This is a genomic window from Acidovorax sp. SUPP2825 (assembly GCF_030158995.1).
Taxonomy (GTDB): domain Bacteria; phylum Pseudomonadota; class Gammaproteobacteria; order Burkholderiales; family Burkholderiaceae_C; genus Paracidovorax.
This window is the reverse complement of record NZ_BQXK01000016.1, coordinates 1-107,026: the sequence shown is the minus strand read 5'-3', so window position 1 is coordinate 107,026 and position 107,026 is coordinate 1. Positions and strand designations below refer to the sequence as shown.

Below are 107,026 nucleotides of genomic sequence, written 5' to 3'. Positions count from 1 at the left end.
CTGTGGCTGGTGCGGCGCAAACTGCTGGGAGCCTCGGCATGAGTGCGCCCGCAGTTCGCCAAACCGGCCATTCAGGCCGCCAGTTCGTGCCACAGGCACCGGAGCTGAGATAAATCAGGGGTTGGCCGCATCGCATTTCAACTGGCTCAGGGCATCAGCACGTTCGTGCGTGTTTTGTGCAGAGCTTCCCTAAGTCATGCAAATAAATTCAAAAAACGGTTTTGTTGTTCATTATTATTTGCAGGGTGAAGATCACTCTATAGATTCTCTGACTTTGCATGAAAGTCAGGAGCAGCTATTCTTTTTGATCAAAGAGGTTGCAGCAGTATTTGGTGTTGATGTTAGGATTAAGGTAACACCTTCGGAGGAAGGCGGCTTTGTCCATATTCTCAAATTTATAGGGGATAACGCGGCCGCCCTAACAATCGTCTCGACAATTATTAGTGGGCTGTTGGTTGGGGCTGTTTGGCTGACGCACCAAAGGCCTCTAATAAATCAGCAGCAAGAAATCAATGAACAGCAGAAAAAAATTAACGATCAACAGATTGCAAAAAATGCCTTAGAGATAGAGAAAACCCGAATTGAAGTGGAGCGCCTAAAAAAAGAAGGTCAGGAAGCTAGTGCAACATCATCAGGGCAAATACCTAACGAGAACAATCTTCTTTTAAATCTTGAGCCACTGCCGGACTCGGATGAAATTGTGAAAGCTTTAATGGATAATAAAAAAATAGTTAAAAGAATATCTAATTTTTATGAAATCATTGCAAACAATGACGATGTTGTCGCGATTGGTTACCGGCCTTCGGCGGTCAAAGAAGAATCTTTGGTGCTCAAAGAGTCGTTTGAAAAATACATATTTAAGCAAATTCTTATTGAGGATCTTTTGATAAATGGCGCCGTTATTGAAATTACATCTCCCGTTTTAAATGATAAAAACTTGAGATGGCACGGGGTTTTTGATAAGGAAAATATTAGATTTTCAGTTTCTGATGCGGCATTTGAAGAAAATGTTTTGAAGAAGAGAATTATTTTTAGAAATGGCTCTAAAATATCTTGTTCCTTAAGAATGCATAGGCGAATAAATAGTGTTGGAGATGTAGAAATTTATGACAGAATTGCCGAAAATATAGTTTTTCAAGAATAGAAAGTCGTGGCGGGGTCGGCGTTTGTTATGCTGAATGAGGGAAAATAACGCTGTGCGTAAAATCGATGCATAAGAAAATTCCGCCTGAATGCACCGACTTTTCATCGGTGCCTGAATCTGCTATATGTGGCCTGATCTTTAATCAATTAATCGATAGTTATTGTTCTCGAATCCAATTAGTTGCATAAAACCAGCACATAAGCGGCATTTCTCCCTCCACCTGTAAGTCGTGCCAGCACCCCTTTGGTCACCAGATCATTGATATCCCGCAGCGCCGTATCTGATGAGCACTTGGCAATGGCAACCCACTTGGCATTCGTCAGCTTCCCCTCCATCCCATCCAGCACCCGGTTCAACACCAGCGTCTGCCGCGCATTCATCGGCGTGCCCGCCCAGCGCTGCCAGAACTGGGCTTTGCCCAGCACGCCCGCCAGCAACCCATCGGCCCCTTGTACCGAGCGCAGCAGGCAACCCAGAAACCATTCCAGCCAGGGCGTGACGTCGAGCGGCCCGCGCTGGGTGGTTTCCAGTTGGTCGTAATACGCCTTGCGCTCTCGCTGGATCTGGGCGCTCAGGCTGTAAAAGCGCTGCGCGCTGCCTTCGGCCCGCGCCAACGCCATGTCGCCCACGGCGCGGCTGATGCGGCCGTTGCCGTCGTCGAAGGGGTGCAGCGTCACCAGCCACAGATGCGCCAGCCCGGCGTGGATCAGGGCATCGCCCGTCGGGGTGGTGTTGAACCATTGCAGGAAGGCGGCCATTTCCACGGGCAACGTGGACGCGGGCGGTGCCTCGTAGTGCACCTTCTCTCGGCCCACGGGGCCGGAAACGACCTGCATGGGGCCAGCGCTGTCGTTTCGCCACGCGCCCACCTGAATGCGCACCCGGCCGCTGTAGCCGGTAGGAAACAGCGCGGCATGCCAGCCGAACAGGCGGTCGGGCGTCAACGGTTGGTCGAAGTGCTGGGTGGCGTCCAGCACCATGTCCACCACGCCATCCACATGGCGGTCCGACGGGGCCAAGGCGCCGATGTCCACGCCCAGCCGCCGGGCGATGGACGACCGCACGGAGTCCTGGTCGAGTGCTTCGCCTTCGATGGCGCTGGTGGTGATGACCTCTTGCGTCAGTGCCTGCAGGGTGGCCTGGTCCCGCTGGGCCAGGCCCACGGCGGCCATGCGGCCGGCCAGATGGCCTTGGGCGCGGTGCACTTCGGCCAAGGGGACTGCCAGGGCGGCTGCGTCCAACCGCCATTGCGGCCAGTCAGGGCGTTGCCAGAGATAGGTGCGGCGGCGGGGGGCTTTGTCTGACCACATGCGGTGATTATTGTCCTTATTCACCGCAGAATGTGCGGTGAATAAGGGTTGCATTCACCGCAGTCTCCAGTCGTGCATCAGGGCGAGGGGCCTGGGAGGGGCATAGTGGGAGGTCCAGTTCCGGCATGTCGGCATCTTTCAGTGTTTTGGCTTTTTTACCGAAAACTGAATGATGGCAATGGCTTATGAATGAAGCTGGAAGCCCATTTCCACGGTATTCACTTTGATCCGCGCAGGAGTCCGCTCCTTCCGCGCCCCATGTGCGCCTTCCCACCCCGCGCTCACACCCGCACCGACGCCCCCGTCGCATAAAACTGCCCACCCGCCACGTAATGCAGCGTGCGCAGCGCCTCCGGCGCTTCCCCGAAGTGCCAGTGCCCTTCCCGGAACACCCGATCGTCCGCCCAGGCGGCGACCACCTCGGCGATGAACAGGTCGTACGCCTGCTGGTTGTGCGGCTCGGGCACCACGCGGCACACCAGCCAGGCGGCGCAGCCCTGCACCAGGGGCGTGGCGTCGTGGCCGGGCGCGTGGAACAACTCCACGCCGTAGTGCTGCAGCTTGTCGGCCCGCGCCTTGGCGCTGTCCGTGCCCACGCCCACGGTGAGCGCGGCCATGGCCTGGGTGGGCAGCTGCAGTGCGAACTGGCCGCTGGCTTCCACCAGCTCGCGCGTGCGTGTGGCCTTGTCGATCACCACGGTGACCTTCGGCGGGCTGAAGTCCAGCGCGCAGGCCCAGGCGGCGGCCATCACGTTGTCGGTGCCGGCGTGGTGGGCGGAGACGAGCACGGTTGGGCCGTGGTTGAGCAGGCGGTAGGCCTTGTCGAGCGGGACGGGGGTGAAGTGGGTGGGTGGCATGGCGGAAGGGGCGGCAGGGTGGATGGGATGGGGATGAGGTGAGATGGGAATGGGTTGCAGGCAGCGGCTGACGTAGGATCAAAACATGACGCTCTGTTTTTGATAGCAATATGCCCTAGTGTCAATTGTGCTGGTGACCATTTTGATGCTTGGTTTATCAGCGCGGACCCGGAGGGCTTTCTTCCACCGGCCCGAACCCTTCCAGGGTGTCGCCAAGGCGGCGCGCAGCGCCCGCGGGCGACCCGCGCGCGGGCAGGCGGCCGCTACCATCGTCCGATCCCTTTTTTGCCCGGCGACGGGCGCCACGGAGACAAAAGCCATGTTCAGTCATGTGATGTTGGGTGTGAGCGATCTGGAAGTGTCCAAGCGGTTCTACGACGCGGTGCTCGGCACGTTGGGCATCGCCCCCGGGTCCGCCCACAAGAACCGCTATTTCTACCGCAGCCCCACGGGCACGTTCGCGATCTCCACGCCCATCAACGGCGAGCCGGCCTGCCACGGCAATGGCAGCACCATCGGGTTCACCGTGCAGTCGCCGGAACAGGCGCAGGCGTTTCACGACGCGGGCGTCGCCCACGGTGGCACGACCTGCGAAGACCCGCCGGGCTTTCGCGAGGGCCCGAGCGGTGCGCTGTACCTGGCGTATCTGCGCGATCCGGACGGCAACAAGCTCTGCGCACTGCATCGGCCGCCCAAGGCGTGAGGCGCTCGCCGCGGGCGGGACGGCTTTCAGCGCGGCAGGCGTCAGCCCGGCGTTGAGGGCGATTGGTGCGGTGGATGGCCGGTGCCGTCCGCCGGGCCCGCGGGCAGGTTGGCCAGGAACCCCGCGATCCGCTGGGCCACCGCGTCGGGCTGTTCGCGGTGGGGCATGTGCGCCACGCCGGGCAGGATGTCCACACGCGCCGGCCCGGCGGCCCAGCGGGCGATGCGCTCGGGCTGCTCCGTGGAGCCGTATTCGTCGCGGTCCCCATGCAGGGCCAGCACGGGGCAGGTGACGCGCGCCATGGCCTCGGCCAGCGACCAATCGGCAAAACCCGGGTGCAGCCAGGTGTCCACCCACGCGCTCAGCACCCAGCGCGCTTGGTCGGCGCCGTGGTAGCGGGCCAGGCGCTCCAGGGCGCCGGGTTGGTTGAACTGCTCCCGCGCCTCGCGAATGCCCTGCAGCGTGCGCTCTTCCACGCACGCCTGGGCGGCGATGGTGATGAGCGCGTCGCAGTCGCTGCCCGCCGCGCCGCCGGGGCCGTCACCCGGCGTGCCCCGCGTTGCCGCGCAATGGGCCGCCATGCCGCCGCCCACGCTGTGCCCCAGCGCCACGAAGCGCTGCACGCCGAAGTGCGCGCGCAGGGCCGGCAGGCTGGTGCGCGCCTCGTCTTCCACGAAGTCCCGCGGCAGCAAGCCCGTGCGCGCGTCGGAGCGGCCGAAGCCCAGGCGGTCGTACGCGATCACCCCTCGGCCCGTCGCGCGGCACAGCACGGCAGGAAACTCGCGCCACAGGTCCACGCAGCCCAGCGAGTCGTGGAAGAGGACGATGGGCGGCGGCGCGGATGCGTCGGGGCAGGGCGCGGGCCCGGCGGCCCAGCGCCGCGCGAAGAGGCGGCCGTGCGCGGTGGCGATCCAGTGGTCGGACGGGGCGGGACCGTTCTGGGCGGGCAGGGGCGTGGAGGAGGGCTCTGGGCTCATGCCGGCCTTCAAGTCGAATCGAGTGGAGCGGCACCGTGCCGTGCCGTATCGCCGACGCCGGAGGGAGCCGGCCTGTCCTGCGGCGCGCACAGCGGTAGGCATGTAGAGGGCGCGTGCGCATGGCCGTGGCGATACGGGATACTCGCTGCCACCGTTTTGGCATCGCCCCCAAGCCCCTCCCTTCTTTTCCACTTCCCTGCAAGGACCGCTTTTTTGAAATCAGCCAGCGCAAGCACCTTCGACGAGGCGTACTACCAGCGCTTCTACTACGACAAGAAGACCAGCGTGGTGGACCCGCAGCACATGGAGCGCCTGGGCACTTTCGTGTGCAGCTACCTCAAGTACCTGCGGGTGCCGGTGCAGCGCGTGCTGGACGTGGGCTGCGGCATCGGGCTGTGGAAGGGCATCGTGGCGCAGCACTTTCCCGCGGCCAGCTACCAGGGCGTGGAGTTCAGCCCCTACCTGTGCGAGCGCTACGGATGGCAGCAGGGCTCGGTGGTGGACTACCAGGCCAGCGAGCCGTTCGACCTGGTCATCTGCCAGGGCGTGCTGCCCTACCTGAGCCCGCCCGATCTGAAGGCCGCCCTGCGCAACCTGGGCCAGTTGAGCCGTGGCGCAATGTATGTCGAGGCCGTGTCCCGAGAGGACTACGAGCGCGACATCATCGACGAAGACCTGACCGATGCGCGCATCTTCCGGCACTCCGCCACGCTGTACCGGCGCGGGCTGCGCGAGGGCGCGCTGGAGCTGGGCGGCGGCCTGTGGCTGAGCCGCCAGGCCGAGGTGCCGCTGTTCGAGCTGGAGCACGTGGGCGGTTGAGTGGGGCCCTCGCCATGGGCAGGGCCATGCGCGTCGTGCAGTGTCGGTCGATGGGCAGCAGGTGCGCCCCTAGAATCTCCCGCATGCATTCCGCCATCGCCCAACACCTGCCGCGCATCGCGGCCATCTGCCAACGCTTCGGCGTGCGCCGGCTGGAGGTATTCGGCTCCGCAGCCCGTGCGCACGATTTCGATCCGGGCACCAGCGATGTGGATTTTCTGGTGGAGTTCGCCGACAACGCGCCCGTTGGGCTGCACTCGTTTTTCGGCACCAAAGTCGCGCTGGAGCAATTGCTCGGCCGTCCGGTGGACTTGATCGAGCCGGGCGCGGTGCGCAATCCCTACGTACTGGCCAGCATCAACCGCCATCGGGAGCCTGTGTATGTTGCCGCGTGATCCGCGCGCTTTTCTGTGGGATGTGCAGGCGGCGGCAAAGGCCATTCAGAATTTTCTTCAGGGCATGGACGCCGAGGCTTACGCCGCCAATGAAATGGCGCAGGCGGCCGTGGAGCGCAAGTTCGAGATCATCGGCGAGGCGCTCGGCCAATTGGCCAGGGCAGACGCCGCACTGGCTGCGCGCATACCGGATCTGGCGCAGATCGTGGCGTTTCGCAACCAGCTGATCCATGGCTACGCCACCATCCGGGTGCACACGGTCTGGACCGTGGCACAGGACTCGTTGCCAGCCCTCATCGCCACGGTTGCCACCTTGCTGGAAGAGCTGGCTTGACCGATCCCGTGGACCGCCTGGCCGGCCACTCCCTTGCTCCCCACGCCGTCTCCCGCCTGCGCACCGAGCGCCTGGCGCGCAGTTCCAAGCCGTTCCTCGCCCGGGGCGGCCCGCGCGGCGAGCGCTGCCCCGGTTGCCGGCTGGTGCCCAGCCACTGCCTGTGCGCCGTGCGGCCCCAGGTCGCCACCCAGGCCGGCATGTGCCTGCTGATGGCCGACATCGAGCCGCTCAAGCCCAGCAACACGGGCTGGCTGATCGCCGACGTCGTGCCGGACACCTTCGCCTTCGGCTGGGCGCGCACGGTGGTGGACCCGGCCCTGCTGGCGCTGCTGCGCGACCCGCAGTGGCAGCCGTATGTGGTGTTTCCTGGCGAGTTCGCGGAGCCTTCGCGGGTGGTGACCCGGGTGGAGCCCACAGAGGTTCCAGCGCAGGGCATGCCGCCGCCGCCCCGGCGCCCGCTGTTCGTGCTGCTGGACGCCACCTGGACCGAGGCGCGCAAGATGTTCAGGAAGAGCCCCTACCTGAACCACCTGCCGGTGCTCAGCCTGCAGCCCGAGCAGCTGTCGCGCTACCGGCTGCGCCGCTCCCAGCGCGACGACCATTTCTGCACCTCCGAGGTGGCGGCGATCTGCCTTGAAATGGCGGGCGAGTCGCACGCAGCGCAGACACTGGAGGCCTATCTCGACGTGTTCACCCACCACTACCTGCAGGCCAAGCACCAATTGCCGGTGGAGATGGACGGCGAGGCGCACCGCCGGTTGCGGGCCTTGCGGGCGCGGGGACCGGGCGTTGCGGCGCAGGGGGCCGCGCGGCAAGACGGATAAGGGCGCGGCGGCTTGGCGGCGCGCTCCTGCCCCCTTCACTTCACCGCTTGCAAACCTCGCAGTAGTAGAAGTAAACGTCTTCCTCCCGGCCCTTGACCACCGGCGACAGATAGCCCACACCGCTGTCGGCCGCGAACGAAAGGCGCACCTGCCGGCCGTCCTTGAATTGCACGTCCACGGGATCGCTGGTGCATTCCCCGAAGGAGCCGTAATCGTTCATCACCGCCACCTGCGAGATGGGGATGGCCTGCCGCAGGAAGTTGCGCACATACCGCTCAGTGACGCGGGCCGGCGGCGGCTCGGCCGTGCATGGCTTGCCTTCCGCATCGAAGAATCGCGCACTGGACAACGTGATGCGGCGCACCGGGCCGATGGCGTAGGCGCGGGCTTCCATTCGGCGGCGGTCTTCATCCCGTTCGGTTGCTGCCGCGGCCTTCGATGCGGATGCGGATGCCGAGCCCTGTGGTGGCGATGGGGCCATTGGCCCCGAATGGGCCAGGGCAGCCCACGCCAGCCATGGCAGGGTGATGGTTCGCAGAGCGTTTTTCATGGTCATCGGTCGTTCCTGTTTCGAATCGGGCTTTTGCCCTGGCGATGGCCTGTTGGGGCCGTCCGGCGCATCAGCCCTGGTTTCTCACCCCCGCCGTGAATGGCCGGCTCAAGAACCGCGAACCCTTCTCCCCGAACCGCCAGGGCACGTCCACCGCCTTGGAGATGCCGATGCGCGGCCCGGTGATCACGTCGGGCGCCGGGTGGCCCGGCGAAGGCTGCAGCAGCGCGAACGGCGGCAGGTGCAGGGACTCGCCGTCCAGGCGTGCGTCGATGCCCAGCGCCTGCGCCAGCCGCCCGGGGCCGGCGCACAGCAGCCGGGCGTCCTGCAGGCCGCGCCGTTCGCGCAGGGTGTCCAGTCCGTGGGTGGGCTCGATGGCCCGCAGCAGCACGCCGGCGCCATGGCCCGCTTCGCGGCACACGGTGTTGACGCACCAGTGCAGGCCGTAGGAGCGGTACACGTAGGCGCAGCCCGGCGGGCCGAACATGGCCGCGTTGCGGGCCGTGGGGCCACCGAAGGTGTGCGAGGCCGGGTCGGTCTGGTCGTAGGCCTCGGTTTCCACGATGCGGCCGCCCACGCCGTCGACCAGCAGCGTCACGCCGATGAGCCGGCGTGCCACCTCGTGCGCTGGGGCGGTGAAGTCGATGTCGGCAAGGGTCAGGGGCAGGTCGTGGGGAAGGTCGTGGGGCATGGGCGTGATGCTAAGACCCGCAGCGGCCGGCCACGGCCGGGCCCTGCGGCATGGGTGCGGGACGCCACGGCGATACTGGCGGGCCGACCGCACCCGCCCGGCCGGCGTTCTGCCGGGTCCAGTGTCTCCCCTTGTTTCTTCAACCAACGAACCCGACCACGAAGGCATGCCCATGAATTTTCCGTCCCACCGATGGCTCCGCGCCGGCTTCGCGCTGGTCCTCGCCTGCCTGCTGGCCAGCTCACCCTGGGCGGCCGAACTGAGCGCCAAGCGGCAGGCGCTGCTGATGTCCATGTTCAAGGAAGACGCGGTGCTCACCGAGCAGGTGCACCGCGACTTCTGGGCGGGCGTGGACGTCTCCGACGCCGCCGCCACCGAGGCCGCGCAGGACCGTCTGGCCGCGGCCATGCGCAATTCGATCGAGTACGAGCGCGCGACGGCACTGAGCTACCAGGCCAGCATGAAGCAGCGCAAGCCCGTGGTGAATCCGCGCTATGAGGCCGCCCTGAAGGACCGGCTGGCCATGCTGAAGGCGCGCAACCTGGCGCCCGACGACGTGCTGGCCAAGGACAAGGCGTTTCGCGCCTCGCTGGTGCCGATCTCGCGCGGCAAGCCGTTCGAGGCCGATGGCAAGCGCATCGTGATGACGCCCGCTCTGGTGGATGCGGCATTGCAGCGCGTGGAGGCTTCGCACCAGCGGCTGGAGCGTTTGCTCAATCCGGTGTGGGCCGGCGCCGGGGGCTGACACGGCCCGCCTTGCGGTGCAGCTAAAGCACCGAGGCTGGAGGCCTGTTCACTTGACGGAAGGAAAGGTGAAGTCTGCGCCCATCAGCCCTTCGCAAGCCTCGCAGTAGAGGTAGTACGTGGTCTGGTGAATCTGCAGCACGCCCCAGCCCGTCGCGTTGTCCAGCGACAGCCGGCCTTTTTTCCGGTTCGGCAGTTGCAGTTGCGCTTCGGCCTGGCAGTCGCCCTGGTCCAGGCTCTGGAGGTAGTTGTACCGGGCGCTTCGGACGGCATGCTGCCAAAAATAGGCCACCCGACGGGTGTCGATGGAAAGGTTTTCGCAGTTCGCATCTCCACCTTGCACGCTGTGTGCGGCGCCCTTGGCGATGTGAATCGCAGAAGGGCGGCCGATGGCGTGGATCGCATGGGCGGAGGTGGGCGCGTCGGCCTGTACCGTGTTCGTTCCGCACAGCGCCCAGGCGATGCCCAGCATCGCCACGCCATGGACGCCGCGTTTCCGGCGCCGGGGAATGGTTGTCTTCAAGATCATTGGCATGGACGTCGACGGTGCTTCATGGATGCGCGCGGCGCAGGAGCATAGGCGGTCTTGCCAGGGGGCAAAATGCCCCGATGAAAGCTCCCCCCAGACTCCAGTCCCTTATCGAGGAAGGCCTCATCGACACCGTGGTGCGCCAGCTCATGAGCGGCAAGGAAGCCATGGTGTACGTGGTGCGCTGCGGCGACGAAACGCGCTGCGCCAAGATCTACAAGGAGGCCACGCACCGCAGCTTCCGGCAGGCGGTGGACTACACCGAGAACCGCCGGGTCAAGAACTCCCGCTCGGCCCGCGCGATGGCCAAGGGCAGCAAGTTCGGCCGGCAAGCGCAGGAGGCCGCGTGGCAGAGCGCCGAGGTCGATGCGCTCTACCGCCTGGCGGCAGCCGGCGTGCGGGTGCCGCAGCCGTTCAACTTCCACGAGGGCGTGCTGCTCATGGAGCTGGTGACCGACGCGCACGGCGATGCGGCGCCGCGACTGAACGACGTGGCGTTCACGCCCGAGCAGGCCCGGGCGCACCATGCCACGCTGATCGCCGAGGTGGTGCGCATGCTGTGCGCGGGCGTGGTGCACGGGGACTTGTCCGAGTTCAACATCCTGCTCGCCCACCTGCCTGGCGCCGGTGCGGACGAAGGCGCCGAGGGCCCGGTCATCATCGACCTGCCCCAGGCCGTGGATGCGGCGGGCAACAACCATGCGCCGCGCATGCTGCTGCGCGACGTGGCCAACCTGCGCGATTTCTTCGGCCAGTTCGCGCCCGAGTTGCGGGCCACCGAATACGGCCCCGAGATCTGGACCCTGTACCAGAGCGGCCAGTTGACGAACGAGACCCCGCTCACCGGCCGCTACGAGCGCCGCCACGCGGATGTGGACCTGCAGGCGGTGATGCGCGAGATCGACGATGCGCGGGCCGAGGATGCGGCGCGCCGGCTTCGCATGGCGGGCGGGTAGCGGCAAGGGCGCACGCGGGGCGGGGCTCACAAACCTTCACAAAACAGGCGCACGCGCACGGGGGTTGCCCTGCAAAATCATCGACCGGGCGAAATGGCCGGACTTCCCAGGCGCGCGCCGCCTTGGGGGCCGCCGCCGAGCCCGCGCACGGCTCTGCCGTGCCTTGGCGATGACACCACCGGAGGCGCACCCATGAACCCAGCCACCTGCGCGATCTGCGGCCAGCCCCTGGACGATGCGGCCGAGGGCGCCTACGGCGACTGGGTCGCGTTTGCCGACCACGACAACCACGCGCTGCCCGAGCCTGGAAGCCGGGCGCCCGGTCTGGCCTATTTTTGTGCGGAGCACCTGGCCCTGGCCCGCGAGCGGGCCGCATGGCGTTGCCACGATGCGGTGCAGGCCCTTCGCCTGCATGCCGGCGCGCAGGCTGCAAGCGCGGCGCAGGTCCATTCCGCCCCGGCGCCGCTGGCCGGGACTGCGGAGGCCGACATCGCCCCGCAGTCGCCCTGGTGGCAACGCTGGTGGGGCTGACGTGCGGGCCGGGGCCATGGGGCCGGGCGGCGCCGCTTGCGCCGCCGCCCGGGAACTGATCGGCCCGCCCGGGGTCAGTCACTGCCGTTGCCGGTCTTTTCTTTTCCGCACATGAGGGTGTCCGCCACGATGGTTGCTTTCCGTTCGATTCCGCACCCCGCACACTCCAAGCACTCCGCAGCACCCCGTGGCGTTTTCCGGGCCGTCTGCGCCGCGCTCGCCCTGGCCGCCTGCGCCGTGGCGCCCCAGGCCTGGGCGCAGAGCTACACGATCTCCGCCGAGCAGATGCAGGGCGCCGTGGCCGAGAAGTTTCCGCGCCGCTATGCGCTGGGCGGCCTGATGAACCTGGATGTGCAGGCGCCCCGGCTGCGGCTGCTGCCGCAGCAGAACCGGCTGAACGCCGACATGGACGTGACCGCCTCGGGCCCGCTGCTGCAACGCCGCTACGCCGGCGCGTTCGATGTGGACTTCGCGCTGCGCTACGAGCCGTCGGACCGCACGATCCGCGCGCACCAGCTGCATGTGAACGCGCTGCGCCTGGAGGGGCTGCAGCCCCAGGCCGCGGAAATGCTCGACATCTATGGCCCGCAGCTGGCCCAGCAGACGCTGAGCGAGGTGGTGCTGCACCAGTTGCGGCCGCAGGACTTGGCCGTGCCGGATGGCCTGGGCATGCAGCCGAGCAGCATCACGGTGACGGACAAGGGGCTGGTCGTGCGGTTCGAGCCCAAGGCCGCACCCTAGAAAGGAAAGTGTTCACCGATTTTTCGGGGATGGCTCTTCTACCCGCAGGGCCAGTGCCTTTCCGGGCGGTTTGCCGCGTTGCTGCGTTTGCACGCGAGCCCCTGCCATTGGCGGCGCACCGCGCCTTGCATCCCATGTTGGAGAGGTTCTGAGCGTCGGGCCCGGCGCGCCGCAGGACAGGTGCGGCATGGTCCTACCCCGGTCCGGCCCGGCGTTTTTTACGATGGGCGCTTTCCGGCGCGGCCACGCAGCGCCGTTGCGCACGGCACCGCCGCGCTCGCCAGCGGCCACCGGCCCCTTCCGCCCCATTCCTTTCATGCCACCGGCGGCGCCTCGCGCGCGGCCCGGTCCTTCTTTTCAAGGAGCTCCATGAACACGCCATCCTTCACTTCGTGGTTCCAGACCGAAACGCTCTGGGGCCTGTCCCTGGTCAGCCTGGCGCTGGCGCTGGCCGCCGCGCTGGGCGCGTACCTGGCCATGTCGCTGCTGCTGGGCGTGGCCGTGCGGCGTGCGCGGCGCCTGGCCGAAGCGCAGGGCGGCAGCCACCGCACGGCGGGCGTGGTGTACGAGCTGCTGGCCGGCACCAGCCGGCTGCTGGTGTTCGTGGCGGCCGTGCTGGTGGGCGTGGGCATGCTCGATCTGCCGGGCCGCTGGGCCACGCGCGTGGGGCAGCTGTGGTTCCTGGCGCTGGCGCTGCAGGTGGGGCTGTGGGGCACGCGCGCGGTGGCCCTGGGGATCGCGCGCTACCGCATGCACCACGGCCTGGCCGCCGCGGGCGACGCGGCGCCGTTCAGCGCGTCGGCCACGCTGCTGTCCTGGGGGCTGCGCACGCTGCTGTGGGCCACGGTGCTGCTGGCCATGCTGTCCAACCTGGGGGTGAACATCACGGCGTTCGTGGCCAGCCTGGGGGTGGGCGGCATCGCGGTGGCGCTGGCGGTGCAGAGCATCCTGGGCGATCTGTTCGCCTCGCTGGCGATCGCGGTGGACAAGCCGTTCGATGCGGGCGATTTCATCGTGGTGGGCGGCGTCGCGGGCACGGTGCAGCGCATCGGCCTCAAGACCACGCGCATCCGCAGCCTGGGCGGCGAGCAGGTGGTGATGAGCAACACCGACCTGCTCAAGCAGACCATCAACAACTACCGCTACCTGCAGGAGCGGCGCATCGTGTTCCAGTTCCGCGTGCCCTACGGCACCACCGCCGAGCAGGCCGAGGCGGTGCCGCAGGCCGTGCGCCGCATCATCGAGGCCGAAGGCCAGGCGCGCTTCGACCGCGCGCACCTGCAGGGTTTCGTCGAGAACGGGCTGCAGTACGAGGTGGTCTACATCGTGCTGGACCCGGCCTACAACGTGTACATGGACCTGCAGCAGCGCATCAACCTGTCGCTGATGCGCGAACTCGCCGCGCTGGGCGTGGACTTCGCCGTGCCGGCGCGCACGGTGCAGCTGGCCGCGCCGGCGGGCGGGCCGCCCCCCGGGGGCTTTCTGCGCGTGCAGCAGCCGGCGACGGCCTGAGCCCGGCGCGGTTTGGTGCGAGCCGGCGCGGCCGGGCGCCGTGGCCCTTGCCGCCCCGTTGGTTAAAGTAGCGGCCCTCGCCCCCAGGGCGCCCTCGATCCCCAACGCGGCAGAAAACCCCATGACCCAGGACCCGGCTCGACAGAGCGAATTGAAGAAGATGGAGCTGTGCGATGGCTGCGCCGGCATCCAGCGCAACTGGCGCCGCGCCCCCGGCCATGCCGAGCTGGTGCAGCGCGGCAACCGCAAGGAAGAGCGCGACCACGGCCTCGTCACCATCACCCGCTACCAGTGCGACCGCTGCGGCACGGCGTGGGAGTACGAGAACGACAAGACCGACCAGCGCGCCGGCTGGTCCGTGGTGGGGCGCTGAAAGCCTGCCAAGGCGTGGCCGCCGGTTGCTATTAAATAAATAGCATGATGCCCTAGTGCATATTGCGCTGGCGGCCTACCGGAGTTTCCATGCCTTGCCCCGTGGGGTGGCCCGTGCGGCCGCCTTTCCGGCACCGTCCTACGCCCGGGCCCGCGATCGGGGGCTACAACGGCCATTGGAAGGCGGCGCCTTCGCGTCTGGGTGGGTCACTGCATTCAGGCGCCCGCGCCGTTCGCAGCAACGACGACCCCAAGGAATCCCGGCCCCATGCTCTTTGCCCGCTCCCCGACCCCCGATCCCGAAACGTCTGCCGACCAGGCCCCGGCCGCGCCCCTGCCCGAGCGCACCGTCGTCGTCATCACGGGCGCGTCCAGCGGCATCGGGCACGCCACGGCGCTGGCCTTCGCCCGGCGCGGCGCGTGCATCGTGCTGGCCTCGCGCGATGCGGGCACCCTGTCGGCGGTGGCGCTGGCCTGCCGGGCCGAAGGCGGCACCGCCATCGGCGTGCCCACCGACGTGACCGATCCCCAGGCCGTGCAGGCCCTGCGGGCCAAGGCGCTGCGCCATTTCGGCCACATCGACGTGTGGGTGAACAGCGTCGGCGTGGGCGCCGTGGGCCGTTTCGAAGACGTGCCCGTGGCCGCGCACCGCCGCGTGCTGGAGGCCAACCTGCTGGGCCACCTGCACGGCGCGCACGTCGTGCTGCCGCACTTTCGCGAACGCGGCCGCGGCACGCTGGTCAACCTCATCTCGATGGGCGGCTGGGTGCCCGCGCCCTATGCGGCCGCCTACACCGCGAGCAAGTTCGGCCTGCGCGGGCTGTCGGAAAGCCTGCGCGCCGAGGTGTCCGACCTGCCCCACGTGCACGTGTGCGACGTGGCCCCCACCTTCGTCGATTCGCCGGGCCTCTCGCACGGCGCCAACTACACGGGCCGCAGCATCCGGCCGCCGCTGCCCATGGTGGATCCGCGCCGCGTGGCCGATGCCATCGTGGGCCTGTCCACCCGCCCGCGCGACGTGACCTGGCTCGGCGCGCCCGCGCTGCCCGGCCGCCTGGCCCATGCGCTGGCGCCGGCCAGCGTGGGCCGCGCGATGCGCTGGCTCACCGATGCGGCGCTGCGGCGCGCGCGCGAAGTGCCCGCGTCCGAAGGCAACCTGTTCGAGCCGTCGCGCGGCACCGCCATCGACGGCGGCCACCGCGATCACCGCGACAGCCGGCTGGCCGCCGTGGCCGCGCTCGGCGTGGCGGGCCTGGTCTGCGGCTGGTGGCTGGCCACGCGCGAGACCGGCAGCGACGGCACCGGCCGGCAGCCTTGACTTGACGTGCCACGCACCGCAGGGGCCTGTGCGCAAGCCCCCGGGTGGCCCCCGTTTCGTTGGAACTGAAAGGATGAGTCCATGACCGCTTCCTCGCTCTCCCAGGCCGCGCGCGCCGCGCAGACCTTCACGCTCTATGCGGCCGGCGGCCGCGTGTACGCCAGCAACGTGCGCGACAAGCTCATCGACCTGGGCGGGTTGACCGAGGCCCAGGGCCGCTACGGCTACGCGCTGGACGGCGGCGACCAGGTGGCGCGCGACGGGTTTCCCAGCCCCGAGGACGCGCTGGCGGACATCGCCAGCACCGTCACCTTCCTGTACCTGGACGGGCAGTTCACCGCGCTCGAAGACCTGTCCGATGGCCGCAGCCCGGACCTAAGCGACGTGCCTCAGATCCAGATCAGCCTGGATGCGCTCGGCCATGGCGAGCCGGCCATCGCCGCCGATATCTGACCTGACCGTTGGCCCTGGGGACCGCTCCCGCCCCGCGTCCGGGAATTCCCGGTGGACGCTGCCCGGCAGGCCGGCTATGGTTTGTGAACGGTGTTCACAATCGTGATGGGCGCCGCACCCGGCCCCGGCGCGGGCCGCCAGGAGACGACGCATGAAAGTGGAACCCTACCTGTTTTTCGACGGCCGGTGCGAAGAGGCGCTGGCGTTCTATCGCACGGCCTTGGGCGCGGAGGTCACCGCGCTGATGCGCTTTTCGGACAGCCCCGCCCCGACCGATGCGTCCGGTTGCGCGGGCGCGGCCCCGCCGCCGGGCGACAAGGTCATGCACGCCGCGTTCCGCATCGGCGAGACCACGCTCATGGCCTCGGACGGCATGAACGGAGGGCAGCCCGTGTTCCAGGGCATGTCGCTGTCGCTCGGCCCGGCCGACGAGGCCGAGGCCCGGCGCCTGTTCGCCGCGCTGTCCGAGGGCGGCCAGGTGCAGGTGCCGCTGTCGCCCACCTTCTTCTCGCCCGCGTTCGGCATGGTGGCCGACCGGTTCGGGGTGCCGTGGATGGTGGTGTGCACGCCCGCCGCCTGACCGGACCGCCCCGATGCCGGACGCGTGCCATCGCCCATCCGATTGACCACGACGGCCCCCGCGCCCGCTGAGCCCATGATCGACACGCCCCACATCGCCGACCTGCCCGCCCGCCCCACGGCGTTCATCCACGTCACCTGCACCCGCGAGGAGATCCAGCACGTCATGGGCCAGGGCGTGCGCGACCTGATGGACGCCATCGCCGCCCAGGGCGCCTCGCCTGCCGGCCCCTGGTTCACCCACCACCGGCGCCGGCCCACGGACACCTTCGACTTCGAGATCAGCGTGCCGCTGACCGCGCCCATCGGCCCGCACGGCCGCATGCAGCCCGGCGAGTGGCCCGCCATGCGCGTGGCCCGCACCGTGCACCGCGGGCGCTATGAAGACCTGGCCGGCGCCTGGGGCGATTTCCTGCAATGGATCAAGGGCGAGGGCCTCACGCCCACGGGCGAACTGTGGGAGTGCTACCTGACCGGGCCCGAGACCGGCTCGGACCCCGCTGCCTGGCGCACGGAGCTGAACCAGCCGCTGCAGGATTGAGCGGCCCGCCGGCTGCGTCGAGGTAATTTGCTATTGAATCAATAGCAATACCGGCATGTAATTCGCCGGCATGGACTGGTTTTTCCTTGAAGTGCAGGGTTGCAATGGCACGGCCGTGCGGGCCCGTGCCGTCCCTGCTGCGTGGCAGGCGCGCAGGCCACTGTTCCATGGCTGCACCAGTCCGTCCTGCCGCGCCCGCGTTGCAGCGCCGCCGGTCGCCCCCATGTGCAGTGACAGACCATGTCGCCTCATGGCCCGCGCCACGCCGGCCGCACCCCACCGTGCACGCCCGCCGCAGGGGCCGCGCGCGGCGCCACCCAGGAGCTTTCCATGCCAGCCGTTGCCGACACCCCCATCCTGAACACCCAGCCCCTGGGCCCGCTGTGGCCCACGATGGACCCGTTCCTGTTCTGCGCCCACCACGACGACGCCTATCCGCCCGGCAATGCCGAACTGGGACCCGATGCGCCGCTGGACGGCCGCCAGATCGGGCAGGACTTTTCGCGCCGGGACGGCTGGAGCATGTACCACGGCGACGTGGTGCCCGGGTTCCCGCCGCACCCCCACCGCGGGTTCGAGACGGTGACCATCGTGCGCAAGGGCCTCATCGACCATGCCGATTCGCTGGGCGCCGCCGCCCGCTTCGGCCAGGGCGACGTGCAGTGGCTCACCGCCGGCGACGGCGTGGTGCATTCCGAGATGTTCCCGCTGCTGGACCGCACCGGGCCCAACCCGCTGGAGCTGTTCCAGATCTGGCTCAACCTGCCGGCGCGTTCCAAGCGGGTCGATCCGCACTTCACCATGTTCTGGTCCGGTGACATTCCGCGCGTGGTGGACCCCGGCACGGACGGCGGCGGCGCCACCCACGTGGCCGTGGTGGCCGGCCGGCTGGGCGAGGCCGCGCCCCTGGCGCCCCCGCCGGGATCGTGGGCCGCGCAGGCCGAGGCCGACGTGGCCATCTGGACGCTGCGCCTGGAGCCCGGCGCGCGCTTCACGCTGCCCGCCGCCACCGGCGAGGGCACCCGGCGCATGCTGTACTTCTTCGCCGGCAGCGGCGTCACGCTGGCGGGCCGGCCGGTGGACCACGCCGCGGTGGAGCTGCGCGCGGGCGAGGCGGTGGCACTGCACAACGGCGGCACGGCCGACGCCGAATTCCTGCTGCTGCAGGGCCGGCCCCTGGCCGAGCCGGTGGTGCAGTACGGCCCCTTCGTGATGAACACGCAGCAGGAAATCGCCGAGGCCCTGGCCGATTACCGCCGCACCGGCTTCGGCGGCTGGCCCTGGGGCGATGCGGCGCCGGTGCACGGGCCGACCGTGGGCCGGTTCGTGCAGCGGCCGGGCACGGCGCCGGACGTGCCCGCGCCGGTGGATGTGGGATTGCCATCGGCCGGGTGATCGGACTGTCATTTTTTGTGTGCAAATGGTTATTGCCGTGGGATGGAGAGGCCCGATTTAGCATTTGTGTTCCCTCACTACCGGAGTCGATGGATGGGGCAGTGCTACGCCGCAGGCGATTTCAAAAAATACTTCAACGAGAACATGCAGGATTTGGGCTTGCCCGTGCCGTCCACGCTGTTTGATACCTACAACACGGCCCTCAGCACGGCCTCGACGATGGTGGGGACCCTGGCCACGCTGGGCAAAGGCGCCACGATGGCTGAACTGGTCGGCGCCACTGTGGGTCTGGAAAAGCTGGCGGTGGCTGCCTCCATCGGGGCCTCCGCGTACACCGGAGCGGCCATCGGCAGCATCGCGGTGGCTGCGGGGCGCTCACTCGGCTGTGGATCACGCATGTCCGATCTTTTCGTGATGGCTCGCCAGAACAAACTGGAGTTCGATGGGCTGGCAGCCTTCTATGCCAACAACCCCCAGGTCATCCAGAAAAATCATCCGGGCCGGGCACGCTTTGGAATGCAAGCCAAAATCGCTCCGTCCAATTTCAGCTATGCGTGATGAATAGCCTTCTATTCCTGCTGCTTTGCATCGTGTTGGCGGTGCTCGCTTGGGGCGCTTTCCAGTTTCTGGGGCAGTACGCATTTTTGCTCATGGTGGTCGTCGTCGTGGCGTTGCTTGTCAGCAAGGTGGGAAAACCGAAGTTCAGGCAGAAAAAGTAGCCGTTCGTGGAATCGGGGAACTGCTGCGAGGCCGTTTTCCGGGTGATCTGGCTGCGGGCACCCATGGCGCGCGCGTTGCTCGACAATGCAGGCCTGCACCGCCGGGCGCACGCCGCCCGGCTTCGACGATCCACCGACCTGTCCGGACCCTCCCTCCATGAACATCTCCAAAGACACCGCCGTCACCTTGAGCTACAAGGTCACCACGCCGCAGGGCAAGCCGCTCGATTCCGGCCACATGGCGTACCTGCACGGTGGCTACGAAGGCATTTTTCCGAAGGTGGAGGCCGTGCTGGACGGCCAGGCCACGGGCTTCGCCACCACGCTGGACCTGACCGCGGCCGAGGCCTTCGGCGACCGCGACGAGAGCCTGGTGCGCACCATCCCCAAGAGCGAGTTTCCGCCCGGCGTGAAGGTGGGCGGCCAGCTGCGCGGCGCGGGCAACGACGGGCGCGAGCACGTGTTCAACGTGGTCAAGATCAAGGGCCCCGAGGTGCATCTGGACGGCAACCACCCGCTGGCCGGCCAGGCACTGCGCTTTTCCTGCAAGGTGACCGAGGTGCGGCCGGCGTTGCCGGAAGAAGTCGTGCACCGCCACGTGCACGGCGGGCACGGCCACCACCACTGATCGGGGCATCGGCGGGCATTTACTATTAAAAATATAGCAATATGCCCTAGTGTTGATTGTGCTGGCGGCCTGTTCGGCTGGATGGATGGGCGGGGCGGCTCAGAACTGCACGTCCACCACCACGTTGTCCAGGTAGGTGCCCTCCACCGGCGCGACCTGGTCGGGGTACACGCGGGCGCGGTACGGAAACACGTGCGACCCCGTGCCGTTGGCGATGCCGCCCGCCGGGCCGGACGTGGCCTGGCTGCTGGACACGCGGGAGCCGACGGTCGTGCCCCAGGGCGTGGTGCCCGCGCCGAAGAAGATGTCGTAGGCCAGCCGGTTGCTGCCGTTGGCCATCTGGCGCCGCCCGCCGCTCGGGTTGCTGCCCGGCCCCAGGCCCACGGTGTAGACCATGCCGGTGGTGCACACCATCGCCACCTGCGACGCGGCCTCGCCAAAGCCCGTGGGCAGCGCGGCGCTGCCGAAGTTGATGGCCCCGGGCGTGATGAGGCAGTCGTTGTTCACCTGCAGTTCCACCGTCACGGTGCGCGTGGCCGTGCCGGCATACACCGTGCCCAGGCAGGTGGCGAGCAGGCCCGCGCCGTCGCACAGGTTGTAGGTCCAGGCCAGCCGCAGGGTGTCGCGGTAGGTGCCGGCCGGGACGTTGGCGTTCAGCGTGGCGATCTGCAACGGCACGGTGGCCTTGCGGTTGGGCAGCAGGGTGAGGATGTTGGCCCCGGTGGCGTTGATCACCAGCAGGCCCGACGAATAGGTGAGTCCGCTGCCGTTGCCCGCCTGGTAGCCGATGGCCTTGGTGCTGTCGCTGATGTTGCGCAGCAAAAAGCCGTTGTCGCTGGTGAGCGTGGCCCGCAGCACGCTGTCGGTGGACAGCAGCGACAGCAGCCCGGAGCCGCAGGTGATGGAGAAGCTGCCCGGTGTGGTCAGGCTGCCGTCGCGCACGGCGAATGAGGACGCCGAGCCCAGCGAGGCGCCGGTTTCCGCATAGCTGCAGACGGCGGCGAACGCCGGCGCGCCCGCCCCCAGGGCCGCCAGGGCGAGCAGGGGGCGCACGGTACGCGCCACCCCGGCGAGGGGAGAGGGCCGGCGGCCGGACGGGGTCACGATTGCATCTCCGGGCCGGCGTCGGCCGGCGCGTCGCCCGTGCGGCAGACCACGCGCAGATCGCGCGTGCCGGCGTAGGCCTGTTCGCTGAATGCGCCGCGGCACACCTCTCCGTCCGGCAGGCGGGCCACCAGCGTGTTGCGGGCCTGCAGCGCGGTGAGGTACACCACGCCGTCCCAGCCCACCACCGTGGGCACGTTGCCCTGCTCGTGGACCACGGCGGTGCCGGCCGGCAGCGGCGCGCCCCGGCCGTCCACCAGCGTGATGGTGGCGGTGCGCACGCGCATCACCGGCAACCGCACCAGGGTGCCGGTGCCGCGCGCCACCGCCACGCGCTTTTCCAGGCTGGGGGTGTGCACGTCCGCCGGCAGCGACAGCGGGTCGATCTCGTAGCGGCCTTCGTAGTAGGCCGGCACCTCCGGCACGAGCAGGTAGCCGCGGGCGTTGGTGCGGCCGACCCGCTGGTGGTTGAAGAGCACTGGCACGTCCGCCATGCCGTCCGTGGACACCAGCGCGAAGCCGTCGCTGATGCGGTTGGAGGCGAAGGCGTAGCCATCCATCAGCCCGATCGATCCGGCCGCGCCCGCGAAGCGCGTGCCGTGGCCGGCCATGCCGTAGGCGCCGCCCTGCACCGTCATGCTGTCGCCGCGGTAGAGCGCCGAGGCCTGGCTGTAGCGGTTCGCCTGGCCGCCCACGGTGTGGCCCAGGTTCCAGCCGAAGCCGCCGTCCGATGGCACAGTGCGCTGCACGCTGGCCTGGGCCTGCGTGGTGCCGTCGCCGTAGCGGGCCACGGCGGTCTGCGCGCTCGACTGCGGCCCGAGCACGTAGGTGAGCTGCAGGCGCATCTGCGTCTGGCCCGTCTCCAGGGTGCGCCCGGCGGTGAACGACAGGTAGCTGCGGTCCCCGAGCGGCGTGCTGTAGCCGGCGTAGGCCAGCCGGCTGCGCTGGCCCTCGCGGCTTTGCAGGTCCACCCAGCCCACGCTGAACGAGCCGCGCGCCACGTTCAGGCTGGCATCGAGCTGCCGCGTGCGGCGCGGCAGTTGAAACCCGTCGTCGGCGTAGGTGCTGGCATCGCCGTAGCCGGGCGTGCGCTGCAGCTGCTGCATGGAAATGCCGCCGCCCGTGCTCTGGAACTGGTAGCCCAGGCCGAGTTGCCAGCCGCCGCGATCGCGCTGCGCCTGCCCCCGCGTGACGGAGGCATTGGCAACCCCCAGCAGGCCCAGCCGCAGCAGCCCGCCCGCGCCGGCCACGCCGAGCCTGCGGCCCGCCTGCGCCTGGGTTTCCAGGGTGAACGCCTCGGTGATGCCCTGGCGGTACACGCCCGAGGCCAGAGGCCGGCCGTAGGACAGGCTGCGAAAGCCGTAGGCGCGCCGCAGCGCCCCCAGCGAGAGCGAGTAGTCGGTCCAGCCCGGGCGCAGCAGCTGCGTGTTGACGTAGAACGGCACCGAGGTCAGCACCTGCCGCCCCAGCGCATCGGTGGTCACCACCGAGGCCGTGCCCGAGCCGTTCACCGTGGGCAGCTCGCCCAGCGTGAACGGGCCCGGCGCGACGGCCCGGTTGGCCGCGCGAAAGCCGTTGATGAACACGTCCACCGCCGAGGGCACGGCCGCCTGGCCCGAAAAGGCGGGCAGCGGATAGGTCACCAGGTCGGGCCGGATGCTGAAGTTGCGCGACCACTGCACGCCGCCCATCCGCACCGGCGTGCTCCACTGCAGCGAGCCGGTGATGACGTCGCCGTACACGGTCTGCGTGGCCTCCTGCGTCTCGGGCCGGGTCCACTGCGTGTCGTAGCGCACGAAGCCGGTCGACATGCCGGTGGTGCCGCGGCGCAGGATGCCGGTGCTGGACACCACGCCGGGCTCGCCGAAGTACCGGGCCTCGGACCAGACCGACGAGGTGGTGCGGCCCTGCGTGGTCATGGTGTAGGCGTCGTAGTTGAACAGCAGGCCGCTGCCTCCGCCCAGCGGCAGCTGCGTGCGGCTGTGGTCGGCCAGGTCCTGCATCGGCAGCCACTCGGGCGGCACCTGCAGCAGCAGGCGCTGGCCCAGGCTGTCGTACTGCGCCGAGACGCCGGGCAGGGTGTCCACGGCCACGGGAGCGCCGTCCGGCTCGGGGGTCTGCAGGGACAGCTCGCGCAGCGTTTCCGCATCGATCTCGTAGTGGGGGCCGCTGTGCTGCACCTTGACGACTTCGCCGGTGGTCCTTCCGTTGACCACGATCTCCAGGAACAGGGTGACCGGGGCGCCGGCATGCGCGTCCGGCACCGGATAGTCGCTGGCGCTGAGCAGGCGCGGCAGGCATGCCGCCAGCACCCCCCACCGGGCGATGCGGGTGCGCAGCGGAGAGGGGCGCGGTTCATTGCGATGCACGGGGCAGTTGGGCTTCGCGCCCGTTGACCGTCACCATCAGGTCGTGGTCGGGTGAGGGCGGCGGCGCCAGGTCCAGCGGCATCTGGCCATGGGGCAGCACGTAGTTCAGCACGTCCTTGGGCGGCGCCGCAGGGCTGCCGCCGCGCGCCCAGGCGACGGAGGTGATGCGCGCGTGCGACGCACCGTGGTTGTGCACCACGACCTGGCTGGCACGGCCTGCGCCCGTGAGGGCCCACGACAGCTCGGGTGTGACGACCGCGGTGCCGTCGACCAGCGAGCGCGCATCGGCCAGGCGCTGCGGCAGCGTGTCCGGCCCGTAGACGAAGAGCGGGATCGCATAGCGGATCTGCAGGCGCACGGCCACCGCCGCGTCGCTGGGCAGCGCCTGCGGCGTGCGCGATGCGCCGGCCGAGGGAGGTGTTGGTGCGGGCGGGTCCGGGGGCGGCGGGGGCGTGGCGGCGGGCAGTTCGTCCACCAGCACGCGATAGGCCTGCTCGGTGCGCGCCGGCACTGGCTGCGTGGACAGCAGGCGCACCATCTGGCGCTGGCCTGGCGGAATCTGGCTGATGGGCGGGCTGGCCACCACCTCGCGCTGCGCCTCGAAGCGGTCTTGCCCGTCGGTCTGGCGCCACTGGAACACCCGCACCTGCATCGACACGGGCTCGGCGCCGCGGTTTTCCAGCCACAGCGCCACCGCGCGCTGCGGGCCCGTGATGACCGGGTCCACAGGCCAGATCATGATCGGCGTGGCCGCGTGCGCCGGCGCGCTCCCCGGGCCGATGCCGCAGAGGCAGGCCAGGGCCAGCGCGAGGAAGCGGTGCCGCATCACCACGACAGGGTCACCTGCACGGTGTCGGTGTAGGTGCCGGCGCTGAGCCCGGAGCCCGGGAACGTCGCGGTGGCCTGGATGGGGAGCGCCGTGGGCGTGGCGCCCAGCGCCATGTCCGCCGCCACGTTGGGCAGCAGGACCGGCGCGCCGGCCGCCACCAGCGTGAGCGCGTAGGGAATGAACTGCGAGCCGTTGGAGAGCCGGCGCTGCGCGCCGCTGGCGTGCAGGCCGCTGCCGACCGTCACCCGCAGCGTGGTGCCCGGCGTGCACAGCACCTGGGCCTGCGTGCCGGAGCCGCCCGTGGCCATGACGCTGTGGGTGCCGGTGCGCACGGGCGAATGCACGCCGAAATCGAGCAGGCCGAACGAGAGCCCGGTGGTCTGCGCGCTGCCCGAGATCTGGCAGCCGCGCGCTACGGTCGCGCTCACCGGAATCGTGGCCGTGGTGGCGATGGGCGTGGCGGCCTCGGCGGGCACGGCGACCCACGCCGGCAACGCCGCGAGCACCGCCACCGAGGCGGCTTTGCGCACGCCCGCCGGGGTGGCGTGCGGCCTGCGGAACCGGCGCGCAGGGCTTTCCAGGGCGTGCATGGGCCCATGCCGTCCGATGGCTTGCATCATGGATTTCCTCCGGGCGGGCCGGGCGCGTGGCCGGCCGCCGAGCTGTCAGAACGTCAGCGTGACCCCGAGCGTGTCGGTGTAGGCCCCGAAGGGCAGCGACTGGCTGCCGGTCTTGTTGACCTGCCCGTAGATGGGCAAATTGAACGCCGCGCCCGCCGTGGGAATGGCGACATTCGCCACCGGCGTGTTGAGCGGGTAGGGCGTGGTGTGGCTCGCGTCCTGGTACACCTCGTAGGGGATGTAGGCCGACGCTGAGTTCATCGCCCGCGTGCCCACGCCCACCCCGGCGCCCTGGCCGGCATGCAGCCCGCCGCCCACCGTCACGCTGATGACGGTGATCTCGGGCGAGCACAGGATCTGCGTGGTGCCCGCACCGCCGGCGCCGCCCGTGGGGGCCGCGCTCACGGTGCCGGAGAACGTCGCGGGCTGGGTGCCGAAGTCCAGCGTACCGAAGCTCACGCCGGACTGCCCGCCCGAACTGCCCGAGATGACGCAGCCCGTGCTGATGCGCATGGTCGCCTGCAGGTTGCCGGTGAGGGTGTCCGCCGCCGCGGTGCCGGGCCCGGCCACGAGGGCCAGGCAGGACAAGGCCACCGCGGCAGGCATCGCGCGCAACGGCAGTCTGGGGGACGGGTCGGTGTGGGTTTCGCGCGGCGTGGCGCCTGCGGCTGACGGTCTCGTTTGCATCGCTTTCCCCTATTCGTTGCAGGAAGAAAATTTCGATGGGACAGTGGTCTACGTCGTCTTGCAGCTCTCCAAGCTGCACTGTCTCCGGACACAGTTATTGCACATTTACACGGTAGGCCTTCGTGTTGTTAACAAATGGAAACAATTTGCCGGAAAGCCCCGCATTGATTGCTGCAACGCGAAACAGAGGCCCCTGCGCTGCACTGTCTGGCGGGTTTGCTATCGTTTTTGATAGCTACGGTTGAGGTAGCGCGCGCCTCTCAGCGGCGCAGTAAAAGGGCCTGCCGGAGCAGTCGGGCGGCACGATCCCGGATCTGGAAGGGGCTGTGGCCCGGCAACGGACGCACTTTGGAGCGCGAACAGGCCGCCAGAAAGTCCTCCAGGATGGGGGCGTCGTCCATGGTCTGCGACGAGCCGGGCTTGAAGAATTCCGGGTGCCACTGGGTGGCGGCGATGTAGCCGCGCCCGCGCTGCGGGCGCCGCCGGATCGCCTCCGGCACGCCGTCGGGATGGCTCCAGGCCTCGATCTCGAAGCCCGGCGCGAGGTTCTTGATGCCCTGGTGGTGGATGCTGTTGACCACCACGCGCTGCTGGCTCGGATACATCTGCGACAGCCGGGTGCCGGGCACCAATTCCACCTCGTGGAAATGTTGGTCGTAAGTCACCGCGTTGCGGTGCTGCTGGGCGCCGGGGTGCTGGGTTTCGATGTCCTGGTAGAGCGTGCCGCCGAAGGCCACGTTGATCAGCTGCAGACCCCGGCACACGCCGAAGATGGGCTTGCCGGCCTGCTCGAAGGCTTCGACCACCGCCAGGTCGTACAGGTCGCGGATGCGGTCGCCCAGCCAGGCGTCCTTGAGCGGGACCTCGCCATAGGTGCCGGGCCACACGTCGGACCCCCCGTGCATCACCACGCCATCGAGCCAGTCCGCGTAGTGCGCCAGGGTGACGTCGCCGCGCGCGGTCTCGCCGGTGGGGCAGGGCACCATCACCACCATCGCGCCGGCGGACATGATCCAGTGGGCGATCGACTGCTCCACGTACTGCAGCGTCTTGTTGGTGAACAGCGAGCGTGCGGGGTCCGCGTGGGAGAAGCAGGCGGACAGGCCGATCTTGAGGCGCTTGGAAGTGGACATGCTCAGCGGTCCGCGAAGGAGAATCGGCGGCGAATGGATGCGCCGCAGGTCAGGGCAAAAGGCATCCGAACGTTGTAACACCCGCCCCCGGCACCGGCTGTAGGAACCGGCCGCTCCCGCCGTGGGCGCCCGCCCGACAGTCCCGCGGCGCCGCGCGTTGCGGTGGCCCGGTGCTGCGATGTGCGACGATGCCCCCGGGTGGTGGCCGGAACGCGGCATCCACGCGCCGGTCCCGCCCTTTCGTCTTGCCCGGCCCTGCCGGGCGCCATTGGAAAAAAGGAGCAACGCTATGCAAGTACAGGTGCACACCGACGACTACATCCAGGGCGGCGAATCGCTGGCCCAGTGGATCCATGACGAGACCAACAGCCGGCTTGCACGCTTTCGCGATCACCTGACCCGCGTGGAGGTCTTCCTGTCCGATGTGGATGCCGGCAAGTCCGGCGCGGCCGACAAGCGCTGCGTGGTGGAAGCCCGCGCGGCGGGCCGCCCGCCCGTCGCCGCCAGCGCGGACGCCGACAAGCTGGCCGATGCCTTCACCAGCGCGGTCGAAAAGGCGGCCCGCGCCCTCGACACCGACCTGGGCCGCCTCAAGGACCGCCACGGCCGCGAGACCATCCGCACCGCGACCGAGTGAGTCCGGCAGGGCCGGGCCTGTGCGGGCCCCGGCCCTCCGGGCTCTGAACCGCCACGGCCCCGCTTTCGCGGGGCTTTTTTATTCCGCAGGCCTGGCGGCGGCGCGGCCGGTGCCTGCCGCGATGCGCCGGCGCGGCACGGTGCCGGGCGCCTCCACCATGCGCGTGCTGCGGGCCTGCGCCGTCTGCGCGAGTTCGCCGATCAGCGTGGCCTCGGGCAGGTTCTTCCAGTAGCGCGTGGGCATCTCCTTGCGCATCATGTCCAGCTTCAGGCGCGCGGGGTTGAAGATGTTCCGGTAGTAGGTGAGCCACAGCGCCTCGCCCGCGTCCGGTGGCGGCGCGTCGCTGCGCTGCGCCGCCGGGCCCTGGTGCAGCCGCTGGCCGTCCCAGCGCACGCTGGCGTCCGGCGTGAGGATGGCCCAGCGCATCTGGGTGAAGCGGCGCGCGAAGAACGGCGCGTTGGCCTCGGTGATCCAGTGGTCCGGCTCGAACCAGGCGATGTGCAGCGTGCCGCCGTCGGGCTCGGGCACGGGCCGGAATCGCACGAAGGCGCGCATCTTGTGCATGTCGCGCTTCACGGCGCGGTCCAGGTGCTGCAGCCGCAGGCGGTCGGGGTCCAGCGGGTCGTGGCGCAGGCCCGGCTCGTGCGCGAGCCGCCACAGCAGCCGGTACATCAGCGCGAAGCGGCCCGGGTCGCGGTGCAGCACCACGCGCTCGCACCGCTGCAGGAACTCGCGTGGCACCCGCAGCGGGGAGGCGGGCGGCGGTGCATCGGGCGAAAGGGATGCGACCGGCGCGCGCGCGGCATCGTCCGCTGCCGCCGGGCCGGCCTCCCCGGACCCCTCGGCGAACAGGTCGCCCGCCGCGTCCGCGGCCGTGAACCACTGCACCTGCTGTGGCGGGCGGCCGCCTTGCAGCAGCGTGCGCGCCGCCGCGCGAAAGCCCGCCCAGTCGGTGGCGTGGCCCAGGGTCACGGTGGTGACCGCATTGGTGGCTGTGGTGGTGGCGTCGTCCATCAGCCGAACAGTGAGGCCTGCACGGGCGGCGCGGGGGCGGCGGGTGCGCCCGCCAGCGGGACCGGCCGTGCTGGCGTGGCGAAGAACGCCGGCAGGTGCACCGAATCGAGCAGGCGCCCCGGCCGATGGTCCACCGTCTCGACGAATGGCAGAACCTTCTTGAGCGGCACGCGCAGCCGCGACAGGTCGGCATGCCGCACGCGCCGCACCCGGCGCGAGGCCAGCAGCCGGTCCACCGAGCCCACGCCCAGACCGGGCACGCGCAGCAGCATCTCGCGCGGGGCGGTGTTGAGGTTGACCGGGAAGCGCTCCGGGTGCGCGATGGCCCAGGCGAGCTTGGGGTCCATGTCCAGCGACAGCATGCCGCCCTGGCGCGCGGGCACGATCTCCTCGTGCGCGAAGCCGTAAAAGCGCATCAGCCAGTCGGCCTGGTACAGCCGGTGCTCGCGCACCATGGGCGGGGCGGCCAGCGGCAGCGCGCGCGAGGCGTCCGGAATGGGGCTGAACGCCGAGTAGTACACGCGCCGCAGGCGAAAGCCGCCGTACAGCTGCGCGCTCGTGGCCAGGATGGTGCGGTCATCCGCCGCGTCCGCGCCCACGATCATCTGCGTGCTCTGGCCCCCCGGGGCGAAATGCGGCGCGGCGGCCCGCCGCGTGCGCCCGGGCAGCGAGACGACCTGCGCGGCGCCCTGCTGCTCGCGCCGGGCCTGCCGGGCATCGGCGATGTGCCCGGCCATGCGCGCCATCGAGCGGCGGATGGCGGCGCCGTCCTTCTCGGGCGCCAGCGCCGCCAGGCCCTGCGGTGTGGGCAGCTCCACGTTGATGCTCAGGCGGTCGGCGTAGCGGCCGGCGCGCTGCATCAGCTCCAGCGAGGCATCGGGAATGGTCTTGAGGTGGATGTAGCCGCGAAAGTCGTGCTCCTCGCGCAGCACGCGGGCCACCTCCACCACCAGCTCCATGGTGTAGTCGGGGCTCTGGATGATGCCGCTGGACAAGAACAGCCCCTCGATGCAGTTGCGCCGGTAGAAGTCGAGCGTGAGGTCCACCACCTCCTGCACCGTGAACCGCGCGCGCTGCACGTTGCTGCTCACGCGGTTCACGCAGTACAGGCAGTCGTACAGGCAGAAGTTGGTGAGCAGGATTTTGAGCAGCGAGATGCAGCGCCCGTCCGGCGCGTAGCTGTGGCAGATGCCCGAGCCCTCGGTGGAGCCGATGCCGCGCCCGCCCACGGAGTTGCGTGGCGCCGCGCCGCTGGAGGCGCACGAGGCGTCGTACTTGGCGGCGTCGGCGAGGATGGCGAGTTTGGCGTCGAGAATCACTGTATGAATTTACAGTGATGTGCGGCGGGCCGCAATGGAAATCTGCTGTGCTACTAAAAATATAGCGCTATGCCCTAGCAACATATGCGCTGGAGGCCGATGGGGCCATGAACCCTGCAGGCTGGAAAGGCCTGCCGATCACAGGCCTTTTTCCACCATGTCCAGGAGTCGCTGGGCCACGCGGTCCATCTGCGGCCCCACCGCGCGGCCCAGGGGGCCGTCGATCACCAGCAGGGCCAGGCCGTGCACCGCCGACCAGGCCAGGAACTCCGCCCCGGGCCGCCGCTCGGCAGGCAGCACGCCGCCCGTCACCATGCGGTCCAGCGCGGCGCCCAGCAGCTGGAACGGGTCGAGCCCGGTCGCGCCGCCCTTGTCGGTATGGTGCGGCGTCTCGGGGCCGATGTCGCCCGAAGCGGCGAAGGCGGCATGGAACAGACCCGTCTCCTCGCGCGCGAAGCGCAGGTAGCCGGTGCCCACCGCGCGCAGGCTGCGCCGGGCTTGATCGGGCAGCGCCAGGCCGGCGGGGATGGCGGCCAGCTCGGCTTCCATGGCCCGCGCCACGCGGGCCAGCGCGACGGCGCGCACGGCCTCCAGCAGGTCCTGGCGATTGGCGAAGTGGCGGTAGGCCGCGTTGGGCGCCACGCCCGCCCGGCGCGTGGCCTCGCGCAGCACCACGGCCTGCGGGCCGCCCTCGCGTGCCAGCGCCACGCCCGCGTCCAACAGGGCGCGGCGCAAATCCCCGTGGCGGTAGGTCTGGCGCGGCGGCGTGGCTTTTGGGGGCGGGTTCGGGGCCTGCGAGGCGGGTTCGGTCATGCGGGTTTGTCGATGTGGACGCTGTCCATTGTGTCTGCTAAGGTTTGTGAACGGCGTACACAAGCCCCGTCCTTTTTTTTGGAGATGTCCATGGCCACCCAGATGTTCGTGAACCTGCCCGTCCAGGACCTGCCGCGGTCCGTCGCGTTCTTCACCGCGCTGGGTTTTCGCTTCGATCCGCGCTTCACCAGCGACAAGGCCACCTGCATGATCGTGGGCGAGCACAGCTTCGTCATGCTGCTCACCCAGCCGTTCCTCCAGACCTTCACCGACAAGCCCGTGAGCGACGCGCACCGCACCACCGAGGTGTTGATCTGCCTGTCGCGCGACAGCCGGGCGGCCGTGGACGAGATCGTGCGCCAGGCCATCGCTGCCGGCGGCAAGGCGCCGCGCGCGGCGCAGGACCACGGCTTCATGTACCAGCACGGCTTCGAGGATCCGGACGGGCACCTGTGGGAGGTCATGTTCATGGAGCCCGGCGCCATTCCCCCCACCGAGTCCTGACCCCTGCCCCGGAGGCCCTGCCATGCGATTCATGCTCTTGATGATTCCCCACGGCTACGAATCCGCCGCGCCCGGCACCGTGCCCGAGGCCGACGCCGTCGCGGCCATGATGGCCTACAACGAAAGCCTGCAGGCCGCCGGCGTGCTGCGGTCGCTGGAAGGCCTGCACCCGCCGTCGGCGGGCGTGCGCATCACCTTCGAAGGCGGTACGCCCAAGGTGCAGCCCGGGCCGTTTCCCGGCGTGGCCGAGGTGTTGGGCGGGTTCTGGATCATCGAGGTGGCCTCCCGGGAGGAGGCGATCGCGTGGGCCTCGCGCTGCCCGGCGTCGGGCAACGAAACCATCGAGGTGCGGCAGATCCAGGAGATGTCGGACTTCCCGCCCGATGTGCAGGAGGCCGCCAAGGGCTTCACCGAAATGCAGGGGCGCTGAAGGGCGCAGAGGCGTGCCCCGCAACAGCGCCCCTCAGAACGCGCTGCCGGGCTCCTGCAGGAAGGCCGTCTCCTGCGGCGTCGAGGGGCGGCCCAGCACGGTGTTGCGGTGCGGAAAGCGGCCGAAGCGCACCACGATGTCCCGGTGACGCACCGCGAAGTGCAGGTTGTTGGCATTGCCGAGCTGCGTGAACAGCGCGACCGATCGCGCCTGCACCGCCGCGGACTCGCTGTGCATGTAAGGCATGTAGAGAAACGCGCGCCACGCGGGCGGCAAGGCGGCGTCGGCCTGGGCCGCCACCGCCTCCTGCGCGAGCACCAGGGCCATGCCGTCGTGCGCGAATGCCTGGGCGCTGTCGCGGTGCAGGTTGCGGGAGAACTGGTCCAGCACGATCACCTCCGCCAGCCGGCCCTGCGGCGTGGCGCGCCAGTCCCATAGCTCGGCTTGCGCCGCCTCGTGGTGCAGGCGGGCGAAGCGTTCGCGAATGGCGGCGTCGAACGCCGCGTCCTTGGCGAACCATTGCTGGGGCGTGGTTTCCTCGAACCAGAAGGTCAGCACATGGCGTGCGGCATCGGGCAAGTCGGGGTGCATGGCGGATCGGATCCAGAAGGGTGGGGGACGAAAGAAAGCCGCCGTGCCCGGCAGATGCAGGGAAACGGCGGCGGTCGGTGCAGGCGGTGGCGCGCCCGCGGGTCGCTGGACTTTAACGGCCCTTGAGGTTGCCCTGCGCGTCGGCGATCACGATCTCGACGCGGCGGTTCATCGCACGGCCTTCGGGCGAGCCGTTCTCGGCCACGGGGTAGGACTTGCCGTAACCGCGTGCCGTGATGCGGCTGGTGTCCACGCCGCGCTGCACCAGCGCGTCACGCACGGCCTGGGCGCGGCGCTCCGACAGTTCCTGGTTGTAGCTGTCCGAGCCCACGCTGTCGGTGTAGCCCTCGATCAGCAGTTTGCGCTCGGGGAACTGCTTGAGGAAGTTGGCCAGCTTGTCCAGGCGCGGACCGGCCTGGGCCGACAGGTCGGCCTTGTTGAAGGCGAACAGCACATCGCCCAGCGTGACCAGCAGGCCGCGCTCGGTCTGCTGGCCTTCGATCTCGCGCAGCTGCGCTTCGAGCTGGCGCACGCGGTCCTGCGCGGCCCGGGCTTGCGCCTGCTGCTGCGCGGCGAGTTGCTCGGCTGTCATGGCTCGGGCCTGGGCGACCTGCGCATTGCGGGCCGAGGCTTCGGCCTCGCGGGTGCGCGCTTCCAGGCGCAGGCGGTCGGTCTCGCTGCCGGCCTGCTTGATCTCGGCGTCCAGGCGGCGGGCCTGGGCCGTGTTGGTGGCGATGGCGGCGCGCTGCGTGGCCAGGTAGGCCAGGTGGTTGGCTTCGGACTCGTCCTTCTCGTCGCGCAGCACATGGTCGGCGCGGGCCAGCGTGTCGGTGGCGGCCTTCAGTTCGAGCTGGGCGTATTGGTTCACGGCCGGATCGGTGGCGGCGCGGTTCACGGCGGAGCGGGCCTGCTCCACGGCCGGCAGGGGGCCGGGCGACGCGCAGGCGGCCAGCAGGCCGGCGGCGAGCAGGGCAGCGGCCAGGGTAGAGGTGCGGCGGAGGTTGGATGACTGCATGGTGGTGTCCTTCAAATCGGGGGATGGGCGGCCGCGCCGCGGTGGCGCGTGGATGTCGGCGGCCGGTCAGGAAGGCGGGCCCGAAGGCCCGGCGCCTCAGCGGGCCGGAGGCACGGCACCGGGCATGGGTGCAGGCATGGGGGCGGCCATGGGCACTGGCGCGGGAGGGGGCGGTGGCATGGCACCGGGGACGGGCGGCGCGCGGCGGGTGATTTCGTCCTGCAGCGACTGGATGCTGGTCTTGACCTGCTGCAGCGTGGCGGCGTTGTCCGTGGCTTCGGCTTTCGTCTCGGCCACGCGGGCGTCGGCTTCCGCTTCGGCGGCCAGGCGGCGCGCGCGCGTGTAGTCCTTGCTGTCCAGTGCCTGCTGTGCCTGGGTCCACTTGTCACGGGCGCTCTGCAGTTCCACGGGGGCGTTGGCGGCCACCTTGGGCGCGGTGGTCGCGCGGTCCACGGCAGTGCGGCTCACGGCCATCTGCTCGGTGGGTTTGGGGGTGGAGGAGCAGGCGGCAAGCGCGCCCAGCGCCAGCACGGCAGTGGCAGTTCGGATCAAGGTGAAGGTCGGCATGGTGTTTTTCTCCGGACAGGGATGGAATGGCGCTTCGGGGCGGGTCCCGGTGATGGGTTGCCCCTGGCGACAGGGTTCCGATTGTTCGGGCTGGGCCTGCCGCCCGGCGTAGGCCCATCGCAGCAGGCCGCGTGGGCAATGTCCGACGAAACGTGAGCAATGCATCCGAAAGCAACGGTTGCGAGCGCGTTCCTGCCGATGCGATCCAGGTCCATGCCGATGGGTCGTGGCAAAGCGGCGGGTATCGGCTCGAAACCGTTTGCCCAAAGAAAAACGCGCCCGAAGGCGCGTTCCGATGGTCCGGCAAGCGGGCGCTGCTATCTCAGCGGGAAGACACCACGCGCACCATGTCCAGGCACTTGTTGGAGTAGCCCCATTCGTTGTCGTACCAGGACACGATCTTCACGAAGGTGTCGTCGAGGGCGATGCCGGCATCGGCATCGAACACGCTGGTGCAGCTTTCGCCGCGGAAGTCCGTGGCCACCACCTTGTCTTCGGTGTAGCCCAGGATGCCCTTGAGCGCGCCTTCCGACTGCGACTTCATTTCCGCGCAGATCTCGGCGTACGTGGCGGGCTTTTCCAGCTCGACGGTCAGGTCCACCACCGACACGTCGGAGGTGGGCACGCGGAACGACATGCCGGTCAGCTTCTTGTTGAGCGCGGGGATCACCACGCCCACGGCCTTGGCTGCGCCGGTGGAGCTGGGAATGATGTTTTCCAGGATGCCGCGGCCGCCGCGCCAGTCCTTGTTGGACGGGCCGTCCACGGTCTTTTGCGTCGCGGTGGCGGCGTGCACGGTGGTCATCAGGCCGCGCTTGATGCCCCACTTGTCGTTCAGCACCTTGGCCACGGGGGCCAGGCAGTTGGTGGTGCACGAGGCGTTGGAGATGATGGGCTGGCCGGCGTAGGAATTGCAGTTCACGCCATGCACGAACATCGGCGTGTCGTCCTTGGACGGTGCCGACAGGATGACCTTCTTCGCGCCCGCGTCGATGTGCTTTTGCGCCGTCTCCTTGGTCAGGAACAGGCCCGTGGCCTCGATCACGACGTCCGCGCCGACCTCGTTCCACTTGAGCTGCGCAGGGTCGCGTTCCTGCGTGAGGCGGATCTTCTTGCCGTTGACGACCAGGGTGTTCCCCTCCACCGCGATGGTGCCCTTGAAGCGGCCATGCACCGAGTCGTATTGGAGCATGTACGCCAGGTAGTCGGGCTCCAGCAGGTCGTTGATGCCGACGACCTCGATGTCGGAGAAGTTCTGCACGGCGGCGCGGAACACCATGCGGCCGATGCGGCCGAAGCCATTGATGCCAATCTTGATCGTCATGAAATTTTCCTTAGTAGAAAAGTTAAAAATATCGTGGACCAGATATCAAGCGCCACCCAGGACGTTATTGATAAAAAGCGTTCTTTTTTCTTGGACTTCATCTATCGGGCAATTCGGGCATGCAACGACGTGCAACTCAGATGTTTTCTGATGCCGGTAATTACGCGTGACAAAAATTATCCAATAACGTAATTTTTAATTGAAATTTATTTCCATTTCAAAAAAGCGATGCGCTCGGTAAATTCACTTTCAGTTGATTTAGTCGTTATCTAGAAAATCAACAGTGACGTTATTGCATCCACCTTTTTCAGTGACAAAAATCTTAACTTCCAAAAAATCCTCGTTCGTACAGCCCATGCGCAGCAACTGCTCGGATTCGGCTGGTAGGGTCAAAATCTCAGTTCGACACGACTGCTGCATAAATTTTGAGCGGTAGATTTTGAAGAGGTCTGCAGTTGACGCTGAACTGCCGTAATTCAAGGAGCTAAATGGAACACCGGCTCCATCCCAGCCTTTCCAACGATATGAAGGACTTCTGCATTCCAATACTAGATCCACAGAACGAAGATGCGCCGGAACTGCGAAGTGGTACATCGCCGAATTCCGGCTTACATCTGCAACGTCAAAAGCAGACCAAGCAAAAATCAAGAACAGTGCATAGGCAGGTATCAAACAAAGTACGCTGCAAAAAAGAATTTTTGCTCGTTTACCGTACTTCATTTAATCCATCAAGCAAACTTGAATGAATAATGCGCCGTTCCTATGATGAATGGAGCTGCTGCCATACCGGCCAACGATTAGCGTTTGAGCACTGTCTGCACCGTATCGGCCACGTTCTCTTCCGTGAAGCCGAAGTGCTTGAACAGCACCGGCGCCGGGGCCGATTCGCCGAAGGTGTCGATGCCGACCACGGCGGCGCAGCCGTATTTCCACCAGCCGTCCGTCACGCCCATCTCCACCGCGATGCGGGGGATGCCGGCGGGCAGCACGGATTGCTTGTACTTGGTGTCTTCGCGGTCGAAGGTCGTCGTGCTGGGCATGGACACCACGCGCACGGCGATCTTGCGCGTGGCCAGCAGTTGCTGCGCCTTGAGCGCCAGTTGCACTTCCGAGCCCGTGGCGATGATGACGGCCTGGGCCTTCTTCTTGATGCCCACATCGGCCGGCTCGGACAGCACGTACGCACCGCGGCTGATGTCGCCCAGGTCGCGCTTGGGGGCATAGGCGATGTTCTGGCGCGACAGCAGCAGGGCCGTGGGCTGGGTGCGGTTGGACAGGGCCACGCTCCAGGCGACGGCGGTTTCGGTCGTATCGCCCGGGCGCCACACGTCCAGGTTCGGGATGAGGCGCAGGCTGGCGGCGTGCTCGATCGACTGGTGGGTCGGGCCGTCTTCGCCCAGGCCGATGGAGTCGTGGGTGAACACGTGCACCACGCGCAGCTTCATCAGCGCGGCCATGCGGATGGCGTTGCGGCTGTAGTCGCTGAACGTGAGGAAGGTGCCGCCGTAGGGGATGAAGCCGCCGTGCAGGGCGATGCCGTTCATGATCGCGGCCATGCCGAATTCGCGCACGCCGTAGTTGATGTGGCGCCCGCCGACGCGCACCGTCTCGGCGCCCACGTTCACTTCCACCTGCTGCACGTCGCCGTGTTCGTCGAAGCGCAGGGCCGGCGTGCTCTTGGTGTTGGTGAGGTTGGAGCCGGTCAGGTCGGCGCTGCCGCCCAGCAGCTCGGGCAGTTGCGCGGTGAAGGCTTCCAGGGCCAGCTGGCTGGCCTTGCGGCTGGCCACGGTCTCGCCCTTGGTGTGCATGCCGACCACGGTGTCCACGGCGGTCTGCGCGAAGTGCTTGGGCAGGTCGCCGACCATGCGGCGGGTGAACTCGGCGGCCAGTTCGGGGAAGGCGGCGGCATAGGCGTCGAAGCGCTGCTGCCATTCGGCTTCAGCCTGGGCGCCGGTGTCCCTGGCGCTCCAGTCGGCATAGACCTCGGCCGGGATCTCGAAGGGCACGTGGCTCCAGCCGATGGCGTTGCGCGTGAGCGTGATCTCGTCGGCGCCCAGGGGCTCGCCGTGGGCCTTGGAGGTGTTCGCGCGGTTGGGCGAGCCCTTGCCGATGGCGGTCTTGCAGACGATGAGCGTGGGCTTGTCGGTGGAGGTCTTGGCGCTTTGCACTGCGGCCGCCACGGCCTCGACGTCGTGGCCGTCCACGGGGCCGATCACGTTCCAGCCACAGGCGCGCAGGCGGGCCGGGGTGTCGTCCACGAACCAGGGGGCGACCTGGCCGTCGATGCTGATGCCGTTGTCGTCGTACAGCGCGATGAGCTTGTTGAGTTTCCAGGCGCCGGCCAGCGACAGCGCTTCCTGGCTGATGCCTTCCATCAGGCAGCCGTCGCCCAGGAAGACGTAGGTGTGGTGGTCCACCACGGCATGGCCGTCGCGGTTGAATTCCTTGGCGAGCAGCTTCTCGGCCAGCGCGAAGCCCACGGCGTTGGTGATGCCCTGGCCCAGGGGGCCGGTGGTCGTCTCGACGCCGGGCGTGATGCCGTATTCGGGGTGGCCGGCCGTCTTGCTGTGCAGCTGGCGGAAGTTCTTCAGCTCCTCCAGGGCCAAGTCGTAGCCCGTGAGGTGCAGCAGCGCGTACAGCAGCATGGAGCCGTGGCCGTTGGACAGCACGAAGCGGTCGCGGTCCAGCCAGTGCGGGTTGGCGGGGTTGTGCCGCAGATGGCGGCCCCACAGCGCGACGGCCATGTCGGCCATGCCCATCGGGGCGCCGGGATGGCCGGAATTGGCCTGTTGAACTGCATCCATTGCGAGTGCGCGGATCGCATTCGCCATTTGTTGAGAATTGGCCATCAGGGGCGGCTCCGGAAGGGGGCGGTGGGGGGAAAACCCGGCATTTTACCGGGGCGGCTCCCGGGGCTCCGTACCCGGGTCCCGATGCACTACAGTGCAGCCCCATGCAAGGCCTGCACCTCACCGCCGATCTCCAGCAATGCCGCTGCGCGCCGCACTGGCTGACCGATGCTGCCGCGCTGGGCCGCGCCTGCGCCGGCGCCGTGCAGGCGGCCGGGCTGCAGGCCGTGGGCCAGCTGTTCCACACCTTCCCGGCCACCGCGCAGGGGCCGGGCGGCGTGACGGCCACGCTGCTGCTGGCCGAGTCGCACCTGTGCGTGCACACTTGGCCCGAACTGGGCGCGGTCACGCTGGATGTTTACGTGTGCAATTTCGGTGGTGACCATTCGGCCAAGGCCGAGTCGCTGATGGCCGCGCTGCTGGCCTTGTTCGAGCCGGCCCGGGCGCAGCGGCATGCGCTGCAGCGCGGCACGGTGGCCCAGGGCGTTGCGGCATGACCGCGGCCGTGCAGACCCCATCGTCGGCCCAGGGGGGCGCGCAGGTGCTCGCCATGTTGCTGGCCGCAGGCCGCGGCGAGCGCATGCGCCCGTTGACCGATGCGTGCCCGAAGCCGCTGCTGGCGGTGCAGGGCGTGCCGCTGCTGGAGTGGCACCTGCGTGCGCTGGCCCAGGCGGGCGTGCCACGCGCCGTCATCAACACGGCGTGGCTGGGCGAGCAGATCAGCGAGCGGTTCGGAGACCGTTTCGGCCTCCAGGGCAATGAATCCGCCGGCAGCCTGCTATCGATTTCATACTCGCACGAAGGCCGCGACTTCGGTGGTGCGCTGGAGACCGCCGGCGGCATCGCACGGGCGCTGCCGCAGTTGGGGCCCGTCTTCTGGCTGGCGGCGGGCGACGTGTTCGCGCCCGATTTCGTGTTCGCGGCCGATGCCGCGCAGCGCTTTGCCGCCAGCACCGCGCTGGCCCACCTGTGGCTGGTGCCCAACCCGGAGCACCACCCGCGCGGGGACTTCGGCCGGTCGGACACGGGACTGGCGCTGAACCTGCCGGCCGACAGCACTGCACCGCGCTACACCTACAGCACCTTCGCGCTGCTGCGGGCGGAGTTGTTCGGCGCGCCCTGGTGCGATGTGCCTGCCGGCAATCCGACGGGAACCAGCGCCGCGCTGGCACCGCTGCTGCGCCGGGCCATGGACGCGGGCCGCGTCACCGCATCGCTCTACACCGGCCGCTGGACCGACGTGGGCACGCCGCAGCGGCTGGCGCAGCTCAACCGCTGAGGCCTTGGGGCGGCCTTTTTCGGCCCCTTGCGATCACTGGGCCGGTGCGGTGCCGCTGTTTGCCGGCTGCACGGCAATGGGCGGCGCCGCCTCGCAGTTGCGGAACAGCCATTGGCTGGGCAGAAAGCGCGCGGCGGGGCCGTCCGGTGGCGGCTTGCCCACTTCCGCCGGCACGTCGTAGGGAATGTGCGGCACCTGGAACACGGCCATCTGGCCCTTCTTGCAGGCCAGCGCGGGCACCAGTTTGTTGGCCACCCAGCCCTGGCTGGCCGCGTCGTAGCGGTAGAGTGGGCCGATGCGCTGGTCCTGCGCCAGCTCCACGCGCAGCGGGTTGATCTGCAGCGCGCTGGCCCACACCCCGGCCACCAGCACCGGCTGCGAAAACCGCACCGCTTCCAGCCCATGCAGCGCCACGGGACGCGAAGGCTCGCCCTTGTCGAACGGGTCCTGGCGGTTGACCAGGCTGCCGGCCGGGATCAGCAACTCTCCGTACTGGAAATCCTGCGCCAGCGCAAAGCGCTCGCGGCTGGCGCGGTGCACGGCGCCGTCCTTCCATTCCTGCCGCTCGCTGTGCGACAGGTACAGGCGCAGCCCCAACCATGCGTTGCACAGCAGCGCCACGCCGCACAGCACCAGCAGGGCCCGGCGCGACAGCACCAGCTTTTGCGGCACATCGACCCACAGGGCATAGGCGCCGTAGCCCAGCAGGGCCACCGTCAACCCCAGGCCCAGCAGCGGCAGGAAGGTCGTCAAAATGAACTGCAGCGGGGCGAAACCGGACATGCGCGATCCAGAAGAGGGGGGAGCCCGCCATTCTCGAACGCTTTGCGGGCACCGCTGGGACTACGCGCGCCTGCAGTGATTCGAAATGTAATTTGCCCAGTGGAATTGCAAATTCCCCCCGGCCGATGCCCTGAGAATGCCTGCATGAGCCCACAGAACTCCCTCTACGCCCAGCGCCGCGCCCGCCTTGCTTCGATGCTCGGCGAAGGCGGCATCGCCATCGTGCCCACCGCCCCGGAGCGCCCGCGCAACCGCGACAGCGACTTCCTGTATCGGCACGACAGCTACTTCTACTACCTCACCGGCTTCACCGAGCCGGGCGCCTGCCTGGTGATCACGGCGCAGGGCCAGAGCACGCTGTTTTGCCAGCCCAAGGATCTGGAGCGCGAGATCTGGGACGGCTACCGCCTGGGCCCCGAGGCCGCCGTGGGCACGCTGGGCGTGGACGCCGCGCACTCGGCCGCCGTGCTGGAGTCGCAACTGCCCCGCCTGCTCGAAAACCGCACCCGGGTCTGGTACCCGTTCGCCATCCACACGGGCCTGGCCGCGCGCGTGGAGGGCTGGCTGAACCAGGTGCGCGCACGGGTGCGCTACGGCGCGCTGTGCCCGGCGCAGCAGGACGACCTGTGCACGTTGCTCGACGAAATGCGGCTGGTGAAGGACGCGCACGAGCAGGACACCATGCGCCGCGCATCGGCCATCAGCGCCCAGGCCCACATCCGCGCCATGCAGCGCAGCGCGCGCATGCTGCGCGCGGGCGAGGACGTGCGGGAGTACCACCTGGACGCCGAACTGCTGCACGCCTTCCGCGAAGCCGGCTCGCAGTGCCCGGCCTACAACTCCATCGTCGCCGCCGGCGCGAATGCCTGCGTGCTGCACTACCGCGCCGACGCCGCCCCGGTGCGCGACGGCGAACTGGTGCTGATCGATGCGGGCTGCGAACTCGACGGCTACGCCAGCGACATCACGCGCACCTTTCCCGCCAACGGCCGCTTCACCGGGCCACAGCGCGCGCTGTACGACCTGGTGCTGGCCAGCCAGGACGCGGCCATCGCGGCGACGAAGGCCGGCGCCCGCTTCAACGACCCGCACGACGCCACGGTGGCCGTGCTGGCGCAGGGCATGCTGGACCTGGGCCTGCTCGACAGGAACACGGTGGGCACGGCGCAGGACGTGATCGACAGCCGCGCCTACTTCCAGTTTTACATGCACCGCACCGGCCACTGGCTGGGCATGGACGTGCACGACTGCGGCAGCTACGTGGAGCCGTCCGAGATCGGGCAGGTCAGCGAACGCAAGGACCCGCTCTCGGGCGAGACCATCGCCAACCGCCCCAGCCGCATCCTGCGGCCCGGCATGGTGCTGACGATCGAGCCGGGCCTGTACGTGCGCCCGGCGCCGGGCGTGCCCGAGGCCTTCCATCACCTGGGCATCCGCATCGAGGACGACGCCATCGTCACTGACGGCGGCTGCGAGCTGATCACGCGCGGCGTGCCGGTGAAGGCGGACGAGATCGAGGCGTTGATGCGGGGCTGACGCCCCCCGCGCTACGGGGCCAGCACCCGGAAGGTCAGCGTGTAGTTGTGGCCGTACATGGGGGCCGCCGCGCCTTGCGGCGCGGGCGCACGGTGGCGCACCAGGGCCAGGTACACGCCGGGCTGTGGCGGCACGTAGTGGATGCGGCCTTGCGCATCGGTCTTCACGCTCTCGGCGCTGTGCTGGCTGGCGAGGTCCATCGCCGAGCGGTAGAGGTCCACTTTCTGCCCGGCCAGCGGCTGACCGTCGAACTGTACGGCGAAGTCGAAGGCTTCCTTGGCGAACAGATCGCTCGGGTGCGTGGCGGGCACGATCTCCAGCCCCTTGCCCGAGCCTGCCAACGCGGCCCGCGTGGGGGTTCCCGCGGTCACATAGGCCTCGGAGATGGATAGCGACTGGTAGTGGCTCAGCAGCCTGGCGCCGGGCGGCATCGGCGTGGCGGGGTCGCGTGCCACCTCGACCTTGCCGCCTTGCTCCCAGCTGCGGAAGATCGCGCCCAGGCGCGGACCGGTGCTCAGCCGGTACGTGCCCTTGGCGCCGGGCAGCTTCTGCTCGGCCACGGTGCGCGTCTTGAACTGGCGCACGTCGCCGAACGGCAGCGTGCCACCATCGGGCGTAGTGATGGCAAAGCGCGTATCGCCGAACGCCACGTCGGGCAGGAAGAACTTCTCGGTGAAGCCGGCGTCCACGCTGACGGTGGAGCCGGGCTCGATGTCGAAGCGCGCAGGCAGCAGGTAGGGCGTGTGGGCGCGGGCCAGGCCGCAAAGGCCCAGGGCCAGCGCCAGGCCGGTGCGCCGCAGCCACGGCAAGAGGCGGGCGGTGTGCATGGCAGGCATGGATGGCGGCCTCAGGGCTTCTTGGCATCGGCGGCATTCACCACGCCGTCGCCGTTGGTGTCCGCGCCCTGGAAGGTCCGGTCGGCGATGGCGAGTTCTTCGTCCTCGGTCAGGCGGCCATCCTTGTTCTTGTCCAGGATGCCGAAGCGCACATGGGCCTGCTTGATCGACGCGGCATGGGCCGCGTCGGGCTGGCGCTTCTGGGCGGCGTACTGCTGCTGCAGGCGGCCCTCGAACTCGGCCACGTATTCGGCTTCGCTGAGCCAGCCGTCCCGGTTGGTGTCGGCAGCCGTGAAGCGCTGCTTGCGCACCGCGTCGTATTCGGCGCGGGTGACCTGGCCGTCCTGGTTGGCGTCGTAGCCACCGATGAAGGCGGCATTGCCGTGGCCGCCTGCCGGCCGCGCCGGGCCGTCGCCGGCAGGGGCCGATGGGGCCGCGCAGGCCGCGAGTAGTGCCGCCACGCTGGCGGCGGTGGCGATGCCGGCCCGGCGGATGGCGCGAGGGCGGTGGGAAACGAGGGACAGTGGGTGTGGCATGGGAAGACTCCTGTGGAATGTGAAAAAGAAGGCCGGCTGAAGCCGGCGCGGGCGGATCAGAACGCGACGGACATCGACACCGCCACCGTGCGGCCGGCATGGGTGAGCAGTTCGATGTCGCGCTGGTCGCGCGCCACCGAAGGCTGCAGGCTGCGGGCGCTGGCGTAGTCCCAATAGCGTTTGTCGGTCAGGTTGTAGATGCCGGCCTGCAGGCGCACGCTCTTGTTCACCTGCCAGTAGCCGCTCAGGTCGAACACGGAATAGCCGGGCACGCGGAACAGCTGGGTGGTGGCGTCGGTGAGCGCCGCACCCGCGTTGGTGTAGCTGTCGCGGTTGGTGGCCTCTGCCCGCTTGGCGGCCACGAAGGTGCCGGTGAAGTTCACGCCCCATTGCTTCATGGGCGCGTCGTAGCCCACGCCGACGATGGCCTTGCGTGGCAGCACGGAGTCGAGCGCCACATCCTTGTCGCCGGCGTAGTGCGACCGCGACGTGCCCTTGCTCAGGCCCACCGCCCAGGTGGTGTACAGGCCGCGGGCCGCCGGGCTCCACTGGCCGTGTTCGAGGCGGGCGCTCAGCTCGAAGCCGTAGATGGTGGCTTCGTCGCGGTTCTCGGCCTGGTAGATGGTGCCGATGTGCGCAGGCACGTTCGTGAACAGGCTGGGCGCGCTGGCGCGCGTGTAGCGGGTGTAGGCGATGAAATCCCGGTAGCGCGTGTAGAAGACCGAGCTGTTGAGCGTGACGCCGTCGGACGGCGATCCCTTGACGCCCACCTCGAACGCGTTGCTCGACTCTTCCTTCAGGTCGCGGTTGCCGATCAGCGCGTATTGGTTGCCCGTGGCGTAGTTGCTGGCCATGTTCCACGAGCCGAAGATCTCGCCCGGCGACGGCGCGCGGCCGCTGCGCTTGTACTGCGCATAGGTGATGAAGTGCGGCGAGAGGTCATAGGTCAGGCCCAGGCTGGGGCTCCAGAGGGTGGTGGAGGGCGCATTGCCGTACAGGCGCCTCACGTCCTGCTCGGTGAGCACGCCGGAGACGAAGTTGCCGAGGTTGCGGGTCTGGATGTCGATGCGGTCCACGCGCAGGGCGGGAATCACGGCAAGCCGCTTGCCGCCCGCATCGAAGGCGATGTCGTCCTGGAGGAAGGCGCCCAGGCGCCGGGTGGTGGTGTCGGGCTGGGGCTTCATGTAGCCCGCCACGTTCCAGGGCCGGTCTACGTCCTGGGTGGAGGCGTTGGCGCCGAAGCTCAGCTGGTGCCGGCCGATGCGTTTGTCCGCCGTGGTGGACGCCCCCCAGGTGCGGGTCTGGTTCTCGGAAAGATTGCGCACCAGGGCGCCGGTGGCCAGCGTGGTGGTGTCGGTCACGTCCGTGGTGCCCGTGCCCTGGAAGTACAGGCGGGTGTCCGCGTGGTCCACCCAGGCATTGCGCGGCGTCCACTGGTGGGTCAGCTGCAGCGTGTTGCGCTCCGTGTCGCTGGCCTGGCGGGACTGCTCGGTGATGGCCGTGTTGGTGGTGTTCCACCCGTGAAAGAAGGTGTCATTCTTGCGGCGGTACAGGTCGGCCGAGAGTTCCAGCCGATTGCTGCCGTCCACGCGCAGGCCGCCCTTGAGCAGCAGGGCGTCCGAGTGCCAGTCGTCTGGGTAGCTGTTCACCACGTCGCTGTGATTGCGCGCCGCGTGGCCGTCCCGGCGCGAATAGGCGATCAGGCCATCGAGGTCGCCGCTGCGGGCGGCGCCGGTGAAGCTCTCGTTCCATGCACGGTCGGCCGAGTCGTAGCCGATCTTGGCGCCCAGGTACGAGGTTCGGTCGCCCCGCAGGTAGTCGCTCGCCGATTTGGTCTTGAAGCTTACGGCGCCCCCGATGCCGCCGGCGGAGCGCCTGGCGGAGGTGGTGCCCGACAGGATGTTGACCGAGGAGAACATCTCGGGATCGATGAAGTCGCGCCCGATGCCGAAGGTGTTCGCGCCCACGCGGCTCACGTAGGGGCGGGTGGTGGCGTCGGGCATTTCCACGCCGTCCACGTCCATGCCCACGCGGTTGCCTTCGATCCCGCGGATGTTGTAGCCCGTCGTGCCGGAGCGGTCGAAGCTGCTGCGATTGCGGGTGGTGCCCGCGGCGGTACCGGGGGCCGAGACCAGCGGCTGGTTGCGCACCACGTCCTTCATGCTGCCCGCTTGCTCCAGTGCCTCGCCGCTGACGACGGTGGAGGTGCCCGGACTGCGTTCGGCCTCGTCCACCACGTCCACCTGGGGCAGCAGTGCCGTCCGCACGGCGCCCGGGGCGGCGGCACCGACGCCCTGTCCCCACACCGGCGCGGCAGGGGCGGCGAGGACCGCCAGGAGCGCAGCGCCCGCCAGCGGGCGAAGGGCATGCGGAATGGGGGCGAAGCGCAGGGCGCCGTGCGCAAGAGAAACAGGCCGAGTGTGCAGGCAGTGAACCATGGAGTGCGTCGAAAAGGGTTGTCTGCTGGATACCCTCTCGCGCGGTCTGGACACTGCCGATCGCGGCACCGTCGTCCCTGCAGGTTGTCTGGCTCACGGCGCACATTGTTACACAAATGAGAATATGTCTCATTTGCGTTGGTGCATCGAATGAAAGGATTCCACGCTGCGCGATGGCGCCTTGCAGCCTGCCGGAGTCGGCCCTCGGCGCGGGCGCCACGACCCGGCGGGCCTGCCAAGGTTCAATGTCGCGCGTTCCTGTCAACTTTCCTTTTCGCAAACCTGCCAATCGCTTCGCTGGCTGAGGCATGCGGTGCCTTCGCACATTCAACGATGGAACGGCCGGCACATTTTCAGAGACGAGTGTCGGCTGGTGTAAAGGGCACCAAATCCGCATGTCGCGCGGAAATACATAAGCGATAACGGTTGAAAGAACGACGATGAAAAACGCGAAACCGAAGCCACCCGCGCGTGGCCCCGCACTGTCATCCCGGCGCAAGGCCTGTGCCAGGGAAGCAGCCTTGCAACTGGGGGCCGACGCGGCCACTGCCCGTATTTTTGGAGAAACGGGCGAAGCGAAAGTGGGGCCGTTCACGCTGCGCGTGGCACCCCTGAGCCATCGGGACAATGGCCCATGGGCCGCCATTGCCACGATGGCCCGGCCCGAGCATGTTCCGGCGGAAACCTGGACCGACGCGCTGCTGGTCGCCAACGGGCAGTCGATGCTCAGCTCCGACTGGGGCTATGGCATGGAAGACAACGGCGATGCCGTGCTGGTGCGCCGCCTGGAGACGCAGCAGGAAAACGAGCAGCTTCTTGCCGCGCAGCTTGGCGGTTTGCTGGTCATGTGCCAAGCCACCCGGGAGGGGGTGCTGGCACTGGGTGCAGCCTCGCCGCGCAAAGGAGGTGTGCAATGAGCGCCGTTCTCGCACCCCGCCCGCAGCCACCCGCCCCTGTGCAGGAGTTCGAAGCGTCATCCCGCGTTCTGGCGCTGGTCAGGGACACGGCCTTGTTCCTGGGCGCATCGCAGGAGCAGGCAAAGGATGCCTCGCGCACCGGAACCATCGCCCTGGAAAGCCGCACCATTGCCTTGGTGCCCGACGTGGACGAGGAGGCGCTGATCATGACAGCGCCCTTGCTCGCAGACTGCCTGGACGATCCGGCCCGGCGCGTGGCCGCGCTGCAGGCATCCACGCAGCTGATGCTCAGCCTTGGAGCCGTTTTTGCCCGCGGTTTCGCGGGGCCGCAACTGCTGTGCCGGTGTCCACTGGGCAACGCCTCGGCGGAGGTCGTCGCTCGGCACATTCTGCAACTGGCTGCGCTGGCCAATGCCGTGCAGGCGGGCGTTCCCTGCGCGGCACCCGAAGCCTCCGGCGGCCTCAAGGAGCGTACCCATGCTCAATAAAACGAACGCGTCTGGTTCGACCACACCGATCCGCCCCACACTTTCCCCTGAACCTCAGACGCCCCAGGCCCGCTCCTCGGGCGCCAGCATTTCCGGACGCCTTCAGCACGAGTCGCTGACCGGCCGGCGAGGCCTGTCCCATGCGCATCCGCAGACGATGCCGCCGCGCCAGGCGCTTCAAGAAGGGGATTCCTTCTCCCTGCTGTCCAGTCCTACGCGTTCCGAATCCTTCCATACCCCTCTATCCGGAGGCAGCCGTCGCTGGATTAGCAGCGAACCCGTTACTCCGAACGCCGGTGGTTTCGGTGAGGGAATGGCGATGACCGAGGTTTCAAACGCCAATGCGTCGTTCTCGCCCATGGGCCAGTTGCCGGCGCTGGAAGAGCTCGTTGATATCCCGCTGGACCGGTTCCTGCGCGCCAGTCGCCGGGTCGATATGCCAGAGCTGCAGGAACACGAGGAGCCGGCGGTGCCTGAGCCGCAGAGCTGGAACGCGATGCTGCGGCAATTGGGCATCGGCGCGATGGAAACCGGAGGGGCGGCCTTGCACCGGCTCGGGGAGGCGGCCACTGCGGCCCGCACCGCGGTCTCGGAGTCCACCACGGTGCAGGCCGTGGGTTCGATGCTGCCCAGCCAGCGCATCATGGGCGCGGTACTGGGCCATGGCATCCACCAGGCGGCTTCGGTCTTCGTGCCCACCTTTCTGCGCGAGATGATGGGGGAGTCCATGAAGGTCGCGTTTCGCGCCACACCGCCCAACATGGTCCTGGGCATGCAGGTGGGCGTGGGGCTGCTCAACATCGGCATGGCCGTGATGCGGGAACGGCGCGAGGCACGCGATCCGGACACGGCCGCGCGGGGTTTTCATGCGATGACCGCGGAGCAATGGGCCGAATGTTCGGACCATCAGCGCGCGTCAATGCGCCAGACGCAGCAGCTCATGTCGCGCATCGTGACGCTGGAGCAGATCGGTGCGTCCATGGCCTCAATCGGGCTGTCGCTGCATGGCACGCTCACCGGCAACGTGGGCATGGCCACCGATGTGCTTGCAGGGGACATCAAGACCGTTGCGTATTCCTTCGCACGCGACTTCATTCAGGCGTCCTTCAGCATGGTCGGCACGCAGGAGGAAACGTCCGGCGGCGTGAGCGGCAGCCACCTCAACTCGGCCAGCCTGTTCTATGGACTGGCCAACGTCGTGGGCAACAACGCGTGGTCCCAGCTTCCGATTCTGGGAGGGGATACTGCTGCCGCCCGCGCCGTGCTGCTGGATGGGGCCAGCAGCAGTGGCGCCCGAAGCGATGCGTGGGGCGACATTGCAGGCGTGTCCGCCATCAAGGCCGCCATCAACTGGGCGGTGGAGACCGCGGACTGGATATCCGTCACCCAGCAGGAGGCGCTGCAGTCCGGTACGGTGCAGCAATGGAATCCTCGCGTCACGGGAACGGACTATGGCCGTTTGCTGGACCAGACGCCTGCGCGCATCACCGCCATCTCGGCGGGGAATGCCGTCTTCAACATCCTCGGGAATGTGAACCGCGGGGGGACGCTAAGTCAGCAGGACTTGTTGAGCAATTCCCTCGCCGGCATGTTGGCGGGGTTGGGGTACGCGGCCATCGGAGGAAGCTGGCAGGCAGAGGGCGCGGTGCGTGCGGTCCGCCGGGAAGCCGAGGCCGAGGCTCGCAATGCCGGCGTTGCTCCCCAGGTCGGGTTGCGGCAGCGCCGGCCCCATCCGGAAGGCGACGCACAGGTCTGAGGTTTCGATGCCCGGGCGGATGGACCGCCCGGGCATCGAGGGCGGCCCTAGGTCTGCCGCAGCGGGGGTGGCCCTCTGCAACCCTGCCAGTGCAGACCTGCTTTGGCCATGACGCGCAGTCGGGGTCTGCCTGAAGGTGATGTAACCTCTTTTCATGCAAAATTGAAACCCGATTACATCCATGCAGAGAGACCGAACCGCCATGCAGATCCGCCGCGCCACCAAGATCGTTGCCACCCTCGGGCCCGCTTCCAGCGACCCGCAACTGCTGGAGCAGATGATCCGTGCCGGGGTCAATGTGGTGCGGCTGAACTTCAGCCACGGCAAGGCGCAGGACCACATCGATCGCGCCATCGCCGTGCGCGAGGCCGCACAGCGCGCGGGCCGCGAGGTGGCCATCATGGCCGACCTGCAGGGCCCCAAGATCCGCGTGGGCAAGTTCGCCGAAGGCCGCGTGCAGCTGCAGCAGGGCCAGTCCTTCATCCTCGACGCGTCGCGCACCATTCCGGGCGACGACAACGGCGTGGGCCTCGATTACAAGGAGCTGCCGCGGGACGTGAAGGCGGGCGACGTGCTGCTGCTCAATGACGGCCTGATCGTGCTGGTGGTGAACGCCGTGCGCGGCGAAGAGGTACACACCACCGTCAAGATCGGTGGCGAGCTGTCCAACAACAAGGGCATCAACAAGCAGGGAGGGGGCCTCACCGCGCCGGCCCTCACCGCCAAGGACATGGAAGACATCCGCACCGCGATGAGCTTCCAGGCCGACTACGTGGCCGTGAGCTTTCCCAAGAACGCCACCGATATGGAAATGGCGCGCCAACTGTGCAATGTGGCTGCAGCCGAGTACCGGCACAAGCCGGGCCTGATCGCCAAGATCGAGCGGGCCGAGGCCGTGCCGCGCCTGGAGGAGATCCTGCGCGTGTCCGACGGCATCATGGTGGCGCGGGGCGACCTGGCTGTGGAGGTGGGCAACGCGGCCGTTCCGGCGCTGCAAAAGAAGATGATCCGCATGGCGCGCGACATGGACAAGGTCGTCATCACCGCCACGCAGATGATGGAAAGCATGATCACCAACCCCGTGCCCACGCGTGCCGAGGTGAGCGACGTGGCCAACGCCGTGCTGGACGGCACCGACGCCGTGATGCTGAGCGCCGAGACCGCCGCGGGCAAGTACCCGCTGGAGACGGTGGAGGAGATGGCCAAGATCTGCGCCGCCGCCGAGGCGGCGGAAGACCCCGAACGCGATTCCGACTTCACCGGCCAGACGCTGGGCCGCATCGACCAGTCCATCGCCATGGGCGCGCTCTTCACCGCCCACCACCTGGGGGCCAAGGCCATCGTGGCCATGACGGAGAGCGGCTCCACCGCGCTGTGGATGAGCCGCCACCGCATCCACATTCCCATCTACGCGCTCACCCCCAAGGTGGCCACGCAGCGCAAGATGGCCATGTACCGCAACGTTCGCCCGCTGCTCATGGACACCAGCGCCGACCGTGACACCGCGCTGGAGCAGGCCGAAGGCCACCTCAAGAGCCGCAACATCGTGCAGCAGGGCGACCTGTACGCGATCACGTGCGGCGAGCCGATGGGCGCGCCGGGCGGAACCAATATGCTGAAGATCTGCCGCGCCAGCTGAGCGCGTGCCGCAGCAGGGCCCTGGCGAACAGGGCACTTGCGCAGCCGGTCAGGGCCCCTGCCAGCACGTCCGCGGGAAAGTGCACGCCCAGGCAGACACGGCTCCACGCCACGGCCGCCGCCAGTCCGAAGGCCAGCCATTGCCAGGGCGCGTGGCGCCGGTGTAGCCCCAGGGCCAACCCCTGGGCCAGCGCGAACGCGCCGGTGGCATGCATGCTGGGAAAGCCCGCGCGGACGCCGTGCTCGATCCACTGCACGCCGAGGCCGAGCTGCCCCGGGCGGGGCATGGGAACCCATGCGCGGATGCCGCGCGCGGCGCACCAGGCGACCACCACGGCCACCAGGCTGAGCATGAGTGCCTGGCGCAGCCGGGGGCTGCCAAAGGCCAGGCCCGCGGCCACCAGAAGCCCCGCGAGGATGGGGAACCCCTGCGACAGCCAGCGCGCGGCGGTCACGACGCCGGCCGGGGTCGCTGCCGTGGCGTTCACGGCCGTGAACAGGGCCAGTTCAATGGACAGCATGGGCGTCGGCCTCGGCGGGCAGCTGGCTGTCCAGTTCCGGGAAGTGCCGGTGCATCCACTGTCCCACGAGGTCGCAAAGCCAGCCCGTCATCCAGCAGAACCAGCCGGTCCACAGCGTGTGGCTGGTGAAGTGGGCGCCCCGTGCCTGCTGCGCCAGTCCCAGGACCACGCCGGCGGCCAGGGCGCCGGCCAGCCACCAGCGCGCGGCACGCGGCGCCTTGTGGCGCAGGGCGAAATAGCCACCGAGGAACGCGAAGCCGGCCGAGGCATGCCCTGCGGGAAAGCAGTGGCCGCCACCGCCGTCCATGACGCCCAGGGCCCAATGCGAGGCGTAGCGCGCCACGCCGCCGAACTCCGCCAGGTCCCAGGGGCAACTGGTGGTGCTGCCCTGCTTGAGCAGCGCAATCACCCCCAGCGACAGCAGGGCGCTGATCGCCATCTGCACCCGCTCGCCATGGTCCAGCCGGCGCAGCACGCCCACCGGCCACCACACGCCGACAGCGAGCACCAGCACCAGCACCCAGCCCAGCCGCCGCGCGCCTTCGTGCAGGACATGCACGAAAAGCCAATGGTCGCGCAAGGGAAAGCCATGGGCCGAGCCGAACAGGCGGGCCACATCGAGGTCCAGGCCCGAGGTGTCCCAGGCCATGAGTGCGACCAGAATGGCCAGCGCCCAGGCCAGCGGTTGAAGCGGAGGGGCGGAGCGGGGCGCGGCAGTTGCGGCGCCGGGGGAGGCTGAAATCGGCATGGGGGCGGACGATAGGCAGCCGCTCTTAACGCCGTCTTAACGGGTCCGGACGGCTGGGGTCATGGAACGCCGCGCATCGCGGTGACAATCGCCTCCATGCGAATCCTCGTGGTCGAAGACGATGCAGGCATTGCCGACGGCCTGCGCACCAACCTGCACCAGCGCGGCTATGCGGTGGACGTGTGTTCCAGCGTGGCGGCCGCCTGGAGCGCCTTGCGCATGGAGCGGTTCGATGCCGTGCTGCTGGACCTGGGCCTGCCCGATGGCGATGGCGCCCAGCTGCTGCGCCGGTTGCGCCACAGCCCGCCCGGTGCCCCGGGCGCGCCCGCGCTGCCCGATCCGGCCATGCCGGTGCTGATCCTCACCGCCCGGGACCAGGTCCACCAGCGCATCGCAGGGCTGGACGAAGGCGCCGACGACTACCTGGCCAAGCCGTTCGACGTGGACGAACTGGAAGCCCGCCTGCGCGCCCTGCTGCGCCGGGCGGCGGGCCGGGCATCGCCCACCATCCGCCATGGTGACCTGGAGGTGGACCCCGCCGCGCGCACGGTGCGCCGGGCGGGACAGCAGGTGGACATGTCCCCGCGCGAGTTTTCGGTGCTGCTGGTGCTGCTGGAGTCGCGCGGCCGGGTGCTGTCGCGCCAGCAGATCGAGGAAAGCCTCTACAACTGGCAAAGCGCCGTGGAGAGCAATGCGGTGGAAGTGCACATCCACCACCTGCGCCGCAAGCTCGGCAGCGGGCGCATCCAGACCATGCGCGGCGTGGGCTACTTCATGCCGCTGGAGGACACGCCATGAGCCGCGTCCTTCCGACCGACCCACCGATCCCCGAGCCCACCGACACCGCCGCGACGCCCGTGCCACCTGTGCGCAGGGGTTCGCTCATGCGGCGCCTGCTGCTGTGGACGCTGGGCGCGCTGGTGGTCGTGTGGGGCACCTTCGTCGGGCTGGGCTACCAGACCGGGGTGCATGAGGCCGACGAGCTCACCGACGGACATCTGGCCAGCGTCGCCGCGCTGCTGCTCAATTTGCGCGCCTCCGACGGGGTCGAGCCGTCCCTGGCCACGCAGCGCGCGCCCACGCCCTGGCTCAAGGCGCACGACTACCAGCAATCGCTGAGCGTGGTGCTGTGGGGAGTGAACGGCCAGTTGCTGTCGCGCACGGGCAGCGCGCCGCTGCCGGCGTTCGACCTGCCGGACGGTTTCGCCGACCTGGAGCTGGGCGAGCCGCCGGTGTCCTGGCGCGGGTTCTCGCAGTGGGATGCGGCCCACGACCGCAAGATCATGGTGCTGCTCAACCTGGACGAGCGCGACGACCTGGCCGACGACATCGCTGGCCAGATCATCGAGCCCGGGCTGTGGCTGCTGCCGGTGGTGGCGCTGGCGCTGGGCCTGGCGGTTCGGCGCGGGCTGCGGCCGCTGTACTCGCTGTCGGACGCCGTGGCCCGGCTGGACGTGGTGCGGGCCGAGCGGCTGGACGCCGGCAACGCCCCGCGCGAGCTCGACCCGATGGTCGTGTCCATCAACACCCTGCTGGACCGCCAGCAGGCGGCGCTGGCGCGCGAGCGGCGGCTGGCCAACGAGGTGGCGCACGAGCTGCGCACGCCGCTGTCATCCATCGTGCTGCAGGCGCGGGCGCTGGACGGGGGGCTGTCGGCGCAGGAGCAGGCCCAGGCGCTGGCCCGCATCGGGCAGGATGCGCTGCGCGCCGGGCATGTGCTCAACCAGCTCCTCGCCTTGGCACGCGCCAGCCGTACCCAGCTGCACGAGGCGGCCGCGCCCGTCGATCTGGCCGAACTGGCGCGCCGCGTGAGCGCCGACTACGCCCAGGCCGCCTGGGCGCGCGAGGACAGCATCGCCGTCACGGCGCCCGGCGCCCTGGTCTGGCACGGCAACGCGGTGCTGCTGGAGATCGCCCTGCGCAACCTGCTGGAAAACGCCCTCAAGCACACGCCGCACTGCACCCGCATCGAGGTGCAACTGGGGCAGGCCGAACACGGCGGCCCCTGGCTGCAGGTGGTGGACGACGGCGGCCGGCACCATGACCAGGGCGCTGCGCCCGCACCGGTGGACAGCCTGCACCTGGGACACGAGATCGTCGCGCGCGTGGCGGAGGCGCACGGCGCGCGCTTCGGCCCGGGCGCCGTGCCGCCGCCATTCACCACCTGCTACCGTCTGGAATTCATGGATTCCCCGGCGGGGCCGACCGGATAAAATCGCCGGTTACGAAGCGGTTACCACCGCGGCCGACGGCCTTCCAGGGCCTGCGTGCCTTCCCCACTGCCCACCATTGAACGGACCCATCCCATGCCTCTCGTCTCGATGCGCGAACTGCTCGACCATGCCGCCGAAAACCGCTACGGCATTCCCGCCTTCAACGTGAACAACCTGGAACAGGTCCAGGCCGTCATGGCCGCCGCCGACGAGACGGGTGCCCCGGTCATCCTGCAGGCCAGCGCCGGTGCTCGCAAGTACGCCGGCGAAGCCTTCATCAAGCACCTGATCCAGGCCGCCGTCGAGGCCTACCCCCACATTCCCCTGGTCATGCACCAGGACCACGGCCAGAACCCCGCCGTGTGCCAGGGCGCGATCGACCTGGGTTTTTCGTCCGTGATGATGGACGGCTCGCTCGAGGCCGACGGCAAGACCATCGCCAGCTACGAATACAACGTGGACGTGACGCGCAAGGTCGTGGACATGGCGCACAAGGTCGGCGTCACGGTCGAGGGCGAACTGGGCTGCCTGGGCTCGCTGGAGACCATGAAGGGCGACAAGGAAGACGGCCACGGCACCGACGCCACCATGACGCGCGAGCAACTGCTGACCGACCCCGAACAGGCCGCCGACTTCGTCAAGCGCACCCAGCTCGACGCGCTGGCCATCGCCATCGGCACCAGCCACGGCGCCTACAAGTTCACGCGAAAGCCCACGGGCGACATCCTGGCCATCGACCGCATTCAGGAAATCCACCGCCGCATCCCCAACACCCACCTGGTGATGCACGGCAGCTCCAGCGTGCCGCAGGATCTGCTGGAGATCATTCGCCAGTACGGCGGCAACATGAAGGAAACCTACGGCGTGCCCGTCGAGGAAATCCAGAAGGCCATCCAGATCGGCGTGCGCAAGATCAACATCGACACCGACATCCGCCTGGCCATGACGGGCGCCGTGCGCAAGTTCCTGGCCGAGAACCCCGAAAAGTTCGACGCCCGCGAATGGCTCAAGCCCGCGCGCGAGGCCGCCAAGGCCATCTGCAAGCAGCGCTACATCGAGTTCGGTTGCGAAGGCCAGGCGCCCAAGATCAAGGGCCACAGCCTGCAGGTCGTGGCCGGCCAGTACGCCGCGGGCGCGCTGGCCCAGGTGGTGAACTGATCCCCTGCGCCGCGCGGGGGCGCTATCGCCTCCGCACGCCAAGGCCCGGCGCATTCGCGTGCGCCGGGCCTTCGTCATGGGGGCGTGCCGATGCCGCGGAGCGCATCGGGTAAGCTCGGGCCCAGTGAGCGGAGATCGCCGAGCACACGCCAGCCGGGAGACAGACAACATGCAGATAGGTGTACCAGCCGAGTCCATGGTTGGAGAAACCCGGGTCGCCGCGACCCCGGAGACGGTCAAGAAGCTCAAGGCCCAGGGCCATGCGGTGCGCATCCAGGCGGGTGCGGGCGTGGCCGCCAGCGTGCCGGATGCCGCCTATGCCGCGGCCGGCGCCGAGATCGTGGACGCCGCCGGCGCCTGGGGCGCCGACCTGGTGCTCAAGGTCCGCTGCCCCACCGAATCCGAAACGCCCCTGCTGCGCCCCGGCGCCACGCTGGTCGGCATGCTCAACCCCTTCGATGCGACCGGCCTGCAGCGGCTGGCGCAGGCGGGCGTCACTGCCTACGCGCTGGAGGCCGCGCCCCGCACCACGCGCGCCCAGAGCATGGACGTGCTGTCTTCCCAGGCCAACATCGCCGGCTACAAGGCCGTGATGATCGCGGCCGACCGCTACCAACGCTTTTTCCCCATGCTCATGACCGCTGCCGGCACGGTGAAGGCCGCGCGCGTGGTGGTGCTGGGCGTGGGCGTGGCCGGCCTGCAGGCCATCGCCACGGCCAAGCGGCTGGGTGCGGTGATCGAGGCCTCCGACGTGCGGCCCTCGGTCAAGGACCAGGTCGAGTCGCTGGGCGCGAAGTTCATCGACGTGCCCTTCGAAACCGACGAAGAGAAAGAGGCCGCCCAGGGCTCCGGCGGCTATGCGCGCGCCATGCCGGCCAGCTGGCTGGAACGCCAGAAGGTGGAGGTGGCCAAGCGCGTGGCCCAGGCCGACGTGGTCATCACCACCGCCCTCATTCCCGGCCGGCCCGCGCCGGTGCTGGTGACCGAGGCGATGGTGCAGTCCATGAAGCCGGGCTCGGTGATCGTCGACATTGCCGCTCCTCAGGGCGGCAATTGCCCGCTGACCGAATCCGGCCAGACCGTGGTGCGCCATGGTGTGACGCTGGTCGGCGAAACCAACCTGCCCGCGCTGGTGGCGGCCGATGCTTCGGCGCTCTACGCGCGCAACGTGCTCGATTTCCTCAAGCTCATCATCCACCCCGAAGGGGCCCTGCACGTTGACCGGCAAGACGACATCGTCGCCGCCTGCCTCGTGGCCCATGAAGGCGCGGTCACCCGCGCATGACAAGACAAGCATTCCTGTGAAGACCCGGCTTTCATCCCTGCTCCCCCTGTCCCCCCGCCTTGGCGGCCCGCTGCTCGCCATCGCCTCGCTGCTCACCCTGGCCGCCTGCGCCCCCGTGCAGCCCGCGCTGCCGCACGTGGGCCGTGCGCAGCTGGAACTGCCGCCCGGCGACTGGGAGGTGCTCGGCCGCCGCGACGAGGTGATCGACGTGCTGCCCGACGACACCTCCGCCGACCTGCCCACGCAGATGACCGCCATGGGCCTGCGCGGTCCGGGCAAGGACCGGCCGCTGCTGGCCGTGCTGCTGGTGCAGACCAACAGCACCAACTACCCGCGCGACACCACGCTGTGGACGGCCCCGTGCCCCCAGCAGCAGGGCGTGTTCGTCGAGGACAAGGCCCAGGGCAGTCCCGCGCGCATCGATTGCCTGCGCTACAAGCGCCGCGCCGATACCGAGGACTACCTGGCCAAGAACCGCCCCGCCGTGGCGCAGTGGCTGTCCATGAACCAGGCGGCGCCCACCAAGCCGTACTCGCACGTGTTCTTCCGCTATGCCACCAACGGCGGCGCCATCGTCACCATCGATGCGCTGGTCGATCAGCGCCTGGTGCGCCCACCCACGCGCGACAACGAGGCCTTCCTGCGCGCCGGCCGTCCGGCGCTGGAGTGGGGCGACAAGATGGCGCAGGCCGCGCGGTTGAGCACCGCGATGATGGACGGCCGGCTGATCGTGCCGCCGTTCCCGGTCGCCCCGCCGCAATAGCCCTTCCGTCGTTCCGCCGTTCCGCCAGTCGTCCGTTCCTTCGCCCCGTTCGCCCCTTCACCTTCAAGGAGTGCTGCCATGGATGCCGTTTCCCCCACGCTGATCAACCTGATCATCTTCGTGCTGGCCATCTATGTCGGCTACCACGTGGTGTGGACCGTGACCCCGGCGCTGCACACGCCGCTGATGGCGGTGACGAATGCGATCTCGGCCATCGTGATCGTCGGCGCCATGCTGGCCGCGGCCCTCACCGAGACCACCCTGGGCAAGACCATGGGCGTGCTCGCGGTGGCGCTGGCCGCGGTGAACGTGTTCGGCGGCTTCCTCGTCACGCGGCGCATGCTGGAGATGTTCCGCAAGAAGGAGCGCAAGCCTGCGCACCCCGCTGCCGCCGGCACCGCTTCCGACAAGGCCGCGCCATGAGCATGAACCTCGTCACGCTGCTGTACCTGGTGGCCAGCGTCTGCTTCATCCAGGCGCTCAAGGGGCTCTCGCATCCCACCACCTCGATCCGGGGCAACCTGTTCGGCATGGCCGGCATGGCGATCGCCGTGCTCACCACCGCCGCGCTGATCTGGAGCGTCACGCGCGGCGCGCCCATGGGCTTGGCCTGGGTGCTGCTCGGGCTGCTCGTCGGGGGCGCTGCCGGCACGGTGATGGCCCAGCGGGTGGAGATGACCAAGATGCCCGAGCTGGTCGCCTTCATGCACAGCATGATCGGCCTGGCCGCAGTTTTCATCGCCGTCGCCGCGGTGGCCGAGCCCTGGGCCTTCGGCATCGTGCCGCCCCCTGTGCCGGCCCTGGCCAGCGCCGCCACGCCCGAGGGCACCGTGCTGGTGGAAGGCTTCGCGCGGCTGCCGATCCCGTTCGGCAACCGGCTGGAGCTGTTCCTGGGCGCAGCCATCGGTGCCATCACCTTCAGCGGCTCGGTGATCGCCTTCGGCAAGCTGTCGGGCAAATACAAGTTCCGCTGGTTCCAGGGTGCGCCGGTGCAGTTCAAGGGCCAGCACCTGCTCAACCTCGTGCTGGGCCTGGCGACCGTCGGGCTCGGGCTGGTCTACATGGCCACCGAGAGCTGGACCGCCTTCTTCGCCATGCTGGCGCTGGCGTTCGTGATGGGCGTGCTCATCATCATTCCCATCGGCGGCGCGGACATGCCGGTGGTGGTCTCGATGCTCAACAGCTACTCGGGCTGGGCGGCGGCGGGCATCGGCTTCAGCCTGAACAACAGCATGCTCATCATCGCCGGATCGCTGGTGGGCAGCTCGGGCGCCATCCTGTCCTACATCATGTGCAAGGCGATGAACCGCTCGTTCTTCAACGTGATCCTGGGTGGGTTTGGCGGCGATGCGGCGGCGGCTTCGGCCGGCGGCGCGCAGGCGCAGCGCAGCGTCAAGAGCGGCAGCGCCGACGACGCCGCCTTCGTGCTGGGCAACGCCGAGACCGTGGTGATCGTGCCCGGCTACGGCCTGGCCGTGGCGCGCGCCCAGCATGCGGTCAAGGAGCTGGCCGCCAAGCTGGCCGAGAAGGGCATCACCGTCAAGTACGCCATCCACCCGGTGGCCGGGCGCATGCCGGGCCACATGAACGTGCTGCTCGCCGAGGCCGAGGTGCCCTACGACCAGGTGTTCGAGATGGAAGACATCAACGGCGAATTCGGACAGGTGGACGTGGCGATCATCCTCGGCGCCAACGACGTGGTGAACCCCGCCGCGCACACCAAGGGCAGCCCCATCTACGGCATGCCCATCCTGGAGGCCTACAAGGCCAAGACCGTGATCGTGAACAAGCGTTCCATGGCGGCGGGCTATGCCGGCCTGGACAACGAGTTGTTCTACATGGACAAGACCATGATGGTCTTCGGCGACGCCAAGAAGGTCGTCGAGGACATCGGCAAGGCCATCGAATAGGCCCGCGCTCCGGTGCCGCCCGCGTGGCGGCCGCTGCAGCAGGGGCGCACGGTTTAGGGAAACTACAGACCCCTGGCGCCTTCGCCCGCGACGACAATGCGGGCTCCTTTTTGTAACAGCAGGTTTGGAGACACACAGCATGAATGACCGCCCGTGGCTTGCCGCCTACCCACCCGGGGTGCCGGCCGACATCGACCCGGCGCAGTACCCCTCGCTCATCGCCCTGATGGAAGAGGGCTTCGGCAAGTACGCCGACCGCGTGGCCTACAGCTACATGGGCAAGGATGTGAGCTTCGGCGAGACGGACGTGCAAAGCCGCCACATCGCGGCCTATCTCCAGGGCCTGGGGCTGGCCAGGGGCGACCGCGTCGCGGTCATGATGCCCAACGTGCCGCAGTACCCCGTGGCCGTGGCCGCCATCCTGCGCGCCGGTTTCGTGGTGGTGAACGTGAACCCGCTGTACACCCCGCGTGAACTGGAGCACCAGCTCAAGGACTCGGGCGCCAAGGCCATCGTCATCATCGAGAACTTCGCCGCCACGCTGCAGGCGTGCATCGGCGCCACGCAGGTCAAGCACGTCGTGCTGTGCGCCATGGGCGACCGCCTGGGCTTCCCCAAGGGCCTGATCGTCAACTACGTGGTGCGCAGCGTGAAGAAGCTCGTGCCGCCGTTCAACCTGCCCGGCGCGGTGCGCTTCAACGACGCGCTGTCGCAGGGCGCGCGCGGCACGCTCAAGGTTCCCGACCTGCGCCCCGACGACGTGGCCCTGCTGCAGTACACGGGCGGCACCACGGGCGTGAGCAAGGGCGCCGTGCTCCTGCACCGCAACATCATCGCCAACGTGCTGCAGGCCGAAGCCTGGAAGGTTCCCGTGATGCAGACCGTGCCGGCCAACGAGCAGCCCACCACCGTGTGCGCGCTGCCGCTCTATCACATCTTCGCCTTCACGGTGAACATGATGATGAGCATGCGCACGGGCGCCAAGAACATCCTGCTGCCCAACCCCCGCGACCTGGCGGCGGTGCTCAAGGAGCTTTCGCGGCACACCTTCCACAGCTTCCCGGCCGTGAACACGCTGTTCAACGGCCTGGCCCACCACCCCGACTTCAACACCGTGAACTGGAAGAACCTCAAGGTGTCGGTGGGCGGCGGCATGGCCGTGCAGGGCGCGGTGGCCAAGCTCTGGCTGGAAAAGACCGGCTGCCCCATCTGCGAAGGCTACGGCCTGTCGGAGACCAGCCCCACGGTCGCCTGCAACCCAGCCACCGAAAAGGCGTTCACCGGCACCATCGGCGTGCCGATCTCCAGCACCTACATGAAGCTCATCGACGACGATGGCCGCGACGTGACCGAGCCGGGCGCGCGCGGCGAGATCGCCATCAAGGGCCCGCAAGTCATGGCCGGCTACTGGCAGCGGCCCGACGAGACCGCCAAGGTCATGACGGACGACGGCTACTTCAAGTCCGGTGACATCGGCGTGATCGACGAGCGCGGCTACTTCAAGATCGTGGACCGCAAGAAGGACATGGTGCTGGTGAGCGGCTTCAACGTCTACCCCAACGAGGTCGAGGACGTGGTGGCCACGCTGCCCGGCGTGCTCGAATGCGCGGTGGTGGGCGTGCCCGACGAGAAGACGGGCGAAGCCGTCAAGCTGGTCATCGTCAAGCGAGGCACCGACCTCACCGAGGCGCAGGTGCGCGAGTTCTGCAAGGCCAACCTGACCGGCTACAAGCAGCCCCGCGTGATCGAGTTCCGCGATTCGCTGCCCAAGACCCCGGTAGGCAAGATCCTGCGCCGCGAGTTGCGCGACAAGCGCTAGTGCGGCCCGTCCCGTCCTGGCCCCGGGCCACCCCGGCGCGGGCGCAACCGCTGGGGGCGTTGCGGCCGTGACGACCGCCATCCTCAGTGCTCTGGCCGAAGAGCAGCAGGGCCTCATCGACGCGCTCACCCGGGGGCGCCGCACGCTCCATGCCGGCCGCACGTTCTGGAGCGGCGGCCTGCACGGTCGTGAGGTGGTGCTGGCGCTCTCGGGCATCGGCAAGGTCGCGGCGGCCACCACCGCCACCGCGCTGATCGAGCGCTTCGGCGCGGCGCGCGTGGTGTTCACCGGCGTGGCCGGCGGCCTGGGCGCGGACGTGCAGGTGGGCGACGTGGTCGTGGCGCACGACTTCCTGCAGCACGACATGGACGCCTCGCCCCTGTTCCCCCGCTGGGAGTTGCCCGGCTACGGCCGCACCCGGCTGCCGTGCGATGAAGCGCTGGCCGACCGGCTGGCCGATGCCGCCGGCGAATGCCTGGCCGGTGGCGCAGCCGCGCTGCTGGACGGCGCCGGACTGCAGCCGCCCCTGCGCGCTCCGCGCGTGCACCGGGGCCTGATCGCAAGCGGCGACCGCTTCGTGTCGACCGTGCAGGAATCGCAGTCGCTGCGCGACGCGTTCACCGCCGCCGGCCATGCGGTGCTGGCGGTGGAGATGGAGGGCGCCGCCGTGGCCCAGGTCTGCAGCGACTACGGCGTGCCCTTTGCCGCCGTCCGCACTGTCTCCGACCGCGCGGACGACGCCGCGCACGTGGACTTCCCCCGCTTCGTGCAGGCCGTGGCCAGCCGGTATGCCGATGGCATCATCGGGCGGTGGCTTCAGATGCTATGAAGTTAATAGCTATACGCCGGGACGTTGATTGTGCTGGAGGCCGATTCGGTACGAAATGACCGGCTCGCGGCAGAGCGCGTGGGACGGGAGCGGCCCAGGCGCCCGGAACCCCATGCTGGCCTTGGTCGACGCCGTGCCTTCGCACCCGGCACTCATTCATCCATCCACTGGCGATAAATCTCCTGGAAGCGCCGAACGAGGCGCTCGCCGGGTTGCAGGGCGCCCTTCATGCGCGACGGCCTGGACGACAGCCCGCGCTGCACCGATTCACAAATGCCCCGGTCCTCCGCGAACAGCCGCTCCGCATAGGCGGTGTGCCACGGGCCCACGATTTCCAGCATCGCCATTTCGGCCCGCGTGAGGTCGGGAATCTCGAAGCTGAAGAGCCGGGCAAACATCCTGCAACTGCCGGGGCCGGTCGGCTGGTAATCCATGATGGCGAGTTGCTGGTTGTCGGTGTATCCGATGGTCGTGGCGGGAAAGATGAGGTGGTGCCGGTAGCCATCGGGGTAGGGCACCGGCGCCCGTTTGAAAATTTCGTTCACCCGGGCATCCCGCGCGCGAAGGTAGCGCTTGGGATTCATGCGGGTCACATAGGAGATGGTGTGGTCGGCGTCCGGGTCGCAATCGACCTGAAGCGGCTTTTGGACATCGGCGGCGAAGGTCTCCGCATGCACGGAGAAGGCGTGTTCGAACTCCACCGTGTTTTGCAGTACGACCTTCCAGTTGGCCGCGATGTCCTGCACGTGCTTGGGCCGCTCGGTCCCGATGGCCACGGACATTTGCGTGAGGGCGGGCAGCAGGGGGCCCAGGAATTCGTCCAGGCGGTGGCGGGGCTCCGCGCTGACGAAGATGAACTCGCCCATCACCTCGACTTGCCACATCTCCAGCCGCAGGTCCTGTGTCTGATAGCAGGCCAGGGCCTCATCGCGCCGATGGGGCACGCCAATCGCCATCCCGTCGCCGTCGTAGGTCCACAGGTGGTAGGGGCAGCGGATCGGTCCATGGCCGCTGGGCGCTTCGAAGAACGCGGAAAAGCGGTGGGGACACACATTGGCATAGGCCACAATGCGGCCTTCATGGCGATGGACCACCAGATCCGTCGGGCCGATGATCCGCTTGACGTAGTCGAGTTCGTTCGGGATGTCGCGCGTCAATGCGGCCAAATGCCATGCCCGCCGGAAAATGCGTGCTTGCTCCAAGACCTGCACCTGCGGGTCCGTGTAGCCGGCAGGATCGATGAGATGGTTCTCTGGCATGGCCCATCCTACTTGAACACGGCGATGGGAAAACGCGTGCCGGGGGGCCTGCCCTGCACGTTCCGCCGTGCCTCGTCGCGAACGCAAACGGACCGCGCCGCGGCCTCGAAGGTCACTTCAACCAGCCGCGCTTTCGGAAGTACCACATGGGGCCCAGGGCGCTGGCAACCATCAGCGCCAGCGCGTAGGGGTAGCCCAGCGACCAGTCCAGCTCGGGCATGAACTTGAAGTTCATGCCGTAGACGCTGGCGATCAGCGTCGGCGGCAGCAGGGCGACGCTGGCCACCGAGAAGATCTTGATGATCTTGTTCTGGTTGATGTTGATGAAGCCGACCGTGGCGTCCATCAGGAAGTTGATCTTGTCGAACAGGAACGCCGTGTGGTTATCGAGTGATTCGATGTCGCGCAGGATCTGGCGCGCCTCCTCGAACTGCTCGGCGTTGAGCATCTTGCTGCGCATCATGAAGCTCACGGCGCGGCGAGTGTCCATCACGTTGCGGCGGATGCGGCCGTTCAGGTCCTCCTGGCGCGCGATGGCGGCCAGCACCTCGCCGGCGCGGGCATCGGTCACGTCGCCGGCCAGCACCTGCACGCTGACCTTCTTCAGGTCGTCGTAGATGCCTTCGAGCGTATCGGCGGAGTATTCGGCGTCGGCGTCGAAGAGCTTGAGCAGCACCTCCTTCGCATCCTCGATTAGGCCCGGTGCTCGGCGCGCGCGCATGCGCAGCAGGCGGAAGACGGGCACGTCTTCGTCGTGGATGGAAAAGAGCACGCCCTTGCTCTTGAGCGTGTCGTTGACGAGGTTCAGGATGAAGGCCACGCGCACCGAGCGCGGGTCGTCTTCGTCGTCGATGAGAAAGTCGCTGCGGATGTGCAGCTCGCCGTTGTCTTCTTCATAGAAGCGGGCGGATTCCTCGATGTCCTCGTCCATGGCGTCTTCGGGGATGAAGAGGCCGTAGTGCTGCTTGACCCAGCGTTTTTCTTCGAGGGTGGGCGACTCCAGGTCGACCCAGATGGGCTGGAACTGCGCCAGCTCTTCCAGGGATTCGATTTCTTCCTGGACGAGCCGGCCGTTGGCGAGCGTGAAAATGTTGAGCATGTGGGCTCACTCCCGGTGTGTGATGGGCTTTTTCTGCGAGGGATGGGGCGGCTTTCAACCCTCGGCAGGCCGGGAGCTGAAAGCTACCAACTGGGGTAGGTTTCCACGGAGGAATCTCCAAAAATGCAAGCCGCGGATTATGGCATTGCGCTGCGTCAATCCCATGACACCCGCCGAGGCCCGGCGGGGCCTGACAGCCCGTGCGCGCAGTGCCGGGAAGGCTTTGTTTTCCGTCAGTCCGCCTCGGGCGCGGGGGTGCCCGCCGCCCTCACGGTGGCGAGGGCGCGGCACAGGTCGGCCCAGGCGGCGGCCTTGGCCTCGGGGGCGCGCAGCAGGTAGGCCGGGTCGTAGGTGACGATGGCCGGCGTGCCGCCGTGCAGGGCGTGCAGGCCGGCGCGCAGCCGGCCCAGGGGTTCGCGGCTCTCCAGCACGGCGCGGGCCGCACCCAGGCCGAGCACCAGCACCATCGACGGGCGCAGGGTGGTCAGCGCCTCGTGCAGCGCGTGCGCGATGCCGGCATCGCCGGGGCCCACGGCGCCGGTGCGCTGCACGGCGGCGAAGAACACGCGGGGATGGCGGTGCAGGCGCATGGCGCGCAGCATGTGGTCCAGCAGCTTGCCGGCGTCGCCGGTCAGCGGGGCGTCGGGCGTGGCGCTTTCGGCCAGCACCAGCCAGCCCGAGCCGAGGTCCACCGGCGTGGCCGACGGGTCGGCCTGCGGGTACAGCGGCAGCGGCGCCTGCAGGGCCGCGGCCGCTGTACCCGCGGCCTCGTCTCGCGCCGGTGGCACCGCCGCGGGCGAAGGCATGGGCACCGGGGCCGGGCGGGCCATGGCGGGAGGCGGGGCCTGCGGTGCTGGCGCCAACCGGGGCGCGGCCGGCACGGCGGAGGAGGGGGGGGTATCCGTGGATTCGGCCGCCGGAGTCTTGGCCACGGCCGGCTCCTGCACCGCCACGGAGGCCGCAGCCGGCGCCCACACGGTGATGCCCATCTCGGCCAGCATGGCGCGCTGGCGTGCGTCCAGGTCCAGGCTCATAGCGGCAGGCTCATCACGACGGCATCCTCGCGCTCGCCGCCGTGGGCGGGGTAGTAGCGCTTGCGTTCGCCCACGAAGCGAAAGCCCCGGGCTTCGTAGATCGACCGTGCCCGCGCATTGCTCACGCGCACTTCCAGCCACAGCCATTGCGCGTTGCAGCCGCGCGCCCACAGGGCCAGCGCATCCAGCAGCAGCCGGGCCCAGCCCTGGCGCTGGTGGACGGGGGCCACGGTCAGGTTGAGCAGGTGCACCTCGTCCACGCCTTTCATGGCCACGAAGTAGCCGATCAGTTCATCGCCGGCCATCAGCAGCTGGGTTTCGTAGCCGGCCGCCATGGCATCGATGAAGTTGCCGCGCGTCCAGGGGTGCGTGTAGGCGACCTGTTCGATCGCCAGCAGCGCATCCAGCCGCGCGAGCGTGAGCGGCTCGAACCGGGCTTCTTCGGGGGTGTGGGGAACGGCGCTCATGGGGCACTCAGAATGGGAGGCAGGGCGGCTGCGGCCGCCTGCCTGGCCGCCAGGCGCTCCGCCGTGGTTTGCGCCACTTTATCGCGCACGTACAGCGGCAGGGCTTCGCTGGCCGGTTGCGCGCCCCCCGCAGCGATGCGCGCGGGGGCCAGGTGCAGCAGGGCCAGGGCGGTCGGCAGGGCGAACACGTGGGGGGCGTCGGGTGCGAGCCGCTCGCCATAGGCCGCGCGGGCATTGCCGGCCACGGTGTAGCCGGGCGGCACGGCCACGGACTGCGGCGCGCACAGGCCGAAATCGTCGCCTCCGCGCCAGGTGCCGTCGGCCTGGAATTCGAAGGGCGCGGTGTAGACCTCGTCCATGCGGGCGTCGAGCACCGCCACCACGCGCGTGCAGCCGTGGGCATGGCGGGCCGCCTCGGCCACGGCCAGCAGGGTGTTGATCGGCAGCACCGGCACGCCCGCGCCGCCGCGCGCACCGAACGCCAGTCCCTGCGCCACCGAGCACGCCGTGCGCAGGCCGGTGAACGAGCCTGGGCCGCGCCCGAAGACCACGGCATCCAGCGTGTCGAACGACAGGCCGGCCTCGGCCAGCAACGCCCGGATCGCCGGCAGCAGCGTGGCGGACGCCTGCGCGCCGCCTGGCCCGCTGTGCTCCCAGGTCGCATCGGCGCGCTGTACGGCGATGGACAGGGTGTCGGTACTGGTGTCGAAGGCGAGCAGGTTCATGGGGTGAGGGTGGGTGGCCCGCCCGAAGCGCCGGGTCTGCGAAACCGCAGCCGTGCGCCGCACTTGGTGCTGGGAGCCGGTGCGCATTATCGGCGCCCTGGCCGGCGGCTGCCGTCCCGCCGCGCGCAACCCCCTGCGCGCGGTGCCGGCGTCAGGCGGCCGCGGCTTCCAGCGCCGCCGGCTGGGCCAGGGCGTCGCCCTCGCCGGCCAGCAGGCCCAGGGGGGCGTCGGGGGCGGGCTTGTCGCAGGGCTGGGCGGCCACGCGGGTGGCGATGTCGCGCGCCGCGGGCGAAAAATACAGCCAGAGGTTGTCGCTGGCGAGGTCGTAGCTGGAGAAAAGGGCGCGTCCCGAGCCGGGAGGCGTCATCAGGAACTTCGCCATGAAGATCTGCTGGATCTGGCGCGCGGGCTCGAACGCGTCCTGGTCATTGCCGAGAGCCAATTTGTACCAAGTGCTCACAGTTGCCTTTCTCCCCGGAGGCCGGGACTTCAAGATGGAGGCCATCCTAGGGTGAACCCGAAGGCCGCCGGCCCTCCCCGCGAGCGCATCGATTTGTAGGACGAAGGCCGATCCTCGGCCGCCGGCAGCGCGCCAGGGGGGCGCCGCCGGCGTGCATCGCTAGACTCGTCCGCCATGTTGCAAGTCTTTTCATGGCGCCGGCGTCTGGCCGTGCGCGCGGCCACGCTCGTGGCATTCGCGGGGGCGGCGCTGCCGGCCCTGGCCCAGTCTCCCGCCACGCCCGAGGCCGCTGCCCTGCCGCCCGCGGTCGAGGCCGCCCTGCAGCGCGCCAAGCTGCCGCGCGAGGCCCTGTCGGTGCTGGTGGTGGATGCGGAGGGCCGGCAGGCGCCCCGGCTCGCCTATCGCGCGCAGGTGCCGGTCAATCCCGCCTCGGTCATGAAGCTGGTCACCACCTATGCCGCGCTGGACCAGCTGGGGCCGGCCTTCACCTGGGACACGCCGGTGTACCTGGACGCCCGGCCGCGGTCCGGCAGCCTGCAGGGCAACGTGTACATCAAGGGGCAGGGCGACCCCAAGCTCGTGGTGGAGCGCCTGTGGCTGCTGATGCGGCGCCTGCAGGCGCAGGGCATCCAGGTGATCGTCGGCGACATCGTGCTGGACCGCAGCGCCTTCGACGTGCCCGAGCACGATGCCGCGCGCTTCGACGGCGAGCCCCTGCGCCCCTACAACGCCGCGCCGGACGCGCTGCTGGTCAACTACAAGTCGATCGCCATGACCTTCGTGCCCGATGGCCCGGCCGGGCTGGCGCGCGTGCAGTACGAGCCCCCGCTGGCGGGGGGGCAGTGGCCCGCCACCGTGCCGCTCGCCGCGGCGGGCGCGGAGTGCGGCGACTGGCGCACGGCCCTCAAGGCCGACTTGGCCGACCCCGCCCGCATCGCCTTCCAGGGCGTGTACCCGGCGGCCTGCGGCGAGCGCACCTGGGCGGTGGCGCCGGCCGATCCCGCCGGCTACGCGGCGCGCGCCATCGAAGGCATGTGGCGCGACCTGGGCGGCAAGCTCACCGGCAGCGTGCGCGACGGGCGGGTGCCCGCCGGCCTGGCCCCGGCCTTCAGCACGTCCTCGCCCGCGCTGGCCGAGGTGGTGCGCGACATCAACAAGTACAGCAACAACGTGATGACGCAGCAGGTGTTCCTCACGCTGGCGCTGCAAAAGAACGGCCGCGGCACCTTCGACGGTGCGCGCGCCGTGGTCGGACAGTGGTGGCGCCAGCGCTTTCCCGGCACGGAGGCGCCCGTGCTGGACAACGGCGCGGGCCTGAGCCGCGAGGCACGCATCAGCGCCCAGGCCCTGGCGCGCATGCTGCAGGCCGCGTGGCTGTCGCCCGTCATGCCCGAGCTGGTGTCGTCGCTGCCGATCACCGGCGTGGACGGCACCCTGCGCCGGGCGCAGGGACGGTCGGTGGGCGCGGCCCACCTCAAGACCGGCAGCCTGCGCGACGTCTCGGCCATGGCCGGCTACGTGCACGCCGCCAGCGGCCGCCGCTACGTGATGGTGGCCATCGCCAACCACCCGAATGCTGCCGCGGCACGCCCGGCCATCGAGGCCCTGGTCGATTGGGTGGCCCATGACCGCTGAGGCGTCCTGGACGGGCGCCTGCGCGGCGCGGCTATCGGTAGTTCCCCTGTGCCGGCCCCGGGCGGTGCAGGTTTACGATGGGTCCCAGTAAAACGCACGACCGTGCTATTTTCAACCTGACGGAGAACACCTTGATCTCAAAAACCACTAAAAACAGAGCTTCCTGGGCGGTGACGGCATTGGCGGCAGCCGCTTTGCTGGCGGCCTGCGGGGGCGGCGGCTCGGACACGACGCCCGCCGTGAGCGTGAAGTCCGTGAAGGTCATGGGCGACAGCCTGGCCGACAGCGGCACGTTCGGCTTCAAGTTCACCGTGCAGGGCACGGCGGCCACGGGCGCCGGCTCTAGTTCCGTCTGGCCCGAGCGCGTCGCGGCGAGCTACGGGCAGACGCTGTGCGCGCACTACCAGTCGACCGGCACCACGTTCGGCACGCGGGCGGAATGCACCAACTACGCCGTGGGCGGCGGGCGCATCAACAACTTCACGGCGCCCACCTCGCCGGTCTCCATCACCAAGCAGATCCAGGATGCCGGCGCCGCCGGATTCACCGACACCGACCTGGTGCTGATCGACGGCGGCGCCAACGACGCGGCCGACCTGATCGGCGCCTACCTGCGCGCCTCGAGCGACGGCGGCGCCACCTACCGCGCCGTGCTGGGCACGCTGCTGGACGCCAACACCGTGAACACCGCCCTGGCCGGCGGCGCGACCGGCATGGCGCAGGTGGGCGGGCTGTACATGCAGACGCTGGCCACGCGTTTCGCGGCCACCATCAAGACCAACACGCTGGACAAGGGCGCCAAGCGCGTCGCGGTGCTCAACGCCCCGGGCATCACCCTCACCCCGCGGTTCCGCCTGGTGGTGGCCTCCATCGCGGCCGCCAACGGTGCGGCCGCCGCCGCCCAGGCCGAAGCCCTGTTCGACGGCTGGATCCAGGCCTACAACGCCCGCCTGGCCACCAGCCTGGGGACCGACAGCCGCCTGGCCCTGGTGGACTTCTACAGCTCGTTCAAGGACCAGGCCACCAACCCGGCCCAGTACCAGCTGACCAACGTCTCGACCGCTGCCTGCCCGGCCACCGGCGTGGGCAGCGATGGCCTGCCGACCTACTCCTTCCCGACCTGCACGTCGGCCGCCCTGTCGGCCCGCACGCCCCCTGCAGGCGCCACGGGCGGTGCCGACTGGTGGAAGTCCTACGGCTTTGCCGACAGCTTCCACCCCACGCCGTATGGCCACCAGCTGGTCGCCCAGCTGGTGTCGCGTTCCCTGTCCACCGCCGGTTGGCTCTGATTGCCCAGGCCCCATCCCCTTCGAGGAGTTTTCATGAAGCCATTTTCCTGGGGCTGCGTGGCGATCGCCGCGGCCGCCGTCTGCGGCACGGCCAGCGCACAAGTCGCCGGCACGTTGAGCCTGCGCGCCGGCGTGACCCAAATCTCGCCCCAAGTCAAAAGCGGCAACCTGAGCGCGCCGAGCTTTCCCGGCACCCGCGTGGACGTGCATTCCGCCACGGCGCTGACCGGCGGCCTGAACTACATGTTGACCGACCACTGGGCGGTGGACGTGCCCATCGGCCTGCCGTTCAAGCACTCGTTCTACGGTGACGGCGCCATCGGCGGTGTGGGCAAGGTGGGCGAGACCAAGGTGGTGCCTGCCACGGTGTTCGCGCAGTACCGTTTCCAAGAGGCCAACGCGGCCTTCCGGCCCTATGCCGGGCTGGGCGTGACCTATGCCAAGTTCTTCAAGGAGCGCACCACCGCCACGCTGAACGGGCTGACGGGTGGCACGCCGGCCAATCCCACCACCGCGTCGATCGACGACAAGTGGGGCGTCACTGCGCAGGTCGGCTTCGTATGGCAGTTCAACGAGCGCTGGTTCCTGGACGCGGCCTATTACAAAGGCTTCCTCAAGACCACCACGCGCCTGTCGAGCGGGCAGAACATCGACATCAAGCTCAACCCCAACGTGTTCGCGGTCGGGATCGGCTACCGGTTCTGAGGCCCCCCGCCGGGCCCTGTGCCGCACGGAGCCTGCGGCACCATCAAAAAAGCCGACCCGAGGGTCGGCTTTTTCGCGTGGGCTGCAAGGCGCTTACCAGCGAGCGCGCAGGCGGTCGTACGCGTAGGTGCCGAACTGGCGCTGGGCCGAAGGCGTGAAGTAAACGCGGTCGGCGAACACGTACTTGTCCTGGGCGGCGCCGGTCAGCAGCGTGGAGGCGTTGCACAGCAGCGAGTTGACCTGGCCTGCGCCGATGCCGATGCCGTTGTTCGGGTCCACCGAGGTGCAGACGGCGTTGTCCTTGTCGGTGAAGCCGTAGCCCGAAGGCGAGCCTACGAACACGTTGCCGTAGTAGGCCAGATCGACGTACAGCACCGTGGTGCCGAGGTCTTCGATGTTCACCAGCAGGGCCTGGTTGAACTGCGTGCTGGCGTTGCTCAGCAGCGTGGTCTGGTTGATGCCCACGGCCCAGGGGCTCTTGCCCAGGTCGTAGGTGCCGGTCACCACCACGTGCTTGGCACCGGCGTTGGACAGGCGGCGCACCTGCGCGGCCAGTTCCTTGCCGGCCGTGGCCGCGTTGGTGAGGAACTGCGCGCTGGTCTGCGTGCCCGCGTTCACCGCGGCCATGCCGGCGATCACGTCGCTGATGCCGCCGTTGATCAGCACCAGGTCGTTCTCGGCGAAGCCGCCCTTGGACAGGAAGGTGTCGATCTGTTGGGTGACGGACGGGGTGGTGGTCCGGCCGGCGGCGTCGGTGGTGGCCGTCACGCGGGCATTGCCCTGCGCGTAGCCCGTGCCGCCCGCTGCGGCGGCGGTGAAGCTCTTGCCGTAGTTGTTGGCGATCTGCTGGGCCCAGTTGTTGATGCTGCCGTCGTTGACCGTGTAGCGGGCCCCGTTCTGGCCGATGTCGGTGAAGCCGTCACCGAACGTGATGAACCGGTCGGGCGTGATGGCCGACTCGGTTGTGCTCGAACCGCAAGCCGCGAGCAACGTGGCCGTTGCACAAGCGGCGACCACGAGGGTGCGGCGCATCCAATTTGCTGCCATGGGTTTTTCTCCAGAAAATGTGGCGAGAGTTTAACGACTGGCGCGGCACGGCCTGCAACAGGGCGTGCCGCGGGACATGCGATCCGGGTTATGCGGCCGCGGCACGCTGCAGGCGGTCGCGCACGCCTTCCCATTCGGGGGTGGCGGGCGGGGCTTCGATCCAGATCAGCTTCACGCCGTCGTCGTCGAAGGCGCGCAGCATGGCAAAGAGCTGCTGGGCGGTGGCCGTGGCATCGTCAGGCATGCGCCGCACCTGCACTTTGGCCGAGCGCGAGCGCAGCGGGCTGCGCGCATAGACGGCCAGGTGCGCGGCATCGGCGCCCAGCAGGTCCAGCCCGGTCTGCAGCGCCTTGGCCTCCATCAGCCGCACCTTGGCGGCCGGGGCGTAATGGGCCTCCAGCGTGCCCGACGCGCGCGGGGTGTGCGCGGGCAGGTCCTCCTTCGACAGCGGCGCCAGGCCGCACGCCTGGGCGATCTGCGCGCGGGTGATGGCCCCGGGCCGCAGCAGCACCGGCACGCCGCGCGTGCAATCGACGATGGTCGATTCGATGCCCACGCCGCAGGGCCCGCCGTCCAGCACCAGCAGCGCCTCGCCCAGCTCGTCCTGCACGTGCAGGGCGGTGGTGGGGCTCACGCGGCCGAAACGGTTGGCGCTGGGCGCGGCCACGCCCCACACGGGGCGGCCCTCCAGCGCCGGGTCGTCCGATGCGCCGGCGCGCAGCACGGCCTGGGCGACGGGGTGGGCGGGGCAGCGCAGGCCCACGCTGTCCTGGCCGCCCGTGGCGGCCGTGGCCACGCCGGGCCGGCGCGGCAGGATGAGGGTGAGCGGGCCGGGCCAGAACGCATCGACCAGCGCCTGCGCGAATGCCGGCACTTCGCTGGCGAAGTGGGCGATGCCGCCGGCATCGGCCACGTGCACGATCAGCGGGTGGTCGCTCGGCCGGCCCTTGGCGGCGAAGATCTGCGCCACGGCGGCATCGCTGGCCGCGTCGGCGGCCAGGCCGTACACCGTCTCGGTGGGCAGGCCCAGCAGCGCGCCCGTGCGCAGGGCGCGCGCGGCGGCGGCGATGGATTCGGGGCGTTGGCCGTCGAGGATCATTTTGTGTGCGGGCCCGGGTTCAGAAGGCGTCGATGCCCAGCAGCGCCGCCGCCTGAAGCGCCGTAGCGCGCGCGGCCTCGGCGGTGGTAGCCGTCACGTTCAGGTGGCCCATCTTGCGGCCGGGCTTGGCGTCGGCCTTGCCGTACAGGTGCAGGTGCGTGCCCGGCAGCGCCAGCACCGCGTCCCAGGCGGGCGTGCGGGCGTGCGGGCCGTGCGTGAACCACAGGTCGCCCAGCAGGTTGAGCATGACGGCGGGGCTGTGCTGGCGCGGCTGCGTGAGCGGCAGGCCGGCCATGGCGCGCACCTGCAGTTCGAACTGCGAGACGTCGCACGCGTTCTGGCTGTAGTGGCCGCTGTTGTGCGGGCGCGGGGCGATCTCGTTGACCACCAGTTCGCCGCCGTCGAGCACGAAGAACTCCACGCACAGCACACCCACGTAATTCAGGCCGTTTGCTATCGATTTAGAAGCATCGATGGCATGTCCCACTAGGGCATGAGGCACATTTCCCTCGTAAACCTCCGTGACCGCCAGAATGCCGTCCCGGTGCAGGTTGCGCTGCACGGGCAGGTGCACGCAGATGCCGTCGGCGCCGCGCGCCACGATCACCGAGCATTCGAGGGCCAAAGGCAGCATCTTTTCCAGCACGCAGGGCACGCCGCCCATGGCCTGCCATGCGGCGGCGAGTTCGGCCGGCGTCTTCACGCGGGACTGGCCCTTGCCGTCGTAGCCCATGCGCGCCGTCTTCAGGATGCCGGGCAGAAGATCGGGCGCCACGGCCGCCAGATCGGCAGCGGTTTCGATCACCGCGTAGGGCGCGCAGGGCACGCCGCAGCGCACGAAATGGGCCTTCTCCTGGGCGCGGTCCTGCGCAATGGCCACGGCGCTCGCGGCCGGTGCCACCGGGCGCTCGGCGCCCAGCGTGCGCAGCGCCTGGGCCGGCACGTTCTCGAATTCGGTCGTGATGGCATCGCACAGGCCGGCCAGCCGGGCGAGGCCCTCCGGGTCCTCGTAGGCGGTGCGGATGTGGTGGTGGCTCACCAAGCCGGCGGGGCTGTCCGCGTCGGCATCCAGCACGGCCGTGAAGTAGCCCATGGCCTGCGCCGCGTGCACGAACATGCGGCCGAGCTGGCCGCCGCCGACCACGCCGAGCGTGCTGCCGGGCAGCAGCGGGGGCCTCGGCTGCGCGCTCATGCGGACACCGGCGGCAGGGCCATGGCGCGCGCCGCGGCGGTCTGCTCGGCGCGGAAGGCCTCGAGCCGCTCGCGCAATGCGGGGTCCTCGGTGGCCAGCAGGGCCACGGCGAACAGCGCCGCATTGGCCGCACCCGCCGTGCCGATGGCGAACGTCGCCACCGGAATGCCCTTGGGCATCTGCACGATGCTGTGCAGCGAATCGACGCCCTGCAGGTGGCGGCTGGCCACCGGCACGCCGAGCACCGGCACCGTGGTCTTGGCGGCGATCATGCCCGGCAGGTGGGCCGCGCCCCCCGCACCTGCGATGATGGCCTTGAGCCCCGCGCCGGCCGCTGCCTCGGCATAGGCGAACATGTCGTCCGGCATGCGGTGGGCCGAGACCACGCGGGCTTCGTGGGCGATGCCGAATTGCTGGAGAATCTGCACTGCGTGCTGCATGGTCTCCCAGTCGCTGCTGGAGCCCATGACCACACCGATCTGGATGGGTTTCATGTGAGTGGGGCGCTGGCCGAACCGGCCGCCCGCCGAAGTGGAACCCGCGATTTTACTTTTTGTGTGCCGAGCGCACCCACCGGGCCTGAACACATGATCGACGTCACCGTAGAAAATTTTGAAACCGAAGTCATCGCCGCCTCGATGGACGTGCCCGTGCTGGTGGACTTCTGGGCGCCCTGGTGCGGCCCGTGCAAGTCGCTCGGGCCCATCCTGGAGAAGCTGGAGACCGAGTACGAGGGCCGCTTCAAGCTCGTGAAGATCGACTCCGACCAGGAGCAGCAGATCGCCGGCATGTTCGGCATCCGCAGCATTCCCACCTGCGTGCTGCTGATGAACGGCCAGCCCGTCGATGGCTTCATGGGCGCCCAGCCCGAGGGCCAGGTGCGGGCCTTCCTCGACAAGCACGTGCCCACCGCCGAGGCGGCGCTGGCCGAGCAGGAAGAAGAGCTGGCGCAGGACGCGCTGGCCGACGGCGACACCGACACCGCGCTGGAAAAGCTGCAGCACGCCGTCGCCACCGACCCCGCCAACGACGACGCCCGCTTCGACTACGTGAAGCTGCTGCTGCAGCTGGGCCGCGAGGACGACGCCAAGGTCGCCTTCGCCCCCGTGATCGCCAAGGCCCCGGCATCGCGCAAGCTGGGCGCGCTCAAGGCCTGGATGGATGCGATCGATTTCGTGGCCAGGGAGGCAAACGGCCCGTCGGCATTGGCCGATTTCGATGCCAGGATCGCGGCCAACCGCCGCGATTTCGACGCCCGCTTCGGCCGTGCGCGCTGGTTCATCGCGCACCAGCGCTGGACCGAGGCCATGGACGAACTGCTGGAAATCCTCATGCGCGACAAGGCCTGGAGCGACGAGGCCGCGCGCAAGACCTACGTGGCCGTGCTCGAGATCATCGAGCCGCCCCGGGTGAAGGTGGCCGAGGGCCAGATCCCGCCGGAAGACCCGACGGTCGCCACCTACCGTCGCCGCCTGTCCAGCGTGGTGCTGAGCTGACCGGCGCCCCAGCCACCGAAGCCGCCCGGCCCATGGGCGCTGAACGGGCCCGTGCGGCGGCGCTGGCCGTGGCCTCGGTGCTGGTTCTCGCCCTGGCGGGCTGCGCCACATCGCCCCCGCCCGATGCCATGGTCATCGGCACGGTGTTCTCGCGTGAGCGCCTTTACGTGCCGCCCGACGAGCCGGCCGTGTTCGAGGCGGCGCTGCTCGACGTCTCGCGGCCCGATGCGCCACCCACGGTGCTCGGGCGCCAGCGCATCGAGCTGCCGGGGCCGCCGCCGTACCAGTTGCGGATTCCTTTCCGCTCCGCGCTCACGCAGCCGTTGCTGCCGGGGCGCTACCGGGTTCGTGCCTCGCTGTCCCTGCAAGGCTACGTGCGCTTCGCCTCCGATGGCACCCATCCGTTGCCGCCGGACCCGGCCTATCGGCGCGTGGATGTCGAGCTGCACCGCCTGCCTTTGGACAAGGCGACCGTGCAGGCCGAGGTGCCGCTGCGACAGACCTACTGGCGGTTGGTGGAAATCGATGACACGGCCGTGCCGCCGGCCCCCGCTGGAGCGTCCGAGCCGCATCTGGTGCTGGACAGCGAAGGGGAACAGGCGCGCGGGGCAGGGGGCTGCAACCGCTTTTTGGCGAGCTACGCGGTCGATGGCGTGCGCCTGCGGATGACGCAGATCAACACGACGCTGCAGCTGTGCCTGCAGACGGCCACCCTGGAGGGCCGTTTCCTGCATGCGCTGGGCGAAGTCCGGACCTACCGCCAGGAAGGGCGGCAACTGCTGCTGTTCGGCGACGAGGCGCGCGTGCTGCTGCGGCTGGAGGCCATCGAGCTGGAGTGAGGCGGCCGCACGGGGCCGCCGGGATGCCGCAGCGTCCCCTGGTGCGTGCGGCAGGGCTGTTCAGCCCACCAGGCGCTCGAGCGCCTCGCGGTACTTGGCGGCGGTCTTCTCGACCACCTCGCGAGGCAGGCGCGGGGCGGGCGCGGTCTTGTTCCAGGGCTTGCCGTTGATCTGCGTCTGCTCCAGCCAGTCGCGCACGAACTGCTTGTCGTAGCTGGGTGGGTTCTCGCCGGCGGCCAGAGCGCTTTCGTAGCCTTCCACGGGCCAGTAGCGCGAGCTGTCTGGCGTGAGCACCTCGTCCATCAGCACCAGCGTGCCGTCGGGCGCGAGGCCGAACTCGAACTTGGTGTCGGCAATGATCATGCCCTTTTCCAGCGCGATGGCCGCGGCCTCCTGGTAGATGGCGATGCTGAGGTCGCGGATCTTCGTGGCCAGCTCGATGCCGATCATCTCCACCGTGCGCTCGAGGGTGATGTTCTCGTCATGCTCGCCCATCGCGGCCTTGGCGGCCGGGGTATAGATGGGCTGCGGCAGCTTGGCCGCGTTGGTCAGGCCCTCGGGCAGCTGCACGCCGCACACGGCGCGCGATTCCTGGTATTCCTTCCAGCCGCTGCCGGCCAGGTAGCCGCGCACCACCGCCTCCACGGGGATCGGCTGCAGGCGCTGCACCAGCATTGAGCGGCCTCGCACCTGGGGGGCCTCGTCCGGCGTCACCACGCTCTCGGGGTCGTCGCCCGTCAGGTGGTTGGGGCACAGGTGGCCCAGCTTGTCGAACCAGAACAGTGCCATCTGCGTGAGCAGCTCGCCCTTGCCCGGAATCGGCTCGCCCATGATCACGTCGAAGGCCGAGAGGCGGTCGCTGGCCACCATCAGGATGCGGTCGTCGCCCACGGCGTAGTTGTCGCGCACCTTGCCGCGCGCGAGCAGCGGCAGGGACGTGAGGGCGGAGGTGTGCAGTGCGGAGGAAAGGGGCAGGGTCATGGTGGGTGAAGCGATTGCGAACGGGAAAGCCGCGGCTTTCGGCGGCAGGGCCGGCCAGCCCGCGATTTTAGGGCGCGTGCCGGGATGGCCGGTGCAGGGCGGTCGGGAGGGAGGGGCGTGGGCCGGAACCGCAGCGGACGGCGGGCCATCGCGTCGGCAGGGCGCCGTGCCGGCGGTGCGCCCCGCGAAGGCGTCTGCGCTGTGTGCCGCGGAGCAAAGCCAGGCTATTTTGCGCCGTTTTTCGGGCCTTGGCACCTCAGGGCCCAAGACCCGACAGCCGACTTCGGTATGCGTTTGCAATTGCCCGGGGGCGGGCGCATAGTGAATCCAACACATGCATGAGTTGACCTTTCGCCGGGCCGTCCTTCCACCAGACCTTTGAGGACGGCGCTTCTTCAACGCAAGCCCAGGAGGCCAGTTTTATGAACCTGACGATCAGCGGTCACCACCTCGAAGTCACTCCCGCATTGCGCGCCCATGTGACGGAAAAGCTGGACATCATCAGCAAGCATTTCGACCAGGTGGTCGACGTCAAGGTGCTGCTCACCGTCGAGAAGCAAAAGGAGAAGGAAAAGCGCCAGCGCGCGGAATGCAACGTGCATGTGAAAGGCAGTGATCTGTTCGCCGAGAGTTCCCATTCCGACCTGTACGTGGCCGTGAACGACCTGGTGGAAAAGCTGGACCGGCAGGTGGTCCGCCACAAGGACCGCATCCAGAACCACCACCATGGCGCCATCAAGCGGGAACTGGTGGCCTGATTGGTGCCGGGGCCTGAGCAGCCAGGCCCTTCGCCACGCCGCCCTCAGGGGCGGTTTTTTTGTGCCCCCCTCAAAGTGCTCAGGGTTTATGCTAGGGGGTGCATAATCGCAACCCTTCACCATGAACCGTCTTGCCTCCATCCTGCCTGCCGCTCAAGTGCTCGTGAGCGTCGACGCCACCAGCAAAAAGCGCGCTTTCGAAGAGGCAGGGTTGTTGTTCGAGAGCCAGCACGGCCTGTCGCGCGCCCTCATCACCGACAGCCTCTTCGCCCGCGAGCGGCTGGGCTCCACGGGACTGGGCCACGGTGTCGCCATCCCGCATGGCCGCATCAAGGGCCTGAAGGCGCCGATGGCTGCCGTCTTCCAGTTGGCCCACCCGATCGGTTTCGATGCGCCGGACGAGCAGCCCGTCGGGCTCCTGATCTTCCTGCTGGTGCCCGAGGCGGCCACGCAAAAGCACCTGGAGATCCTGTCCGAGATCGCCGAGCTGCTGAGCGACGGCTCGCTGCGCGAGCGCATCAAGGGCAGCACCGATGCCGCCGAGCTGCACGGCCTGATCGCCGGCTGGCAGTCCGCCCAGGCCACCGCCTGACCCCGCCGCCGCTGCGAACGCTGAACCTTCCGTGAAACCCAACGTCGTCAGCGCCGATGTCCTGTTCGAGGAGTTCCGCGGCCCGCTGAAGTGGGAATGGGTCGCCGGCCTCGGGGCCTCCGAGCGGCGCTTTGACGAGGTGGCCGTGCGCTCGGCGCGCTCCGGCGCCGACCTGGTGGGCTACCTCAACTACATCCACCCCTACCGGGTGCAGATTCTGGGCGAGCGCGAAACCGCCTACCTCACCAACGCAACGCCCGAGGACTGCAAGCGCCGCATCGCCCGCATTGTCACGCTGGAGCCGCCCGTGCTGGTGCTGGCCGACAGCCAGGTTGCGCCCGATGCGCTGCTGTCCATGTGCGAGCGTGCGCAGATCCCGATGTTCTCCACGCACGAGTCGTCGGCCTTCGTCATCGACGTGCTGCGCGCCTACCTGTCCAAGCACTTCGCCGACCGCACCACCATGCACGGCGTGTTCATGGACATCCTGGGCCTGGGCGTGCTGATCACCGGCGAGTCGGGCCTGGGCAAGAGCGAGCTGGGCCTGGAGCTGATCTCGCGCGGCAACGGCCTGGTGGCCGACGACGCGGTGGACCTGTTCCGCATCAACCAGACCACCATCGAAGGCAAGTGCCCCGACCTGCTGCAGAACCTGCTGGAGGTGCGCGGCATCGGCCTGCTGGACATCCGCGCGATCTTCGGCGAGACCGCCGTGCGGCGCAAGATGCGGCTCAAGCTCATCGTGCACCTGGTGCGCAAGGAAACGCTGGAGCGCGACTACGAACGCATGCCCTACGAGCCCCTCACGCAGGACGTGCTGGGCGTGCCGGTGCTCAAGGTGGTGATCCAGGTGGTGGCGGGCCGCAACATCGCCGTGCTGGTCGAGGCGGCCGTGCGCAACACCATCCTGAACCTGCGCGGGATCGACACCTACCAGGAATTCGTGGAACGGCACCGCCGCGCCATGGAGCGCGACGGCTCCTGATCGTCGTGCCGCGCCCCGGGCTTGCCGGGCGGCGCGCACCCCTCGCTCAGCGGTGCTGCGTGGTGGCCAGCTTGGCGCAGGTGGTGCACTGGCCGTACAGCGCCATCGAGTGGTCCTGCACCACCCAGCCCTTCGACTTGGCCACCAGCTGCTGGCGCTTTTCGATCTCGGGGTCGTAGAACTCCTCGACCTTGCCGCAGACCGTGCAGATGAAGTGGTCGTGGTGCTGGCCCTCGTTGAGCTCGTACACCGCCTTGCCGCTTTCGAAGTTGCTGCGGTTCAGGATGCCCGCCTGCTCGAATTGCGTGAGCACGCGGTACACCGTGGCCAGGCCGATGTCCGAGCGCTCCTGCAGCAGCACGCGGAACACGTCTTCTGCGGTCATGTGGCGCTGCGCGCCCTTCTGGAAGATCTCGAGGATCTTCAGGCGCGGCAGGGTCGCCTTCAGGCCGGTGCTCTTGAGTTCGTCGATGTTCGTCATGACAGGGGTTTCCGTGTACCAAACCAGCGTGCCAAAGCCCGGGAGAAGCTGCCGCTACAATGGGTCGGATCATATCGCCTATGCCTAACTCCATGTCCGTTTCCGCCCGCTGCAGCGCCCGTTGGGCCCTGACCCTGTTGATCGGCGCCAGCTTGACGGCCTGCGGCAGCTTCGACAGCGCCAGCAACCGCGTCGCCAGCCTGGTCACTCCCTACAAGGTGGACGTGGTTCAAGGCAACTTCGTCTCCCGCGAGCAGGTCGAGGCGCTCAAGCCCGGCATGGGGCGCCAGCAGGTCAAGGAAATCCTCGGCACGCCGCTGGTGACCAGCCTGTTCCACGCCGACCGCTGGGAATACGTCTTCACCCTCAAACGCCCCGGCGTCGAGGTGCAGTCGCGCAAGCTGACCGTTTTCTTCAACGGCGACGTGTTCGAGCGCGCCGAGGGCGACGAGATGCCCACCGAGGCCGAGTTCGTCGCCACCCTGGGCACGCGCACCCCGAAGAACAAGGTGCCGGTGCTGGAGGCTACCGAGGCCCAGCTGGCCAAGTTCCCCAAGCCGGCCGCGCTGCCCGAGCCTGCCGATTCGCCCGTGCCCACGCCGCCGTCCAGCTACCCGCCGCTGGAATCGTCGACCCGCTGATTTCCGCCGGCCAGGGCCTGGTGCGCACCGGCCCTGCGGCTTAGCCGCTGATCTTTCCATGACCGCCACCACTTCCCCGAACGCATCCTCCTCCACCCCTTGCCGCGTGGCCGTCGCCGGGGCGTCCGGCCGCATGGGGCGCATGCTGATCGAAGCCATCCGCGACACCGACGGCGAATGCGTGCTGGCCGGCGCGCTCGACGTGGCGGCCAGCCCCGCCATCGGCTCCGACGCCACCGCCTTCCTGGGCCATGCCAGCGGCGTGGCCATCACGGCCGACGTGCGCGAAGGCCTGCGCCACGCCGACGTGCTGATCGACTTCACCCGCCCCGAGGGCACCATGGCCCACCTCGCGGTGTGCGCCGAGACGGGCGTCAAGATGGTGATTGGCACCACGGGCCTGTCCGACGCGCAAAAGGCCGAGATCGCCGCCGCCAGCGCGCGCACCGCCATCCTGCTGTCGCCCAACATGAGCGTGGGCGTGAACGTCACGCTCAAGCTGCTGGAGCTGGCCGCCAAGGCCATGTCCACGGGCTACGACATCGAGATCATCGAGTCCCACCACCGCCACAAGGTGGATGCGCCCTCGGGCACCGCGCTCAAGATGGGCGAGGTCATCGCCCAGGCCCTGGGGCGCGATCTCAAGGACTGCGCCGTCTATGCCCGCGAGGGCATCACAGGCGAGCGCGATCCGTCGAGCATCGGCTTTTCCGCCATCCGCGGCGGCGACATCGTGGGCGACCACACCGTGCTGTTCGCCGGCACCGGCGAGCGCATCGAGATCACCCACAAATCCGCCAGCCGCACGACCTATGCCCAGGGCAGCCTGCGCGCCGTGCGATTCCTCGCCGCGCACCAGACCGGCCTGTTCGACATGTTCGACGTGCTGGGCCTGAACGCCGCCTGACGGCCGGCGCGCACGCGATGGACGGCCTGCACTGGTGGCGTCAGGGCGACGCGGTCACCCAGATCAGCGCGCTGCTGCTGCTGGCCATGTCGGTCGCCAGCTGGGTCGTGATCGTCTGGAAGGCCCTGCTGATGCGCCGTGCCCGCCGTGATGCGGCCCGCGCCATCGCCGCCTTCTGGCAGGCCCCGTCGATCGCCCTGGCGGCCGAGCGCCTGCCCGCCTTCGACCGCGATGGCCTGGTGATGCCGCTGGTGCAGGCGGCCAGCGCCGTGGCCGGCGCCAACCAGGTCCCCGCCACGCTGGCCGCGCGCGGCAGCCTTTCCCAGCAGCTGACGCGCGGCCTGCGCGATGCGCTGCACGGGGTGCTGGGCCGGCTGCAGTTCGGGCAGGTGCTGCTCGCCACCGTGGGCTCCACCGCACCGTTCGTGGGCCTGCTAGGCACCGTGTGGGGCATCTACCATGCGCTCACCGCCATGGCCGGGGCCGGCCAGATCACCATCGACCGCGTGGCGGGCCCGGTGGGCGAGGCGCTGGTGATGACGGCCGCCGGCCTGACCGTGGCCATTCCCGCCGTGCTGGCCTACAACGTGTTCGGCCGCTTCATCGGCCGCACCGAGGCCGACCTGGAAGGCTTCGCGCGCGACCTGCGCGAGCTGGTGCTGGATGAATCCGGCATCGCCCCGCCCGCCGCGGCGAACGACTGACCAGCGACGGACTCCCGCCCCGCACGCGCCATGGCATTCGGCCGACTCGAACGCACCACCGGGCCGCAGCCCATGAGCGACATCAACATGACCCCGCTGGTGGACGTGATGCTGGTGCTGGTGGTCATCTTCATCCTGACCGCACCGCTGCTGGCCAGCTCGATCCGGCTGGACCTGCCGCGTGCCGACGGCGCCACACCCGGCGCGCCGCCGCAGTCGGTCACCGTGGTGCTCGACAAGGAGGGCCAGGCCTACCTGGACGACGTGCCGCTCGCCCCGCAGGCGCTGGCCGCGCGCCTGGCGCAGCTGGCCAGGGAGCAGCCCGACACCGAGGTGCAGTTGCGCGCCGACACCGCCGTGCCGTATGGCCGGGTGGTCGAGGTGATGGGGGCAGCCAACGCCGCGGGCCTGCGGCGCATCGGCTTCGTGGCGGACCCGGCCGCGCCTTCCGCCGCTCCGGTCTCTCCCGCTGCTGCTGCTGCTGCTGCTGCCCGCTGACCGGCCGGGCCCTGCGCCAGCCGGGACCGCGCACCGTGTAACGCTTCGCGCCGCCCGCGGCCGGCATCGCGCCTAAAATCCCCGGCTGACACCCCGCTCACTTTCTTTCCTGGCCGCACCGCCGCGGCCCCGCCAACCCATGCAAGACAAATACAACCACACCGAGGTCGAGCGCGCCGCGCAGGGCCACTGGACGGCCACCGATGCCTACCGCGTGACCGAGGATGCGGACCGGAAGAAGTTCTACGCCTGCTCCATGCTGCCCTACCCCAGCGGCAAGCTGCACATGGGCCACGTGCGCAACTACACCATCAACGACATGCTCGCGCGCCAGCTGCGCATGAAGGGCATGAACGTGCTGATGCCGATGGGCTGGGACGCCTTCGGCCTGCCTGCCGAGAACGCGGCGCTCAAGAACGGCGTGCCGCCCGCGCAGTGGACGTACGACAACATCGCGTACATGAAAAAGCAGATGCAGGCGATGGGCCTGGCCATCGACTGGTCGCGCGAGGTCGCCACCTGCGACCCGAGCTACTACCGCTGGAACCAGTGGCTGTTCCTCAAGATGCTGGAAAAGGGCATCGCCTACCGCAAGACCCAGGTCGTCAACTGGGATCCGGTGGACCAGACCGTGCTGGCCAACGAGCAGGTGATCGACGGCAAGGGCTGGCGCACCGGTGCCACGGTGGAAAAGCGCGAGATCCCGGGCTACTACCTCAAGATCACCGACTACGCCGAAGAGCTGCTGGGCTTCGTCACCGGCGACCAGCTGCCCGGCTGGCCCGAGCGCGTGAAGCTCATGCAGGAGAACTGGATCGGCAAGAGCGAGGGCGTGCGCTTCGCCTTCCCGCACGACATCCGCGCGGCGGACGGCACGCTGATCGGCGACGGGCGCATGTACGTCTTCACCACGCGCGCCGACACCATCATGGGCGTGACCTTCTGCGCCGTGGCGCCCGAGCACCCGCTGGCCGCGCGCGCGGCGCAGGGCAATCCGGCCATCGCCGCCTTCATCGAGGAGTGCAAGAGCGGCGGCACCACCGAGGCCGAACTGGCCACGCAGGAAAAGAAGGGCGTGCCCACCGGGCTGGTGGTCACGCACCCGATCACCGGCGAGGAAGTGCCCGTGTGGATCGGCAACTACGTGCTCATGGGCTATGGCGACGGCGCCGTGATGGGCGTGCCCGCGCACGACGAGCGCGACTTCGCGTTCGCGCTCAAGTACGGCATCGACATCAAGCAGGTGGTGCTGGTCGATGGCGAGACCTTCGACTACCACCACTGGCAGGACTGGTACGGCGACAAGCAGCGCGGCGTCACCGTCAACTCCGACAGCTTCAGCGGCCTGTCCTACCCCGAGGCCGTGCAGGCGGTGGCGCATGCGCTCGCGCAAAAGGGCCTGGGCGAGACCAAAACGACCTGGCGCCTGCGCGACTGGGGCGTCTCGCGCCAGCGCTACTGGGGCACGCCGATCCCCATCATCCACTGCGACGAGCACGGCGCCGTGCCCGTGCCCGAGAAGGACCTGCCGGTGGTGCTGCCCACCGATTGCGTGCCGGACGGCTCGGGCAATCCGCTGCACCACCACGAAGGCTTCCACGCCGGCGTGACCTGCCCGGTCTGCGGCAAGGCCGCGCGCCGCGAGACCGACACCATGGACACGTTCGTGGACAGCTCGTGGTACTTCATGCGGTATTGCGACCCGAAGAACAGCGAGGCCATGGTGGCCGAAGGCGCCGACTACTGGATGCCGATGGACCAGTACATCGGCGGCATCGAACACGCGATTCTTCACCTGCTGTATGCGCGCTTCTGGACCAAGGTGATGCGCGACCTGGGCCTGGTGAAGATCGACGAGCCCTTCACCAAGCTGCTCACGCAGGGCATGGTGCTCAACCACATCTACTCGCGCCGCACCGAGCAGGGCGGCAAGGAGTATTTCTGGCCGCACGACGTCGAGCACGTGGTGGACGAGGGCGGCAAGATCGTCGGCGCGAAGCTCAAGAACGCCGTCGGCAGCCTGCCCACGGGCACCGCCATCGACTACGAGGGCGTGGGCACCATGTCCAAGTCCAAGAACAACGGCGTCGATCCGCAGGACCTGATCGAGCGCTACGGCGCCGACACCGCGCGCCTGTACACCATGTTCACCGCGCCGCCCGAGGCCACGCTGGAGTGGAACGACGCGGCCGTGGAAGGCAGCCACCGCTTCCTGCGCCGGGTGTGGAACTTCGGCCTCAAGCTCGCGGCCCTCGACAAGGACGCGGCGCTGGCCAGCGCGGCCGGCGCCACCCGCCTGAAGGAAGTGCCCTTCGGCAAGGAGGCCAAGGCCCTGCGGCTGGAGATCCACACCGTGCTCAAGCAGGTGGACTACGACTACCAGCGCATGCAGTACAACACCGTGGTCTCGGGCGCGATGAAGATGATCAACGCGCTGGAAGACTTCAAGGCCGTGGACAGCGCTGGCGCCCCCGTGGCGATGATCGAAGGCTTCGGCATTTTGTTGCGCGTGCTGTACCCGGCCACGCCCCACATCGCGCACAGCCTGTGGAGCGGCCTGGGCTACGCCGGCGAACTGGGCGACCTGCTCGATGCGCCGTGGCCCCAGGCCGATGCCGATGCGCTGGTGCAGGACGAGCTGGAGCTGATGCTGCAGGTCAACGGCAAGCTGCGCGGCTCCATCCGCGTGCCCGCCTCGGCCGACAAGGCCGAGATCGAGCGCGCCGCCCTCGCGAGCGAGGCTTTCGTCAAGCAGGCGGACGGCGCCACGCCCAAGAAGATCGTGGTCGTGCCGGGCCGCCTGGTCAACGTGGTCATCTGACAATGCAAAAACGCACCCTCCTGTCGCTGCTGGCCGTGGCGCCCCTGGCCGCCTGCGGCTTTCACCTGCGCCGCGCGCCCGAGTTCCAGTTCCGCTCGCTCTACGTGGAGGCGGGCGGCGGCTCGCCCCTGGCGCGCGAGCTGCAGCGCACGCTGCAGGGCGCGGGCGGCAACCTCACGGTGCTGCGCGATCCCACGCAAAAGACCACGGCCGACGCCATTTTCGAGCTGCTGTCCGAGCAGCGCGAGCGCGTGGTGGTGGGCTACAACGCCTCGGGCCAGGTGCGCGAGTTGCAGTTGCGCCTGCGCATCCACTTTCGCCTGCGCAACCAGCAGGGCGCGGAGCTGATCCCCGACACCGAGCTGCTGCAGCAGCGCGACGTGAGCTACAACGAAAGCATCGCGCTCGCCAAGGAGGCCGAAGAGGCGCTGCTGTACCGCAACATGCAGACCGACCTCGTGCAGCAGCTGCTGCGCCGGCTCGCCGCGGCGCGCCCGGTTTGATGGCCGATGTCTCGATTGCTATTGATTTGATAGCTGCGACCGCATGTTCTTCTGGGGCGTGCGGCCTGTTTCATTCAAAGATTCTGCCCTGGCCGCTCCCATGCAAGTCGCACTGAACCAGCTCGCCGCGCACCTGCAAAAGGGCGTGCGGTCGCTCTACACCCTGCATGGCGACGAGCCGCTCCTGCAGCAGGAGGCGGCCGACGCAATCCGCGCGGCGGCGCGGGCCCAGGGCTACACCGAGCGCAGCAGCCACACCGTGGCCGGCGCGCACTTCGACTGGAGCGCCGTGCTGGCGGCCGGCGGCTCGCTCTCGCTCTTTGCCGACAAGCAGATCGTGGAGATCCGCATCCCCTCGGGCAAACCGGGCAAGGACGGCGGCGCGGCGCTGCAGCAGATCGCCGAGGCCGCGCAGGGCAACGACAGCACGCTCACCCTGGTGCTGCTGCCGCGCCTGGACAAGGCCACCCGCACCGGGGGGTGGTTCAGCGCGCTGGACGGCCGGGGCATCTCGGTGCAGATCGACCCGGTGGAGCGGGCCGCGCTGCCGCAGTGGATCGCCCAGCGCCTGTCGCTGCAGGGCCAGCGCGTGGCTGGCGGCGACGAGGGCCAGCGCACGCTGCAGTTCTTCGCCGACCGCGTGGAAGGCAACCTGCTCGCCGCGCACCAGGAAATCGCCAAGCTCGCGCTGCTGCACCCGCCCGGCGAGCTGTCGTGGGCGCAGGTCGAGGCGGCAGTGCTCAACGTGGCGCGCTACGACGTGTTCAAGCTCTCCGAGGCGGTGCTCTCGGGCCAGGTGGCCCGGGTGCAGCGCATGCTCGATGGCCTGCAGGCCGAGGGCGAGGCCGAAGTGCTGGTGCACTGGGCGCTGGCCGAGGACATCCGCGCCTTGAAGCGCGTGAAGGACGCGCTCAACGCCGGCAAGCCCCTGCCCATCGCCCTGCGCGAAAACCGCATCTGGGGCCCCAAGGAGCGCCTGTTCGAGCGCATCGCGCCGCGCTTTTCCGATGCCGCCGCGGCCCGGCTGCTGCAGTCCGCGCACACGGTGGACGGCATCGTCAAGGGCCTCAAGGTGCCCGACTGGCCCGCCGATGGCTGGCAGGCGCTGCAGCGGCTGGCGCTGCAGCTGTGCAAGGCCTGCGGGGCTCGCTGAGCGCCCGCAGCGCCTTTCGATCGCCTTGCCGACGCCGCGTTCCACCCCCTTGCGCCTGCCGGCCGACGATGCCACCAACGGCTGGTCGGCCATCCTGCCGGTGCGCGCGCCGCGTCCGGCGCTGCAGGGCCCCGTGCGGGCCGACTGGCTGGTGCTGGGCGCCGGCTGCGCGGGCCTGGCCGCCGCGCGCCGCCTGGCCGAGCTGCGCCCGCACGCGCACGTGGTGCTGGTCGATGCGGGCACGGTGGGCGACAACGCCTCGGGCCGCAACTCCGGCTTCGCCATCGACGTGCCGCACAACGTGGGCAGTTCGCTCGAAGAGCTGCGCCAGGCCGCGCACTACCAGCGCCTGCTGGCCGCCGGCCTGGCCGACCTGCAGCGGCACATCGCCGCGCACGCCATCGACTGCCAGTGGCGCCGCGCGGGCAAATACCACTGTGCCGTGTCGCCCGCGGCCGGGCGCACGCTGGACCACCATGCCCAGGAACTGCGCGCGCTGGGCGAGCCGCACGAACGGCTGGACCGCGATGCGCTCGCCGCGCGCCTGGGCACGCGCTACTTCGCCGCCGGGCTGTACACGCCGGGCACGGTGCTGCTCAACCCGGCCGCGCTGTGCCGGGGCCTGGCCGATGCGCTGCCCGCCCAGGTCGCGCTGTACGAGAAAACGCCCGTGCACGCGCTGGACATCGCCCCGCACGCGGTGGTGGCCCACACCGCGCAGGGGCGCATCGAGGCGCCGCAGCTCATCGTGGCCAGCAACGCCTTTGCGCAGCAGCTCGGCCTGTTCCGTGGCGAGACCTTTCCGCTGGCCACCTTCGGCTCGCTGAGCGCGCCGCTCACGCCCGCGCAGCGCGAGCGGCTGGGCGCACCGCAGGGCTGGGGCGTGACGCCGGTGAACGCCGTGGCCGGCGCCACGCTGCGCTACACCGACGACCACCGCCTGCTGGTGCGCCAGGGCTTCGAATACGCGCCGCGCTTTCGCGTGGCCGCCGCCGTGCGCGAGCGCGTGCGGCGCGCGCACCGGGCCGTGTTCGATGCGCGGTTTCCGCAGCTGGCCGACGTGCTGCTCGCGCATTTCTGGGAAGGCGCCATCGCCATCACGCGCAACGGCGCGCCGCGCTGGGGGCGCTTTGCTTCCAACGTGCACGGCGTGGCGGGTTGCAACGGCGGGGGCATCGTCAAGCACACGGTGCTGGGCGCGCTCGCGGCCGATCTGGCGCTGGGCCAGGACCATCCGCTGATCGCCGACGCCCTGGCGCTGGGCGCGCCCGCGCGCATGCCGCCCGCGCCGTTCCTGGGCCTGGGCGTGCGCGCCTACATCGCCCGGGAGAAGTGGGCGGGCCGCGCCGAGCGGTGACCGGGCGGTGGACGGGGCGCGATGGCAGGCCCGGTCAGCCCGCCTGGCGAAGCACGTCCCCGGCCTTGTCCACCCACTGCTGCAGGCTGTCCAGCAGGTCCTTCTGGCTGAACGAGCAGCTTTCCTCGGAAAACAGCGCGCTCGATTCGAGGCGGTCGAGCAGGCCGTGCAGCACCTCGGCATAGCGCGGGGGCAGGGCGGCCAGCAGCGCGTCCTGCGTGCGGGCCGTGGCGCTCAGCTCGGTGGCGCTGCCGCCCGGGGCGCGGCAGCGGGCCAGGGCGGAGTCCAGCGTGGCCAGTTGCACGAGGGCGGTGGTGGTGTCGGAAAAACGGGTCATGCGGCAAGGGTAGCGTGTGCCGGGATCAGAACGTGGTCAGGTGCTCGTAGAGGATCACCGAGCCGATGCCGATCAGCAGTACGCCGCCCACGGCCTCGGCCCAGCGGCCCGCGATGCTTCCCAGCACCCGGCCGACCATCACGCCGATCGTGACCATGGCAAACGTCGCCAGGCCGATGGCGGCCGCCACGGGCAGGATGCCCACGTCGAGGAACGCCAGCCCCACGCCCACGGCCATCGCATCGATGCTGGTGGCAAAGCCGGTCACGGCCAGCAGCCAGAAGCCGTGGCGGGCGGGTTTTTCGGCTTCGGCGTCGGGCGCCTGGAACGCGGCGTACACCATGCGCAGCCCGAGGATGGTCAGCAGCGTGAACGCGATCCAGTGGTCCCATTCCTTCACGTAGCCCGAGGCGGCATAGCCCAGCGCCCAGCCGGCGATCGGGGTGAGCGCCTCGATGACGCCGAAGATGGCGCCGGTGCGCAGGGCTTCGGACCAGCGGGGTTTCTGCAGGGCGCTGCCCTTGCCGACGGCGGCGGCGAAGGCGTCGGTGGACATGGCCAGCGCGAGCAAGGCGGTGGAGGCGAAATTCATGGTGGGGACGTCGTTGTACGGCCGGGCGAGCGCAAAGGCACGCCCCCGCTGCCCGACCTGTCGTCGCGGTGGCATGCCGATGGTCTCGCCAACCGCAACGGTTGCCTGCGCCACGGCATGCAGCATGCCGAGTGTGTTGACGCAGGCGCCTTCGTACAACGCTCGAAAGACATTGCACGAAAGCCGGCTACTCCCCAAGGGAGCGCGGATTATAGAAGCCCCTGCCGGCCTGGGGCCGCGCCGGCCCTGGCGCGTGCGGGGGCTTGGCCCGCTGTCAGAATCCGCGCCACCCCGACGAGCCGGATCCCGAACGTGCCAGACCCTTCCTCCCTTTCCGCGGCCCCGCCGCCCGCGCCGCGGCAGGCGCTGCGCGCCCTGGGTCTGGCCACCGCCACGGTGCTGGCGCTGGTGGCCCTCGGGCACGATGGCCGCCGTGTGGTGCAATTGATGGCGCTGGCCCTGCCCGCCCTGCTGTGGCTGGCCTGGCCGGTGCGCAGCGACGCCGTGCACCGGCTGCGCACCGCCGCCGTGTGGCTGTGGGCCATGGCCTTCGCGCTCGACGGCGTGGCGCGCGCCTATCTGCTGGACGCCTACCAGGCCGCGCCCGACAGCACGCTGGTGCTCGGCGCGGCCGCCAACACCACGGGCCGCGAGAGCGCCGAATACCTGTCGATGCACTGGCGCTCGGTGGCCGTGTGGTCGGCGGCGCTGGTGGTCGCCGCGTGGCTGGTGGGCCGCAGCGCGCGCCGGGGCCTGCGCACCACCGTGCGCTGGCCGCGAAGCTTGGTGGCGCTGCTGTGCGCACTGCTGGCGCTCAGCGCCCTGGGCTATGCCAGCAAGCCGTGGCGCCGGCTGCACCCGGTCGCCTACTGGATGCACTGGAACGCGGCGGTCCACAGCCTGCGCAGCGGCTGGGCCGACCAGGAGCGCCAGCGCAGCGCCCTGCTGGAGCGGGCGCGGCAGGCGGCGCCCGCAGTCACTCGCGCCGGCCCGTCCACCGTGGTGCTGGTGGTGACCGACAGCATCAACCGCGACAACCTGGGCCTGTACGGCTACGCGCGCCCCACCACGCCGCGCCTGGAGGCCCAGCAGCGCGTGCTGGGCGGGGAGATGGCCGTGCTGCGCCATGCGTGGTCGGTCGATGCCAGCACGCTGCCCGCGCTGGCCAACATCTTCGGCTTCGGGCAGCCCGGCCGGGCCGACGGCCAGCACGTGCTGGCGCTGGCCCGCGCCGCGGGCTACAAGGTCTGGTGGATGAGCAACCACGACGACGTGGCGATCGAGCAGCAGCATGCGCGCCTGGCCGACGTGGTGGACATGGTCAACCGCACGCCGGGCCGCGCGGGCGCCTCGCTGGACGGCGAGCTGCTGGACTGCGTGCAGGAGGCGCTGGACGACCCCGCCGAGCGCAAGCTGATCGTGGTGCACCTGATGGGCGCGCACCCGCACTACCGGCTGCGCTTTCCGAGCGGCGACAACCCGTTCGACGACCACGTGGATGCGGTCGAGGCGCAGCTGGCCGGCCAGGGCCGCTCGGCCTGGGTGCGGCGCTACCGCCAGCAGTACGACGCGGCCCTGCTGTACCACGACTTCGTGGTGTCCGAGACGCTGCAGCTGGCGCGCGCCGGGGCGCGGCCGGGCGAGTCCCGGGCGTGGATGTACCTGTCCGACCACGGCCAGGAGGTCGGTCACGGCAGCGACCGCGCGGGACACAGCCCCGCGACCGCCTCGGGCTATCGCATTCCCACGGTGATCTGGCGCAGCGCGGCGGCGCAGCCGGTGTCCGCCGCCACGGCGCAGCGGCCGTTCCGCGCCGACTGGGCGGCCTGGACCCTGGCCGATCTGCTGCACGTCGGCTGGGCCGGTGCCATGCCGCAGCGCAACGTGCTGGACGACCGCTACCGCTGGGTGGCGCCGACGCTGCCGGTGGCGGTGCCGTCGTTCTCGGAGTGAGGGCGGCGCAGGCGGGCATGCCCCTGGCTTTTGGATGCATGCCCCAATCGGGCTCCACCGCAATAATATCTAGGGCATGTTGCTATCAATTTAATGGCATCTGCCGGGGCATCGCTTTCGCGCCCGGAATCAGGCCATCGCACGATCGACCAGCAGGGTGTCGGTGAACTGCTCGAAGCGCACGATTCGCTCGCCCTGCACCTGCCACACGTGCGCCGCCCGCACCTGCATGGCCTTGCCCGTGCGGCTATGGGTGCCCGAGTAGCTGCCGACGCCCACGATGCGGTCGCCGCCATCGATCAACGTCTCCAGATCGAAGCGGTAGCCGATCCAGTCGGCGCCCAGCACCTTGAAAACTCTGTCGATCACCTGCTGAGGTCCCACCCAGGTGCCCGCGCATGGAAAACCCGCCATTTCGGTCCACTGCACGTCGGGCGCCATGTCGGCCATCATGGCGGCGATGTCCTGGCGGGCGGAGGCGGCGTAGTGGGCGGTGATGAGTTCGAAAGGCGTGCGCATGGAGATTCCGAAAGCAGTGAAGGACAGGCCGCCATGCCGAACGGGGCAGGGCGGTGGCGAGACGGTCCGGCATGTTTAACACGGCCGGCGCCCGGCGGGGTCGCCCGGGCCGGCCGCTACCCGGGACAATGCGATCCGCAAAGCCATGGAATCGCTGCGATTTTCGGGGCTGGGCCTGCGGCGGATGTGCCAGCATCGGGGGGTTGCGCGGTTGCGCCGGTGGACCCGCAGGAAAAGTCGGCCCGCCCTCTATTTCGCTAGGAGTTGTCATGAGCTTTCCCCACCGTTTCGTTGCGGGCGCCGGCGCGCGCTGGCTGGCTGCGGCCTGTGTCGCCGTGTTGGGCGCTTTTCCCGGTGTCCCCGCCTGGGCGCAGGGCACGATCAAGATCGGCGAGATCAACAGCTACAAGGCCCAGCCGGTGTTCCTGGAGGCCTACAAGAAGGGCATGCACCTGGCGGTGGACGAGGTCAATGCCGCGGGCGGCATCGGCAGCAGGAAGCTCGAACTGGTCACGCGCGACGACAACGCCAACCCCGGCGAGGCCGTGCGGCTGGCCGACGAGCTGGTCTCGCGCGAGCGGGTGGACATCCTGGCGGGCAGCTTCCTGTCGCACATCGGCCTGGCGCTGTCCGACTACGCCAAGCAAAAGAAGCGCTTTTTCCTGGCCAGCGAAGCGCTCACCGACAAGATCACCTGGCAAAACGGCAACGCCTACACGTACCGCCTGCGCTCGTCCACCCACATGCTGTCGTCGGCCCTGGTGCCCGAGGCGCTCAAGCTCCAGAAAAAGCGCTGGGCCATCGTGTACCCCAACTACGAATACGGCCAGTCGGCGGTGGACACGTTCAAAAAGCGCATGAAGGCGCAGCAGCCCGGCATCGAGTTCGTCACCGAGCAGGCCGCGCCGCTGGGCAAGCTGGACGCCGGCAGCGTGGCCCAGGCCATCGCCGATGCCAAGCCCGACGCCATCTTCAACGCGCTGTTCGGCCCCGATCTGGCCAAGTTCGTGCGCGAAGGCACCACGCGCGGCCTGTTCAAGAGCACCCCGGTGGTGAGCTTGCTGACCGGCGAGCCCGAGTACCTGGAGCCGCTGCGCGACGAGGCGCCCGTGGGCTGGATCGTCACCGGCTACCCCTGGTACAGCATCGACACGCCGGCCCACAAGGCGTTCGTCGCGGCCTACCAGGCCAAGTACGGCAAGGAAGACCTGCGCCTGGGAGCGCTGATCGGCTACGACACCATCCAGTCGCTGGCCGCGGGCGTCAAGCGCGCGGGCGGCAAGACCGATGCCGAGTCGCTGGCCAAGGCGTTCAGCGGCCTCCAGGTGTCCACGCCCGACGGCCCCATCGAATACCGCGCGATCGACCACCAGTCCACGCTGGGCGTGTACGTGGGCAAGATCGCGCTCAAGGATGGCAAGGGCGTGATGGTCGACTACCGCTACGTGCCCGGCGACACCCTGCTGCCGCCCGAGGCCGAGGTGCGCGCGCTGCGCCCCGCGCCCTGACGCGCCGGCCTGACGATTCCCCCGCGACCCGCCGCGCCCCGTTCCGCCCGCGATGGATTTCTCCGGCTTCCTGACCCAGCTGCTCAACGGGCTGGCCGAGGCGTCGTCGCTCTTCCTGGTGGCGGCCGGCCTGTCGCTGATCTTCGGGGTGACGCGCATCGTCAACTTCGCGCACGGCTCGTTCTACATGCTGGGCCTGTACCTGGCGTATTCGCTGGTCGAGCACATGGCGGGTCTGGCGGGCCCGGCCGGCGGGCCGCTGGGCTACTGGCTCGGCCTGCTGCTGGCGGCGCTGGCGGTGGGCGCCTTCGGCGCGCTGGTGGAGGTGGTGCTGCTGCGGCGCATCTACCGCGCGCCGGAGCTGTTCCAGCTGCTGGCCACGTTCGCGCTGGTGCTGGTGGTGAGCGACGCGGTGCTGTGGCTCTGGGGCCCCGAGGAACTGCTGGGCCGGCGCGCGCCGGGCCTGGCGGGCTCGATCGAGCTGATGGGCCGGCAGTACCCGGCCTACAACCTGTTCTTGATCGCCCTGGGCCCGCTGGTGCTGGGCCTGCTGTGGCTGCTGCTCACGCGCACGCGTTGGGGCACGCTGGTGCGCGCCGCCACGCAGGACCGCGAAATGCTCGGCGCCCTGGGCGTCAACCAGGCGTGGCTCTTCACGGGCGTGTTCGCGCTGGGCGCGATGCTCGCTGGGCTGGGCGGCGCGGTGCAGTTGCCGCGCGAGCCGGCCAGCCTGGCGCTGGACCTGCGCGCCATCGGCGAGGCGTTCGTGATCGTGGTGGTGGGCGGCATGGGGTCGATCCCGGGCGCCTACGTGGCCGCGCTGCTGGTCGCCGAGATCAAGGCGCTGTGCGTTGGGCTGGGCACGGTGCAGTGGTTCGGCGTCGAGGTGTCGTTTTCCAAGCTCACGCTGGTGGTGGAGTTCCTGGTGATGGCCCTGGTGCTGGTGTTCCGGCCCTGGGGGCTGATGGGGCGGCCCCAGGCCGTGAGCCGCAACTCGGCGCCGGCGGAGGCGCCGCTGCGCTCGGGCACGCCGCTGTTCCGGGCCGCGGTGGTGGTCGTGCTGGCGGCGCTGGCCGCGCTGCCGCTGCTGTCGGCCTGGCTGCCGTATGCCACGGTGCTGGCGCAGGACGTGCTGGTGGCGGTGCTCTTCGCGGTGAGCCTGCACTTCATCATGGGCCCGGGCGGGCTGCATTCGTTCGGCCACGCGGCCTACTACGGGCTGGGCGCCTACGGCGCGGCGGTGCTGCTCAAGGCCTTCAGCATGCCCATGCCGCTGGCCATGGCGCTCGCGCCGCTGGTGGCCGGGGCCGGCGCGCTGGTCTTCGGCTGGTTCTGCGTGCGCCTGTCGGGCGTGTACCTGGCCATGCTGACCCTCGCGTTCTCGCAGATCGTGTGGTCGGTGGTGTTCCAGTGGGACGCAGTCACGGGCGGCTCGAACGGCCTGATCGGCGTGTGGCCCGCGCCGTGGCTGGGCGGTGCGGCCTACTACTACCTCACGCTGGCGCTGGTGGGGCTGTCGGTGTTGGCGCTGCGGCGCGTGCTGTTCGCGCCGTTCGGCTACGCGCTGCGCGCGGGGCGCGACTCGGCGCTGCGGGCCGAGGCGGTGGGCATCGACGTGCGGCGCGTGCAGTGGATGGCCTTCGTGATCGCGGGCGGGTTCGCCGGCCTGGCGGGCAGCCTGTTCGCGTTCTCCAAGGGCAGCATTTCGCCGGAGGCGGTGGCCGTGGGCCAGTCGGTGAATGGGCTGGTCATGGTGCTGCTGGGCGGCCTGCAAACGCTGCTGGGGCCCATCGTCGGCGCGGCGGCGTTCAGCGTGCTGCAGGACGCCATCCTGCGGGCCACGGAATATTGGCGCGCGCTGTTCGGCGGGGTGATCCTGCTGCTGGTGCTGGCCTTTCCGCAGGGCATCGCGGGCTTCGCGCAGCAGATCGCGCAGCGCCGGGCCGAACGACCGGCGGCGGCGCCCACCATCCTCGAAGGGCCGTCGCCATGACGCTGCTCCAGGTGCGCGGCCTGCGCAAATCCTATGGCGGCGTGCAGGCCGTCGATGGCATCGGGTTCGACCTGGCGGCGGGGGAATTGCTCGCGCTCATCGGGCCCAACGGGGCGGGCAAGTCCACCACCTTCGACATGGTGGGCGGGCAGACGAAGGCCACGGCCGGCTCGGTGCAGTTGCAGGGGCGCGAGCTGCTGGGCCTGCCCCCCCGCGCCATCGCGCGCCTGGGCGTGGGCCGCACCTTCCAGATCGCGGCCACGTTCGCCTCGCTCACCGTGGTCGAGAACGTGCAGATGGCGCTGCTGTCGCACCACCGGCGTGTTTTCGCGCTGTGGCGGCCCGCCGCCTCGCACTACCGCGCCGAGGCGATGGCGCTCCTGGCCCAGGTCGGCATGGACGCGCAGGCCGACCGCCCGTGCAGCGAACTGGCCTACGGCGACGTCAAGCGCGTGGAGCTGGCCCTGGCGCTGGCCAACGATCCGCAACTGCTGCTGATGGACGAGCCCACGGCCGGCATGGCGCCGCAGGAGCGCAGCGACCTCATGGCGCTCACCGGGCGACTCGTGGCCGAGCGCCGCATGGCGGTGCTGTTCACCGAGCACAGCATGGACGTGGTGTTCGCCCATGCCGACCGCATCATCGTGCTGGCGCAGGGCCGGCTCATCGCCGAGGGCGATGCCCACGCGATCCGCAACCACCCCGGGGTGCAGGCGGTGTACCTGGGCACCGGCACGACCTTCGGGGAAAAGAGCGGGCACCGCGACGCGGTGCCGGAGGGCGCGGCATGACCGCCCCCGCGCCGACGCCGGCGCCGCCGCCGCTGCTGGAGGTCTCCGGCCTGAACGCCTGGTACGGCGCGGCGCACATCCTGTTCGACGTGTCGCTGCAGGTGCGCCGCGGCGAGGTCGTGGCGCTGATGGGCCGCAACGGCGCGGGCAAGTCCACCACCTTCAAGGCCATCATGGGGCTGCTCGCGCGGCGGCAGGGGCGGGTGGATTTTCTCGGCCGCCCGATCGCGGGGCTGGCGCCCTACGAGATCGCGCGGATGGGCCTGGGCTTCGTGCCCGAGGACCGGCGCGTGTTCGCCGACCTCACGGTCACCGAGAACCTGGAGGTCGGCCGCCAGCCGCCCCGGCACTGGCCCGACGGCAGCGAGGCGCCGTCCTGGACGCCCGCCGCGCTGTACCGGCTCTTTCCCAACCTGGGCGTCATGCAGGACCGGCCCGGCGGGCAGATGAGCGGCGGCGAGCAGCAGATGCTCACCGTGGCGCGCACGCTCATGGGCAACCCGTACCTGGTGCTGCTGGACGAGCCCTCCGAGGGCGTGGCGCCCGTGATCGTCGAGCAGATGGCACAGACGATCCTGCAGCTCAAGGCCCGGGGCGCGAGCATCCTGCTGTCCGAGCAGAACGTGCGCTTTGCCGAGATGGTGTCCGACCGGGCCTATGTGCTGGAAAAGGGCCAGATCCGCTACGAGGGCCCGATCGAGGCGCTGTCGCGCAACGAGGACGTGCGCCGCGCGTACCTCGCGGTATAGGCCGCGCCATGGACACCGCCTGCGACGAAGCCCTGCCCACGGCGCCGGCCCACGGCGTGGTCGGCGTGCTGCTGGCGGCCGGCCACGCGCGGCGCTTCGGCAGCGACAAGCGCCGCGTGCCCTGGCCCGGCCATGATTCGCTGATGGAGGCCGCGCTCGCGCCGCTGCAGGCCGTGTGCCCGCGCGTGGTGGCCGTGCTGCCGCCGGGCGATGCTTGGGGGCTGATGCGCTGCCGCCGCCTGCAGGTCGAGGTGGCGTGGTCGTTCCGGCGCGGTGATGGGCTGGCGGCCTCGCTGTCGGCCGCCCTGCCGCTGGTGCGCGGCGCGCCGGCCATCGTGGTCGCGCTGGCCGACATGGGGGACGTGCGGGCGGCCACCGTGCGCGCGCTCATCGCGGCCTGGCAGCGCCAGCCGGGGCAGCCCGTGCTGCCGGTGTTCGGCGGCCAGCCCGGCAATCCGCGGCTGATCCCGGCAGTGCTGTATCCCCGGCTGGAGGGACTGTCGGGCGACGACGGCGTGCGCCGTGCGCTCGACTGGGCGGCCGCGCAGCGCTGCGCGCTGGACGACCCCGGCGTGCTGCGCGATCTGGACACGCCCGCCGGGCTGGGGTGACGGCGGCGGTCCCGGAAAGGGTTTGGGGTCGAATCGGGCTCCAGTGCAATCAGTACTAGGGCATAGTGCTATCAAATTGGTAGTGATTCCGTTCCGAGGGGCGAGGGACGCGACAGCCCTGCGTTTCCGCGGCCGCGGCAACTGCGTCAAAATCACGCCCATGAACGCGCTCCACATCGCCGAATACACCCATGGCCTCGGCATCCAGGCAAAAGCGGCTTCCGCGCAGATGGCGCGGGCGCCCTCGGCGGTCAAGAGCCGGGCCCTGCTCGCCCTGGCCCGCCTGCTGCGCGAGCAGACCGCCCCGCTGCAGGAAAGCAACGCCCGCGACCTGGAGCGCGCCCGCGCCGCCGGCCTGGCCGAGCCCATGGTCGATCGCCTGAAGCTCACCCCCAAGGTGCTGGAAACCTGCGCGCTCGGCTGTGAGCAGCTCGCCGCCATGGGCGATGTGATCGGCGAGATCACCGGCATGCGCCAGCAGCCCAGCGGCATCCGCGTCGGCCAGATGCGCGTGCCCATCGGCGTGTTCGGCATGATCTACGAGAGCCGCCCCAACGTGACCATCGAGGCCGCCAGCCTCAGCATCAAGAGCGGCAACGCCTGCATCCTGCGCGGCGGCTCCGAGGCCATCGACTCCAACAAGGCCCTGGCGGCCCTGGTGCAGCAGGCCCTGGCCGAGGCCGGCCTGCCCGAGGACGCGGTGCAACTGGTGCAGACCACCGACCGCGAGGCCGTGGGCCACCTGATCGCCATGCCCGAGTACGTGGGCGTCATCATCCCGCGCGGCGGCAAGGGCCTGATCGAGCGCATCAGCCGCGACGCCAAGGTGCCGGTCATCAAGCACCTGGACGGCAATTGCCACACCTATGTGGACGACCCCTGCGACATCGCCATGGCGGTGAAGGTGGCCGACAACGCCAAGACGAACAAGTACAGCCCGTGCAACGCCAGCGAGAGCCTGCTGGTGGCGCGGGGCGCGGCGGCCGCCTTTTTGCCGCAGATCGGCGCGGTCTATGCCGCCAAGGGCGTGGAGATGCGCGGCTGCCCCGAATCGCTCGCCCTGCTGGCCGGCGTGCCGGGCGCGAAGCTGGTGCCCGCCACCGAGCAGGACTGGAGCGAGGAATACCTCGCCCCGATCATCAGCGTGAAGGTGGTGGACGGCCTGGACGAGGCCATCGCCCACATCAACCGCTACTCCAGCCACCACACCGACGCCATCCTTACCACCCACCACGGCCACGCCCAGCGCTTCCTGCGCGAGGTGGACTCGGCCAGCGTGATGGTCAACGCCAGCACCCGGTTCGCCGACGGCTTCGAGTACGGGCTGGGCGCCGAGATCGGCATCAGCACCGACAAGTTCCATGCCCGCGGCCCGGTGGGCATCGAGGGCCTGACCTCGCTCAAGTACGTGGTGCTGGGAGAAGGCGAAGTGCGCGGCTGACGGTCCCCATCGAGCCTGCGGTCCGGCCCAGCCCCACACTGACATGAAAATCATCATTCTCGGCGCGGGCCGCGTCGGCTGTAGCGTGGCCGACAGCCTCGTGTCCGAGCAGAACGACATCACCGTCATCGACACGGACGCCCAGCGCCTGCGCGATCTGGAATCGCGCTTCGACCTGCGCGGCGTGGTGGGCAACGGCATCGACCCCGAGGTGCTGGCCGAGGCCGGCGCGCGCGACACCGACCTGCTGATCGCCTGCGCCGCGCAGGACGAGACCAACCTCGTGTGCTGCAAGGTTGCGCAGCTGCTCTTCAACGTGCCCACGCGCATCGCGCGGGTGCGCTCCTCGGGCTTCGAGCACGACCGCGAGCAGGCCGCGCTGCTGCTGGGCAAGGACGGCTTCGCGGTGGACCGCATCATCTGCCCCGAGGAATCGCTGACGCGCTACATCGGCAAGCTGGTGGAGTACCCCGAGGCGCTGCAGGTGCGCGAATTCGCCGGCGGCCGGGCCTGCCTGGTGTCGGTGCGCGTGCGGGCCGGCGCGACCGTGGCGGGTGTGCGCATCGCCGACATGCGGGCCGGCATCCCGGACGTGGCCATGCGCATGGTGGCCATCTACCGCCGCTTTCCCGAAGAGCCCGACCGCTTCATCGCCTGCGACGGCGACACGCGCATCGCGGCGGGCGACGAGGTCTTCGTGCTGTCCGCGCGCGAGCACATTCCCCAGGTGCTGGCCGCCATGCACCAGCGCGACGGCCAGCCCGCGCGGGCGGTGCGCCGCATCATGATCGCCGGCGGCGGCCGCGTGGGCCTGCGCCTGGCGCGGCAGCTGGCGCAGCAGGGGCGCTTTCACATCAAGGTGATCGAGGGCGATCCGGACCGCTGTGTCGAGCTGGCCTCCACGCTGCCCTCCGAGGTGCTGGTGCTGCAGGGCGATGCCACGGACGAAGACCTGCTGGGCGACGAGAACGTCGAGGAGGTGGACCTGTTCCTCGCGCTCACCGACGACGACGAGGACAACATCATGGCCTGCCTGCTGGCCAAGCGCATGGGCGCGAGCCGCGTGCTGGCGCTGATCAACCGGCGCTCGTATGCCGACCTGATGCACGGCACGCAGATCGACATCGCGCTGTCGCCCGCGCAGGCCATGCTGGGCGAGTTGCTGGCCTACGTGCGCCGCGGCGACGTGCAGGCCGTGCACAGCCTGCGCCGGGGCGTGGCCGAGGCGCTGGAGATCGTGGCGCGCGGCGACCGCAAGAGCTCGCGCGTGGTGGGCCGCAAGGTCGGCGACCTGCACCTGCCGCCCGAGGTGCACATGGGGCTGATCGTGCGCGGTCTGTCCGGCGCGGAGCCGGGGGCGGATGCGGCGCTGGCCGAGGGCGATGGGCCGGACGCTTTCGCCGAACCCCAGGTCATCATTCCGCGCAGCCACACGGTGATCGAAAGCGGGGACCACGTGGTGTTCTTCCTGCCGAACAAGCGGCTGGTGCGCGACGTGGAAAAGGCCTTCCGCCTGGGCGCGACGTTCTTCTGAACCCGCGCCCCCGGCTCTCTTCGTTTCCTTCCACACCGACACCATGGCGGACCTTCTTCCCGTTCTGCGCGTGCTGGGCGCCCTGCTCGCCCTGTTCTCGCTGGCCTTCGGCGTGCCGCTGGCGGCCTCCTGGTGGACGGGCGACGGCCTGTGGCCGCAATACGCCGGCGCCCTGGCGGCCACGCTGTTGTGCGGCGGCGGGCTGTGGGCGGGTCTGCGCCATCAGGCGCGCGAACTGCAGCCGCGCCACGGCATCATCCTCGTCGCGCTCGTATGGGTGGTGCTGCCGCTCTTCGCCGCGCTGCCGCTGCTGCTGGCCATGCACCAGATCGGCCGGCCGATATCGTTCACGCATGCGTACTTCGAGGCCGTCTCGGGCCTGACCACCACGGGCGGCACGGTGCTGACGGGGCTGGATGCGCTGCCGCTGTCGATCAACGTGTGGCGCACCTTCATGCAGTGGCTGGGCGGCATGGGCATCCTGATCCTGGCGGTGGCCGTGCTGCCGCTGCTGGGCGTGGGCGCGAGCCAGCTCTTCAAGGCCGAGGCCGCGGGCCCGGTCAAGGACACCAAACTCACCCCGCGCATGACCGAAACCGCCAAGGGGCTGTGGGGCGTGTACGTGCTTTTCTCGCTGGCGTGTGCGCTGGCCTACTGGCTGGGCGGCATGCCGCCGGCCGATGCCGTCATGCACATGTTCACCACGGTGAGCCTGGGCGGGCTGTCGTCGCACGACAGCAGCTTCGGCCATTTCCAGTCGCCCCTGCTCGAATCCATCGCGGTGGTGTTCATGGTGGTGGCCAGCTGCAACTTCGCGCTGTATTTCGTCGCGCTGCGCAAGGGCCACTGGCGCAGCCTGTGGTGCGACCCCGAGATGCGCGCCACCGTGCTCACGCTGCTGGGCGGCGGCCTGTTCGTTGCGCTGCTGCTGTGGGCCAAGGGCGTGTATGCGCCGCTGGCGGCGCTGCGGCATGGGTTCTTCCATGTGGTGTCGGTCGCCACGACGACGGGTTTTGCCACCACCGACTACCTGGCCTGGCCGGTGTTCGCGCCGATCTTCATGCTCATGCTGTCGGGCGTGGCCACCAGCGCGGGATCGACCGGTGGCGGCATCAAGATGGTGCGCATGCTGATCCTGCTGAAGCAGGCCCGCCGCGAGATGACGCGCCTGGCCCACCCCCGCGCCGTGCAGCCCGTGCGCCTGGGCCGCGCGGTGGTGGACCACCGCATGATCTTCTCGGTGCTGGCGTTCATGCTGGTCTATGGCGCCACCGTCACAGTGCTGAGCATGGTGCTGCTGCTGACCGACCTGGACCTGGTGAGCGCGTTCTCCGCCGTGCTGGCCAGCGTCAACTGCACGGGGCCCGGCCTGGGGCTGCTCGGGCCGTCGGCCACCTACGCGGTGCTCACGGAGTTCCAGCTCTGGGTCTGCACCCTGGCCATGCTGCTCGGGCGGCTGGAGATCCTGAGCTTCATGGTGTTGCTCACCCCGGCGTTCTGGCGGCGGTAGCGCGGGGCGGCGGCCGGGCGGGCCGGGGCGGCGCACCGGTGGCGAAAGCCGGCGGCCGGGGTTGCGAAGCCGGGGCGCGTCCCCATATCCCTACAATTCAACGCGTCTTTCGTCTTCCGAGGGCTTTTCATGGTTCCGCATCTCATCACCGCCCTCACGGGACCGATCAACGAGCTCGAACAGCGCATTCTCGATTCCATGCCCGCGATCGAGCGGTGGTTCCGTCTGGAGTGGATGGAGCACACGCCCCCGTTCTATACGTCGGTGGACATCCGCAATGCCGGCTTCAAGCTCGCTCCGGTGGACACCAACCTGTTTCCCGGCGGCTGGAACAACCTGACCACCGACATGCTGCCCCTGGCCGTGCAGGCGGCCATGGCGGCCATCGAGAAGATCTGCCCCGAGGCCCGCAACCTGCTCATCGTGCCGGAGAACCACAGCCGCAACACGTTCTACCTGGCGAACGTGATCCAGCTGCAGCGCATCTTCAACATGGCGGGGCTCAACGTGCGCGTGGGCTCCATCAGCCCCGAGATCAAGAAGCCCACCACGGTGACCCTGCCCAACGGCGACTCCGTCACGCTCGAGCCCGTGGTCCGCACCAAGGGGCGCCTGGGGCTCAAGAACTTCGACCCCTGCACCATCTTGCTCAACAACGATCTCTCGGCCGGCCCCCCGGGCATCCTGGAGGACATCCACGAGCAGTACCTGCTGCCGCCGCTGCACGCCGGCTGGAGCGTGCGCCGCAAGAGCCGCCATTTCCAGAGCTACGAGGAAGTGTCCAAGCGCTTCGGCAAGCTGCTGGGCATCGACCCGTGGCTCATCAACCCGCTATTCAGCCGCTGCGAAGGCGTTGACTTCAACGAAGGCACGGGCATGGAGGGGCTGCGCGCGGCCGTCGATGCGCAACTGGGCAAGGTGCGCCGCAAGTACAAGGAATACGGCATCAACGAAAAGCCCTTCGTCATCGTCAAGGCCGACAACGGCACCTACGGCATGGGCATCATGACCGTGCGCGACGCCAAGGACCTGGACGCGCTCAACCGCAAGACCCGGAACAAGATGGCCGTCATCAAGGACGGGCAGGCGGTGAGCGACGTGATCATCCAGGAAGGCGTGCTCACGCAGGAGCGGGTGCACGAGGCCGTGGCCGAGCCGGTCGTCTACATGATGGACCGCTACGTGGTCGGAGGCTTTTACCGCATGCATGCCGAGCGCGGCGTGGACGAGAACCTCAACGCCCCCGGCGCGAGCTTCGTGCCCCTGGCCTTCGAGCACAGCACGCACCTGCCCCAGCCCGGCGCCCGCCCCGGCGCCAGCGCGCCCAACCGCTTCTATATGTATGGTGTGGTGGCGCGCCTGGCGATGCTCGCCGCCAGCTACGAGCTGGAAGCCACCAACCCCGAGGCCGAGATCTACGACTGACGGCCGCGCGGCCACGCTCGGGCAAGGGGAGGGGGCGGCCGTGGCCGCCTCAGTTGCTGCATTGCAACAACCGGGCGGGGGCCGAGCCATCGGGGGCGAGCCGCGCCACAATAGCGGTCCCCCAATATCGGAATCCCGGTTGGCCCCGGTGCCAGCGGGCCAGTCTGTGCAAAGTTCCAAGTCCTCGCTCGCGGCGCTCACCCTGGGCGCCATCGGCGTCGTGTATGGCGATATCGGCACCAGCGTGCTGTATGCGGTCAAGGAGGTGTTCGGCTCGGGACACGTGGCCTTCACGCCCCAGAACGTCTACGGCATCCTGTCCATCTTCTTCTGGACGCTGACCACCATCGTCTCGCTCAAATACGTGGTGCTGGTCCTGCGGGCCGACAACAACGGGGAAGGCGGGCTCATCGCCATGCTGGCGCTGGCCTCCCAGGCGGTGAAGGACAAGCCCCGGCTGCGCAGCGTGCTGCTGTGCATCGGCATCTTCGGCACCTCGCTCTTCTATGGCGACGGGGTCATCACCCCGGCCATCTCGGTGCTGTCGGCGGTCGAGGGGCTCGAAGTGGTATCGCCGCACTTCGGCAAGGCCGTCATCCCGCTCACCCTCGTCGTGCTGTTTTGCCTGTTCGCGGTGCAAAAGCGCGGCACCGGCGGCATCGGGCGCTACTTCGGGCCCATCACCCTGGTGTGGTTCCTGAGCCTGGCCGCCCTGGGCATTCCGCACATCATCGGCCACCCAGAAATCCTGGGCGCCCTGAGCCCGCACCATGCGCTGGGCTTCATCTGGAACAACCCGGGCACCAGCTTCATCGTGCTGGGCGCGGTGGTGCTGTGCGTGACCGGTGCCGAGGCGCTCTACGCCGACCTGGGCCACTTCGGCAAGAAACCCATCCGCCTGGCCTGGTTCAGCGTGGCGATGCCGGCGCTCACCATCAATTATTTCGGCCAGGGCGCGCTGCTGCTGGCCGAGCCCGAGGCGGTGAAGAACCCGTTCTACATGATGGCCCCCGACTGGGCGCTGATCCCGCTGGTCATCATGGCCACCATGGCGACCGTCATCGCCTCGCAGGCGCTCATCACCGGCGCCTTCAGCGTGACCAAGCAGGTCATCCAGCTCGGTTACCTGCCGCGCCTGAACATCCTGCACACCAGCGTGCGGGACACGGGGCAGATCTACATCCCGTTCGTCAACTGGATGCTGTTCGTCGCCATCGTGCTGGCGGTGGTCATGTTCCGCTCCAGCAGCAACCTGGCGGCCGCCTACGGCATCGCGGTCACGCTGGACATGCTCATCACCACCGTGCTCACCTTCTTCGTGATCCGGTACGGCTGGAAGTACCCGCTCGCCCTGTGCGTCGCGGCCACGGGCTCGTTCTTCGTGGTGGACCTGGCCTTCTTCAGTTCCAACCTGCTCAAGCTGTTCCAGGGCGGTTGGTTCCCGCTGCTGATCGGCGGCATCGTCTTCACCCTGATGATGACCTGGAAGCGCGGGCGCGAGCTACTCAACGAAAAGCTGCGCGACGACTCCCTGGACCTGCGCGACTTCCTTACCGCCGTCTTCGTCAGCCCGCCCACCCGGGTGGACGGCACCGCCGTCTTCCTGACGGCCGAGACGGGCTCGGTGCCCAATGCGCTGCTGCACAACCTCAAGCACAACAAGGTGCTGCACGAGCAGAACCTGTTCGTGACCGTGCGCAGCCACGAGGTCCCCTGGATCGGGCTGGACCGGCGGCTGCAGGTCGAGCCCCTGGGCGGCGACTGCTGGCAGGTGATCGTGCACTACGGCTTCAAGAACGATCCCGACCTGCCCGGCGCCCTGGCGCTGATGCGCGGGCGCGGCTGCGAGCTGGAACCCATGACCACCAGCTACTTCCTGTCGCGCGATGTGGTCATCCCCACCATCGGCAGCGGCATGGCCCCCTGGCGCGAGAAGCTCTTCGCGCAGATGCACCACAACGCGAGCGGCGCCGCCGGCTTCCTGAACCTTCCGGGCAATGCGGTGGTGGAACTGGGCTCCAAGATCGAGATTTGAGAATCCGCGGGCTTTTCTGGGGCATGCCGGCGGTTTGATTGTCCTTATTGCTATTGATTTAATAGCAATTCGACCAGATCGAGGTCGGGCCGGCGGCCGGTGACAGAATCGCGGCCCATGTCCTTCTTCAAAGACCTGAGCCTTTCGACCGCCACCGCAGGCTTCGTTTCCGTCCTGGTGGGCTTCACCAGCTCGGTGGCCATCGTGTTCCAGGCGGCCCAGGCGTTCCAGGCGTTCCAGGCCACGCCGGCGCAGATCACCTCCTGGATGTGGGCCCTGGGCCTGGGGATGGGGTTGTGTTCGCTGGTGCCGTCGCTGCTGCTGCGCCAGCCCGTCATGGTGGCCTGGTCCACGCCGGGCGCGGCCGTCCTGGCCACCGCGGGGCTCGCGGGCGGGTTCAGCATGGGGGAGGCGGTCGGTGCCTTCATGGCCTGTGCGGTGCTGATCGCGCTGGCCGGTGCCACTGGCTGGTTCGAGCGCATCATGGGCCGCATTCCTATGGAAATCGCCTCGGCGCTGCTGGCCGGCGTGCTTGCCCGGTTCGGCATGCAGGCCTTTGCCTCGGCCAACACCGCCCTGCCGCTGGTGCTGCTCATGCTGGTCTGCTATCTGGTGATGCGCCGGCTGCTGCCGCGCTATGCGGTGGTCGCGACGCTCGCAGTGGCCGTGGCTTTTTCGGCCGGCAGCGGGCAGATGGCCTGGTCCGCGGTCCACTTCGAGCTGGCCGCGCCCGTGTTCATGGCGCCGCAGTTCAGCCTGCCGGCACTGATCAGTCTGGCGCTGCCGCTCTTCGTGGTCACCATGGCGTCGCAGAACCTGCCGGGCGTGGCGGTCATGCGCGCGACCGGCTACCGGTTGCCCGTTTCGCGTCTGGTCACCATGACCGGGCTGGCCACGCTCGTCCTCGCGCCCTTCGGGGCCTTCGCGCTCAACTTCAGCGCGATCACCGCCGCGCTGTGCATGGGCCCCGAAGCGCATGAAGACCGCACCCGCCGCTACACCGCGGCCGTCACCTGCGGGTTCCTGTACATCGTGATCGGCATCTTCGGCGCGGTCATCACCGGGTTGCTCACCGCGTTCCCGAAGGAGCTGGTCAGCACCATCGCGGGGCTGGCGCTGCTCGGCACCATCGGCACCGGCCTGGCGTCGGCGCTCAAGGAGGATGCGCATCGCGAGGCGGCGGTCATCACCTTCCTCGTCACGCTGAGCGGCGTGGCCATTGCGGGCGTCGGTTCGGCCTTCTGGGGCGTGGCGGCCGGCAGCCTCGCGCTATTTGTGCAACAGTACGGCCGCAAGCGCGCACCGGGCGCATAGCCGATCCCTTCCTTTCGCAGACCATGAACATCCTCTTCATCGCCGATCCGCTCGAACATTTCAAGATCTACAAGGACACCACCTTCGCCATGATGCGTGAGGCCCAGCGGCGCGGCCATGCGATTTCCGTGTGCCAGCCCTCGCAAATCGCCTGGCAGCGCGGCGGGCAGGTGACGGCGCGGGTGCAGGACATCTTGCTCACCGGGCAGCCCGAGGCGTGGTTTACCTTTCAGGGTCACCGCGAAGTGCCGTTGGCGGGCTTCGGATGCGTGCTCATGCGCAAGGACCCCCCTTTCGACAGCGAATACTTCTACGCGACCCACCTGCTGGAGCAGGCAGAAAGGGAGGGCGCACTGGTGTTCAACAAGCCCCGGGCGCTGCGCGACCATCCGGAGAAGCTGGCGATCATGGAATTCCCGGAGTTCATCGGCCCCACGCTGGTGACGAGGGACGCGGAAGACATCCGCCGCTTCCATGCGGAACACCGGGACATCATCCTCAAGCCGCTCGACGGCATGGGGGGCATGGGCATCTTCCGCGTGAAGGACGATGGCCTGAACCTGGGAAGCATCATCGAAACCCTCAATAAGGAGGGCTCGCAGAGCGTGATGGTGCAGAAATTCCTGCCGGAGATCGTCGACGGCGACAAACGTATCCTCATCATCGGGGGCAAGCCTGTTCCTTATTGCTTGGCGCGCATTCCTCAGGGTACGGAGGTCCGGGGCAACTTGGCGGCGGGCGGTAAGGGCGTCGCCAAGCCTTTGACGGAAAGAGACATGGAAATCGGTCGATCGCTGGGCGCTGTTCTCCAGAGCCGGGGACTGCTGCTGGCCGGCGTCGACGTGATCGGTACGTGCGTCACGGAAATAAACGTCACCAGCCCCACCTGTTTCCAGGAGATATACGACCAGACAGGATGCGATGTGGCCGCGTTGTTCGTGGATGCGTTGGAGGCCGGAGTGAGGGGAGGGGTTTGATGACAATTTTTTGTCATCTTTCTCCTACGGGGGTGAGGAAAGTGGTCTATACTTGCGGGCTTGGCAGGTGAGACGGATGACTGAGTTGTTCGGAGAGTCTGACAAGAAAGGTTGGTTTTGAGTTGTGGCC

At 69.1% G+C, this 107,026-nt stretch carries 110 protein-coding genes and 1 riboswitch; of the genes, 67 read left to right on the top strand and 43 right to left on the bottom strand.

Translation table 11 applies throughout. From position 1 onward, the window contains the following. Positions 1 to 196 precede the first annotated feature (196 nt). Positions 197 to 1,144: a hypothetical protein gene (locus AVAK2825_RS18915; RefSeq protein ID WP_284401736.1), complete on the top strand. Its 948-nt coding sequence runs from the start codon at positions 197 to 199 to the stop codon at positions 1,142 to 1,144. 176 nt (positions 1,145 to 1,320) lie between these two features. Here the strand turns inward: AVAK2825_RS18915 and AVAK2825_RS18910 are convergent, their stop codons facing one another. Together AVAK2825_RS18910 and AVAK2825_RS18905 are read right to left on the bottom strand one after the other, a co-directional pair. Then, the gene (locus AVAK2825_RS18910) at positions 1,321 to 2,454 is read right to left on the bottom strand and encodes a Fic family protein (protein ID WP_284401734.1); all 1,134 of its coding nucleotides are present in this window, start codon (positions 2,452 to 2,454) and stop codon (positions 1,321 to 1,323) included. Positions 2,455 to 2,735: 281 nt separating this feature from the next. Continuing rightward, a complete protein-coding gene (locus AVAK2825_RS18905; protein ID WP_284401732.1) occupies positions 2,736 to 3,311 on the bottom strand; it encodes a flavin reductase family protein in 576 nt (191 codons plus the stop codon). Positions 3,312 to 3,630: 319 nt separating this feature from the next. Here AVAK2825_RS18905 and AVAK2825_RS18900 point away from each other — a divergent pair, with 319 nt between their 5' ends. Beyond that, a complete protein-coding gene (locus AVAK2825_RS18900; protein WP_272566650.1) occupies positions 3,631 to 4,014 on the top strand; it encodes a VOC family protein in 384 nt (127 codons plus the stop codon). Positions 4,015 to 4,055: 41 nt separating this feature from the next. Here the strand turns inward: AVAK2825_RS18900 and AVAK2825_RS18895 are convergent, their stop codons facing one another. Next, positions 4,056 to 4,991 carry an alpha/beta fold hydrolase gene (locus tag AVAK2825_RS18895; protein ID WP_284401728.1) on the bottom strand — a complete coding sequence of 312 codons (936 nt, stop codon included), beginning with the start codon at positions 4,989 to 4,991 and terminating at the stop codon, positions 4,056 to 4,058. Between the two features lie 213 nt (positions 4,992 to 5,204). Between AVAK2825_RS18895 and AVAK2825_RS18890 the strand changes: the two genes are divergently transcribed. The 4 genes from AVAK2825_RS18890 (at position 5,205) to AVAK2825_RS18875 (ending at position 7,363) form a co-directional block, all read left to right on the top strand. After that, positions 5,205 to 5,810: a class I SAM-dependent methyltransferase gene (locus AVAK2825_RS18890; RefSeq protein WP_284401726.1), complete on the top strand. Its 606-nt coding sequence runs from the start codon at positions 5,205 to 5,207 to the stop codon at positions 5,808 to 5,810. Positions 5,811 to 5,893: 83 nt separating this feature from the next. Then, positions 5,894 to 6,205 carry a nucleotidyltransferase family protein gene (locus tag AVAK2825_RS18885; RefSeq protein ID WP_284401725.1) on the top strand — a complete coding sequence of 104 codons (312 nt, stop codon included), beginning with the start codon at positions 5,894 to 5,896 and terminating at the stop codon, positions 6,203 to 6,205. Beyond that, positions 6,192 to 6,539: a HepT-like ribonuclease domain-containing protein gene (locus tag AVAK2825_RS18880; protein ID WP_272566656.1), complete on the top strand. Its 348-nt coding sequence runs from the start codon at positions 6,192 to 6,194 to the stop codon at positions 6,537 to 6,539. Before AVAK2825_RS18885 ends, AVAK2825_RS18880 begins: the two co-directional genes overlap by 14 nt. After that, positions 6,536 to 7,363: a tRNA-uridine aminocarboxypropyltransferase gene (locus AVAK2825_RS18875; protein WP_284401722.1), complete on the top strand. Its 828-nt coding sequence runs from the start codon at positions 6,536 to 6,538 to the stop codon at positions 7,361 to 7,363. Before AVAK2825_RS18880 ends, AVAK2825_RS18875 begins: the two co-directional genes overlap by 4 nt. Before the next feature lie 40 nt (positions 7,364 to 7,403). On the opposite strand, the gene AVAK2825_RS18870 is transcribed toward AVAK2825_RS18875, so the two are convergent. Together AVAK2825_RS18870 and AVAK2825_RS18865 are read right to left on the bottom strand one after the other, a co-directional pair. Further along, entirely contained in the window at positions 7,404 to 7,757 is a 354-nt protein-coding gene (locus AVAK2825_RS18870) for a hypothetical protein (protein ID WP_284401720.1), read from the bottom strand. A gap of 226 nt (positions 7,758 to 7,983) precedes the next feature. Then, positions 7,984 to 8,604: a DNA-3-methyladenine glycosylase gene (locus AVAK2825_RS18865; protein ID WP_284401718.1), complete on the bottom strand. Its 621-nt coding sequence runs from the start codon at positions 8,602 to 8,604 to the stop codon at positions 7,984 to 7,986. 172 nt (positions 8,605 to 8,776) lie between these two features. On the opposite strand from AVAK2825_RS18865, the gene AVAK2825_RS18860 reads away from it, so the two are divergent. Continuing rightward, positions 8,777 to 9,349 (top strand): hypothetical protein, encoded by a 573-nt coding sequence (locus AVAK2825_RS18860; protein ID WP_284401716.1) that lies wholly within the window; start codon positions 8,777 to 8,779, stop codon positions 9,347 to 9,349. A gap of 48 nt (positions 9,350 to 9,397) precedes the next feature. Here AVAK2825_RS18860 and AVAK2825_RS18855 read toward each other — a convergent pair whose 3' ends face one another. Then, positions 9,398 to 9,877 (bottom strand): hypothetical protein, encoded by a 480-nt coding sequence (locus AVAK2825_RS18855; RefSeq protein ID WP_284401714.1) that lies wholly within the window; start codon positions 9,875 to 9,877, stop codon positions 9,398 to 9,400. An 80-nt stretch (positions 9,878 to 9,957) separates the two neighbouring features. On the opposite strand from AVAK2825_RS18855, the gene AVAK2825_RS18850 reads away from it, so the two are divergent. From AVAK2825_RS18850 to AVAK2825_RS18800, 11 genes are all read left to right on the top strand, one after another. After that, on the top strand, positions 9,958 to 10,833 hold the full coding sequence (locus AVAK2825_RS18850) for a PA4780 family RIO1-like protein kinase (RefSeq protein WP_272566665.1): 876 nt from the start codon (positions 9,958 to 9,960) through the stop codon (positions 10,831 to 10,833). Positions 10,834 to 11,025: 192 nt separating this feature from the next. Continuing rightward, positions 11,026 to 11,364 carry a hypothetical protein gene (locus AVAK2825_RS18845; RefSeq protein ID WP_284401711.1) on the top strand — a complete coding sequence of 113 codons (339 nt, stop codon included), beginning with the start codon at positions 11,026 to 11,028 and terminating at the stop codon, positions 11,362 to 11,364. A gap of 129 nt (positions 11,365 to 11,493) precedes the next feature. Then, positions 11,494 to 12,105 (top strand): DUF1439 domain-containing protein, encoded by a 612-nt coding sequence (locus AVAK2825_RS18840; protein ID WP_284401709.1) that lies wholly within the window; start codon positions 11,494 to 11,496, stop codon positions 12,103 to 12,105. Positions 12,106 to 12,474: 369 nt separating this feature from the next. Continuing rightward, positions 12,475 to 13,617: a mechanosensitive ion channel family protein gene (locus tag AVAK2825_RS18835; protein ID WP_284401707.1), complete on the top strand. Its 1,143-nt coding sequence runs from the start codon at positions 12,475 to 12,477 to the stop codon at positions 13,615 to 13,617. Positions 13,618 to 13,738: 121 nt separating this feature from the next. Continuing rightward, complete coding sequence (locus tag AVAK2825_RS18830) at positions 13,739 to 13,990, top strand: hypothetical protein (RefSeq protein WP_272566672.1); 252 nt, start codon at positions 13,739 to 13,741, stop codon at positions 13,988 to 13,990. Positions 13,991 to 14,257: 267 nt separating this feature from the next. Further along, positions 14,258 to 15,307 (top strand): SDR family oxidoreductase, encoded by a 1,050-nt coding sequence (locus AVAK2825_RS18825; protein WP_284401704.1) that lies wholly within the window; start codon positions 14,258 to 14,260, stop codon positions 15,305 to 15,307. A gap of 81 nt (positions 15,308 to 15,388) precedes the next feature. Then, complete coding sequence (locus AVAK2825_RS18820; RefSeq protein WP_284401702.1) at positions 15,389 to 15,760, top strand: hypothetical protein; 372 nt, start codon at positions 15,389 to 15,391, stop codon at positions 15,758 to 15,760. Between the two features lie 151 nt (positions 15,761 to 15,911). Continuing rightward, positions 15,912 to 16,340: a VOC family protein gene (locus tag AVAK2825_RS18815; protein ID WP_284401700.1), complete on the top strand. Its 429-nt coding sequence runs from the start codon at positions 15,912 to 15,914 to the stop codon at positions 16,338 to 16,340. A 75-nt stretch (positions 16,341 to 16,415) separates the two neighbouring features. Then, entirely contained in the window at positions 16,416 to 16,880 is a 465-nt protein-coding gene (locus AVAK2825_RS18810; RefSeq protein WP_284401697.1) for a GyrI-like domain-containing protein, read from the top strand. Positions 16,881 to 17,210: 330 nt separating this feature from the next. Beyond that, complete coding sequence (locus tag AVAK2825_RS18805) at positions 17,211 to 18,275, top strand: pirin family protein (protein ID WP_284401695.1); 1,065 nt, start codon at positions 17,211 to 17,213, stop codon at positions 18,273 to 18,275. A 93-nt stretch (positions 18,276 to 18,368) separates the two neighbouring features. Next, positions 18,369 to 18,833 carry a hypothetical protein gene (locus AVAK2825_RS18800; RefSeq protein ID WP_272566678.1) on the top strand — a complete coding sequence of 155 codons (465 nt, stop codon included), beginning with the start codon at positions 18,369 to 18,371 and terminating at the stop codon, positions 18,831 to 18,833. On the opposite strand, the gene AVAK2825_RS18795 is transcribed toward AVAK2825_RS18800, so the two are convergent. Then, entirely contained in the window at positions 18,820 to 19,059 is a 240-nt protein-coding gene (locus AVAK2825_RS18795) for a hypothetical protein (RefSeq protein ID WP_272566679.1), read from the bottom strand. The genes AVAK2825_RS18800 and AVAK2825_RS18795 overlap by 14 nt on opposite strands. 92 nt (positions 19,060 to 19,151) lie before the next feature. On the opposite strand from AVAK2825_RS18795, the gene AVAK2825_RS18790 reads away from it, so the two are divergent. Then, complete coding sequence (locus tag AVAK2825_RS18790; protein WP_284401691.1) at positions 19,152 to 19,622, top strand: FKBP-type peptidyl-prolyl cis-trans isomerase; 471 nt, start codon at positions 19,152 to 19,154, stop codon at positions 19,620 to 19,622. A gap of 99 nt (positions 19,623 to 19,721) precedes the next feature. Here AVAK2825_RS18790 and AVAK2825_RS18785 read toward each other — a convergent pair whose 3' ends face one another. From AVAK2825_RS18785 to AVAK2825_RS18760, 6 genes are all read right to left on the bottom strand, one after another. Then, positions 19,722 to 20,726 carry a Csu type fimbrial protein gene (locus AVAK2825_RS18785; RefSeq protein ID WP_284401689.1) on the bottom strand — a complete coding sequence of 335 codons (1,005 nt, stop codon included), beginning with the start codon at positions 20,724 to 20,726 and terminating at the stop codon, positions 19,722 to 19,724. After that, positions 20,723 to 23,095, bottom strand: coding sequence for a fimbria/pilus outer membrane usher protein (locus AVAK2825_RS18780; RefSeq protein WP_284401687.1), 2,373 nt, complete (start codon positions 23,093 to 23,095; stop codon positions 20,723 to 20,725). The genes AVAK2825_RS18785 and AVAK2825_RS18780 overlap by 4 nt, the downstream gene beginning before the upstream one ends. Then, on the bottom strand, positions 23,082 to 23,921 hold the full coding sequence (locus AVAK2825_RS18775) for a fimbrial biogenesis chaperone (RefSeq protein WP_284401749.1): 840 nt from the start codon (positions 23,919 to 23,921) through the stop codon (positions 23,082 to 23,084). The genes AVAK2825_RS18780 and AVAK2825_RS18775 overlap by 14 nt, the downstream gene beginning before the upstream one ends. Further along, positions 23,921 to 24,544: a Csu type fimbrial protein gene (locus AVAK2825_RS18770; RefSeq protein ID WP_284401684.1), complete on the bottom strand. Its 624-nt coding sequence runs from the start codon at positions 24,542 to 24,544 to the stop codon at positions 23,921 to 23,923. The genes AVAK2825_RS18775 and AVAK2825_RS18770 overlap by 1 nt, the downstream gene beginning before the upstream one ends. Positions 24,545 to 24,589: 45 nt before the next feature. After that, a complete protein-coding gene (locus AVAK2825_RS18765) occupies positions 24,590 to 25,231 on the bottom strand; it encodes a Csu type fimbrial protein (protein ID WP_284401683.1) in 642 nt (213 codons plus the stop codon). Positions 25,232 to 25,491: 260 nt separating this feature from the next. Next, positions 25,492 to 26,364: a gamma-glutamyl-gamma-aminobutyrate hydrolase family protein gene (locus tag AVAK2825_RS18760; protein ID WP_272566685.1), complete on the bottom strand. Its 873-nt coding sequence runs from the start codon at positions 26,362 to 26,364 to the stop codon at positions 25,492 to 25,494. A gap of 289 nt (positions 26,365 to 26,653) precedes the next feature. On the opposite strand from AVAK2825_RS18760, the gene AVAK2825_RS18755 reads away from it, so the two are divergent. After that, complete coding sequence (locus AVAK2825_RS18755) at positions 26,654 to 27,001, top strand: HPF/RaiA family ribosome-associated protein (RefSeq protein WP_272566686.1); 348 nt, start codon at positions 26,654 to 26,656, stop codon at positions 26,999 to 27,001. A 78-nt stretch (positions 27,002 to 27,079) separates the two neighbouring features. Here the strand turns inward: AVAK2825_RS18755 and AVAK2825_RS18750 are convergent, their stop codons facing one another. The 3 genes from AVAK2825_RS18750 to AVAK2825_RS18740 form a co-directional block, all read right to left on the bottom strand. Further along, positions 27,080 to 28,015, bottom strand: coding sequence for a TIGR03915 family putative DNA repair protein (locus tag AVAK2825_RS18750; protein WP_284401681.1), 936 nt, complete (start codon positions 28,013 to 28,015; stop codon positions 27,080 to 27,082). Beyond that, positions 28,015 to 29,334: a putative DNA modification/repair radical SAM protein gene (locus AVAK2825_RS18745; RefSeq protein WP_284401680.1), complete on the bottom strand. Its 1,320-nt coding sequence runs from the start codon at positions 29,332 to 29,334 to the stop codon at positions 28,015 to 28,017. Before AVAK2825_RS18745 ends, AVAK2825_RS18750 begins: the two co-directional genes overlap by 1 nt. A gap of 138 nt (positions 29,335 to 29,472) precedes the next feature. After that, positions 29,473 to 30,147: a TetR/AcrR family transcriptional regulator gene (locus AVAK2825_RS18740; RefSeq protein ID WP_284401678.1), complete on the bottom strand. Its 675-nt coding sequence runs from the start codon at positions 30,145 to 30,147 to the stop codon at positions 29,473 to 29,475. A gap of 90 nt (positions 30,148 to 30,237) precedes the next feature. Here AVAK2825_RS18740 and AVAK2825_RS18735 point away from each other — a divergent pair, with 90 nt between their 5' ends. Next, positions 30,238 to 30,651 (top strand): VOC family protein, encoded by a 414-nt coding sequence (locus tag AVAK2825_RS18735; protein ID WP_284401676.1) that lies wholly within the window; start codon positions 30,238 to 30,240, stop codon positions 30,649 to 30,651. Between the two features lie 22 nt (positions 30,652 to 30,673). After that, positions 30,674 to 31,081, top strand: coding sequence for a YciI family protein (locus AVAK2825_RS18730; protein WP_284401674.1), 408 nt, complete (start codon positions 30,674 to 30,676; stop codon positions 31,079 to 31,081). 33 nt (positions 31,082 to 31,114) lie between these two features. On the opposite strand, the gene AVAK2825_RS18725 is transcribed toward AVAK2825_RS18730, so the two are convergent. From AVAK2825_RS18725 to tkt, 6 genes are all read right to left on the bottom strand, one after another. Then, entirely contained in the window at positions 31,115 to 31,672 is a 558-nt protein-coding gene (locus AVAK2825_RS18725; protein ID WP_284401672.1) for a DUF924 family protein, read from the bottom strand. A 112-nt stretch (positions 31,673 to 31,784) separates the two neighbouring features. Beyond that, positions 31,785 to 32,687 (bottom strand): OmpA family protein, encoded by a 903-nt coding sequence (locus tag AVAK2825_RS18720; RefSeq protein ID WP_284401668.1) that lies wholly within the window; start codon positions 32,685 to 32,687, stop codon positions 31,785 to 31,787. Positions 32,688 to 32,783: 96 nt separating this feature from the next. Then, positions 32,784 to 33,254, bottom strand: coding sequence for a DUF4398 domain-containing protein (locus AVAK2825_RS18715; RefSeq protein WP_272566695.1), 471 nt, complete (start codon positions 33,252 to 33,254; stop codon positions 32,784 to 32,786). Positions 33,255 to 33,576: 322 nt separating this feature from the next. Next, positions 33,577 to 34,578 (bottom strand): type I glyceraldehyde-3-phosphate dehydrogenase, encoded by a 1,002-nt coding sequence (gene gap, locus AVAK2825_RS18710; protein WP_272550521.1) that lies wholly within the window; start codon positions 34,576 to 34,578, stop codon positions 33,577 to 33,579. A 258-nt stretch (positions 34,579 to 34,836) separates the two neighbouring features. Continuing rightward, complete coding sequence (locus AVAK2825_RS18705) at positions 34,837 to 35,298, bottom strand: hypothetical protein (RefSeq protein WP_284401663.1); 462 nt, start codon at positions 35,296 to 35,298, stop codon at positions 34,837 to 34,839. A 77-nt stretch (positions 35,299 to 35,375) separates the two neighbouring features. Next, positions 35,376 to 37,427 carry a transketolase gene (tkt, locus tag AVAK2825_RS18700; RefSeq protein ID WP_284401661.1) on the bottom strand — a complete coding sequence of 684 codons (2,052 nt, stop codon included), beginning with the start codon at positions 37,425 to 37,427 and terminating at the stop codon, positions 35,376 to 35,378. Positions 37,428 to 37,531: 104 nt separating this feature from the next. On the opposite strand from tkt, the gene speD reads away from it, so the two are divergent. Next, positions 37,532 to 37,924: an adenosylmethionine decarboxylase gene (gene speD / locus AVAK2825_RS18695; RefSeq protein WP_284401659.1), complete on the top strand. Its 393-nt coding sequence runs from the start codon at positions 37,532 to 37,534 to the stop codon at positions 37,922 to 37,924. After that, positions 37,921 to 38,706, top strand: coding sequence for a nucleotidyltransferase family protein (locus AVAK2825_RS18690; RefSeq protein WP_284401657.1), 786 nt, complete (start codon positions 37,921 to 37,923; stop codon positions 38,704 to 38,706). Before speD ends, AVAK2825_RS18690 begins: the two co-directional genes overlap by 4 nt. 33 nt (positions 38,707 to 38,739) lie before the next feature. Here the strand turns inward: AVAK2825_RS18690 and AVAK2825_RS18685 are convergent, their stop codons facing one another. Further along, positions 38,740 to 39,489 (bottom strand): hypothetical protein, encoded by a 750-nt coding sequence (locus tag AVAK2825_RS18685; RefSeq protein ID WP_284401654.1) that lies wholly within the window; start codon positions 39,487 to 39,489, stop codon positions 38,740 to 38,742. Positions 39,490 to 39,633: 144 nt separating this feature from the next. Between AVAK2825_RS18685 and AVAK2825_RS18680 the strand changes: the two genes are divergently transcribed. After that, positions 39,634 to 41,025, top strand: a complete 1,392-nt coding sequence (locus AVAK2825_RS18680) for an aminopeptidase P N-terminal domain-containing protein (RefSeq protein ID WP_284401652.1) — start codon at positions 39,634 to 39,636, stop codon at positions 41,023 to 41,025. Between the two features lie 11 nt (positions 41,026 to 41,036). On the opposite strand, the gene AVAK2825_RS18675 is transcribed toward AVAK2825_RS18680, so the two are convergent. Genes AVAK2825_RS18675 through AVAK2825_RS18665 form a run of 3 tightly spaced genes read right to left on the bottom strand, consistent with a single transcriptional unit; the run spans position 41,037 to position 44,835 of the window. Next, positions 41,037 to 41,852, bottom strand: a complete 816-nt coding sequence (locus AVAK2825_RS18675) for a DUF4198 domain-containing protein (RefSeq protein WP_284401650.1) — start codon at positions 41,850 to 41,852, stop codon at positions 41,037 to 41,039. Positions 41,853 to 41,872: 20 nt separating this feature from the next. Further along, positions 41,873 to 42,397: an EF-hand domain-containing protein gene (locus AVAK2825_RS18670; protein WP_284401648.1), complete on the bottom strand. Its 525-nt coding sequence runs from the start codon at positions 42,395 to 42,397 to the stop codon at positions 41,873 to 41,875. A 56-nt stretch (positions 42,398 to 42,453) separates the two neighbouring features. Further along, a complete protein-coding gene (locus AVAK2825_RS18665; protein ID WP_284401646.1) occupies positions 42,454 to 44,835 on the bottom strand; it encodes a TonB-dependent hemoglobin/transferrin/lactoferrin family receptor in 2,382 nt (793 codons plus the stop codon). Positions 44,836 to 45,275: 440 nt separating this feature from the next. On the opposite strand from AVAK2825_RS18665, the gene AVAK2825_RS18660 reads away from it, so the two are divergent. The 4 genes from AVAK2825_RS18660 to pyk all read left to right on the top strand — a co-directional run bounded on the left by AVAK2825_RS18660 (position 45,276) and on the right by pyk (position 49,635). Continuing rightward, positions 45,276 to 45,752 (top strand): hypothetical protein, encoded by a 477-nt coding sequence (locus tag AVAK2825_RS18660; RefSeq protein WP_284401644.1) that lies wholly within the window; start codon positions 45,276 to 45,278, stop codon positions 45,750 to 45,752. Beyond that, on the top strand, positions 45,749 to 46,240 hold the full coding sequence (locus tag AVAK2825_RS18655; RefSeq protein ID WP_284401642.1) for a hypothetical protein: 492 nt from the start codon (positions 45,749 to 45,751) through the stop codon (positions 46,238 to 46,240). Before AVAK2825_RS18660 ends, AVAK2825_RS18655 begins: the two co-directional genes overlap by 4 nt. Next, on the top strand, positions 46,230 to 47,996 hold the full coding sequence (locus AVAK2825_RS18650) for a hypothetical protein (RefSeq protein ID WP_284401640.1): 1,767 nt from the start codon (positions 46,230 to 46,232) through the stop codon (positions 47,994 to 47,996). Before AVAK2825_RS18655 ends, AVAK2825_RS18650 begins: the two co-directional genes overlap by 11 nt. A 202-nt stretch (positions 47,997 to 48,198) precedes the next feature. Continuing rightward, on the top strand, positions 48,199 to 49,635 hold the full coding sequence (pyk, locus tag AVAK2825_RS18645) for a pyruvate kinase (protein ID WP_284401746.1): 1,437 nt from the start codon (positions 48,199 to 48,201) through the stop codon (positions 49,633 to 49,635). Here pyk and AVAK2825_RS18640 read toward each other — a convergent pair. Both AVAK2825_RS18640 and AVAK2825_RS18635 read right to left on the bottom strand, forming a co-directional pair. Continuing rightward, positions 49,568 to 50,155: a phosphatase PAP2 family protein gene (locus AVAK2825_RS18640; protein WP_284401638.1), complete on the bottom strand. Its 588-nt coding sequence runs from the start codon at positions 50,153 to 50,155 to the stop codon at positions 49,568 to 49,570. The two genes, pyk and AVAK2825_RS18640, sit on opposite strands and share 68 nt — an antisense overlap. After that, positions 50,142 to 50,903, bottom strand: a complete 762-nt coding sequence (locus tag AVAK2825_RS18635; protein ID WP_502870565.1) for a phosphatase PAP2 family protein — start codon at positions 50,901 to 50,903, stop codon at positions 50,142 to 50,144. The genes AVAK2825_RS18640 and AVAK2825_RS18635 overlap by 14 nt, the downstream gene beginning before the upstream one ends. 96 nt (positions 50,904 to 50,999) lie before the next feature. On the opposite strand from AVAK2825_RS18635, the gene AVAK2825_RS18630 reads away from it, so the two are divergent. From AVAK2825_RS18630 to AVAK2825_RS18590, 9 genes are all read left to right on the top strand, one after another. Continuing rightward, complete coding sequence (locus AVAK2825_RS18630) at positions 51,000 to 51,701, top strand: response regulator (RefSeq protein WP_284401636.1); 702 nt, start codon at positions 51,000 to 51,002, stop codon at positions 51,699 to 51,701. Positions 51,702 to 51,787: 86 nt separating this feature from the next. Beyond that, on the top strand, positions 51,788 to 53,116 hold the full coding sequence (locus AVAK2825_RS18625) for a histidine kinase dimerization/phospho-acceptor domain-containing protein (protein WP_284401740.1): 1,329 nt from the start codon (positions 51,788 to 51,790) through the stop codon (positions 53,114 to 53,116). 93 nt (positions 53,117 to 53,209) lie between these two features. After that, a complete protein-coding gene (fba, locus tag AVAK2825_RS18620; RefSeq protein WP_272566720.1) occupies positions 53,210 to 54,274 on the top strand; it encodes a class II fructose-bisphosphate aldolase in 1,065 nt (354 codons plus the stop codon). A gap of 169 nt (positions 54,275 to 54,443) precedes the next feature. Continuing rightward, the gene (locus AVAK2825_RS18615; RefSeq protein WP_284401632.1) at positions 54,444 to 55,559 is read left to right on the top strand and encodes a Re/Si-specific NAD(P)(+) transhydrogenase subunit alpha; all 1,116 of its coding nucleotides are present in this window, start codon (positions 54,444 to 54,446) and stop codon (positions 55,557 to 55,559) included. 16 nt (positions 55,560 to 55,575) lie between these two features. Continuing rightward, positions 55,576 to 56,322: a hypothetical protein gene (locus AVAK2825_RS18610; protein ID WP_284401630.1), complete on the top strand. Its 747-nt coding sequence runs from the start codon at positions 55,576 to 55,578 to the stop codon at positions 56,320 to 56,322. A 78-nt stretch (positions 56,323 to 56,400) separates the two neighbouring features. Beyond that, a complete protein-coding gene (locus AVAK2825_RS18605; protein WP_284401626.1) occupies positions 56,401 to 56,745 on the top strand; it encodes an NAD(P) transhydrogenase subunit alpha part 2 in 345 nt (114 codons plus the stop codon). Then, on the top strand, positions 56,742 to 58,232 hold the full coding sequence (locus AVAK2825_RS18600; RefSeq protein ID WP_272566725.1) for an NAD(P)(+) transhydrogenase (Re/Si-specific) subunit beta: 1,491 nt from the start codon (positions 56,742 to 56,744) through the stop codon (positions 58,230 to 58,232). Before AVAK2825_RS18605 ends, AVAK2825_RS18600 begins: the two co-directional genes overlap by 4 nt. A gap of 139 nt (positions 58,233 to 58,371) precedes the next feature. Further along, complete coding sequence (locus AVAK2825_RS18595; protein ID WP_284401624.1) at positions 58,372 to 60,051, top strand: long-chain-fatty-acid--CoA ligase; 1,680 nt, start codon at positions 58,372 to 58,374, stop codon at positions 60,049 to 60,051. A 67-nt stretch (positions 60,052 to 60,118) separates the two neighbouring features. Continuing rightward, complete coding sequence (locus AVAK2825_RS18590) at positions 60,119 to 60,880, top strand: 5'-methylthioadenosine/adenosylhomocysteine nucleosidase (protein WP_284401621.1); 762 nt, start codon at positions 60,119 to 60,121, stop codon at positions 60,878 to 60,880. 152 nt (positions 60,881 to 61,032) lie between these two features. On the opposite strand, the gene AVAK2825_RS18585 is transcribed toward AVAK2825_RS18590, so the two are convergent. The 6 genes from AVAK2825_RS18585 to AVAK2825_RS18560 all read right to left on the bottom strand — a co-directional run bounded on the left by AVAK2825_RS18585 (position 61,033) and on the right by AVAK2825_RS18560 (position 65,924). Continuing rightward, the gene (locus AVAK2825_RS18585) at positions 61,033 to 62,139 is read right to left on the bottom strand and encodes an aromatic ring-hydroxylating oxygenase subunit alpha (protein ID WP_284401619.1); all 1,107 of its coding nucleotides are present in this window, start codon (positions 62,137 to 62,139) and stop codon (positions 61,033 to 61,035) included. A gap of 112 nt (positions 62,140 to 62,251) precedes the next feature. Beyond that, positions 62,252 to 63,238 carry a magnesium/cobalt transporter CorA gene (gene corA / locus AVAK2825_RS18580; protein ID WP_092742874.1) on the bottom strand — a complete coding sequence of 329 codons (987 nt, stop codon included), beginning with the start codon at positions 63,236 to 63,238 and terminating at the stop codon, positions 62,252 to 62,254. Between the two features lie 233 nt (positions 63,239 to 63,471). After that, a complete protein-coding gene (locus AVAK2825_RS18575) occupies positions 63,472 to 64,272 on the bottom strand; it encodes a uracil-DNA glycosylase family protein (RefSeq protein WP_284401615.1) in 801 nt (266 codons plus the stop codon). Continuing rightward, a complete protein-coding gene (gene rimI / locus AVAK2825_RS18570; RefSeq protein WP_284401612.1) occupies positions 64,269 to 64,739 on the bottom strand; it encodes a ribosomal protein S18-alanine N-acetyltransferase in 471 nt (156 codons plus the stop codon). The genes AVAK2825_RS18575 and rimI overlap by 4 nt, the downstream gene beginning before the upstream one ends. After that, positions 64,736 to 65,464 (bottom strand): tRNA (adenosine(37)-N6)-threonylcarbamoyltransferase complex dimerization subunit type 1 TsaB, encoded by a 729-nt coding sequence (tsaB, locus tag AVAK2825_RS18565; protein WP_284401610.1) that lies wholly within the window; start codon positions 65,462 to 65,464, stop codon positions 64,736 to 64,738. Before tsaB ends, rimI begins: the two co-directional genes overlap by 4 nt. A gap of 151 nt (positions 65,465 to 65,615) precedes the next feature. After that, the gene (locus AVAK2825_RS18560) at positions 65,616 to 65,924 is read right to left on the bottom strand and encodes a hypothetical protein (RefSeq protein WP_272550553.1); all 309 of its coding nucleotides are present in this window, start codon (positions 65,922 to 65,924) and stop codon (positions 65,616 to 65,618) included. Between the two features lie 174 nt (positions 65,925 to 66,098). Between AVAK2825_RS18560 and dacB the strand changes: the two genes are divergently transcribed. The 3 genes from dacB (at position 66,099) to AVAK2825_RS18545 (ending at position 69,553) form a co-directional block, all read left to right on the top strand. After that, complete coding sequence (gene dacB, locus AVAK2825_RS18555) at positions 66,099 to 67,559, top strand: D-alanyl-D-alanine carboxypeptidase/D-alanyl-D-alanine endopeptidase (protein ID WP_284401606.1); 1,461 nt, start codon at positions 66,099 to 66,101, stop codon at positions 67,557 to 67,559. A gap of 131 nt (positions 67,560 to 67,690) precedes the next feature. Next, on the top strand, positions 67,691 to 68,848 hold the full coding sequence (locus AVAK2825_RS18550) for an SGNH/GDSL hydrolase family protein (protein ID WP_284401603.1): 1,158 nt from the start codon (positions 67,691 to 67,693) through the stop codon (positions 68,846 to 68,848). 33 nt (positions 68,849 to 68,881) lie between these two features. Next, a complete protein-coding gene (locus AVAK2825_RS18545; RefSeq protein WP_284401601.1) occupies positions 68,882 to 69,553 on the top strand; it encodes an OmpW/AlkL family protein in 672 nt (223 codons plus the stop codon). A 93-nt stretch (positions 69,554 to 69,646) separates the two neighbouring features. Here AVAK2825_RS18545 and AVAK2825_RS18540 read toward each other — a convergent pair whose 3' ends face one another. From AVAK2825_RS18540 to purE, 4 genes are all read right to left on the bottom strand, one after another. Then, positions 69,647 to 70,600: an SGNH/GDSL hydrolase family protein gene (locus AVAK2825_RS18540; protein WP_272566738.1), complete on the bottom strand. Its 954-nt coding sequence runs from the start codon at positions 70,598 to 70,600 to the stop codon at positions 69,647 to 69,649. A gap of 88 nt (positions 70,601 to 70,688) precedes the next feature. Next, positions 70,689 to 71,699 carry an L-threonylcarbamoyladenylate synthase gene (locus AVAK2825_RS18535; RefSeq protein ID WP_284401598.1) on the bottom strand — a complete coding sequence of 337 codons (1,011 nt, stop codon included), beginning with the start codon at positions 71,697 to 71,699 and terminating at the stop codon, positions 70,689 to 70,691. Positions 71,700 to 71,718: 19 nt separating this feature from the next. Further along, on the bottom strand, positions 71,719 to 72,891 hold the full coding sequence (locus AVAK2825_RS18530; protein WP_284401596.1) for a 5-(carboxyamino)imidazole ribonucleotide synthase: 1,173 nt from the start codon (positions 72,889 to 72,891) through the stop codon (positions 71,719 to 71,721). Next, entirely contained in the window at positions 72,888 to 73,385 is a 498-nt protein-coding gene (purE, locus tag AVAK2825_RS18525; RefSeq protein ID WP_272566742.1) for a 5-(carboxyamino)imidazole ribonucleotide mutase, read from the bottom strand. The genes AVAK2825_RS18530 and purE overlap by 4 nt, the downstream gene beginning before the upstream one ends. 93 nt (positions 73,386 to 73,478) lie before the next feature. Here purE and trxA point away from each other — a divergent pair, with 93 nt between their 5' ends. Together trxA and AVAK2825_RS18515 are read left to right on the top strand one after the other, a co-directional pair. Continuing rightward, positions 73,479 to 74,387, top strand: a complete 909-nt coding sequence (trxA, locus tag AVAK2825_RS18520) for a thioredoxin (RefSeq protein ID WP_284401594.1) — start codon at positions 73,479 to 73,481, stop codon at positions 74,385 to 74,387. A gap of 32 nt (positions 74,388 to 74,419) precedes the next feature. Continuing rightward, positions 74,420 to 75,226 (top strand): META domain-containing protein, encoded by an 807-nt coding sequence (locus tag AVAK2825_RS18515; RefSeq protein WP_284401592.1) that lies wholly within the window; start codon positions 74,420 to 74,422, stop codon positions 75,224 to 75,226. 60 nt (positions 75,227 to 75,286) lie between these two features. Here the strand turns inward: AVAK2825_RS18515 and AVAK2825_RS18510 are convergent, their stop codons facing one another. Next, positions 75,287 to 76,207 carry a phosphoribosylaminoimidazolesuccinocarboxamide synthase gene (locus tag AVAK2825_RS18510; RefSeq protein WP_284401590.1) on the bottom strand — a complete coding sequence of 307 codons (921 nt, stop codon included), beginning with the start codon at positions 76,205 to 76,207 and terminating at the stop codon, positions 75,287 to 75,289. 422 nt (positions 76,208 to 76,629) lie between these two features. On the opposite strand from AVAK2825_RS18510, the gene hpf reads away from it, so the two are divergent. The 3 genes from hpf to hprK all read left to right on the top strand — a co-directional run bounded on the left by hpf (position 76,630) and on the right by hprK (position 78,542). Then, positions 76,630 to 76,965 (top strand): ribosome hibernation-promoting factor, HPF/YfiA family, encoded by a 336-nt coding sequence (gene hpf / locus AVAK2825_RS18505; RefSeq protein ID WP_272566746.1) that lies wholly within the window; start codon positions 76,630 to 76,632, stop codon positions 76,963 to 76,965. A 121-nt stretch (positions 76,966 to 77,086) separates the two neighbouring features. Next, positions 77,087 to 77,557, top strand: a complete 471-nt coding sequence (locus AVAK2825_RS18500) for a PTS sugar transporter subunit IIA (protein ID WP_272550568.1) — start codon at positions 77,087 to 77,089, stop codon at positions 77,555 to 77,557. Positions 77,558 to 77,588: 31 nt separating this feature from the next. Beyond that, positions 77,589 to 78,542: an HPr(Ser) kinase/phosphatase gene (gene hprK / locus AVAK2825_RS18495; RefSeq protein ID WP_272566747.1), complete on the top strand. Its 954-nt coding sequence runs from the start codon at positions 77,589 to 77,591 to the stop codon at positions 78,540 to 78,542. Between the two features lie 46 nt (positions 78,543 to 78,588). Here the strand turns inward: hprK and fur are convergent, their stop codons facing one another. Next, positions 78,589 to 79,023: a ferric iron uptake transcriptional regulator gene (gene fur, locus AVAK2825_RS18490; protein WP_284401585.1), complete on the bottom strand. Its 435-nt coding sequence runs from the start codon at positions 79,021 to 79,023 to the stop codon at positions 78,589 to 78,591. A gap of 92 nt (positions 79,024 to 79,115) precedes the next feature. Here fur and AVAK2825_RS18485 point away from each other — a divergent pair, with 92 nt between their 5' ends. From AVAK2825_RS18485 to AVAK2825_RS18450, 8 genes are all read left to right on the top strand, one after another. Continuing rightward, positions 79,116 to 79,664, top strand: coding sequence for an outer membrane protein assembly factor BamE (locus AVAK2825_RS18485; protein ID WP_284401583.1), 549 nt, complete (start codon positions 79,116 to 79,118; stop codon positions 79,662 to 79,664). A 58-nt stretch (positions 79,665 to 79,722) separates the two neighbouring features. Then, positions 79,723 to 80,571: a 4-hydroxy-tetrahydrodipicolinate reductase gene (gene dapB, locus AVAK2825_RS18480; RefSeq protein ID WP_284401581.1), complete on the top strand. Its 849-nt coding sequence runs from the start codon at positions 79,723 to 79,725 to the stop codon at positions 80,569 to 80,571. Between the two features lie 17 nt (positions 80,572 to 80,588). After that, a complete protein-coding gene (locus AVAK2825_RS18475) occupies positions 80,589 to 81,275 on the top strand; it encodes a MotA/TolQ/ExbB proton channel family protein (RefSeq protein ID WP_284401579.1) in 687 nt (228 codons plus the stop codon). 30 nt (positions 81,276 to 81,305) lie between these two features. Then, positions 81,306 to 81,773 carry an ExbD/TolR family protein gene (locus tag AVAK2825_RS18470; protein WP_284401577.1) on the top strand — a complete coding sequence of 156 codons (468 nt, stop codon included), beginning with the start codon at positions 81,306 to 81,308 and terminating at the stop codon, positions 81,771 to 81,773. 139 nt (positions 81,774 to 81,912) lie between these two features. Beyond that, positions 81,913 to 84,594, top strand: a complete 2,682-nt coding sequence (gene leuS / locus AVAK2825_RS18465; protein ID WP_284401574.1) for a leucine--tRNA ligase — start codon at positions 81,913 to 81,915, stop codon at positions 84,592 to 84,594. Between the two features lie 2 nt (positions 84,595 to 84,596). Continuing rightward, entirely contained in the window at positions 84,597 to 85,097 is a 501-nt protein-coding gene (locus AVAK2825_RS18460; RefSeq protein WP_272566755.1) for an LPS-assembly lipoprotein LptE, read from the top strand. Positions 85,098 to 85,197: 100 nt separating this feature from the next. Beyond that, on the top strand, positions 85,198 to 86,250 hold the full coding sequence (gene holA, locus AVAK2825_RS18455) for a DNA polymerase III subunit delta (RefSeq protein ID WP_284401571.1): 1,053 nt from the start codon (positions 85,198 to 85,200) through the stop codon (positions 86,248 to 86,250). A gap of 49 nt (positions 86,251 to 86,299) precedes the next feature. Continuing rightward, positions 86,300 to 87,607: an NAD(P)/FAD-dependent oxidoreductase gene (locus AVAK2825_RS18450; RefSeq protein WP_284401569.1), complete on the top strand. Its 1,308-nt coding sequence runs from the start codon at positions 86,300 to 86,302 to the stop codon at positions 87,605 to 87,607. A 34-nt stretch (positions 87,608 to 87,641) separates the two neighbouring features. Here the strand turns inward: AVAK2825_RS18450 and AVAK2825_RS18445 are convergent, their stop codons facing one another. Beyond that, positions 87,642 to 87,944: a hypothetical protein gene (locus tag AVAK2825_RS18445; protein WP_284401567.1), complete on the bottom strand. Its 303-nt coding sequence runs from the start codon at positions 87,942 to 87,944 to the stop codon at positions 87,642 to 87,644. 25 nt (positions 87,945 to 87,969) lie between these two features. After that, positions 87,970 to 88,536, bottom strand: coding sequence for a manganese efflux pump MntP (mntP, locus tag AVAK2825_RS18440; RefSeq protein ID WP_272566760.1), 567 nt, complete (start codon positions 88,534 to 88,536; stop codon positions 87,970 to 87,972). Between the two features lie 15 nt (positions 88,537 to 88,551). Further along, positions 88,552 to 88,739: riboswitch (yybP-ykoY riboswitch) on the bottom strand. A gap of 109 nt (positions 88,740 to 88,848) precedes the next feature. Here mntP and AVAK2825_RS18435 point away from each other — a divergent pair. Continuing rightward, positions 88,849 to 90,489 (top strand): sulfatase-like hydrolase/transferase, encoded by a 1,641-nt coding sequence (locus AVAK2825_RS18435; RefSeq protein WP_349817181.1) that lies wholly within the window; start codon positions 88,849 to 88,851, stop codon positions 90,487 to 90,489. 129 nt (positions 90,490 to 90,618) lie between these two features. Here AVAK2825_RS18435 and AVAK2825_RS18430 read toward each other — a convergent pair whose 3' ends face one another. Then, entirely contained in the window at positions 90,619 to 91,008 is a 390-nt protein-coding gene (locus AVAK2825_RS18430) for a nuclear transport factor 2 family protein (RefSeq protein ID WP_284401564.1), read from the bottom strand. A gap of 269 nt (positions 91,009 to 91,277) precedes the next feature. Here AVAK2825_RS18430 and AVAK2825_RS18425 point away from each other — a divergent pair, with 269 nt between their 5' ends. The 12 genes from AVAK2825_RS18425 to gshB all read left to right on the top strand — a co-directional run bounded on the left by AVAK2825_RS18425 (position 91,278) and on the right by gshB (position 106,896). After that, entirely contained in the window at positions 91,278 to 92,516 is a 1,239-nt protein-coding gene (locus tag AVAK2825_RS18425) for an ABC transporter substrate-binding protein (protein WP_284401562.1), read from the top strand. Between the two features lie 52 nt (positions 92,517 to 92,568). Next, a complete protein-coding gene (locus AVAK2825_RS18420; protein ID WP_284401560.1) occupies positions 92,569 to 94,509 on the top strand; it encodes an ABC transporter permease in 1,941 nt (646 codons plus the stop codon). After that, positions 94,506 to 95,300, top strand: coding sequence for an ABC transporter ATP-binding protein (locus AVAK2825_RS18415; RefSeq protein ID WP_284401558.1), 795 nt, complete (start codon positions 94,506 to 94,508; stop codon positions 95,298 to 95,300). The genes AVAK2825_RS18420 and AVAK2825_RS18415 overlap by 4 nt, the downstream gene beginning before the upstream one ends. After that, positions 95,297 to 96,049, top strand: coding sequence for an ABC transporter ATP-binding protein (locus AVAK2825_RS18410; RefSeq protein ID WP_284401555.1), 753 nt, complete (start codon positions 95,297 to 95,299; stop codon positions 96,047 to 96,049). Before AVAK2825_RS18415 ends, AVAK2825_RS18410 begins: the two co-directional genes overlap by 4 nt. An 8-nt stretch (positions 96,050 to 96,057) precedes the next feature. Beyond that, positions 96,058 to 96,660, top strand: a complete 603-nt coding sequence (locus AVAK2825_RS18405) for a nucleotidyltransferase family protein (protein ID WP_284401553.1) — start codon at positions 96,058 to 96,060, stop codon at positions 96,658 to 96,660. Positions 96,661 to 96,820: 160 nt separating this feature from the next. Continuing rightward, on the top strand, positions 96,821 to 98,101 hold the full coding sequence (locus AVAK2825_RS18400; RefSeq protein ID WP_284401551.1) for a glutamate-5-semialdehyde dehydrogenase: 1,281 nt from the start codon (positions 96,821 to 96,823) through the stop codon (positions 98,099 to 98,101). A 43-nt stretch (positions 98,102 to 98,144) separates the two neighbouring features. After that, a complete protein-coding gene (gene trkA / locus AVAK2825_RS18395) occupies positions 98,145 to 99,635 on the top strand; it encodes a Trk system potassium transporter TrkA (RefSeq protein WP_284401549.1) in 1,491 nt (496 codons plus the stop codon). Positions 99,636 to 99,678: 43 nt separating this feature from the next. Continuing rightward, positions 99,679 to 101,145 carry a TrkH family potassium uptake protein gene (locus tag AVAK2825_RS18390; protein WP_284401547.1) on the top strand — a complete coding sequence of 489 codons (1,467 nt, stop codon included), beginning with the start codon at positions 99,679 to 99,681 and terminating at the stop codon, positions 101,143 to 101,145. A 129-nt stretch (positions 101,146 to 101,274) separates the two neighbouring features. Next, positions 101,275 to 102,570 carry a glutamate--cysteine ligase gene (gshA, locus tag AVAK2825_RS18385; RefSeq protein WP_272566777.1) on the top strand — a complete coding sequence of 432 codons (1,296 nt, stop codon included), beginning with the start codon at positions 101,275 to 101,277 and terminating at the stop codon, positions 102,568 to 102,570. Positions 102,571 to 102,736: 166 nt separating this feature from the next. Next, complete coding sequence (locus AVAK2825_RS18380) at positions 102,737 to 104,605, top strand: potassium transporter Kup (RefSeq protein ID WP_284401544.1); 1,869 nt, start codon at positions 102,737 to 102,739, stop codon at positions 104,603 to 104,605. A gap of 117 nt (positions 104,606 to 104,722) precedes the next feature. Further along, positions 104,723 to 105,919: a benzoate/H(+) symporter BenE family transporter gene (locus AVAK2825_RS18375; RefSeq protein WP_284401542.1), complete on the top strand. Its 1,197-nt coding sequence runs from the start codon at positions 104,723 to 104,725 to the stop codon at positions 105,917 to 105,919. A 23-nt stretch (positions 105,920 to 105,942) separates the two neighbouring features. Further along, positions 105,943 to 106,896 carry a glutathione synthase gene (gene gshB, locus AVAK2825_RS18370; protein WP_284401540.1) on the top strand — a complete coding sequence of 318 codons (954 nt, stop codon included), beginning with the start codon at positions 105,943 to 105,945 and terminating at the stop codon, positions 106,894 to 106,896. Positions 106,897 to 107,026 lie beyond the last annotated feature (130 nt).

Excerpts from the sequence above, each read along its gene's own strand:
- holA (WP_284401571.1), top strand. The coding sequence starts at position 85,198 with ATGCAAGTCGCACTGAACCAGCTCGCCGCGCACCTGCAAAAGGGCGTG.
- AVAK2825_RS18805 (WP_284401695.1), top strand. The coding sequence starts at position 17,211 with ATGCCAGCCGTTGCCGACACCCCCATCCTGAACACCCAGCCCCTGGGC.
- fba (WP_272566720.1), top strand. The coding sequence starts at position 53,210 with ATGCCTCTCGTCTCGATGCGCGAACTGCTCGACCATGCCGCCGAAAAC.
- AVAK2825_RS18855 (WP_284401714.1), bottom strand. The coding sequence starts at position 9,877 with ATGATCTTGAAGACAACCATTCCCCGGCGCCGGAAACGCGGCGTCCAT.
- AVAK2825_RS18475 (WP_284401579.1), top strand. The coding sequence starts at position 80,589 with ATGGACGGCCTGCACTGGTGGCGTCAGGGCGACGCGGTCACCCAGATC.
- AVAK2825_RS18515 (WP_284401592.1), top strand. The coding sequence starts at position 74,420 with ATGGGCGCTGAACGGGCCCGTGCGGCGGCGCTGGCCGTGGCCTCGGTG.
- AVAK2825_RS18430 (WP_284401564.1), bottom strand. The coding sequence starts at position 91,008 with ATGCGCACGCCTTTCGAACTCATCACCGCCCACTACGCCGCCTCCGCC.
- AVAK2825_RS18540 (WP_272566738.1), bottom strand. The coding sequence starts at position 70,600 with ATGGCAGCAAATTGGATGCGCCGCACCCTCGTGGTCGCCGCTTGTGCA.
- AVAK2825_RS18705 (WP_284401663.1), bottom strand. The coding sequence starts at position 35,298 with ATGAAGTACGGTAAACGAGCAAAAATTCTTTTTTGCAGCGTACTTTGT.
- gshA (WP_272566777.1), top strand. The coding sequence starts at position 101,275 with ATGGTTCCGCATCTCATCACCGCCCTCACGGGACCGATCAACGAGCTC.
- AVAK2825_RS18655 (WP_284401642.1), top strand. The coding sequence starts at position 45,749 with ATGAGCGCCGTTCTCGCACCCCGCCCGCAGCCACCCGCCCCTGTGCAG.
- tkt (WP_284401661.1), bottom strand. The coding sequence starts at position 37,427 with ATGGCCAATTCTCAACAAATGGCGAATGCGATCCGCGCACTCGCAATG.
- AVAK2825_RS18915 (WP_284401736.1), top strand. The coding sequence starts at position 197 with ATGCAAATAAATTCAAAAAACGGTTTTGTTGTTCATTATTATTTGCAG.
- AVAK2825_RS18835 (WP_284401707.1), top strand. The coding sequence starts at position 12,475 with ATGAACACGCCATCCTTCACTTCGTGGTTCCAGACCGAAACGCTCTGG.
- AVAK2825_RS18425 (WP_284401562.1), top strand. The coding sequence starts at position 91,278 with ATGAGCTTTCCCCACCGTTTCGTTGCGGGCGCCGGCGCGCGCTGGCTG.
- trxA (WP_284401594.1), top strand. The coding sequence starts at position 73,479 with ATGATCGACGTCACCGTAGAAAATTTTGAAACCGAAGTCATCGCCGCC.
- AVAK2825_RS18830 (WP_272566672.1), top strand. The coding sequence starts at position 13,739 with ATGACCCAGGACCCGGCTCGACAGAGCGAATTGAAGAAGATGGAGCTG.
- tsaB (WP_284401610.1), bottom strand. The coding sequence starts at position 65,464 with ATGAACCTGCTCGCCTTCGACACCAGTACCGACACCCTGTCCATCGCC.
- AVAK2825_RS18720 (WP_284401668.1), bottom strand. The coding sequence starts at position 32,687 with ATGCAGTCATCCAACCTCCGCCGCACCTCTACCCTGGCCGCTGCCCTG.
- AVAK2825_RS18585 (WP_284401619.1), bottom strand. The coding sequence starts at position 62,139 with ATGCCAGAGAACCATCTCATCGATCCTGCCGGCTACACGGACCCGCAG.
- AVAK2825_RS18630 (WP_284401636.1), top strand. The coding sequence starts at position 51,000 with ATGCGAATCCTCGTGGTCGAAGACGATGCAGGCATTGCCGACGGCCTG.
- AVAK2825_RS18545 (WP_284401601.1), top strand. The coding sequence starts at position 68,882 with ATGAAGCCATTTTCCTGGGGCTGCGTGGCGATCGCCGCGGCCGCCGTC.
- AVAK2825_RS18840 (WP_284401709.1), top strand. The coding sequence starts at position 11,494 with ATGGTTGCTTTCCGTTCGATTCCGCACCCCGCACACTCCAAGCACTCC.
- AVAK2825_RS18470 (WP_284401577.1), top strand. The coding sequence starts at position 81,306 with ATGGCATTCGGCCGACTCGAACGCACCACCGGGCCGCAGCCCATGAGC.
- rimI (WP_284401612.1), bottom strand. The coding sequence starts at position 64,739 with ATGAGCGCCGTTCCCCACACCCCCGAAGAAGCCCGGTTCGAGCCGCTC.
- AVAK2825_RS18665 (WP_284401646.1), bottom strand. The coding sequence starts at position 44,835 with ATGGTTCACTGCCTGCACACTCGGCCTGTTTCTCTTGCGCACGGCGCC.
- AVAK2825_RS18865 (WP_284401718.1), bottom strand. The coding sequence starts at position 8,604 with ATGCCCCACGACCTTCCCCACGACCTGCCCCTGACCCTTGCCGACATC.
- AVAK2825_RS18755 (WP_272566686.1), top strand. The coding sequence starts at position 26,654 with ATGCAAGTACAGGTGCACACCGACGACTACATCCAGGGCGGCGAATCG.
- AVAK2825_RS18375 (WP_284401542.1), top strand. The coding sequence starts at position 104,723 with ATGTCCTTCTTCAAAGACCTGAGCCTTTCGACCGCCACCGCAGGCTTC.
- gshB (WP_284401540.1), top strand. The coding sequence starts at position 105,943 with ATGAACATCCTCTTCATCGCCGATCCGCTCGAACATTTCAAGATCTAC.
- AVAK2825_RS18575 (WP_284401615.1), bottom strand. The coding sequence starts at position 64,272 with ATGAGCCTGGACCTGGACGCACGCCAGCGCGCCATGCTGGCCGAGATG.
- AVAK2825_RS18895 (WP_284401728.1), bottom strand. The coding sequence starts at position 4,991 with ATGAGCCCAGAGCCCTCCTCCACGCCCCTGCCCGCCCAGAACGGTCCC.
- AVAK2825_RS18905 (WP_284401732.1), bottom strand. The coding sequence starts at position 3,311 with ATGCCACCCACCCACTTCACCCCCGTCCCGCTCGACAAGGCCTACCGC.
- AVAK2825_RS18870 (WP_284401720.1), bottom strand. The coding sequence starts at position 7,757 with ATGGAAGCCCGCGCCTACGCCATCGGCCCGGTGCGCCGCATCACGTTG.
- gap (WP_272550521.1), bottom strand. The coding sequence starts at position 34,578 with ATGACGATCAAGATTGGCATCAATGGCTTCGGCCGCATCGGCCGCATG.
- AVAK2825_RS18910 (WP_284401734.1), bottom strand. The coding sequence starts at position 2,454 with ATGTGGTCAGACAAAGCCCCCCGCCGCCGCACCTATCTCTGGCAACGC.
- AVAK2825_RS18445 (WP_284401567.1), bottom strand. The coding sequence starts at position 87,944 with ATGACCCGTTTTTCCGACACCACCACCGCCCTCGTGCAACTGGCCACG.
- AVAK2825_RS18770 (WP_284401684.1), bottom strand. The coding sequence starts at position 24,544 with ATGATGCAAGCCATCGGACGGCATGGGCCCATGCACGCCCTGGAAAGC.
- AVAK2825_RS18405 (WP_284401553.1), top strand. The coding sequence starts at position 96,058 with ATGGACACCGCCTGCGACGAAGCCCTGCCCACGGCGCCGGCCCACGGC.
- AVAK2825_RS18725 (WP_284401672.1), bottom strand. The coding sequence starts at position 31,672 with ATGCACCCCGACTTGCCCGATGCCGCACGCCATGTGCTGACCTTCTGG.
- AVAK2825_RS18600 (WP_272566725.1), top strand. The coding sequence starts at position 56,742 with ATGAGCATGAACCTCGTCACGCTGCTGTACCTGGTGGCCAGCGTCTGC.
- AVAK2825_RS18400 (WP_284401551.1), top strand. The coding sequence starts at position 96,821 with ATGAACGCGCTCCACATCGCCGAATACACCCATGGCCTCGGCATCCAG.
- AVAK2825_RS18820 (WP_284401702.1), top strand. The coding sequence starts at position 15,389 with ATGACCGCTTCCTCGCTCTCCCAGGCCGCGCGCGCCGCGCAGACCTTC.
- corA (WP_092742874.1), bottom strand. The coding sequence starts at position 63,238 with ATGCTCAACATTTTCACGCTCGCCAACGGCCGGCTCGTCCAGGAAGAA.
- AVAK2825_RS18810 (WP_284401697.1), top strand. The coding sequence starts at position 16,416 with ATGATCGACACGCCCCACATCGCCGACCTGCCCGCCCGCCCCACGGCG.
- AVAK2825_RS18760 (WP_272566685.1), bottom strand. The coding sequence starts at position 26,364 with ATGTCCACTTCCAAGCGCCTCAAGATCGGCCTGTCCGCCTGCTTCTCC.
- AVAK2825_RS18730 (WP_284401674.1), top strand. The coding sequence starts at position 30,674 with ATGCGATTCATGCTCTTGATGATTCCCCACGGCTACGAATCCGCCGCG.
- dapB (WP_284401581.1), top strand. The coding sequence starts at position 79,723 with ATGACCGCCACCACTTCCCCGAACGCATCCTCCTCCACCCCTTGCCGC.
- AVAK2825_RS18715 (WP_272566695.1), bottom strand. The coding sequence starts at position 33,254 with ATGCCGACCTTCACCTTGATCCGAACTGCCACTGCCGTGCTGGCGCTG.
- AVAK2825_RS18775 (WP_284401749.1), bottom strand. The coding sequence starts at position 23,921 with ATGCGGCACCGCTTCCTCGCGCTGGCCCTGGCCTGCCTCTGCGGCATC.
- purE (WP_272566742.1), bottom strand. The coding sequence starts at position 73,385 with ATGAAACCCATCCAGATCGGTGTGGTCATGGGCTCCAGCAGCGACTGG.
- dacB (WP_284401606.1), top strand. The coding sequence starts at position 66,099 with ATGTTGCAAGTCTTTTCATGGCGCCGGCGTCTGGCCGTGCGCGCGGCC.
- AVAK2825_RS18675 (WP_284401650.1), bottom strand. The coding sequence starts at position 41,852 with ATGCACACCGCCCGCCTCTTGCCGTGGCTGCGGCGCACCGGCCTGGCG.
- AVAK2825_RS18825 (WP_284401704.1), top strand. The coding sequence starts at position 14,258 with ATGCTCTTTGCCCGCTCCCCGACCCCCGATCCCGAAACGTCTGCCGAC.
- AVAK2825_RS18640 (WP_284401638.1), bottom strand. The coding sequence starts at position 50,155 with ATGCTGTCCATTGAACTGGCCCTGTTCACGGCCGTGAACGCCACGGCA.
- AVAK2825_RS18510 (WP_284401590.1), bottom strand. The coding sequence starts at position 76,207 with ATGACCCTGCCCCTTTCCTCCGCACTGCACACCTCCGCCCTCACGTCC.
- mntP (WP_272566760.1), bottom strand. The coding sequence starts at position 88,536 with ATGAATTTCGCCTCCACCGCCTTGCTCGCGCTGGCCATGTCCACCGAC.
- AVAK2825_RS18680 (WP_284401652.1), top strand. The coding sequence starts at position 39,634 with ATGAGCCCACAGAACTCCCTCTACGCCCAGCGCCGCGCCCGCCTTGCT.
- AVAK2825_RS18790 (WP_284401691.1), top strand. The coding sequence starts at position 19,152 with ATGAACATCTCCAAAGACACCGCCGTCACCTTGAGCTACAAGGTCACC.
- AVAK2825_RS18410 (WP_284401555.1), top strand. The coding sequence starts at position 95,297 with ATGACCGCCCCCGCGCCGACGCCGGCGCCGCCGCCGCTGCTGGAGGTC.
- AVAK2825_RS18390 (WP_284401547.1), top strand. The coding sequence starts at position 99,679 with ATGGCGGACCTTCTTCCCGTTCTGCGCGTGCTGGGCGCCCTGCTCGCC.
- trkA (WP_284401549.1), top strand. The coding sequence starts at position 98,145 with ATGAAAATCATCATTCTCGGCGCGGGCCGCGTCGGCTGTAGCGTGGCC.
- AVAK2825_RS18765 (WP_284401683.1), bottom strand. The coding sequence starts at position 25,231 with ATGCAAACGAGACCGTCAGCCGCAGGCGCCACGCCGCGCGAAACCCAC.
- AVAK2825_RS18460 (WP_272566755.1), top strand. The coding sequence starts at position 84,597 with ATGCAAAAACGCACCCTCCTGTCGCTGCTGGCCGTGGCGCCCCTGGCC.
- AVAK2825_RS18735 (WP_284401676.1), top strand. The coding sequence starts at position 30,238 with ATGGCCACCCAGATGTTCGTGAACCTGCCCGTCCAGGACCTGCCGCGG.
- AVAK2825_RS18485 (WP_284401583.1), top strand. The coding sequence starts at position 79,116 with ATGTCCGTTTCCGCCCGCTGCAGCGCCCGTTGGGCCCTGACCCTGTTG.
- AVAK2825_RS18535 (WP_284401598.1), bottom strand. The coding sequence starts at position 71,699 with ATGATCCTCGACGGCCAACGCCCCGAATCCATCGCCGCCGCCGCGCGC.
- AVAK2825_RS18420 (WP_284401560.1), top strand. The coding sequence starts at position 92,569 with ATGGATTTCTCCGGCTTCCTGACCCAGCTGCTCAACGGGCTGGCCGAG.
- leuS (WP_284401574.1), top strand. The coding sequence starts at position 81,913 with ATGCAAGACAAATACAACCACACCGAGGTCGAGCGCGCCGCGCAGGGC.
- AVAK2825_RS18500 (WP_272550568.1), top strand. The coding sequence starts at position 77,087 with ATGAACCGTCTTGCCTCCATCCTGCCTGCCGCTCAAGTGCTCGTGAGC.
- AVAK2825_RS18685 (WP_284401654.1), bottom strand. The coding sequence starts at position 39,489 with ATGTCCGGTTTCGCCCCGCTGCAGTTCATTTTGACGACCTTCCTGCCG.
- AVAK2825_RS18800 (WP_272566678.1), top strand. The coding sequence starts at position 18,369 with ATGGGGCAGTGCTACGCCGCAGGCGATTTCAAAAAATACTTCAACGAG.
- AVAK2825_RS18635 (WP_502870565.1), bottom strand. The coding sequence starts at position 50,903 with ATGCCGATTTCAGCCTCCCCCGGCGCCGCAACTGCCGCGCCCCGCTCC.
- AVAK2825_RS18690 (WP_284401657.1), top strand. The coding sequence starts at position 37,921 with ATGACCGCGGCCGTGCAGACCCCATCGTCGGCCCAGGGGGGCGCGCAG.
- AVAK2825_RS18650 (WP_284401640.1), top strand. The coding sequence starts at position 46,230 with ATGCTCAATAAAACGAACGCGTCTGGTTCGACCACACCGATCCGCCCC.
- AVAK2825_RS18605 (WP_284401626.1), top strand. The coding sequence starts at position 56,401 with ATGGATGCCGTTTCCCCCACGCTGATCAACCTGATCATCTTCGTGCTG.
- AVAK2825_RS18415 (WP_284401558.1), top strand. The coding sequence starts at position 94,506 with ATGACGCTGCTCCAGGTGCGCGGCCTGCGCAAATCCTATGGCGGCGTG.
- AVAK2825_RS18795 (WP_272566679.1), bottom strand. The coding sequence starts at position 19,059 with ATGGGTGCCCGCAGCCAGATCACCCGGAAAACGGCCTCGCAGCAGTTC.
- AVAK2825_RS18740 (WP_284401678.1), bottom strand. The coding sequence starts at position 30,147 with ATGACCGAACCCGCCTCGCAGGCCCCGAACCCGCCCCCAAAAGCCACG.
- speD (WP_284401659.1), top strand. The coding sequence starts at position 37,532 with ATGCAAGGCCTGCACCTCACCGCCGATCTCCAGCAATGCCGCTGCGCG.
- AVAK2825_RS18885 (WP_284401725.1), top strand. The coding sequence starts at position 5,894 with ATGCATTCCGCCATCGCCCAACACCTGCCGCGCATCGCGGCCATCTGC.
- pyk (WP_284401746.1), top strand. The coding sequence starts at position 48,199 with ATGCAGATCCGCCGCGCCACCAAGATCGTTGCCACCCTCGGGCCCGCT.
- AVAK2825_RS18670 (WP_284401648.1), bottom strand. The coding sequence starts at position 42,397 with ATGCCACACCCACTGTCCCTCGTTTCCCACCGCCCTCGCGCCATCCGC.
- AVAK2825_RS18850 (WP_272566665.1), top strand. The coding sequence starts at position 9,958 with ATGAAAGCTCCCCCCAGACTCCAGTCCCTTATCGAGGAAGGCCTCATC.
- fur (WP_284401585.1), bottom strand. The coding sequence starts at position 79,023 with ATGACGAACATCGACGAACTCAAGAGCACCGGCCTGAAGGCGACCCTG.
- AVAK2825_RS18615 (WP_284401632.1), top strand. The coding sequence starts at position 54,444 with ATGCAGATAGGTGTACCAGCCGAGTCCATGGTTGGAGAAACCCGGGTC.
- AVAK2825_RS18860 (WP_284401716.1), top strand. The coding sequence starts at position 8,777 with ATGAATTTTCCGTCCCACCGATGGCTCCGCGCCGGCTTCGCGCTGGTC.
- AVAK2825_RS18530 (WP_284401596.1), bottom strand. The coding sequence starts at position 72,891 with ATGAGCGCGCAGCCGAGGCCCCCGCTGCTGCCCGGCAGCACGCTCGGC.
- AVAK2825_RS18880 (WP_272566656.1), top strand. The coding sequence starts at position 6,192 with ATGTTGCCGCGTGATCCGCGCGCTTTTCTGTGGGATGTGCAGGCGGCG.
- AVAK2825_RS18660 (WP_284401644.1), top strand. The coding sequence starts at position 45,276 with ATGAAAAACGCGAAACCGAAGCCACCCGCGCGTGGCCCCGCACTGTCA.
- AVAK2825_RS18900 (WP_272566650.1), top strand. The coding sequence starts at position 3,631 with ATGTTCAGTCATGTGATGTTGGGTGTGAGCGATCTGGAAGTGTCCAAG.
- hpf (WP_272566746.1), top strand. The coding sequence starts at position 76,630 with ATGAACCTGACGATCAGCGGTCACCACCTCGAAGTCACTCCCGCATTG.
- AVAK2825_RS18625 (WP_284401740.1), top strand. The coding sequence starts at position 51,788 with ATGCGGCGCCTGCTGCTGTGGACGCTGGGCGCGCTGGTGGTCGTGTGG.
- AVAK2825_RS18750 (WP_284401681.1), bottom strand. The coding sequence starts at position 28,015 with ATGGACGACGCCACCACCACAGCCACCAATGCGGTCACCACCGTGACC.
- AVAK2825_RS18595 (WP_284401624.1), top strand. The coding sequence starts at position 58,372 with ATGAATGACCGCCCGTGGCTTGCCGCCTACCCACCCGGGGTGCCGGCC.
- AVAK2825_RS18845 (WP_284401711.1), top strand. The coding sequence starts at position 11,026 with ATGAACCCAGCCACCTGCGCGATCTGCGGCCAGCCCCTGGACGATGCG.
- AVAK2825_RS18815 (WP_284401700.1), top strand. The coding sequence starts at position 15,912 with ATGAAAGTGGAACCCTACCTGTTTTTCGACGGCCGGTGCGAAGAGGCG.